100 protein-coding genes, 2 tRNA genes, 1 other RNA gene, 1 pseudogene and 2 riboswitches (1 of these 106 cut by a window edge) are annotated in these 113,908 nt (G+C 67.9%); of the genes and pseudogenes, 53 read left to right on the forward strand and 51 right to left on the reverse strand.

Annotated features, from left to right (window positions below; translation table 11 throughout):
- The 7 genes and pseudogenes from EV640_RS11205 to EV640_RS11235 form a co-directional block, all read right to left on the reverse strand.
- The coding region (locus tag EV640_RS11205; RefSeq protein ID WP_243832305.1) for a phage holin family protein at positions 1 to 305 on the reverse strand (305 nt) is incomplete at its 3' end.
- A gap of 101 nt (positions 306 to 406) precedes the next feature.
- Complete coding sequence (locus EV640_RS11210; protein ID WP_133726461.1) at positions 407 to 1,108, reverse strand: hypothetical protein; 702 nt, start codon at positions 1,106 to 1,108, stop codon at positions 407 to 409.
- Positions 1,109 to 1,335: 227 nt separating this feature from the next.
- Positions 1,336 to 2,439, reverse strand: coding sequence for a YihY/virulence factor BrkB family protein (locus EV640_RS11215; RefSeq protein WP_133726462.1), 1,104 nt, complete (start codon positions 2,437 to 2,439; stop codon positions 1,336 to 1,338).
- Positions 2,440 to 2,502: 63 nt separating this feature from the next.
- Positions 2,503 to 2,616 (reverse strand): DUF4235 domain-containing protein, encoded by a 114-nt coding sequence (locus tag EV640_RS13890; RefSeq protein WP_084479294.1) that lies wholly within the window; start codon positions 2,614 to 2,616, stop codon positions 2,503 to 2,505.
- A gap of 134 nt (positions 2,617 to 2,750) precedes the next feature.
- Positions 2,751 to 2,963 (reverse strand): annotated as a pseudogene (locus EV640_RS13975) (DUF3618 domain-containing protein); the annotation flags it as partial.
- Positions 2,950 to 3,315: a phage holin family protein gene (locus EV640_RS11230; RefSeq protein ID WP_243832306.1), complete on the reverse strand. Its 366-nt coding sequence runs from the start codon at positions 3,313 to 3,315 to the stop codon at positions 2,950 to 2,952. The pseudogene EV640_RS13975 and the gene EV640_RS11230, both read right to left, overlap by 14 nt.
- A gap of 323 nt (positions 3,316 to 3,638) precedes the next feature.
- On the reverse strand, positions 3,639 to 4,406 hold the full coding sequence (locus tag EV640_RS11235) for a PRC and DUF2382 domain-containing protein (RefSeq protein WP_243832307.1): 768 nt from the start codon (positions 4,404 to 4,406) through the stop codon (positions 3,639 to 3,641).
- 611 nt (positions 4,407 to 5,017) lie between these two features.
- Here EV640_RS11235 and EV640_RS11240 point away from each other — a divergent pair.
- Entirely contained in the window at positions 5,018 to 5,734 is a 717-nt protein-coding gene (locus EV640_RS11240; RefSeq protein WP_133726464.1) for a TetR/AcrR family transcriptional regulator C-terminal domain-containing protein, read from the forward strand.
- A 529-nt stretch (positions 5,735 to 6,263) separates the two neighbouring features.
- Entirely contained in the window at positions 6,264 to 7,676 is a 1,413-nt protein-coding gene (locus tag EV640_RS11245; protein ID WP_133726465.1) for an MFS transporter, read from the forward strand.
- A 169-nt stretch (positions 7,677 to 7,845) separates the two neighbouring features.
- Here the strand turns inward: EV640_RS11245 and EV640_RS11250 are convergent, their stop codons facing one another.
- Positions 7,846 to 9,777: a BglG family transcription antiterminator gene (locus tag EV640_RS11250; protein WP_036473561.1), complete on the reverse strand. Its 1,932-nt coding sequence runs from the start codon at positions 9,775 to 9,777 to the stop codon at positions 7,846 to 7,848.
- Between the two features lie 139 nt (positions 9,778 to 9,916).
- On the opposite strand from EV640_RS11250, the gene EV640_RS11255 reads away from it, so the two are divergent.
- The 5 genes from EV640_RS11255 to EV640_RS11275 all read left to right on the forward strand — a co-directional run bounded on the left by EV640_RS11255 (position 9,917) and on the right by EV640_RS11275 (position 15,593).
- Complete coding sequence (locus tag EV640_RS11255; RefSeq protein ID WP_051500783.1) at positions 9,917 to 10,264, forward strand: PTS sugar transporter subunit IIB; 348 nt, start codon at positions 9,917 to 9,919, stop codon at positions 10,262 to 10,264.
- Positions 10,261 to 10,533, forward strand: coding sequence for an HPr family phosphocarrier protein (locus tag EV640_RS11260; protein ID WP_133726466.1), 273 nt, complete (start codon positions 10,261 to 10,263; stop codon positions 10,531 to 10,533). The genes EV640_RS11255 and EV640_RS11260 overlap by 4 nt, the downstream gene beginning before the upstream one ends.
- Positions 10,533 to 12,191 (forward strand): phosphoenolpyruvate--protein phosphotransferase, encoded by a 1,659-nt coding sequence (gene ptsP / locus EV640_RS11265; protein ID WP_036473296.1) that lies wholly within the window; start codon positions 10,533 to 10,535, stop codon positions 12,189 to 12,191. Before EV640_RS11260 ends, ptsP begins: the two co-directional genes overlap by 1 nt.
- A 96-nt stretch (positions 12,192 to 12,287) precedes the next feature.
- The gene (locus tag EV640_RS11270; protein WP_133726467.1) at positions 12,288 to 14,318 is read left to right on the forward strand and encodes a PTS mannitol transporter subunit IICBA; all 2,031 of its coding nucleotides are present in this window, start codon (positions 12,288 to 12,290) and stop codon (positions 14,316 to 14,318) included.
- A 132-nt stretch (positions 14,319 to 14,450) separates the two neighbouring features.
- Positions 14,451 to 15,593: a mannitol-1-phosphate 5-dehydrogenase gene (locus EV640_RS11275; protein WP_133726468.1), complete on the forward strand. Its 1,143-nt coding sequence runs from the start codon at positions 14,451 to 14,453 to the stop codon at positions 15,591 to 15,593.
- 236 nt (positions 15,594 to 15,829) lie between these two features.
- On the opposite strand, the gene EV640_RS11280 is transcribed toward EV640_RS11275, so the two are convergent.
- The 4 genes from EV640_RS11280 to EV640_RS11295 all read right to left on the reverse strand — a co-directional run bounded on the left by EV640_RS11280 (position 15,830) and on the right by EV640_RS11295 (position 20,469).
- A complete protein-coding gene (locus EV640_RS11280) occupies positions 15,830 to 17,704 on the reverse strand; it encodes an ATP-binding protein (protein WP_133726469.1) in 1,875 nt (624 codons plus the stop codon).
- Positions 17,705 to 17,795: 91 nt separating this feature from the next.
- Positions 17,796 to 18,440 carry a Maf family protein gene (locus EV640_RS11285; RefSeq protein WP_036473299.1) on the reverse strand — a complete coding sequence of 215 codons (645 nt, stop codon included), beginning with the start codon at positions 18,438 to 18,440 and terminating at the stop codon, positions 17,796 to 17,798.
- On the reverse strand, positions 18,437 to 18,871 hold the full coding sequence (locus tag EV640_RS11290; protein WP_133726470.1) for an acyl-CoA carboxylase epsilon subunit: 435 nt from the start codon (positions 18,869 to 18,871) through the stop codon (positions 18,437 to 18,439). The genes EV640_RS11285 and EV640_RS11290 overlap by 4 nt, the downstream gene beginning before the upstream one ends.
- 14 nt (positions 18,872 to 18,885) lie before the next feature.
- Positions 18,886 to 20,469 (reverse strand): acyl-CoA carboxylase subunit beta, encoded by a 1,584-nt coding sequence (locus tag EV640_RS11295; protein ID WP_133726471.1) that lies wholly within the window; start codon positions 20,467 to 20,469, stop codon positions 18,886 to 18,888.
- Positions 20,470 to 20,648: 179 nt separating this feature from the next.
- On the opposite strand from EV640_RS11295, the gene EV640_RS11300 reads away from it, so the two are divergent.
- The 10 genes from EV640_RS11300 (at position 20,649) to EV640_RS11345 (ending at position 32,701) form a co-directional block, all read left to right on the forward strand.
- Positions 20,649 to 21,689 (forward strand): SDR family oxidoreductase, encoded by a 1,041-nt coding sequence (locus EV640_RS11300; protein ID WP_036473301.1) that lies wholly within the window; start codon positions 20,649 to 20,651, stop codon positions 21,687 to 21,689.
- Positions 21,690 to 21,797: 108 nt separating this feature from the next.
- On the forward strand, positions 21,798 to 22,907 hold the full coding sequence (locus EV640_RS11305) for a biotin--[acetyl-CoA-carboxylase] ligase (protein WP_133726472.1): 1,110 nt from the start codon (positions 21,798 to 21,800) through the stop codon (positions 22,905 to 22,907).
- A 79-nt stretch (positions 22,908 to 22,986) separates the two neighbouring features.
- The gene (locus EV640_RS11310; protein WP_036473302.1) at positions 22,987 to 23,562 is read left to right on the forward strand and encodes a hypothetical protein; all 576 of its coding nucleotides are present in this window, start codon (positions 22,987 to 22,989) and stop codon (positions 23,560 to 23,562) included.
- Positions 23,555 to 25,126 carry an adenylate/guanylate cyclase domain-containing protein gene (locus EV640_RS11315; RefSeq protein WP_133726473.1) on the forward strand — a complete coding sequence of 524 codons (1,572 nt, stop codon included), beginning with the start codon at positions 23,555 to 23,557 and terminating at the stop codon, positions 25,124 to 25,126. Before EV640_RS11310 ends, EV640_RS11315 begins: the two co-directional genes overlap by 8 nt.
- Before the next feature lie 125 nt (positions 25,127 to 25,251).
- Entirely contained in the window at positions 25,252 to 26,031 is a 780-nt protein-coding gene (locus EV640_RS11320) for a protein phosphatase 2C domain-containing protein (RefSeq protein ID WP_051500786.1), read from the forward strand.
- A 118-nt stretch (positions 26,032 to 26,149) separates the two neighbouring features.
- On the forward strand, positions 26,150 to 27,208 hold the full coding sequence (locus tag EV640_RS11325) for a baeRF2 domain-containing protein (protein ID WP_036473303.1): 1,059 nt from the start codon (positions 26,150 to 26,152) through the stop codon (positions 27,206 to 27,208).
- A 179-nt stretch (positions 27,209 to 27,387) separates the two neighbouring features.
- Positions 27,388 to 27,684 carry an Asp-tRNA(Asn)/Glu-tRNA(Gln) amidotransferase subunit GatC gene (gene gatC / locus EV640_RS11330; protein WP_036473304.1) on the forward strand — a complete coding sequence of 99 codons (297 nt, stop codon included), beginning with the start codon at positions 27,388 to 27,390 and terminating at the stop codon, positions 27,682 to 27,684.
- Between the two features lie 8 nt (positions 27,685 to 27,692).
- Complete coding sequence (gene gatA / locus EV640_RS11335) at positions 27,693 to 29,252, forward strand: Asp-tRNA(Asn)/Glu-tRNA(Gln) amidotransferase subunit GatA (protein WP_036473306.1); 1,560 nt, start codon at positions 27,693 to 27,695, stop codon at positions 29,250 to 29,252.
- 8 nt (positions 29,253 to 29,260) lie between these two features.
- Complete coding sequence (gene gatB / locus EV640_RS11340; RefSeq protein WP_036473307.1) at positions 29,261 to 30,781, forward strand: Asp-tRNA(Asn)/Glu-tRNA(Gln) amidotransferase subunit GatB; 1,521 nt, start codon at positions 29,261 to 29,263, stop codon at positions 30,779 to 30,781.
- A 375-nt stretch (positions 30,782 to 31,156) separates the two neighbouring features.
- Positions 31,157 to 32,701, forward strand: a complete 1,545-nt coding sequence (locus tag EV640_RS11345) for an alanine/glycine:cation symporter family protein (protein ID WP_036473575.1) — start codon at positions 31,157 to 31,159, stop codon at positions 32,699 to 32,701.
- A 199-nt stretch (positions 32,702 to 32,900) separates the two neighbouring features.
- Here the strand turns inward: EV640_RS11345 and EV640_RS11350 are convergent, their stop codons facing one another.
- From EV640_RS11350 to ligA, 3 genes are read right to left on the reverse strand one after another with little or no spacing between them, the layout of a single operon-like run.
- Complete coding sequence (locus EV640_RS11350) at positions 32,901 to 33,452, reverse strand: GNAT family N-acetyltransferase (RefSeq protein ID WP_051500787.1); 552 nt, start codon at positions 33,450 to 33,452, stop codon at positions 32,901 to 32,903.
- A 5-nt stretch (positions 33,453 to 33,457) separates the two neighbouring features.
- Positions 33,458 to 34,369 carry an inositol monophosphatase family protein gene (locus EV640_RS11355; RefSeq protein ID WP_133726475.1) on the reverse strand — a complete coding sequence of 304 codons (912 nt, stop codon included), beginning with the start codon at positions 34,367 to 34,369 and terminating at the stop codon, positions 33,458 to 33,460.
- Complete coding sequence (gene ligA / locus EV640_RS11360; protein WP_084479297.1) at positions 34,366 to 36,741, reverse strand: NAD-dependent DNA ligase LigA; 2,376 nt, start codon at positions 36,739 to 36,741, stop codon at positions 34,366 to 34,368. The genes EV640_RS11355 and ligA overlap by 4 nt, the downstream gene beginning before the upstream one ends.
- Here ligA and EV640_RS11365 point away from each other — a divergent pair.
- The gene (locus tag EV640_RS11365; protein WP_133726476.1) at positions 36,740 to 37,672 is read left to right on the forward strand and encodes a fructosamine kinase family protein; all 933 of its coding nucleotides are present in this window, start codon (positions 36,740 to 36,742) and stop codon (positions 37,670 to 37,672) included. The genes ligA and EV640_RS11365 overlap by 2 nt on opposite strands.
- Before the next feature lie 24 nt (positions 37,673 to 37,696).
- Here EV640_RS11365 and EV640_RS11370 read toward each other — a convergent pair whose 3' ends face one another.
- The gene (locus EV640_RS11370; protein WP_036473310.1) at positions 37,697 to 38,275 is read right to left on the reverse strand and encodes an arsenate reductase/protein-tyrosine-phosphatase family protein; all 579 of its coding nucleotides are present in this window, start codon (positions 38,273 to 38,275) and stop codon (positions 37,697 to 37,699) included.
- Between the two features lie 52 nt (positions 38,276 to 38,327).
- Between EV640_RS11370 and EV640_RS11375 the strand changes: the two genes are divergently transcribed.
- A complete protein-coding gene (locus tag EV640_RS11375) occupies positions 38,328 to 39,167 on the forward strand; it encodes a CPBP family intramembrane glutamic endopeptidase (RefSeq protein ID WP_235180907.1) in 840 nt (279 codons plus the stop codon).
- 69 nt (positions 39,168 to 39,236) lie between these two features.
- Here EV640_RS11375 and groL read toward each other — a convergent pair whose 3' ends face one another.
- Together groL and groES are read right to left on the reverse strand one after the other, a co-directional pair.
- The gene (groL, locus tag EV640_RS11380) at positions 39,237 to 40,832 is read right to left on the reverse strand and encodes a chaperonin GroEL (RefSeq protein ID WP_036473311.1); all 1,596 of its coding nucleotides are present in this window, start codon (positions 40,830 to 40,832) and stop codon (positions 39,237 to 39,239) included.
- Positions 40,833 to 40,905: 73 nt separating this feature from the next.
- Positions 40,906 to 41,202, reverse strand: a complete 297-nt coding sequence (gene groES, locus EV640_RS11385; RefSeq protein ID WP_036473312.1) for a co-chaperone GroES — start codon at positions 41,200 to 41,202, stop codon at positions 40,906 to 40,908.
- 341 nt (positions 41,203 to 41,543) lie between these two features.
- Here groES and guaB point away from each other — a divergent pair, with 341 nt between their 5' ends.
- On the forward strand, positions 41,544 to 43,082 hold the full coding sequence (gene guaB, locus EV640_RS11390) for an IMP dehydrogenase (protein WP_051500808.1): 1,539 nt from the start codon (positions 41,544 to 41,546) through the stop codon (positions 43,080 to 43,082).
- A gap of 13 nt (positions 43,083 to 43,095) precedes the next feature.
- A complete protein-coding gene (locus tag EV640_RS11395; RefSeq protein ID WP_036473313.1) occupies positions 43,096 to 44,238 on the forward strand; it encodes a GuaB3 family IMP dehydrogenase-related protein in 1,143 nt (380 codons plus the stop codon).
- Between the two features lie 105 nt (positions 44,239 to 44,343).
- Here the strand turns inward: EV640_RS11395 and EV640_RS11400 are convergent, their stop codons facing one another.
- From EV640_RS11400 to EV640_RS11410, 3 genes are all read right to left on the reverse strand, one after another.
- Positions 44,344 to 47,406 carry an ExeM/NucH family extracellular endonuclease gene (locus EV640_RS11400; RefSeq protein WP_133726477.1) on the reverse strand — a complete coding sequence of 1,021 codons (3,063 nt, stop codon included), beginning with the start codon at positions 47,404 to 47,406 and terminating at the stop codon, positions 44,344 to 44,346.
- A gap of 492 nt (positions 47,407 to 47,898) precedes the next feature.
- Positions 47,899 to 48,414 (reverse strand): hypothetical protein, encoded by a 516-nt coding sequence (locus EV640_RS11405; protein ID WP_133726478.1) that lies wholly within the window; start codon positions 48,412 to 48,414, stop codon positions 47,899 to 47,901.
- A gap of 142 nt (positions 48,415 to 48,556) precedes the next feature.
- Positions 48,557 to 48,641: transfer RNA gene (locus EV640_RS11410), tRNA-Ser, on the reverse strand.
- 140 nt (positions 48,642 to 48,781) lie between these two features.
- On the opposite strand from EV640_RS11410, the gene gluQRS reads away from it, so the two are divergent.
- Positions 48,782 to 49,714 (forward strand): tRNA glutamyl-Q(34) synthetase GluQRS, encoded by a 933-nt coding sequence (gluQRS, locus tag EV640_RS11415; protein ID WP_133726479.1) that lies wholly within the window; start codon positions 48,782 to 48,784, stop codon positions 49,712 to 49,714.
- 50 nt (positions 49,715 to 49,764) lie between these two features.
- Here the strand turns inward: gluQRS and EV640_RS11420 are convergent, their stop codons facing one another.
- Complete coding sequence (locus EV640_RS11420) at positions 49,765 to 50,742, reverse strand: zinc-binding dehydrogenase (RefSeq protein WP_133726480.1); 978 nt, start codon at positions 50,740 to 50,742, stop codon at positions 49,765 to 49,767.
- 238 nt (positions 50,743 to 50,980) lie between these two features.
- On the opposite strand from EV640_RS11420, the gene EV640_RS11425 reads away from it, so the two are divergent.
- The 4 genes from EV640_RS11425 to EV640_RS11440 all read left to right on the forward strand — a co-directional run bounded on the left by EV640_RS11425 (position 50,981) and on the right by EV640_RS11440 (position 54,057).
- Positions 50,981 to 52,678 carry an alpha-keto acid decarboxylase family protein gene (locus EV640_RS11425; protein ID WP_133726481.1) on the forward strand — a complete coding sequence of 566 codons (1,698 nt, stop codon included), beginning with the start codon at positions 50,981 to 50,983 and terminating at the stop codon, positions 52,676 to 52,678.
- Between the two features lie 41 nt (positions 52,679 to 52,719).
- An RNA gene (gene ffs, locus EV640_RS11430) (signal recognition particle sRNA small type) lies at positions 52,720 to 52,816 on the forward strand.
- 183 nt (positions 52,817 to 52,999) lie between these two features.
- Positions 53,000 to 53,491, forward strand: coding sequence for a hypothetical protein (locus EV640_RS11435; protein ID WP_133726482.1), 492 nt, complete (start codon positions 53,000 to 53,002; stop codon positions 53,489 to 53,491).
- A 38-nt stretch (positions 53,492 to 53,529) separates the two neighbouring features.
- Entirely contained in the window at positions 53,530 to 54,057 is a 528-nt protein-coding gene (locus EV640_RS11440) for a LytR C-terminal domain-containing protein (protein WP_133726483.1), read from the forward strand.
- A 21-nt stretch (positions 54,058 to 54,078) separates the two neighbouring features.
- On the opposite strand, the gene EV640_RS11445 is transcribed toward EV640_RS11440, so the two are convergent.
- Positions 54,079 to 54,516: a hypothetical protein gene (locus EV640_RS11445; protein ID WP_243832308.1), complete on the reverse strand. Its 438-nt coding sequence runs from the start codon at positions 54,514 to 54,516 to the stop codon at positions 54,079 to 54,081.
- 204 nt (positions 54,517 to 54,720) lie between these two features.
- Here EV640_RS11445 and aceA point away from each other — a divergent pair, with 204 nt between their 5' ends.
- The gene (gene aceA / locus EV640_RS11450) at positions 54,721 to 56,088 is read left to right on the forward strand and encodes an isocitrate lyase (protein WP_036473319.1); all 1,368 of its coding nucleotides are present in this window, start codon (positions 54,721 to 54,723) and stop codon (positions 56,086 to 56,088) included.
- 28 nt (positions 56,089 to 56,116) lie between these two features.
- Positions 56,117 to 56,776, forward strand: coding sequence for an aldolase/citrate lyase/malate synthase family protein (locus tag EV640_RS11455; protein WP_036473320.1), 660 nt, complete (start codon positions 56,117 to 56,119; stop codon positions 56,774 to 56,776).
- Positions 56,777 to 56,902: 126 nt separating this feature from the next.
- On the opposite strand, the gene EV640_RS11460 is transcribed toward EV640_RS11455, so the two are convergent.
- The 3 genes from EV640_RS11460 to EV640_RS11470 all read right to left on the reverse strand — a co-directional run bounded on the left by EV640_RS11460 (position 56,903) and on the right by EV640_RS11470 (position 60,058).
- Positions 56,903 to 57,811, reverse strand: coding sequence for a glycine betaine ABC transporter substrate-binding protein (locus EV640_RS11460; protein ID WP_036473321.1), 909 nt, complete (start codon positions 57,809 to 57,811; stop codon positions 56,903 to 56,905).
- Between the two features lie 82 nt (positions 57,812 to 57,893).
- Entirely contained in the window at positions 57,894 to 58,832 is a 939-nt protein-coding gene (locus EV640_RS11465; protein WP_036473322.1) for an ABC transporter permease, read from the reverse strand.
- Positions 58,829 to 60,058, reverse strand: coding sequence for a quaternary amine ABC transporter ATP-binding protein (locus EV640_RS11470; RefSeq protein ID WP_243832309.1), 1,230 nt, complete (start codon positions 60,056 to 60,058; stop codon positions 58,829 to 58,831). Before EV640_RS11470 ends, EV640_RS11465 begins: the two co-directional genes overlap by 4 nt.
- 182 nt (positions 60,059 to 60,240) lie before the next feature.
- Here EV640_RS11470 and EV640_RS11475 point away from each other — a divergent pair, with 182 nt between their 5' ends.
- From EV640_RS11475 to EV640_RS11495, 5 genes are all read left to right on the forward strand, one after another.
- Positions 60,241 to 61,770 (forward strand): helix-turn-helix domain-containing protein, encoded by a 1,530-nt coding sequence (locus EV640_RS11475; RefSeq protein WP_133726484.1) that lies wholly within the window; start codon positions 60,241 to 60,243, stop codon positions 61,768 to 61,770.
- Positions 61,771 to 61,895: 125 nt separating this feature from the next.
- Positions 61,896 to 62,666, forward strand: a complete 771-nt coding sequence (locus EV640_RS11480; RefSeq protein WP_036473323.1) for a LamB/YcsF family protein — start codon at positions 61,896 to 61,898, stop codon at positions 62,664 to 62,666.
- On the forward strand, positions 62,663 to 64,522 hold the full coding sequence (locus EV640_RS11485) for a 5-oxoprolinase subunit B/C family protein (protein WP_133726485.1): 1,860 nt from the start codon (positions 62,663 to 62,665) through the stop codon (positions 64,520 to 64,522). Before EV640_RS11480 ends, EV640_RS11485 begins: the two co-directional genes overlap by 4 nt.
- On the forward strand, positions 64,519 to 66,315 hold the full coding sequence (locus tag EV640_RS11490) for an acetyl/propionyl/methylcrotonyl-CoA carboxylase subunit alpha (RefSeq protein WP_133726486.1): 1,797 nt from the start codon (positions 64,519 to 64,521) through the stop codon (positions 66,313 to 66,315). Before EV640_RS11485 ends, EV640_RS11490 begins: the two co-directional genes overlap by 4 nt.
- Positions 66,316 to 66,369: 54 nt before the next feature.
- A complete protein-coding gene (locus EV640_RS11495; RefSeq protein WP_036473325.1) occupies positions 66,370 to 67,047 on the forward strand; it encodes a GntR family transcriptional regulator in 678 nt (225 codons plus the stop codon).
- Between the two features lie 78 nt (positions 67,048 to 67,125).
- Here EV640_RS11495 and EV640_RS13895 read toward each other — a convergent pair whose 3' ends face one another.
- The 4 genes from EV640_RS13895 to EV640_RS11515 form a co-directional block, all read right to left on the reverse strand.
- A complete protein-coding gene (locus EV640_RS13895) occupies positions 67,126 to 67,977 on the reverse strand; it encodes an FHA domain-containing protein (RefSeq protein WP_036473327.1) in 852 nt (283 codons plus the stop codon).
- Positions 67,978 to 68,010: 33 nt separating this feature from the next.
- Positions 68,011 to 68,253 carry a hypothetical protein gene (locus EV640_RS11505; RefSeq protein WP_036473329.1) on the reverse strand — a complete coding sequence of 81 codons (243 nt, stop codon included), beginning with the start codon at positions 68,251 to 68,253 and terminating at the stop codon, positions 68,011 to 68,013.
- 155 nt (positions 68,254 to 68,408) lie between these two features.
- Positions 68,409 to 69,119, reverse strand: coding sequence for a polyamine aminopropyltransferase (locus tag EV640_RS11510; RefSeq protein ID WP_133726487.1), 711 nt, complete (start codon positions 69,117 to 69,119; stop codon positions 68,409 to 68,411).
- A 47-nt stretch (positions 69,120 to 69,166) separates the two neighbouring features.
- Positions 69,167 to 71,035, reverse strand: a complete 1,869-nt coding sequence (locus tag EV640_RS11515; RefSeq protein WP_133726488.1) for an ABC transporter ATP-binding protein — start codon at positions 71,033 to 71,035, stop codon at positions 69,167 to 69,169.
- 163 nt (positions 71,036 to 71,198) lie between these two features.
- On the opposite strand from EV640_RS11515, the gene EV640_RS13600 reads away from it, so the two are divergent.
- The 4 genes from EV640_RS13600 (at position 71,199) to EV640_RS11530 (ending at position 74,868) form a co-directional block, all read left to right on the forward strand.
- Positions 71,199 to 71,336 carry a hypothetical protein gene (locus EV640_RS13600; protein ID WP_166645914.1) on the forward strand — a complete coding sequence of 46 codons (138 nt, stop codon included), beginning with the start codon at positions 71,199 to 71,201 and terminating at the stop codon, positions 71,334 to 71,336.
- 441 nt (positions 71,337 to 71,777) lie between these two features.
- Positions 71,778 to 72,974, forward strand: coding sequence for an NRAMP family divalent metal transporter (locus EV640_RS11520; RefSeq protein WP_036473600.1), 1,197 nt, complete (start codon positions 71,778 to 71,780; stop codon positions 72,972 to 72,974).
- Entirely contained in the window at positions 72,971 to 73,783 is an 813-nt protein-coding gene (locus EV640_RS11525; protein ID WP_133726489.1) for a putative hydro-lyase, read from the forward strand. The genes EV640_RS11520 and EV640_RS11525 overlap by 4 nt, the downstream gene beginning before the upstream one ends.
- A 143-nt stretch (positions 73,784 to 73,926) precedes the next feature.
- Positions 73,927 to 74,868 (forward strand): SDR family oxidoreductase, encoded by a 942-nt coding sequence (locus EV640_RS11530; RefSeq protein WP_133726490.1) that lies wholly within the window; start codon positions 73,927 to 73,929, stop codon positions 74,866 to 74,868.
- 42 nt (positions 74,869 to 74,910) lie between these two features.
- Here EV640_RS11530 and EV640_RS11535 read toward each other — a convergent pair whose 3' ends face one another.
- Positions 74,911 to 76,191, reverse strand: coding sequence for an MFS transporter (locus EV640_RS11535; protein WP_051500793.1), 1,281 nt, complete (start codon positions 76,189 to 76,191; stop codon positions 74,911 to 74,913).
- A 105-nt stretch (positions 76,192 to 76,296) separates the two neighbouring features.
- Between EV640_RS11535 and EV640_RS11540 the strand changes: the two genes are divergently transcribed.
- The 3 genes from EV640_RS11540 to EV640_RS11550 all read left to right on the forward strand — a co-directional run bounded on the left by EV640_RS11540 (position 76,297) and on the right by EV640_RS11550 (position 79,138).
- On the forward strand, positions 76,297 to 77,637 hold the full coding sequence (locus EV640_RS11540) for a 5-oxoprolinase subunit C family protein (protein WP_166645915.1): 1,341 nt from the start codon (positions 76,297 to 76,299) through the stop codon (positions 77,635 to 77,637).
- Positions 77,638 to 77,664: 27 nt separating this feature from the next.
- Positions 77,665 to 78,705, forward strand: a complete 1,041-nt coding sequence (locus EV640_RS11545; protein WP_235180908.1) for a DUF368 domain-containing protein — start codon at positions 77,665 to 77,667, stop codon at positions 78,703 to 78,705.
- 97 nt (positions 78,706 to 78,802) lie between these two features.
- Positions 78,803 to 79,138 carry a hypothetical protein gene (locus EV640_RS11550; protein ID WP_133726492.1) on the forward strand — a complete coding sequence of 112 codons (336 nt, stop codon included), beginning with the start codon at positions 78,803 to 78,805 and terminating at the stop codon, positions 79,136 to 79,138.
- A 124-nt stretch (positions 79,139 to 79,262) separates the two neighbouring features.
- On the opposite strand, the gene EV640_RS11555 is transcribed toward EV640_RS11550, so the two are convergent.
- Positions 79,263 to 79,493, reverse strand: coding sequence for a hypothetical protein (locus EV640_RS11555; protein WP_036473341.1), 231 nt, complete (start codon positions 79,491 to 79,493; stop codon positions 79,263 to 79,265).
- A gap of 154 nt (positions 79,494 to 79,647) precedes the next feature.
- Positions 79,648 to 80,352, reverse strand: a complete 705-nt coding sequence (locus EV640_RS11560) for a class I SAM-dependent methyltransferase (protein WP_036473343.1) — start codon at positions 80,350 to 80,352, stop codon at positions 79,648 to 79,650.
- Between the two features lie 118 nt (positions 80,353 to 80,470).
- Between EV640_RS11560 and EV640_RS11565 the strand changes: the two genes are divergently transcribed.
- The 5 genes from EV640_RS11565 to EV640_RS11585 all read left to right on the forward strand — a co-directional run bounded on the left by EV640_RS11565 (position 80,471) and on the right by EV640_RS11585 (position 88,629).
- The gene (locus EV640_RS11565) at positions 80,471 to 81,181 is read left to right on the forward strand and encodes a M23 family metallopeptidase (protein ID WP_133726493.1); all 711 of its coding nucleotides are present in this window, start codon (positions 80,471 to 80,473) and stop codon (positions 81,179 to 81,181) included.
- 102 nt (positions 81,182 to 81,283) lie between these two features.
- Positions 81,284 to 82,552, forward strand: a complete 1,269-nt coding sequence (locus tag EV640_RS11570) for an FAD-dependent oxidoreductase (protein ID WP_133726494.1) — start codon at positions 81,284 to 81,286, stop codon at positions 82,550 to 82,552.
- 66 nt (positions 82,553 to 82,618) lie between these two features.
- A riboswitch (glycine riboswitch) is annotated at positions 82,619 to 82,749 on the forward strand.
- 1 nt (position 82,750) lies between these two features.
- A riboswitch (glycine riboswitch) is annotated at positions 82,751 to 82,876 on the forward strand.
- 36 nt (positions 82,877 to 82,912) lie between these two features.
- Positions 82,913 to 85,876, forward strand: a complete 2,964-nt coding sequence (gcvP, locus tag EV640_RS11575) for an aminomethyl-transferring glycine dehydrogenase (RefSeq protein WP_133726495.1) — start codon at positions 82,913 to 82,915, stop codon at positions 85,874 to 85,876.
- The gene (locus tag EV640_RS11580; RefSeq protein ID WP_036473350.1) at positions 85,873 to 87,090 is read left to right on the forward strand and encodes a glycine cleavage system aminomethyltransferase GcvT; all 1,218 of its coding nucleotides are present in this window, start codon (positions 85,873 to 85,875) and stop codon (positions 87,088 to 87,090) included. The genes gcvP and EV640_RS11580 overlap by 4 nt, the downstream gene beginning before the upstream one ends.
- A 24-nt stretch (positions 87,091 to 87,114) precedes the next feature.
- Positions 87,115 to 88,629 (forward strand): L-serine ammonia-lyase, encoded by a 1,515-nt coding sequence (locus EV640_RS11585; protein ID WP_133726496.1) that lies wholly within the window; start codon positions 87,115 to 87,117, stop codon positions 88,627 to 88,629.
- Between the two features lie 55 nt (positions 88,630 to 88,684).
- Here the strand turns inward: EV640_RS11585 and EV640_RS11590 are convergent, their stop codons facing one another.
- Together EV640_RS11590 and EV640_RS11595 are read right to left on the reverse strand one after the other, a co-directional pair.
- Positions 88,685 to 89,926, reverse strand: coding sequence for an acyl-CoA dehydrogenase family protein (locus EV640_RS11590; RefSeq protein WP_051500795.1), 1,242 nt, complete (start codon positions 89,924 to 89,926; stop codon positions 88,685 to 88,687).
- Between the two features lie 295 nt (positions 89,927 to 90,221).
- Complete coding sequence (locus EV640_RS11595; protein ID WP_133726497.1) at positions 90,222 to 91,361, reverse strand: sensor histidine kinase; 1,140 nt, start codon at positions 91,359 to 91,361, stop codon at positions 90,222 to 90,224.
- 461 nt (positions 91,362 to 91,822) lie between these two features.
- Between EV640_RS11595 and EV640_RS11600 the strand changes: the two genes are divergently transcribed.
- Complete coding sequence (locus tag EV640_RS11600) at positions 91,823 to 92,506, forward strand: response regulator transcription factor (protein ID WP_036473352.1); 684 nt, start codon at positions 91,823 to 91,825, stop codon at positions 92,504 to 92,506.
- A 78-nt stretch (positions 92,507 to 92,584) separates the two neighbouring features.
- Here the strand turns inward: EV640_RS11600 and EV640_RS11605 are convergent, their stop codons facing one another.
- The 9 genes from EV640_RS11605 to EV640_RS11645 all read right to left on the reverse strand — a co-directional run bounded on the left by EV640_RS11605 (position 92,585) and on the right by EV640_RS11645 (position 104,464).
- The gene (locus EV640_RS11605) at positions 92,585 to 93,409 is read right to left on the reverse strand and encodes a hydroxymethylpyrimidine/phosphomethylpyrimidine kinase (RefSeq protein WP_133726498.1); all 825 of its coding nucleotides are present in this window, start codon (positions 93,407 to 93,409) and stop codon (positions 92,585 to 92,587) included.
- A complete protein-coding gene (locus tag EV640_RS11610) occupies positions 93,402 to 93,920 on the reverse strand; it encodes a hypothetical protein (RefSeq protein ID WP_036473356.1) in 519 nt (172 codons plus the stop codon). The genes EV640_RS11605 and EV640_RS11610 overlap by 8 nt, the downstream gene beginning before the upstream one ends.
- Before the next feature lie 32 nt (positions 93,921 to 93,952).
- Positions 93,953 to 94,492 carry an NUDIX hydrolase family protein gene (locus tag EV640_RS11615; protein WP_036473357.1) on the reverse strand — a complete coding sequence of 180 codons (540 nt, stop codon included), beginning with the start codon at positions 94,490 to 94,492 and terminating at the stop codon, positions 93,953 to 93,955.
- Positions 94,493 to 94,546: 54 nt separating this feature from the next.
- On the reverse strand, positions 94,547 to 95,290 hold the full coding sequence (locus EV640_RS11620; protein ID WP_133726499.1) for an AMIN-like domain-containing (lipo)protein: 744 nt from the start codon (positions 95,288 to 95,290) through the stop codon (positions 94,547 to 94,549).
- Positions 95,291 to 95,341: 51 nt separating this feature from the next.
- A complete protein-coding gene (locus tag EV640_RS11625; RefSeq protein ID WP_133726500.1) occupies positions 95,342 to 96,997 on the reverse strand; it encodes a hypothetical protein in 1,656 nt (551 codons plus the stop codon).
- Between the two features lie 74 nt (positions 96,998 to 97,071).
- On the reverse strand, positions 97,072 to 97,725 hold the full coding sequence (locus tag EV640_RS11630) for a DedA family protein (RefSeq protein ID WP_133726501.1): 654 nt from the start codon (positions 97,723 to 97,725) through the stop codon (positions 97,072 to 97,074).
- The gene (locus EV640_RS11635) at positions 97,722 to 98,741 is read right to left on the reverse strand and encodes a pseudouridine synthase (RefSeq protein ID WP_036473365.1); all 1,020 of its coding nucleotides are present in this window, start codon (positions 98,739 to 98,741) and stop codon (positions 97,722 to 97,724) included. The genes EV640_RS11630 and EV640_RS11635 overlap by 4 nt, the downstream gene beginning before the upstream one ends.
- Positions 98,742 to 98,778: 37 nt before the next feature.
- Positions 98,779 to 99,474, reverse strand: coding sequence for a VOC family protein (locus EV640_RS11640; RefSeq protein ID WP_133726502.1), 696 nt, complete (start codon positions 99,472 to 99,474; stop codon positions 98,779 to 98,781).
- 85 nt (positions 99,475 to 99,559) lie between these two features.
- Positions 99,560 to 104,464 carry a DNA glycosylase AlkZ-like family protein gene (locus EV640_RS11645; RefSeq protein WP_133726503.1) on the reverse strand — a complete coding sequence of 1,635 codons (4,905 nt, stop codon included), beginning with the start codon at positions 104,462 to 104,464 and terminating at the stop codon, positions 99,560 to 99,562.
- A gap of 236 nt (positions 104,465 to 104,700) precedes the next feature.
- Between EV640_RS11645 and EV640_RS11650 the strand changes: the two genes are divergently transcribed.
- Entirely contained in the window at positions 104,701 to 105,357 is a 657-nt protein-coding gene (locus EV640_RS11650) for a dihydrofolate reductase family protein (protein WP_133726504.1), read from the forward strand.
- A 32-nt stretch (positions 105,358 to 105,389) separates the two neighbouring features.
- On the opposite strand, the gene EV640_RS11655 is transcribed toward EV640_RS11650, so the two are convergent.
- Both EV640_RS11655 and EV640_RS11660 read right to left on the reverse strand, forming a co-directional pair.
- Positions 105,390 to 106,046, reverse strand: coding sequence for an NADPH-dependent F420 reductase (locus tag EV640_RS11655; RefSeq protein WP_133726505.1), 657 nt, complete (start codon positions 106,044 to 106,046; stop codon positions 105,390 to 105,392).
- Positions 106,039 to 106,497 carry a 23S rRNA (pseudouridine(1915)-N(3))-methyltransferase RlmH gene (locus tag EV640_RS11660; protein ID WP_133726506.1) on the reverse strand — a complete coding sequence of 153 codons (459 nt, stop codon included), beginning with the start codon at positions 106,495 to 106,497 and terminating at the stop codon, positions 106,039 to 106,041. The genes EV640_RS11655 and EV640_RS11660 overlap by 8 nt, the downstream gene beginning before the upstream one ends.
- Positions 106,498 to 106,533: 36 nt before the next feature.
- Between EV640_RS11660 and EV640_RS11665 the strand changes: the two genes are divergently transcribed.
- Positions 106,534 to 107,007, forward strand: coding sequence for a GNAT family N-acetyltransferase (locus EV640_RS11665; RefSeq protein WP_036473368.1), 474 nt, complete (start codon positions 106,534 to 106,536; stop codon positions 107,005 to 107,007).
- Between the two features lie 284 nt (positions 107,008 to 107,291).
- Here EV640_RS11665 and EV640_RS11670 read toward each other — a convergent pair whose 3' ends face one another.
- The 5 genes from EV640_RS11670 to EV640_RS13605 all read right to left on the reverse strand — a co-directional run bounded on the left by EV640_RS11670 (position 107,292) and on the right by EV640_RS13605 (position 110,071).
- Positions 107,292 to 108,296 carry a thermonuclease family protein gene (locus EV640_RS11670; RefSeq protein ID WP_133726507.1) on the reverse strand — a complete coding sequence of 335 codons (1,005 nt, stop codon included), beginning with the start codon at positions 108,294 to 108,296 and terminating at the stop codon, positions 107,292 to 107,294.
- Positions 108,297 to 108,597: 301 nt separating this feature from the next.
- Positions 108,598 to 108,688: transfer RNA gene (locus EV640_RS11675), tRNA-Ser, on the reverse strand.
- Positions 108,689 to 108,763: 75 nt separating this feature from the next.
- Positions 108,764 to 109,315, reverse strand: coding sequence for an adenine phosphoribosyltransferase (locus EV640_RS11680; RefSeq protein WP_243832310.1), 552 nt, complete (start codon positions 109,313 to 109,315; stop codon positions 108,764 to 108,766).
- A 10-nt stretch (positions 109,316 to 109,325) separates the two neighbouring features.
- Positions 109,326 to 109,859, reverse strand: a complete 534-nt coding sequence (locus tag EV640_RS11685; RefSeq protein WP_243832311.1) for a nucleoside deaminase — start codon at positions 109,857 to 109,859, stop codon at positions 109,326 to 109,328.
- A 44-nt stretch (positions 109,860 to 109,903) separates the two neighbouring features.
- Complete coding sequence (locus EV640_RS13605) at positions 109,904 to 110,071, reverse strand: hypothetical protein (protein ID WP_166645916.1); 168 nt, start codon at positions 110,069 to 110,071, stop codon at positions 109,904 to 109,906.
- 188 nt (positions 110,072 to 110,259) lie between these two features.
- On the opposite strand from EV640_RS13605, the gene upp reads away from it, so the two are divergent.
- The 5 genes from upp to EV640_RS11710 form a co-directional block, all read left to right on the forward strand.
- Positions 110,260 to 110,895, forward strand: coding sequence for a uracil phosphoribosyltransferase (upp, locus tag EV640_RS11690; protein WP_133726508.1), 636 nt, complete (start codon positions 110,260 to 110,262; stop codon positions 110,893 to 110,895).
- 221 nt (positions 110,896 to 111,116) lie between these two features.
- Positions 111,117 to 111,908, forward strand: a complete 792-nt coding sequence (locus EV640_RS11695) for a winged helix-turn-helix domain-containing protein (RefSeq protein ID WP_036473379.1) — start codon at positions 111,117 to 111,119, stop codon at positions 111,906 to 111,908.
- 7 nt (positions 111,909 to 111,915) lie between these two features.
- Positions 111,916 to 112,422, forward strand: a complete 507-nt coding sequence (locus EV640_RS11700; RefSeq protein ID WP_133726509.1) for a SixA phosphatase family protein — start codon at positions 111,916 to 111,918, stop codon at positions 112,420 to 112,422.
- Between the two features lie 676 nt (positions 112,423 to 113,098).
- A complete protein-coding gene (locus tag EV640_RS11705; RefSeq protein ID WP_133726510.1) occupies positions 113,099 to 113,620 on the forward strand; it encodes a TetR/AcrR family transcriptional regulator in 522 nt (173 codons plus the stop codon).
- Positions 113,621 to 113,658: 38 nt separating this feature from the next.
- On the forward strand, positions 113,659 to 113,908 hold the 5' portion of the coding sequence (locus EV640_RS11710; protein ID WP_133726511.1) for an NAD(P)H-dependent oxidoreductase. The gene runs 461 nt beyond the window's last position; the window shows 250 of its 711 coding nt (coding positions 1–250); its start codon is at positions 113,659 to 113,661; the stop codon falls past the right edge of the window.

Below are 113,908 nucleotides of genomic sequence, written 5' to 3' on the forward strand. Positions count from 1 at the left end.
GTCGTGTGCGGGGCGCCCTGGGCCTGTTCAAGGTTCTTCTTCCCGAGCACCGCCAGGACCGCGGCGATGATCGCCCAGATCGCGGCGACGATGACGGCTGACCAGGCGGTGCCGATCGCGGTGGCGCCCAGAGCGGCCCAGAGGGCGATGGAGAGGAAGAGCAGCACGAAGTGCCCGGCGATGCCGGCACCGCCGAACATGCCGGCACCCTTTCCGGCGTTCTTCGCGGTCTCGCGCAGTTCGGCCTTGGCGAGGGCGATCTCCTGCCGGATCAGGGTGGAGAGGTCACTGCTGACGTTGGACATGAGCGAACCCAATGATTCCTTTTCGGCTCTGCGCTCCCACCTAGGCGTGGGATCTGTCCCCGATGTGGGTTCTGGGTCAGTGGGGCGACGGGCATAGCTGCTCATCGGCCAGCACCGCCGGCGAAGGGATCAGTGTCGCTGGTGTAACCCGGGGAGGGACTGGTGGGACCGGTTTCATAGGCCGGGGCAGTGCCTGGGTCGGCGTCACCGGCAGCAGGCCCGGTTGCGACAGCGCCTGCGTCATCGGCGTGGTGCTGCTTGAGTCCACGGGTCAGCCGGCCGGCGGCGAAACCGACACCGGCTGCGATGGCCAGGAACGCCACCGGACGACGACGCGCGAAGCTCTGGACCTCCTGGAGGACCTCCTTGGGGTCATGGTCCTCGAGCCAGCTGGCGGTGGCCTCGGCCCGTGAGTTCAGCTGGTCCACGAGGTCTTTCGCAACCCCGGGCTCAGGCTTCTCGCCGCGAGCGATGCGGGCGACGTCGTCGCTGAAGGTGCGCACCGTGCCGGCTGCGCGATCCAGCTGTTCAGACGCCTGGGACTCGAGCATGGTGCCCGCTTCACTGCCCAGGCGCTTGGCCTCGCGCACGGCGTCGTCCTTGACCCCTGCGGCTTCCTGGGCCGCCGTGTCCTTGACTGCCCGTCCGGCATCCTTGGCGTCGCCGGCGACATCTTGTGCCTCTGATTTGGCCTGATCCGACTTCTTCTGGTCCTGAGACGCAGAATCGGAGGTGGAACCAGATGTGGAATCAGACCCGGAGCCGGAACGCTCCGAGTGCTGTTGCTGCCCGGAGATCGGCATGGTCCCCAGTGGGAGATCGTTCGCTGCCGGATCCGTCTCCCTCCCGGGTGAGGTCGACGGAGGCGTCGGGAACGCCTTGGCTCGTGATGCGTCCTCTCCGCCGAGATTGTTATTAGGGGTGCTGTGTGGGTTTAGCATGATTGCCTTTCGTCGTGTCCTCGGATTCGCGACGAACCGAGGTTGAAAAGAGAGTCTGGAGATCAACTAGACGGGTGACGCCCGACACCTCAGCGCCGGACAGCCTCGTCCGTGCCAACTGCTGGTTCGTCTTGGCTGCGGCCGGCAGATCTGCGCAGATTGCGTGCGCGCCCGACATCCTCCTGATGCTTCTTCGCCTTCTTGTCGCTGGCCTTGGTGTCTCGGGCTGGCAGCTGGAGGTTCTCCTCTGCGGGCATTCCAGCCTGGAGCTCACGGCCGCGCTCGACTTCGCTGTCAACCTCGGCGCCGAAGAGCAGGATCGCATTGACGATGTATATCCACAGCAACAAGATGATGACCCCGGCCAGCGCTCCATAGGTGGCGTTGTAGTTGCCGAAGTTGGACACATAGAAGAAGAAGCCCACAGAGGCCAGGACCGCGACCACGATGGCGATGAGGGCCCCGACACTCACCCAGCGGAACTTCGGTTGCTGCACGTTGGGAGTTGCGTAGTAGAGCAGAGCAACTACGGACACGACGACGAACGCCAGGACGAACCATTGGGCGATACTCCACACCGTGACCGCCGTCGAGCCAAGCCCGATCGCGCTTCCCACTGCTTCTGCAACCGGTCCCGACAGGACCAGGATCAGCAGGGCAACCGCTCCCAGGACCAGGATCAGCGCTGTCAGGAGATACATCTGCACATTGAGCTTGATCCCACCACGACCTTCAGGAACCTCGTGGATGACGTTCATCACCCGGCCGAAGGCCTTCACGTAGCTGGAGGCCGACCACAACGCGGCCAGCAATCCGAGGATGAGCCCGAGCCCCGGAGCAGGGGCTGTCAGGACAGACTCCAAGGCAGGCCGGACTGTGCCCCACGTATCGGAGGGAACGATGCCCTCCGCCTGATCAAGGACCGCGGTGACGGTTCCCCCGCCCTGCCCGAACAGACTCAACACCGAAACCACGGCGATCAGTGCCGGGAAGATGGAAAGGACAGTGCGGTAGGTGAGGCCGGCGGCCAGATCGGTGCAACCGTCCGCGGAGAACTCGCGGATCGTGGTCCTGAGGATGTACTTCCACGTAGGTTTGGTGATCTCAGCCGGAGAGTCAGGCTTGCGTTCGTCCTCCGGGTGAGGAGCGTCCGCCGGATCACTCTGGGTATTGTCGCGGGAGCTGTGAGACATGAGACGGGCCTTTCTCCGAGTGTGTAGGGAGCACGAGCTCCGGGACATGGTGGCGGTCTGGGTCTAGTCGCCCGGCCACTCTCTGGTGAGCCGCTGAAACGTCCGAGCTCCACCGCGATCTACGAGGGCTTTGACACAGGCGAAGAGCGCTCCTCGAACAGCAGCCGCGAGAAGCACCTCACCGACGAGCCCGGCTGGCTAGGAGGAGGGCTGCGGTCACGGCGAGAGCGCCTGCACCGATCCACGCGCCCGATGAATCTGGCGGCGTGCTGGCGTGCTTCGCTCGACTGCTCGGCTATGCGGTCCTTCGTCACGTTGATCTGTTCCCGGGCCTGGGATTTCACATCGAGTTTCTCGGCCAGAGCCCCGACAGTCTCACCGAGCTCGCGCCGAGTGCGCATAAGGTCGGCCTCGATCTCATCTTTGGAAGCTCCCTTCCCAGGCTCTGACTGAACAGCGGTGGCGTTCTTCGTGCCTGTAGTCAGGCGGGGCCCCTGAGGATTCTTGCGATCAGCGGGTGTCATGGCGGGTGTGTTCCTTGACCTCGGCAACGTCTAGCTTGACGTTGGTGATTGTCCGTTCGGGCGCCGGTGAAAGCTCTTCCAGTCTTTTCTTGCCGAGCAGGGCCGTAATGGCGGCGGCGATGAAGAGGACAGCCGTGACGATGAGTGCGGCTGCCCACGCCGGCAGAATCAACGCGAGCCCCAGGATGGATGTGGTGATCAGAGCACCGACACCAAACCATGCCAGGATGCCTCCGACGCCGAGGAACCCAGCACCGATCCCGCCCTGTCTAGCCTTCGCGGTCAACTCCGCCTGGGCGAGTCGCACCTCGTCGCGGACCAATCGTGAGGTCTGTTCTGAGAGGCGGGTCATCAACTCAGGAACTGTAGGTTCGGACGGTTTCGCGGGGTGACTCATGATGTGTTCCCTTTGCATGTGAATCGACGTGCAACCTCGTGGCTGCTGACATTCGAAGATCAAGCTGCCCCGTGCCGTAGGACCGGTAGATGGATCGGGCCTAAGAACCGGCCATCACGGATGTCCCGATCAGCAGAAGATCCTGCATCCTGTGCGATCGACCTGCTGGCACCGGGGGCCTGTTCTTGATGGCACCTCCCAGGGGTCGGACCCTCAGACCCGACCCCCGGTTGGCGCCAGACGTCAGGCTCTGAATGCGCCAGCTGCAGAGACGTCGCTCACCGCTTCGCACCGGGCTTAGAGTCGCCTTCAACGTCGATCTCTTCCTTGCGGACCTCGCCGGAGACGGTTTCGGTGTCCTGGACAGTCCGTTTGCCGACATTGACCTTCTCCGTGGCCACGGTCTCTTTGTCGACCACGGGGCGTTCCTCGCGCAGCGTCACGACTTCATCCTCGCGACCCGCATCATCGATCGTGCCTGCAGAGCTCGCATCGGCGGAGTTCGGGTCGACCTTCTCCCGCTCAACGACGAGCTCTTCGCGCTGGACGGGCACCTCAATGCTCTGGTTCTCGGTGCGAACCCGCTTGCGCAGGCGCACCTGGCCTGCCTCGCGCTGCTCGGTGCCGATCTTCAGCCGCTCCTCATGGGCGACCATGTTGTCGGCATCTGCGGTATCGGTGTCAACATCGGGACCGCCGGTGTCTACCCCGTGGCGTCCGGTGTCGCGAGCAGAGCTGTAGTAGTCCCAGAGACGCTGCTCCTCTTCAACACTGAGGTGTCCGTCAACGTCGATGTTGGGAGCATCCTTGATGTAGGCCTTGGTGAACGGCACCCTGAGGCCTTCGGGGGAGTGGTCGGTCGCGCCGAAGGGGATGAAGGTCTCTTTGGTACCAAAGAGGCCGATATTTACGGTGACGAACTCGGGTTCTTGTGTCTGACTATCCACGTAGACCTGACCGACGGAGCCAACCTTGGCTCCCTCACTGTCATATACATCTGCGTTCTCGATCGAGTCGATGTCGAAGTTGCTGTTGACCATGGTCATTCACTCGCCTTCCCATGCCCCCGAGCTTCGGGGGTCAAGATTTTCTAAAAGAACATTTATATGCCAATTGATTCGAGTTAAATAATTGCTGGAATCAACTGCACCGTCTATTTCATCGCGCCAACCGTGCCTGTAGGTGCTCGAGAGTGCTCCCGGCCCCGAGTGACGCATTCGTAGCAGGCAAACACCCGTCCTCGCGTCGTCGCCGCGACTTCGGGGCTTCAGCCTGATGTGGAGATTACACTGTAAACACAGCTCCGAGCAATAGCCGGCCGGACGGAATCGGAGGGCCATGTGGCAGCACGCCGCGTTGCGCCGCTGATGCCTCACCAGGGCCCCATGATCGCTGCCGGTGGGACAGGGGTGCGCGGGTGCACGCTGCGCCGGGCAAGGCGGCCCGGCCCGCCTGGGGTCCACGTGTGATCGCTCCTGGCTTGGGTATTCGAGGTGATGTCCAAGACCTTCGATCCTGGGCATGCTGCTGCAGCGAGGAGCTCGACTGAAACTGTGAAGAAACTCCGCCGGAGTACCATGGATGAGCGCACGCAGAAGCGTTCACCAGCTGGGCGTCTTCTGAGGAAGTCACCTATCAGGTAGCGGGGTAAATGCAAATGGATCGGACAGCCGACGCCGAAGGTTCAGGCAAGGCGCGACCTGGGCTCAGCCGTGAATTGGTTGTGAGGTCGGCCCTGTCGTACATCGACACTCATGGTGCACAAAAGCTGACGATGCGCGCCCTCGGTGCCAGCCTCGATGTGGAGGCAATGGCGCTGTATAGGCACGTCTCAGGGCGTGAAGACCTGCTCGAGAGCGTCGTCGCTGAACTGTTGCAAGGTCTGGAAGACGATCTCGACAAGCAGCTCAGTGAAACATGGCAGGGGTACCTTCAGACATTTGCCCATCAGGTTCGCCAGATCGCGGTCGAGCACCCTCTGGTCTTCCCGCTTGTCGCGACCCGCCATCCTGCGGCACCGTGGCTTCGACCCCCACTGCGCAGCCTCTCCCTGGTAGAAGGCTTCCTTCGCGCGCTCATCGACCATGGTTTCAGCGACTCTGCCGCAGTTCACACCTACCGAATAATCAGCAGCTTCCTGCTGGGGCACCTGCTGTTGGAATCAATCGTCCGCGGCGCTGAGGTCTCCTCCGTAGAGGTTCCCCTGGATGAGGGAAACGCAATTGTTCCTGAAGGGGATGCCGACCTCGACCGCAGTGCAGTCCCAGTGGTGATGCGTTTGAAGGCAGCTCTGAGTGAGGATCACTCCAAGAATGAATTTGAGATCGGCCTGGAAGCACTAATCGATCGCATTGAATTCTATATCAGCCAATAGCTTCTAACCAGCTTTTCTGGAAATTTCCTTGCTGGTTCTTTGTTGCATTTAATATGGTCGAGAACCCGGTGTGCATGCCCTTATAGGGTCGAAGCCGATGTCTCCCCGTGGGCCTGTCGGAAGCTTTGGAGGATCCATGCGTGCGCTGCGTGCCGAGTCTTTGACGGCCGCCGTCACAAGCGTTTTCCTGCGACGACGGGTTGGCAATCAGGGGATTCGCACCTGAGTTCCCCACAGACGCGCGACTCCGCAGCGGGGACGAGTGGCATCGACGCCACGCCGAAATCGGACGATAGAGTCGCCAAGACTGACGTACGAGCATAGGCCCGATGAGATCGTTGCAGCTTCACATCAGACGGGTGGTCTGTGGAGTGATTCGGATTGGGCTCCGGAGGCCGCCCACTTCAGTCTCAGCTGATGAGACGGCATCGACCCGGGTACAGCACCCTCGGGGCCTCGCCCTATCATTTTGGGTCTGCGCCGCACTCGGTGCCGCTCACCATCAACCCTTCTGTGGAGATGCCCAGCAATGTCTACCTCTGTTGACCCCTCAGCGCCCGGCGCCTCGAAACGAAAAGTCGACGACGTGGCCGATGAGAACCTCACCGTGCCGCGCCGCCGGATCATCATGGCCTCGCTGATCGGGACCACGATCGAGTTCTACGACTTCTATATCTACGCCACCGCGGCCGTCTCGATCTTCCCGCTGCTCTTCTTCTACGGCGATGAAGGCTCCGCGCTGCTGGCCTCGATGGCCACCTTCGGGGCGGCGTTCGTGGCGCGGCCGCTGGGTGCGATCATCTTCGGCCACTATGGGGACAAGGTCGGTCGCAAGGCCACCTTGGTCGGCGCACTGCTGACCATGGGCATCGCCACCTTCCTGATCGGCGCGCTGCCCACCTATCACCAGGTCGGGCTCTGGGCGCCGGCGATGCTGACCATCCTGCGCTTCTGCCAGGGCCTGGGCCTGGGCGGAGAATGGTCCGGTGCCGCGCTGCTGGCCTCCGAGACCGCCCGGCCGGGCAAGCGTGCGCAGGCGGCCATGTGGCCGCAGCTGGGTGCCCCCTTCGGCTTCATGCTCGCCAACGGCCTCTTCCTGCTGCTGGCCACCCTGTTCGCCTACGATTCCACGGCACGCGACCTCGACGACCCGTTCCTGGTCTGGGGCTGGCGCCTGCCATTCCTGCTCTCGGTGGTCATGGTCGCCGTCGGGCTCTATGTCCGGCTGCGGATCGAGGAGACCCCGGTCTTCGCCAAGGCCATGGCCGGCAATGAGCGGGTCAAGGCCCCCATCGGGGAGGTCTTCCGGCGCAACTGGTGGGAGATCGTCCTGGGCACCTTCATCATGCTGGCCACCTACGGGCTGTTCTACCTGATGACCACCTGGGTGCTCTCCTACGCCATCGGCAACGCCGAGGTCGGCGGGCTGAGCTACGGGTACCAGGACTTCCTGGTGCTGCAGATCGTCGCGATCACCTTCTTCGCGATCTTCGTACCGGTGGCCGGCCGACTGGCCGACCGCTTCGGCCGCCGCCCGATGCTGATCGTGGTCACCTTGGCGATCATGGCCTTCGGACTGAGCTTCCGCTACTGGCTCTCCGCGGACTCTATGGGCACCGGCGAGGACCTCAACGTCTGGCAGATGCTGGCCTTCCTCGCCGTCGGCATGACCCTGATGGGGCTCACCTTCGGCCCGATGTCCGCGGTGCTGCCGGAGCTGTTCCCCACGAACACCCGCTACACCGGATCGGGTGTGGCCTACAACGCCGCCTCGATCCTGGGCGCGGCTCTGACCCCCTTCGTGGCGGCCTGGCTGGTCCAGGCCTACGGCGTCGGCGCGGTCGGGCTCTACCTGGCCGGCCTGGGCGTGCTGACCCTGATCGCGCTGATCCTGGCCCCGGAGACCTCGAAGAAGTCGCTCTACACCGAGGCCGCCAAGTAGTCGCACCGGCTCCAGCTGCCCCGTCCCCGACTGATGAGCCGGGGGGGCGGGGCAGTTCTGCGTCCAGGGCAGCGGCGCTGCTCATGAGACTCGGTCGGCCGAGCTGGACGAGCCCCAGGAGCCGAAGAGCCGGGTCAGCCGTCGAGCCGGCCGAGCCTGAAGAGCCTGGTCAGCCGTCGATGACCGCGACCAGCTCGTCGAGGAATCCGCCGAAGTCGGTGCCTCGGCGCAGGATCCGCTGCAGCGAGTCGCGTTCGCTGAGCACCTCGACGAGCTGTTCGAAGACGGTCTGGAACGCATCGCGCTCGGACTCGGAGAACGCCGCCAGGGCCACGACCTGGATCCGTCCTTCGCCCCAGCGGATCGAGCCCTCGGCGATCCCGATGGAGAGCGCGGTGCGCCGAGCGGTCATGGTCAGCGCGTGGGGGACCGCGAGCGATTCGGTGAAGGCGGTGGAGGAGAGGCGTTCGCGCTCGATGGTGCCGCGCACATAGTCCTCGTCGATGATGCCCTGCGCGAGCAGCGGGGCGCTGAGCTGGCGGATCGCGTCCTCTTCATCCTTGGCCTTCAGCGGGCGGATGAAGGCGTCGGGGCTGAAATATCGCTCAAGCTCTCCGCGCAGCCGGGTGAGCCGCCGGGTGCGGCGCCGCTTCGAGGCCACCGCGGCGATGCGCTGGATATCCGCGTCGGTGATGAACGGGGCCAGCTGCACGGTGCGCTCATCGGGCACCGGCGGTTCGATCGTGGTCAGCACCAGATCGGTGTCCATTCCGGCCCAGTCTGGATCGGTCCGGGTCTCCACCGCGGTGACCTCGATGCCCGGACCGAGGGATTCATCGAGCCGCGAGCGCAGCAGGTCATGCAGCTCGTAGTAGCCGGGACACACGATGGTCGCGGTCAGCGCGGCCTCGGTGCGGCGGCTGCGCTCCAGCCGGCCGCCCACATGCATGGCGATATAGGCGATCTCATCCTCGCGGATCAGCACGTCCAGCTGTTCTGACACATCGCTGGCGATGGAGACCGCGACCTGGAAGATCATCGGATAGGTGGACTTCAGCGACTTGGTCAGCGGATTGCGGGAGAACGCCTGCTCCCGTGCCCGGTGGACCAGGTTCTGCACGTGCAGGCTCAGCCGACGGATGAAGTCCTCGTGAGCGATGTCCACCAGATACTCCTCCGCGGCGTGGCCCACGGCGCGGATCACCGCCCGTTCCACCTCGGCGTCCAGCGGCACCTCGGTGCCGGCGCTGCCGTCCGAGGCGACCACCCGGGTCAGCACCAACGAGGCCAGATGCTGCAGGTCGCCCTGCCCCAGACTCACTCCGAAATGCGCCGAGGCCAGCTTCCCGACGACGCCGGCCAGCCGCTCCTGCTGGGCGCTGGGCTCGAGGTGGGTGCCCGCCAAGGGGTGGCCGTGACTGACACGATCTGCTGCGATCGCCACATGCAGAACCACGTCCGTGGAGGCGAACTCGTTGACGTAGTAACCCTGCTCGGCCAGCTGCGTCGCCAGCTCGCGCTTGAACGGACCGAAGGCCTCCGCCTCCAGCGACCCCAGCCCTGCCGCGCGGCGCAGGCCCTCGCCGTCGAAGGAACCGTGCTCCATCTCCTCGTGCGCGAGCTTCGAGACCAGCCGGCGCCGGGCCAGCTCATCGCCGACCAGCAGCGCACGCGAGCCTGAGCGTTGGACGGTGTTGCCGGTGCCCACGAGCAGCTCGCGGACCCGCACCAGATCGGCCTCCACTGTGGCCACGGAGACGTAGAGCCGTTCGGCAGTGCGGCGCAGATCGACCCCGTTCTGCGCCTCGAGCAGCTCGCGCACCAAGCCGTGGAGCCGGTCCCGGGTCGATGCGCGACCGGAGTCGCTGCGCAGCGCCGCAAGCGCGGCCCGGTCCGCTCGGTATCCCGCGGGCCCGGATTCGATCGGAGCCGTCTGTGAATCCGCCGCAGGGGCGCCAGCGGGGGCGCGTGCATTGAGCTGCGCGATATAGGACCGGACGCTGCGCGGGGTGACGCCGAGCAGGTCAGCCAGCGAGCCGGCGGTGATCCACCCGGGCTCACGCAGGAGCAGATTGATCAGCTGCTCCTGGCGCTTGCTCATCCGGTCCACGCTCAAACCTTACCGGGCGGCCATCTCGAGGCACCGGTTTTTCCTCCCCAGCGGAAAGAACTCTCAGCCCCAGACCGGTGCAGTGTGCCCTGAATCACTGCACAATCGATGAGGAAGGAGAGTGTGATCAATGGAGATCCTGGTGGTCTGCGGTGCTGGTGCGTCCAGCACCTTCGTGGCGCAGCGCCTGAAGCTGGCGATGCGCCGCTCCGGCGTCCCCTACGCGGTGCGCGCCGGGAATCAGGCCTCCCTGCTCCATGATCTCGACTCCGCTGATCTGATCCTGCTCGGCCCGCACCTCGCGGACTCGTTGGAGGACATCCGAGGACTCACCGCGCCGGCAGGCACCGTGGTGAGGCTCCTTCCTGAAGACATCTACACCGACCTCGAGGGCACCAGCGCTCTGGCGCTGATCCTCGAGGTCTTCCCCATGCCCGACGCGGCTGCCGCCGCATCAACCCGAAAGGGACTCTCATGAGCTCCACTCGCACTGTCACCGTCGCCTCCTCCCAGGGACTGCACGCTCGTCCGGCCAAGCTGTTCGTCGAGGCCGCCCAGGCCTCCGGCGCCCAGGTGACGATCGCCAAGGGCGAGAAGTCCGTGAACGCGGCCAGCATCCTCGGCGTGCTCTCGCTGGGCGTGGAGCGCAATGACCAGGTGCTGCTCACCGCCGAGGGCGAGAACGAGGAGCAGACCCTGGACAGCCTGGAGCAGTTCCTCACCACCGACCACGACGAGGCCTCCTGATGCCGGAGCTCTCCGGAATCGGCGTTGGAAGGGGCATCGCCGCGGGGCCCGTGGCCCGGATGTCCCCTCCTCCGCCAGCACCTGCCGATGAAGCCTCCGCGCTCAGCACCGAGGCTGAGACGCAGCGTGTGCAGGTGGCGGTCGCCGAGGTGGCCGCCGAGCTCGAAGCCCGCGGTCGCACCGCCGGTGGCATGGCACGCGATGTGCTCGAGGCCCAGGCCATGATGGCCCAGGACCCCACACTGCATGACGCGGTCGCGACCCGGCTGCAGGCGGGCAAGACCGGCGAGTACGCCGTGCACGAGGCCTTCGCCGAGTTCCGCGCCACGCTCGAGGAGCTCGGCGGCTATCTCGGCGAGCGCGCCTCAGACCTCTCCGACGTCTCCCAGCGAGTGATCGCCAGCCTGCGCGGGCTCCCCGCCCCCGGCGTGCCAGACCCCGGCCACCCGTTCATCCTGGTGGCCGAGGACCTGGCCCCGGCGGACACCGCGCTGCTGAACCTGGACCAGGTCCAGGCCCTGGTGACCATCCAGGGCGGTCCCACCTCGCACACCGCGATCCTGGCGCGCGAGAAGTCCATCACCGCCATCGTCGGTGTCGCCGAGGCCGGGAGCCTCACCGAGGGCCAGCAGGTGATCGTCGACGCCGAATCAGGCACCGTGATCACCGATCCCACCCAGGATCAGCTCGACGAGGCCCAGGCCCGCCGCGCGGCACATGCGGCACAGGCCGCGGCGCCGATCACCCCCGGCGCCCTGGCAGATGGCACCGCGGTGCCGCTGCTGGCGAACCTCGGTTCCGCCAAGAGCACCGAGAAGGCCGTGGCGCTGGGCGCCGAAGGCGTGGGGCTCTTCCGGACCGAGTTCCTGTTCCTCAGCGCCGACGAGGCGCCCTCGGTGGAAGAGCAGCGCGAGGCCTACCAGTCGGTGCTCGAGGCCTTCCCGGGCCAGAAGGTCGTGGTCCGAGCCCTCGACGCCGGTGCTGACAAGCCGCTGAGCTTCCTCAACGACGCACCTGAGGAGAACCCGGCACTGGGCCTGCGCGGACTGCGCGCACTGATGGCCAATGAGCAGATCCTTCGCGACCAGCTCACGGCCCTGGCCCAGGCCCAGGAGAACACCGAGGCCGATGTCTGGGTGATGGCTCCGATGGTCTCCACCGTGGAGGAGGCCGAGGCGTTCACCGCCCTGGCCAAGGAGCACGGTCTGGCCACCGCAGGGGTCATGGTGGAGGTTCCCTCCATCGCGCTGATGGCCGATGAGCTGCTCTCGCGCACCGACTTCGCCTCGATCGGCACCAACGACCTGACCCAGTACACGATGGCGGCCGACCGGCTGCTCGGTTCCGTGGCGTCTCTGCAGGATCCCTGGCACCCCGCGGTGCTGCGGCTCATCCGCCAGGTCGGCGCGGCGGGAATCGCCTCGGAGAAGCCGGTCGGAGTCTGTGGCGAGGCCGCCGCGGACCCGCTGCTCGCCGTCGTCCTGGTCGGGCTCGGCGTGAACACGCTCTCCATGTCTCCGGCCGCGCTCGCCGAGGTGCGCGCCGAGCTGAAGCTGCACACCTTGGAGCAGGCGCGCAGCATCGCAGCCGCCGCGCTGACCGCCGCCACCGCTGCGCAGGCACGGGAAGCCGCGCAGGGGGCGGCGCAGAAGTCCTGAACCACCCGCTGAATCACTCCTATCTGGTCCCTCAGCAGAGGGGCCACCACCTTGGACGCACCACAAGGGGCGTCACCATAAGAAAGAGGCTCCGTCATGACAACGGTGTCAGCTGAGACGAAGGATCGGGGCGGCGCACGTGTGGCCGTCCAGCGATTCGGCTCATTCCTATCGGGCATGATCATGCCCAACATCCCGGCGCTGATCGCCTGGGGCATCATCACCGCGCTGTTCATCGACGTCGGTCCGTTCCCGAACGAGGGTCTGGCCATGATCGTCGGACCGATGATCCACTACCTGCTGCCGATCCTGATCGCCATGCAGGGCGGACGGATGATCTACGAGACCCGCGGCGCCGTGGTCGGCGCGATCGCCACCATGGGTGTCATCGCCGGCTCCGACTTCATCGTCGCGCAGTTCAACGCCGGCCTCGCGGAAGGCGCTGACGAACTGGGTGAGGTGCACATGTTCATCGGAGCGATGATCATGGGCCCACTGGGCGCCTACGCGATCAAGGCACTCGACGCCCTCTGGGAGGGCAAGATCAAATCCGGCTTCGAGATGCTGGTCAACATGTTCTCCGCCGGCATCGGCGGATTCCTGCTCGCGCTCGCTGGCTTCTACTGGCTCGCCCCGGTGATCAATGCGTTCATGGAGGTCATGGGCAACGCGGTGCGGTGGCTCATCGAGACGAACCTGCTGCCGCTGACCTCGGTCATCATCGAACCGGCTAAGGTCTTCTTCCTGAACAACGCCATCAACCACGGCGTACTGACCCCGCTGGGCATCGCCGATGCCGCCGAGAACGGCAAGTCGATCCTGTTCCTGCTCGAGGCGAACCCCGGTCCAGGCCTGGGTGTGCTGCTGGCCTTCACGGTCTTCGGCACCGGCGTCGCGCGGGCCACGGCTCCGGGCGCGATCCTGATCCAGTTCCTCGGCGGCATCCACGAGGTCTACTTCCCCTACGTGCTGATGAAGCCCGCGCTGCTGCTGGCAGTCGTCGCGGGCGGCGCCACCGGCGTGGGTACCAACATGGTCTTCGACGCTGGCCTGCGCGCCCCGGCTGCGCCAGGTTCCATCTTCGCGGTGCTGCTGCAGACGGCATCGGACTCCTACGTGGGTGTCATCCTCTCCGTGATCCTCTCCGCAGGTGTGACCTTCGCCGTCGCCTCGGCGATCCTGCTCTCCAGTCGCAAGCGCGACCTCGAGATGGCTGTGGACAGCTTCTCCGCCGCGGTGGCCAAGACCGAGGCCAATAAGGGCAAGTCCTCCTCGCATCTGGCGAACCTCTCCGCTGCGACTCAGGTCCCGGCGCAGAAGATCACCAACGTGATCTTCGCCTGCGACGCCGGAATGGGCTCCTCCGCCATGGGCGCCTCGGTGCTGCGCAAGAAGATCATCGGCGCTGGCATCGAGGGCGTCACGGTCACCAACAAGGCCGTCGCCTCGCTGCCGGGCAACGCTGACCTGGTCATCACCCAGCAGCAGCTCACAGATCGAGCACGAGCCAAGGAGCCTCAAGCGGTGCACGTCTCCGTGGACAGCTTCATGAACGCCCCGGAGTACGACGACGTCGTCACGCTGATCCGCGAGAGCGAGGCGAAGGCCTCAGGGTCCGACGCCGATGACACCGCGGACTCAGGCGAGTCCTCCGCCGGGGGCGTCGCCACGGACACCCGGGTGCGCAGCGAGGCACAGATCCTCACCCGCTCACAGGTCCGGATCCACTCCGGCTCCGCCAGCCAGGACGAGGCGCTCACCGAAGCCGCCGAGATCCTCGGCGCGGCCGGCGCGGTCACCGGGGAGTACCTCTCGGCCATGAAGGAGCGCGAGGCCACGGTCTCCACCTACATGGGCAACGAGCTGGCCATCCCGCACGGCACCAACGACGCGAAGTCAGCGATTCTGGCCTCGGCCCTGTCGGTGACCCGCTACGACGGCGGCGTGGACTGGTCCGGGGAGAAGGTCACCTTCGTGATCGGCATCGCCGGGGTCGGCGACGAGCACCTGGAGATCCTCTCCAGGATCGCGGAGCTCTTCTCCGACGACGCCGAGGTCGCCAAGCTCAAGCGGGCTTCCTCCGAGGAGGAGCTGCTGGAGCTGCTCTCGGCGGTCAACGCGAGCTGAGGCCGTTGACACAGGTGCCTGCGAGCACCAGCTGAGCCGAAGGGGTGCGTCACGCCGGGTCACCCGGGGGCGCACCCCCTTCGCATCTGTACACACGACATGAATCTGAGCACTCAATCTTCGGGAGTCAACATGCTGGCAGTCCATTTCGGCGCTGGAAACATCGGTCGAGGCTTCGTAGGTACCCTGCTGCACGAGGGAGGCTACGAGGTGGTCTTCTCCGACGTCGCCGCACCCCTGGTGGACGCGCTCACGGCCGCGGGCAGCTACACCGTCCATGAGGTCGGAGCCGGAGGCGTGGACCGGGAGGTCACGAACTTCCGGGCCATCAACAGCGCGGAGAACCCCCAGGCGGTGGCCGCCGAGGTGGCCTCGGCTGATGTGGTCACCACCGCGGTGGGCCCTGCGATCTTGAAGTTCATCGCCCCGCATATCCTCGCCGGGCTGCTGCAGCGTCCCGCCGAGGCCAAGCCGCTGCAGGTGATGGCCTGTGAGAACGCGCTGGGCGCCACCGATACCCTGCGCGGGCACGTGCAGGAGCTCGCCGGGGACCAGTGGGAGCAGCTCTCCGCCCGGGCGGTCTTCGCCAACACCGCGGTGGACCGGATCGTCCCAGGACAGCCCGCCGCCGGGGGAGTCGACGTCACCGTGGAGCCGTTCTATGAATGGGCCATCGAGGCCGGTCCCTTCGGTGCCGACCGGCCCAACATCCCGGGAGCTCACTTCGTGGAGCACCTCGGGCCCTATATCGAGCGCAAGCTCTTCACCGTGAACACCGGGCATGCCGCCGCGGCGTACCTGGGCTTCCGTGCGGGGCGCAGCAAGATCGCCGAGGCGCTGGCCGATGAGACCGTCCTCGCCGGAGTCCGGGCGGCTCTGGAGGAGACCTCGGCACTGCTGGTGGCCAAGCACGGCTTCGCGGCCGAGGAGATGGCGGCCTACCGTGAGACCATCCTGGAGCGCTTCCGCAATCCGGAGCTGCCCGACACCGTGGACCGGGTGGGCCGGCAGCCGCTGCGCAAGCTCTCCCGGAACGAACGGCTCGTCGGTCCTGCGGCGGAGGCCGAGGAACGCGGTCTGAGCGTGGCGGGGCTGCTCGCCGTCGTGGAGGCCGCACTGTACTTCGAGTCCGCTGCCGATGAGCAGACCCAGCAGCTGCAGAAGCTGCTGACCGAGCTCGACTCCGACGCACTGACCACCGAGGTCACCGGGCTGCGGTCGGAGGATCCGCTCTACAGCAGGGTCCGCGAGCTGGTCGCCGCGCGGCAGCGCTAGCGGCGGGGCCGCGCGGCGCGTCCTACTCCGGCTCGGACTCCGGCGTCCTTTCCCGCAGCGTCTCCCGCGGCCTCTCCGAACCCTCTCCCGCGGCTGTCGCATCCCTATGCCATGTCCCATCGCTTTGGACGGAAATAGCGATGGGACATGGCAAAGACATGGGACGGATCGCGGGGCGGGACGGATCGCGGGCGCGGTACGGGCGCGGGGGCGGTTCGGACGGGCGCGGGGGAGGCTCAGTCGACGATGCTCGCCACGACCTGGCCAGCGGTCACGGTGGACCCGGCCTTGGCCTTGAGCCCCTTGAGCCGACCGGCCTTATGCGCCGTGATCGGCTGTTCCATCTTCATCGCCTCCAGCACCAGAACCAGGTCCCCTTCGGCAACCTTGGAGCCGTCCTTCGCGGCGACCTTCACGATCGTGCCCTGCATCGGTGAGGTCAGGTCATCACCTGAGACCGCAGCGGCGGAGCTGCTGCGCGCCTTGCGCCGCTTCTTGCCCCCGGCGGGCTTGCCGCCGAGCTTGCCGCCGGCCAGGGCGGCGGGCAGGTTCACGGTGATGCGCTTGCCGTTGACCTCCATGACCACCGACTCGCGCGGCTCCTCGTGGTCATGGGCCGGGTGCGCCATCAGCGCGTTGTACGGCGGGATCTGGTTGTTGAACTCGGTCTCGATCCACCGCGTGTGCACATGGAAGCTCTCCGGGGCGGGCGCCCGGCGTCGAGCCAGCCGCTCGGCGGCCTGGGAGACCGGGCTGCCGGAGCCTGCCGTGGCACCGGTTGCGGAGGCGGGCTGGGCGGCCGGAGCCAGCTCAGGCGCGAAGGCCGGGTCTTCGAGCACCGCGCGGTGGAAGGGCAGCACCGTGGGCATGCCCTCGATCTTCATCTCCTTCAGCGCACGCCGGGCCCGGCGCAGCGCCTGCTCCCGGGTGGCCCCGGTGATGATGACCTTCGCGATCATCGAGTCGAAGGCCCCGGAGATGGTCTCCCCGGCGTGTACGCCGGAGTCCACTCGGACCCCGGGTCCGTGCGGCAGGTCGAAGGTCTCCAGGGTGCCCGGTGCGGGCATGAAGTTCCGGCCCGGATCCTCGCCGTTGATCCGGAACTCGATGCTGTGTCCGCGAATCTCGGGGTCCTCGTAGCCCAGGCGCTCGCCGCGGGCGATCCGGAACTGTTCCCGGACCAGGTCGATTCCGGTGACCTCCTCGGAGACCGGGTGCTCGACCTGCAGCCGGGTGTTGACCTCCAGGAAGCTGATGGTGCCGTCCTGACCGATCAGGAACTCGCAGGTGCCGGCGCCGACATAACCGGCCTCGCGCATGATGGCCTTCGAGGCTCGGTAGAGCTGCCGGTTCTGCGCCCGGGTCAGGAACGGCGCCGGAGCCTCCTCGACGAGCTTCTGGTTGCGCCGCTGCAGCGAGCAATCACGCGTCGAGATCACGACGACGTTGCCGTGCTCGTCCGCCAGGCACTGGGTCTCGACGTGGCGCGGGGAGTCAAGGAAGCGTTCGATGAAGCATTCGCCGCGGCCGAAGGCGGAGACCGCCTCACGTACCGCGGATTCGAAGAGCTCGGCGATCTCGTCACGTTCGCGGACCACCTTGATGCCGCGTCCGCCGCCGCCGTAGGCGGCCTTGATGGCCAGCGGCAGCCCCTGCTTCTCGGCGAAGCGCATGACCTCCTTGGCGTCCTTGACCGGTTCCTTGGTTCCCGGTGCGAGCGGCGCGCCGACCCGTTCGGCCAGCTGCCGCGCGGAGACCTTGTCCCCGAGGGTGTCGATGGCTTTGGGTGGGGGCCCGATCCAGGTCAGCCCGGCGTCGATCACGGCCCGGGCGAACTCGGCGTTCTCGGAGAGGAACCCATAGCCCGGGTGCACGGCGTCGGCGCCGGTGGCGCGGGCCGCGGCGAGGATCTTGGGGATGCTCAGGTAGCTGTCGGCGGCGCTGGCACCGCCGAGGGCGTAGGCCTCGTCGGCCATGCGCACATGCACCGAGTCACGGTCCGGGTCGGCATAGACGGCGACGGCGGCCAGCCCCTCGTCCTGGGCGGCTCGGATCACGCGGACGGCGATCTCGCCGCGGTTGGCGATCAGGACCTTGGTGAACTCGGTCATGGTTCCTCTCTCTGCTTTCGCTGTCACCCACCTTGGATCGGTGGGTCTGCAGGCGCGGGAAGTACCGCCCCTGGGATGTCTCAGGTGTGGCTCACCGCGGAGGCGGAGACCACAGGTCGATGATGGAATGGCCCAGTTCGGCGAGCATCGAGTGCAGCGCCGCCGGGGAGACTCCGATGACGGAGAGGTGATCCCCCTCGATGCGGTCCACGAAGGCTGAGCCGCGACCGTCGATGGTGAAGCCTCCGGCACAGGTCAGCGGCTCCCCGGACTCCGCGTAGGCCTGGATCTCGGCGTCGGTGGGCTCCCCGAAGCTGACCCGGGTGGAGACCGTGCGCTGGGCTCGGGCGCCGGTGGCGGCGTCGACCAGGGCGTGGCCGGTGTGGAGCACCCCGGTGCGTCCGCGCATCTGCTTCCAGCGCTGCACCGCCACGTCGACCTCATAGGGTTTGCCGTAGCTGGCTCCGTCGAGCTCGAAGACCGAGTCGCAGCCCAGCACCATCACCGAGGGCCGGCTGTTGATGCCAGGCAGGTTCGCGACGGCGGCGGCCTTCAGGTCGGCCAGCAGCTGGGCCTCCAGGGCCGGACTGAGCTGCTCGTCGCCGAGCTTCTCCTGGGCGGCGGCCACGGCGGCGGGCTCGTCCACATCGGAGACGCGCACGGTGAAGCGCACATCGGCCTGGGTCAGGATCCGGGCACGGCTGCTCGAGGCGGAGCCGAGGATCAGGCGGGTCATCGCAGGCCCGCCGCGTGCTTCCAGGAGTCCGGCCCCGGGCGCCCCCACAGGCCGAGCCGACGGCGTCGCTGCAGGGTGCGGTCACTGGGCCCGGCGCTGCCGGCGCCGCTGTGCTCGAGCCCCGAGGATCCGGCGAGGGTGCCCAGCACGGCGGTCACCGCGGCGAGCTCTGCATCGGTCAGGGAGCCCCCCGCCAGCTGCAGGTCGGAGCCCTCCGGATCCGTCGGGTCCTCGAGATCCGCCTCAGCGCCGGCATCCGACGCGTCGGAATCCGACTCGGTCTCAGAGTCCTGCCGGCTCTCAGTGCCCAGCTCGCCCTCGGCGGGCGCCGCGGAACCGACCGCCGCCACCGTCCCGAACGGGTCGGTCGAGTCGATGGCCGCCGCGTCGGTCTCGGGGAGCGGGTCGGTGCTCAGAGTTGCGTGGGTCATGGTCTGAAGCCCTTCTAGAGCGGAATATTTCCGTGCTTCTTGGCCGGCAGCGCCTCACGCTTGTGCTGGGTGGCGCGCAGCGCGTTGGCGATCTGCCAGCGGGTCTCCGCCGGTTCGATCACCGCATCGATGTACCCCAGCTCGGCCGCCTGGTAGGGATTGAGCAGCTCGGCCTCATAGTCGGCGATCAAGGACCTGCGACGGCCCTCCACGTCCCCGCCGGACTTCTCCACCGCCGCCAGGTCGCGGCGGTAGAGGATGTTCACCGCACCCTGGGCGCCCATCACGCCGATCTGCGCGGTGGGCCAGGCCAGGTTCACATCCGCGCCGAGCTTCTTGGAGCCCATGACGATGTAGGCGCCGCCGAAGGCCTTGCGGGTGATCACCGTGATCTTCGGGACCGTGGCCTCGGCGTAGGCGTAGAGCAGCTTGGCCCCGCGCCGGATGATCCCGTTGAACTCCTGGTCGGTGCCGGGCAGGAAGCCCGGAACGTCCACCAGGGTCAGGATCGGAATGTTGAAGGAGTCGCAGAAGCGGACGAACCGGGCGGCCTTCTCCGAGGCGGCGATGTCCAGGGTGCCGGCGAACTGGGTGGGCTGGTTCGCCACGACCCCGACCGAGCGGCCCTCCACCCGGCCGAAGCCGATGCTGACGTTGGGCGCGTAGAGGCTCTGCAGCTCCAGGAAATGGCCCTCGTCGAGGATCTGCTCGATCAGGATCCGCATGTCGTAGGGGGCGGAGGAGGAGTCTGGGATCAGCGCGTTCAACGCCTCGTCCCCGGCCTCGATCTTGGGCCGCTCCTCGTGGTCCTCGATGGGCGCCTCGGCCAGGTTGTTCAGCGGCAGGAACTCCAGCAGCTCCTTGGCGAACTCCACGGCGTCGGACTCGTCGGAGGCCATATAGGCCGCGGTGCCGGTGACCGTGGAGTGTGAGCGCGCTCCGCCCAGGGTCTCCATATCGACGTCCTCGCCGGTCACGGACTTGATGACGTCGGGTCCGGTGATGAACATGTGCGAGGTCTTGTCCACCATGATCACGAAGTCGGTCAGCGCTGGGGAGTAGGCTGCGCCGCCGGCGGCAGGGCCCATGATCAGGGTGATCTGCGGAACCACGCCCGAGGCGTGGACGTTGTTCCGGAAGATGTCGGCGAACATCGCCAGCGAGGACACGCCCTCCTGGATGCGCGCGCCGCCGCCGTCGTTGATCCCGATCACCGGGCAGCCGTTGCGCGCGGCGAACTCCTGGACCTTGACGATCTTCTCGCCGTTGACCTTGGAGAGGGAGCCGCCGAAGACGGTGAAGTCCTGGGAGTACACCGCGACGAGCCGGCCGTCGATGGTGCCGTAGCCCGAGACCAGGCCGTCGCCCAGCGGGTGGCGGGTCTCCATCCCGAAGGAGGTGGAGCGGTGCACCGCCATGGCGTCGAGTTCGATGAAGGAGTCCGGGTCCAGGAGCATGTCGATGCGCTCCCGGGCGGTGTTCTTCCCGCGGCTGTGCTGCTTGGCCACGGCTTCCTCCCCGGCAGGGGCATGGGTCTTGTCGCGTCGCCGGCGGAAGTCGGCCAGTTTGCCGGCGGTGGTGGTGAGATCTGACGTCATGGCTGCGCGGTGGCACCTTTCCGATCGCAGGCTGGAGGAAGTCCACAATTCAGCGGCCAGTCTATCCACGGCAGAGGGTGGTTCCGCTGTGGACTCTCTACAAAAAGCCGGCCCGGACTTGCAGGCTTGGACGGAGCTGCCTGCTTCCACCCGTGGTTACTCACCGGTAGGGTGCTGCTATGACCCAGTTCACATCTCCTGACCCCGCGACCGCCACCGACCCTGCATCGGCTACCAGACCGGCCGCAGCCACCAAACTGGCCGGGCGCGCCGGGAACCTCAAGGGGCGGACCGCCCTGATCTCCGGCGGGTCCCGCGGCATCGGACACGCCATCGCGGTCGCCCTGGCCGCCCGCGGCGCGAACGTGGCGCTGCTGGCCAAGACCGACACCCCGCACCCGAAGCTCGCCGGCACCGTGCACACCGCGGTCGAGGACATCCGTGCGGCTGGCGGCCAGGGACTCGCCGTGGTCGGCGATGTGCGCCGCGACGAGGATGTGCTCGCCGCCGTGGAGCGCACCGTGGAGACCTTCGGCGGGATCGACATCGTCATCAACAACGCCTCCGCGATCGATCTCTCGCCCACCGAGGTGCTGGACATGAAGCGCTACGACCTGATGCACGACATCAACGTCCGCGGCACCTTCCTGCTCTCCAAGACCGCCGCCCCGCACCTGCGCACCAGCGCCGCGAAGCACCAGGCCGCCGCGGAGGGCGCGGCAGCGGACACTGCCTCCTCGGCAGGCTCTGAGCCGGGTTTCACCCCGCAGATCCTGACCCTCTCCCCGCCGCTGGCGCTGAGCTCTGCCGGCCTGGATCCGGTCTGGCTCGGCCGGCACCTGGGCTACACGATGTCCAAATACGGAATGTCGATGACCACCGTGGGCCTGGCAGCAGAGCTGGAGCCCGACGGCGTGGCGGTGAACTCGCTCTGGCCCGCCACCTATATCGACACCGCGGCGATCCGCAATCTCGCCGCGCTCGCCGGTGAGCAGGGCGAGACCATGATCCGTGGGGCCCGTCGCGTGGAGATCGTGGCTGACGCCGCTGTCGCGCTGCTCTCCGGGCAGGTGAACACCCCCGGAGCCGATGGGACGCCGCACCCGATCAGCGGGGCCTTCCTCACCGACGAGCAGGTGCTGCGCCAGCTGGGCATCGAGGACTTCACCGACTATGCGGTGGACCCCGAGGCCGAGCTGATCCCCGACGCCTTCCTCTGAGACTGCGACCGCGGCTGCGACCACGACAGCGACTGCGACCGCGGCTGCGACCACGACTGGCACCGAAGCTGCGCGGCGAGCCCAAGACCGGTGGCCTAGCCTGGGCTCATGACCGCCGCACTGCCACCACTCGACGACGCACTTCTCGCCCGGCGACTCCTCAGCGAGGCCGGAGGAGCCTACGCGCGGATCCAACGGGTGGAGTCCGTCGGTTCCACCAATGAATGGCTGACTCGAGCACTCGCCGCCGAGGCGCAGGCGCAGCCGGACCCGCACTCGGACGCGCAGCCGGACGCGCAGCCGGACTCGCAGTCGGCCACGCCGCCGCAGCGGCAGGTTCCGACGGCGTGGCCGCACCTTTCGGTGCTCACCGCGGAGGAGCAGACCGGAGGTCGGGGCCGGCTGGGACGCGCCTGGAGCTCGCCGAAGGGGGCTTCGCTCTCGACCTCGATCGTGCTGCGCCCACAGCTGGCGGTGGAACATCTGGGCTGGCTCTCGATGCTCGCCGGTCGGGCGCTGGTGGACACGCTGCGCCAGGACTTCGGACTCGACACCGCGGACCAGCGCGCGGTGCTCAAGTGGCCCAATGACGTGCAGGTGACCCAGGCCGAGGGGCCGGAGAAAAAGATCAGCGGGATTCTGGCCTCCGCCGTCACCGGTCGCCCCGCCGCGCCGGGCGCCGTCGTGCTGGGAGTCGGGATCAACGTGCTGCTCACGCCCGAACAGCTGCCCATCGAGAACTCCACCTCGGTGCTGATCGAACTGCGCCGCCGCGCAGCAGGGCGGCTGGACCCGGGGCTCGCTGCGGGTGGCCAGGGACTTGGTGACCAGGAACCGGAGAGCCAGGAGCCGGGGGCGCTGCGCACCGAGCTGCTGTGCTGCTTCCTGGAGCGCTTCGCGAATCTCCTGGGCCCCGTGGAAGCGGCTGCGCGACGGGCTCCCGAGACGGTCTCGGAGGTGCTGGTCACCATGGTGTCCCGGGTGCTGAGCACCCTGGGCCAACAGGTCCGTGTGGAGCTCCCCGACGGCAGCGCCGAGCGCGGAGTCGCGCAGCGGCTGACCTCCCAGGGTGCACTCCAGGTCGAGGTCACAGCCCGGCGTGCCACCGCCGAGCAGGGGTGGCAGCCCTGCATGCCCGAGCTCAAGGCCTTCTCCGCCGGCGACGTGACCCATCTCCGGGCCGACCGGGCTGGCGCCCAGCGACCCCCGGTAGACTGACCCGGCAGACCGCATACGAATTGGCGCGCCCTGGGCTTGGGGTGCGTGGACGAAGACCGGCAGGAGGCTGTGGCTCACGATGAAGCTCAAGCTGGTCGACGGCGAACAGGTGGTCATCCGGACCCGCGCGCACCACCGCGCGCTCTTGCCTGCCCTGCTGAACCTGCTCGTCACCGTGATGGTGATGAGCTTCCTGCTGGGTTACATCTCCCGGGCAGACCAGCCCGCGTTCGTCGAGCACTACCAGCACATCGGGGTCTTCCTGATCTGGGCCGGCGGGCTCCTCGCGCTCGCATTCGGCACGCTCAAGCCCCTGCTGAGCTGGGGCAACCGTATGACCTACCTGACCAGCCATCGCCTGGTGCAGAAGAACCTGCTCGGGGCCGCCCAGGCCAGCGTCGTGCCGCTGGGCCTGCTCTCCGAGGTGCAGCTCAAGCAGTCCCGCATCCAGTCCATGTCCGAGGCCGGGGACCTGGTCCTGCTCCACGGCGCCTACGGCCAGCACCAGCGGACCCGGCTGTCCAACATGCCCGACGCCGCGCACTTCCAGACCGTCATCGCTGAGGAGCTGGGCGAATACCGTCGTCACGTCGCCGCGCAGTACGCGAACCAGGCTCCCGCTCCTGGAGGATACGGAGAGGCGCACTATGCCTGAGAACCCGCCAGGAACCGACCGCGGACCGGTCTACCTCGGCGGCGAAGACACCGACGCCTCATGGCGGGCGGTGCGCTATACGCCTCCAGGAGCCAGCCGCGGACTCGAGCTCAGCGGTGAGCCCACCCGTCTCACCCCGGAGGCCGCCGGCTCCGCCGAGGCGGCGGGAGCCGAAGAGCTGCCCGCCGAGGTGTCGGCACACTACTCCGCCGCCGAGCTCGAAGCCGCCCGCCAGGACTGGTCTGACTTCAATTCCCCGCGGCTGCAGGGCCGGGTCCGCCAGACTGTGCTGCAGGAGGCGGGGGAGAGCCGCATCACTGAGGGCCCCGACGTCGCCGTCCCCGTTGAAGGCCTGGCCGACCGCAGCACCAGCCGCGCGGACCGCGAGGCGCCTGACGCGCGCAACGCCCAGTTCCAGAGCGCCGGGGCCGCCGCGACCAGTCAGAGCGCCACGGCGCCCACCGGGCATGAGCGTGCCCCGGAGACCGCCGCGATCCCGATCCCGAGCATGGAGCAGCGGGAATGGCACCGGACCATCCGGGAGCTGGAGCACCGGCTGCTCGGCGCCGAACGCACCCTGACCTACCGGGAGATGGCGCATCAGCTGGGCGTCTCCACCCGATCCGCCCGCCGGCTCTGGCGGGCGCTGGGCTTCCCCAACCTCGACGACGACGTCAAGGCGTTCACCAAGACTGACGTCGAGGCGCTGGCCACGATGATCGAGCTGGTCCGCGACGGGCACCTCAACGAGGAGACCGCCATCTCGCTGACCCGCTCGGTGGGTCAGATGACCGACCGCATGGTGGTCTGGCAGATCGAGGCGCTGGTGGAGGACAAGATCGCCAACGGCCAGCTCTCCGACGCCGTGGCCCGCACCCAGGTCGTGGAGACGCTGCCCCAGCTGATCGAACCGATCCAGAAGCTCATGGGCTACACCTGGCGCCGCCAGCTCTCGGCGGCCCTGCAGCGGCTCACCGTCCGGGTTGAATCCGGTCTGGCCGCCACCGCGCACGGACGCACCGGCGCCGAGGACGACGCCGCGCTGCCGCTGGCCCGCGCCGTGGGCTTCGCCGACCTGGTCTCCTACACCTCGCTCTCCCGGCAGATGAACGAGCGCACCCTGGCCCACATGGTGCAGCACTTCGAGTCCAAGTGTGCCGAGATCATCTCCATCGGCGGCGGCCGGCTGGTCAAGACCGTCGGGGACGAGGTGCTCTACAACGCCGAGACCCCCGAGGCCGGCGCGGAGATCGCGCTCGCCCTGGCCGAGTCCATCGCCGCCGACGACGTGCTGCCCGAGGCGCGGGTCTCCGTGGTCTGGGGGCGGGTGCTCTCCCGGATGGGGGACATCTACGGACCCACGGTGAACCTCGCCGCCCGGCTCACCTCACTGGCGGACCCGGGCACGATCCTGGTGGACCAGGTCACCGCCCAGACGCTGGAGTCCAACCCGGACTATCTGCTGGTGCCGCAGCCGCCCCGGATCGTGCGCGGCTTCGGCGAGGTCCAGCCCAATATGCTGCTGCGCGGCCAAGGCGCCGGGATCGTCACCGAGGGCCGCTGAGCCGACCCGCGCCGAGAGCCAGCGCTCACGACGGCGACGCCCGAGCCGTGCCCGAGCGGTGCCCGGGTGGCGCGAAACGTGCCATACCGTCACCACAGCGACCGGCCCCGTGACAAGATGGTGATGTGGCAGCAAGCGCAGAAGGTCCAGAGGAACCCCGGGAGCAGCAGACCCCGCCCGCAGGCCTCTACCTCGACTATGGATACGGGTCCCATGTGGGCCTGCGCCGGGAACTCAACGAAGACTCCTCGGTGATCACCGACACGCTCTTCGCCGTGGCCGATGGCATGGGTGGCCACGAGGCAGGAGAGGTCGCCTCGGCGCTCGCGGTGCAGACCCTCGCCGATGGATGGAACCGGGCCGAAGGACGCGTCGCCCGGGACCAGATCCAGTCCTTTCTGGCCGAGGCCGATCAGCGGATCCGCGAGGCCACCGACTCCAAGGCCGGCACCACCGTCTCCGGGGCGCTGCTGGCCGAAGAGGGCGCCGGACTGAACTGGATCGTCTTCAACATCGGGGACTCCCGCACCTACCTCTTCGAGCAGTCCCAGCTGCGGCAGCTCAGCCGCGACCACTCCCAGGTCCAGGACATGTTCGAATCCGGCCTGATCACCGCCGAGGAGCTGCACACCCACCCGCAGCGCAATGTCATCACCCGCGCCCTGGGCGCCGGAGACATGTGGGACGCGGACTACTTCACCTCCCCGGTGCGCGCCGGCCAGCGGCTGATGATCTGCTCCGACGGACTCAGCGGAGAGCTGAACGACTCCGAGATGGAACGCATCCTCGGCGCCGGTCGCAACGCCCAGGACACCGTGGACTGGCTGGTCCACCAGGCGCTGCGCGCCGGTGGCCGCGACAACGTCACCGTCGTCGTGGTGGATGTGCAGGAACAGATCGTTTGACCGCGACTTTCCGGCATGGATAGCGTCGGAGACAGTCACCTGTTGCCACCAACAGCTCGCGTCGGACGGTGATCTGGAGCAGAGTCTCCGCCGTCGTCGGACGCAGGAAGGAGCACAGTTGCAGCTGACCAATCTCCGAGGCGTCTACGAGGCCCAGGGCCCGTTCGCCACCGTCTACCTTGAAGCACGTTCCCCCGCCGCCGACGCCGAGGACCAGCTTCGGCTCCGCTGGCAGGACCTTCGCGCGCAGCTGGCCGACGCGGGAACCCCCGATGTCGCGCTGACCGAGCTCGATGAGGCCGTCACCGGACCAGCACCTACCGAGGTCCACACCGAGGGCCGCGTTCTCGTGGCCGATCAGACCCGGGTAGTCCTCAACGAGCACTTCGACGCCGCCCAGGGCTCCGGGGACCTGGCCACGGTCGGCGAGCCGCCGCAGCTCGGCGACTATGTCCGCCACCGTCTCGGAGCCGCCCGAATGCTGGTGGTCATCGCTGACCAGCAGCAGGCCCTCATCCGCCGCCTGGTCGTCTCAGGCGAGGAGCTGCTCGCCTCGGCGCAAGAGGAGTCGGTCCAGGGCAGCAGCGTCGAGTCGGTGCACAAGCCCCGCCAGGGTGCACTGAGCCACAAGCAGATCCAGCGCTCCGCCGACGAGGCCGCCACGCAGAACATTCGGGACATCACCCAGCGGGTCGCCAAGATTGCAGACTCCTGGAACCCGGACGTGATCGTGGTCGCCGGCGAGACCCAGGGCCGTCGAGCGCTGCATGAGGAGCTGCCCAAGGCGCTCCAGGAGCTCGCCGTCGAGGCCGAGACCGGCGGCGGAATCCCCGCCGGCAACGCAGACGAAGGCACCGAGCAGGCGCTCCGCGATGAGCTGACCGTGATCGCTCGCCGCGTCGTCATCCAGCGCGGCAACGAGCAGACCGATCGCTACGGCGAGGCGACCGGACACGGTCGCTCCGCGGAGGGCGTCGAGGAGATCCGCGCGGCCATCCGGCTCGGCGCAGTGGACACGCTTCTGCTGCGCCAGGATGAGCGCGCCGAGGGCGAGGACCAGCTGCTGGCGGACGCTTCCGCCAGTGGTGCCTCCTTCGGCCTGGTCGGCGCCCCGGTCTCCGACGCCGTGGCCGCGGTCCTGCGCTATGAGGCCCCGGTCCAGGACGTCGCCGACTGAGCAGACACCCCAGCAATACCCGGCTGGCTGACCAGCTTGACCGAGTCATCGGTCGAATCGACTGATCAGCCCGGCGCCCCGACGGCGGCCGCCCACCTTCACCGGTGGGCGGCCGCCGTCGTCCTGCTGGCCGATAGACTGGACCGAGTTCATCCACCACCGATCCCCGAGGGAGCTGCATGTCTGAGATCTCGCGCGCAGACGTTGAGCATCTTGCAAAACTTGCGCACATCAGCATGACTGAGCAGGAGCTGGAGAAGATGGCGCAGGAGCTGGCCGTCATCGTGGATTCCATGGCGACCGTCTCCGAGGCCGTCTCCGGCGAGATCCCCGCCACCAGTCATCCGCTGCCGCTGACCAACGTCTTCCGCGAGGACGAGGTCGGGCATGTCTTCACCGCTGAACAGTCGCTGCTCAATGCACCTGACGCTGAAGCCGGCCGTTTCAAGGTCCCGGCGATCCTGGACGAGGAGTGACCCCCGATATGACCACCCACACCCATGAGCTGATCCGGCTCACCGCCGCCGAGATGGCCGCGAAGCTGCGCGCCGGGGAGATCACCTCCGTGGCACTGACCCAGGCGCACCTGGACCGGATCGCCGCAGTCGACGGCGGCGAGCGCGGGATCAACGCCTTCCTGCACGTCTCCGCGGAGGAGGCGCTGCGCACCGCCGCCGAAGTCGACGCGATCCGTGCCGCCGGCGGCGCCGAGGCTGAGGCCCTGCATCCGCTGGCCGGGGTGCCGATCGCGGTCAAGGACCTGATCGTCACGCAGGGGCAGCCCACCACCGCCGGGTCCAAGATGCTCGACGGCTGGATGAGCCCCTACGACGCCACCGTGGTGACCAAGCTGCGCGCTGCGAAGCTGCCGATCCTGGGCAAGACCAACCTGGATGAGTTCGCGATGGGCTCCTCCACCGAGCACTCCGCCTTTGGGGTGACCCGCAACCCCTGGGACATCAGCCGGATCCCCGGGGGCTCCGGTGGTGGCTCCGCGGCCGCGGTCGCCGCCTTCGAGGCGCCGCTGGCACTGGGCACCGACACCGGGGGTTCGATCCGCCAGCCCGGCGCGATGACCGGGACCGTGGGGGGCAAGCCGACCTACGGAGCGGTCTCCCGCTACGGGGCCATCGCGATGGCCTCCTCGCTGGACCAGATCGGCCCGGTGGCCCGGACCACCGAAGATGCCGCGCTGCTCCACGAGCTGATCGCAGGACACGATCCGAAGGACTCCACCTCGCTCACCGGAGAGGTCCCGGCCCTGGCCGAGACCGTCCGCGGCGCCGAGGTACAGGGTCTGCGGGTCGGGGTGATCAAGCAGCTTCAGGGCGAGGGATACCAGGAGGGCGTGCTGGCTCGCTTCCACGAGGCCCTGGACGCGCTGCGCGCTGCCGGCGCCGAGATCGTGGAGGTCGACTGCCCCAGCTTCGAGTACGCGCTGGGTGCCTACTACCTGATCATGCCCTCGGAGGCCTCCTCCAACCTCGCGAAGTTCGACGGCGTGCGCTATGGCACCCGGGTGCTGCCTGAGGTCGGACCGCTGACCATCGAACGGGTCATGGGCTCCACCCGGGCCGCCGGGTTCGGCGACGAGGTCAAGCGTCGCATCATCCTGGGCACCTATGCGCTCTCCGCGGGCTACTACGACGCCTACTACGGGTCCGCCCAGAAGGTCCGCACGCTGATCCAGCAGGACTTCGACGCGGCCTTCACCAAGGCCGACGTGCTGATCTCCCCGACCTCGCCGACCGTGGCGTTCCCGCTGGGGGAGAAGGACGACGACCCGCTGGCGATGTACCTCAACGATGTGGCCACGATCCCCGCCAACCTCGCCGGGATCCCCGGCCTCTCGGTGCCCGGCGGACTCTCCGAGGGCCTGCCGGTGGGGATCCAGTTCCTCGCCCCGATCCGGGAGGACGCCCGGGTCTACCGGGCCGGCGCGGCGCTGGAGAAGCTGCTGACCCAGGACGCTGAACCACTCTGGGCCCAAGCCCCAGAGCTGGCGGAGACTGCGGAAGCGGCGGCCCACGCCGCCGGGAAGTGAAGGAAGACATGACTGACACGCTGACCGACGCGTCCCCGCTGAGCTTCGAGGAGGCACTGGAGAGGTTCGACCCGGTGCTCGGCTTCGAGGTCCACGTGGAGCTCAACACCAAGACCAAGATGTTCTCCTCGGCGCCCAACGCCTTCGGCGACGAGCCCAACACCAACGTCAACGAGGTCTGCCTGGGACTCCCGGGCACCCTGCCGGTGGTCAACGGCAAGGCCGTGGAGTACGCGGTCAAACTCGGCCTCGCGCTGAACTGCGAGATCGCCGAACGTTGCCGCTTCGCCCGCAAGCAGTACTTCTACCCGGACACCCCGAAGAACTGGCAGACCTCGCAGTATGACGAGCCGATCGCCTTCGACGGCTACCTCGACATCGAGCTCGACGACGGTGAGGTCTTCCGCGTGGAGATCGAACGCGCCCATATGGAGGAGGACGCGGGCAAGCTGACCCACGCCGGCACCTCCGGACGGATCCAGGGCGCTGACTACTCCCTGGTGGACTACAACCGCTCCGGGATTCCGCTGGTGGAGATCGTCACCAAGCCCATCGTCGGTGCCGGGTCACGGGGGCCGGAGCTCGCGCGGGCCTACGTCTCGGCGGTGCGCGACATCGTCAAGGGCCTGGACATCTCCGACGCGAAGATGGAGCGCGGCAATGTGCGCTGCGACGCGAACGTCTCGATGATGCCCAAGGGCACCACCACCTTCGGCACCCGCTCGGAGACCAAGAACGTGAACTCGCTGCGCGCCGTGGAGCATGCAGTCACCTACGAGATGCGCCGCCACGCCGGGATCCTGGCCGCCGGCGGCACCATCGTGCAGGAGACCCGGCACTGGCAGGAGGGCAGCCGCACCACCAGCTCGGGCCGCCCGAAGTCCGACGCGGACGACTACCGCTACTTCCCGGAGCCGGATCTGGTCCCGATCGTGACCACCGCGGCCTGGGTCGAGGAGCTGCGTGCGCAGCTGCCCGAGCCCCCCGCCGATCGCAAGCGTCGACTGCTCGCCGCATGGGGCTTCTCCGAGCAGGAGTTCCGTGACGTGGTCGCCGCCGGTCTGCTCGATGAGATCGACGAGACCGTGGCCGCCGGGGTCTCCCCGAGCGTGGCCCGTAAATGGTGGATGGGGGAGATCTCACGGCTGGCCAACGCCCGTGACCTCGAACCCGCCGCCCTCGGCGTGGAGCCCGTCACGATCAGCGCGCTCAACGGGCTGATCACCCAGGGTCGGATCAATGACAAGATCGCCCGCCAGGTCCTGGAGCACGTGATCGCCGGGGAGGGAACCCCGGAGGAGATCGTCACCGCCCGCGGACTGGAGGTCGTCTCGGATGACTCCGGTGCGCTCACCGCTGCGGTGGAGAAGGCGATGGCAGAGAATCCCGACGTGGTGGAGAAGATCGCCGCCGGCAAGCTCAAGGCCATCGGGGCGCTCATCGGTCCGGTGATGAAGGAGACCCGCGGTCAGGCCGACGCCGGCAAGGTCCGCGAGATCGTGCTGGCCAAGCTGGGGATCGAGGGCTGAACCGCCCTGCCGCATCGCGGCACAGCAGCTGCCCTGCCGCATCGCGGCACAGCAGCTGCCCTGCCGCATCGCGGCGCCGCAGCTGCGCCGGCGCACCGCCGAAACCCTGACAGACGGCCCGGAATCCGCTCCCTGAGCGCGATTCTGGGCCGTTTTTGTGTTCTATGGCACAATTCTCTCTTGTGCAATATTCCACCACCTGGCAACATGCTCGATACACAATCATTGCGTGTCGCAAACTGGTGGTAACAGTGGGGGAGTAGATTATTGCGCAACCCGAGGCTTGACCTCGGACCGTCACATCGCACGCGCTTTGCACCAACACATCACACGCGCTTTGCACCGATCATCGAGTGAGGGAATCACATGAGCACCATGAGTGCATACATCTCGGCGGCAGCCACGGAGGAATCCGCGCTGCAGGGGGCCGCCAACACCGTGGACGGCTGGTTCGCCGGCATCACGGAGTTCTTCTCCGGAATCATCTTCGCCACCGTCCCGCTGGGCGACTTCGACGCACCGGTGGTGGTGCTGTGGTCCATCCTGGCGGCCATCGGCTTCACGATCTACTTCGGCTTCGTCCAGTTCCGCACGCCGCAGGTCAGCCTCGAGGTGCTCCGCGGCAAGTGGACCACCGAGAAGGACCCGGGGGAGGTCTCGCACTTCCAGGCGTTGACCTCCGCGGTCTCGGCGACCGTGGGTCTCGGCAATATCGCCGGTGTGGCCGCCGCAGTCTCACTCGGCGGCCCCGGCGCCACCTTCTGGATGATCGTCGCCGGTCTCTTCGGCATGTGCACCAAGTTCGTCGAGTGCACGCTGGGCGTGAAGTACCGCTACATCGATGAGAACGGGATCGTCCATGGCGGACCCTTCCAGTACCTCAAGGTCGCTTACCACAAGCTCGGCCGTATCCCCGTGGCCATCATCACCGGCCTCTTCGCCATCGCCATCATGCTCTTCGGCGTCGTCGGCGGCGGCATGTTCCAGTCCAACCAGGCCTTCGGTCAGCTGCGCGCCGCCACCGGCGGAGAGGACGGCATCTTCGGCTCGGACCTCGCCGCACTGATCTTCGGCCTGGTCTTCGCGGGACTGGTCGGCATCGTGATCATCGGCGGCATCAAGTCCATCGGTGCGGTCACCGCCAAGCTGGTTCCCGCCATGGCCATCATCTACGTGGTGGCCTGCCTCATCGTCATCGGGGTGAACTTCTCCAACATCGGCGAGGCCTTCGGCGCGATCATCAGCGGCGCCTTCTCCCCGGAGGGCATCTCCGGCGGCGTGCTCGGCGTGATCATCATCGGTGTGACCCGCGCAGCCTTCTCCAACGAGGCCGGCATCGGTTCGGCCCCGATCGCCCACTCCGCAGTCAAGACGCGTCGTCCGATCTCCGAGGGCTTCAACGCTGCTCTCGAGCCCTTCATCGACACGGTCCTGATCTGCACCATGACCGCACTGGTCATCATCTTCGCCTGGACCCCCGAGTACCAGGAAGCACTCGACGCCGGTGGCGCAGAGAACCCCGTGGGCCTGACCTCGGCGGCCTTCGACTCGTTCCTGCCCGGCTTCAACATCGTGCTGACCGTCGCTGTGCTGCTCTTCGCCTTCTCGACACTGATCACCTGGGCGTACTACGGCATCCAGGCCTGGCGGCACCTCTTCGGCACCACCAAGGTCGGTGACACGATCTTCCGGATCATCGCACTGACCCTCGTGGTCCTGGGCTGCCTGGTCTCCACGCAGAACATCTTCGACTTCGCCGACTCGGCGCTGTTCATGTGCATCTTCATCAACGTCATCGGCCTGGTCATCCTGGCGCCGAAGGTCAAGGAAGAGATGAAGCAGTACCTGGCGGACCGCAAGGCGGGTCGTCTGCTGGAGGATCCGGAGCCGCTGCCCCACGAGCTGGCAGAGCGCCGCTGATCCCAGCAGCTCTTCGCGACACGTCGCGATGAACGATGAAGCCCGGTGGTTCCTCTCGAGGGGAGAGGGGCCACCGGGCTTTCTCATGCCCGCATGCGGGGGCTCGCGCTGGGCTGTGACGGCCGGCTCGCGCCAGGTCGGGCTGTGACCACCGGTTCGCGCCGGGTCGGGCTGTGACGGCCGGAGAACCTGAGCGGGCTCAGACCTCGCGCCGAAAGAACGGGAACCGTGCTGACTTCTCGGGCAGGTAGAAGTCCCGCTCCGGCATCGGGTGGAAGCCCTCGGAGCGGTAGAGCGCGTGCGCGGTGGTCATCGAGGTCAGGCTGCACAGGGTCAGCGCGTGGATCTCCGGCCGCGATGCGGCCATGCCGATGATGTGACGCACCAACGCCCGTGCGACGCCCCGGCCCTGATGCTCCGGCGCCACGGCGAGCATCCTGAACTCCATCTCCCCGGCCCGGGCCACCTCGGCCATGGGGCCGCCGGCGTCGGCGACCGCCACCGAGGCGGCCACCGCGGCGCCGTCGAGGGTGTCCATCTCGGCGACCAGAAGCTGCGAGCCGCGGGCGCGGGTCTCGACGTCGCTCAGATGTGTGACGTAGGAGTCTCCTGCGCTCAGGAAGCCACCGTCGACATAGGCGGCCACGGTCAGCTCCGCGATCCGGTCCCAGTCGGCGACGGTGGCGGTGCGGATCTGCATCGAGGCAGAGTCGGTTCGGGCGCGGCTGGGCTGCGCGTGGTTCCGGTCCACGGCGCTCAGCGGGTCAGCGGAGCCGGGGAGAGCTCGCTGGGGTCGATGCCGATGTCCCCAATCACGGTCCAGTCCGGGGTCTTGCTGCTGTCTGCCGCGATCGGGCGGCGCACGAAGACCCCGGCCTCTTCGGCGATCAGCGCCCCGGCAGCCCAGTCGTGCTCCCAGATGCCGTACTCGGCGTAGGCGTTCTGGGTGCCATCGGCCACCATGCAGATGTCCAGAGCGGCGGCCCCGAGACGGCGCATATTGCCGAAGTGCGGCAGCATCGCGTTGACCGCACGGGTCTGCTCGGCGCGTCGGGCGGGGTCGTAGCCGAAGCCGGTGGAGAGCAGCCCGGCGTCGAGCTCGCCGGTGGGTCCGCCCAGCCGGTTCGGCTCGGAGTCCCCGTGGGTGCTCCAGGCGCCGGCTCCGGCGCTGGCCCACCAGATCCGGGAGAGCGCCGGCGCCACGACGACGCCGGCCAGCCAGTTGCCGTCGGGGCCCTGCAGGCCCACCGAGGTTCCGTAGTAGACGATGCCGCGGATGAAGTTCGTGGTGCCGTCGAGCGGGTCGATGGACCAGCGGTAGCCGCTGGGCTCGGCCGGCGTGGTGGTGCCGTACTCCTCACCGGAGACCTCATCGGAGGGTCGACGCCGGTTGATCACCTCGCGCACGGCCTGTTCGGCGCGCCGATCGAAGTCGGTGACCAGGTCCGAGGCAGAGGACTTGGTCTGCACCCCGGAGTGCTCCTGGCCCAGGACCAGCCCGGAGGGGGAGACGTCCTCGCGTTCGGCCAGGACCCCGGCACCTGCGGCGGCGGCCTCATGGGCGATCTCCAGCAGGTCCTGCAGCTTCTGCGGGCTCAGCCGCTGAGGATCCGGCGTCCGAGGATCCGGCCTCTGGGGGTTCACGTGCTCAGGCTTCGGCGTAGTCATGCATCGTCCAATCCGTCGGGACCCTTGTTCAGCAGTACAGTGAACGCTTCCTCATCGAGCACCGGGACGCCCAGCGCCTCGGCCTTCTCGAGCTTGGTGCCGGCATTCGCGCCGGCCACCACGTAGTCGGTCTTCTTCGACACCGATCCGGCGGCTCGGCCGCCTCGGGTGATGATCGCTTCCTTGGACTCATCCCGGGAGTAGCCCTCCAGCGATCCGGTGACGACCACGCTGAGTCCCTCCAGAGTGCGCGGAGCGGACTCGTCGATCTCATCGACCATCCGGACCCCGGCGGCGGCCCAGCGATCCACGATCCGGCAGTGCCAGTCGGTGCTGAACCAGTCGCCCAGCGTGGAGGCCATGGTGGGGCCGACCCCGTCGATCCCGGCGAGCTCCTCCTCGCTGGCCGCCCGGATCTTCGCCATGGAGCCGTAGGCATTGGCCAGCGCACGGGAGGCGCTGGGCCCGACGTGCCGGATCGAGAGCGCGACCAGCACCCGCCACAGCGGCTGGGCCTTGGCCTTTTCGAGCTCGGCGAAGAGCTGGACGGTGTTGGCCGTGGGTTCGGAGGACTTCTTCACCGTCCCGTCCTTGGCGAGCTGCGCCTTGGTGAAGAAATACAGCGACGGGGCCCACTTCCCGGTGGACTCGCGCTGTCCGGTCTCCGCGTTCCTTCGGCGGGTCTCTCGCCAGACGTAGACGTCCTTGAGGTCCTGGACCCCCAGGTCGAAGAGCCCGGCCTCACCGTGGAGCACCGGCTCCTGGGGAGTCGGCGCGCCCTGCTCGTCGAGGTTCAGAATGATGCCCGAGGCGCGGGTCTCCTCCCAGTCGATCAACTCCGGGATGGGGCGGCGCAGGTCCGGGTTGGTCAGCGCCAGTCCGGCCTCCTCGCCGAGGGCCTCGATGTCCAGGGCGCCGCGGGAGCCGATGTGGATGACTCGTTCACTGACCTGGGCGGGGCAGCTTTCGGCGTTGGGGCAGCGGTAGTCGACGTCGCCCTCCTTGGCCGGGGCGAGCTCGGTGCCACAGACCGGGCAGTGGGTGGGGAAGCTGAACTCGAAAAGCTCATCCTCCCGGTTCTTCCGCGCCGGCAGCACCGGTCCGACCACCTCCGGGATCACGTCTCCGGCCTTGCGGACGATGACGTCGTCGCCGATCAGCACCCCTTTGGCCTTGACCACGTCGCGGTTGTGCAGAGTGGCGCGGGAGACCACCGAGCCGGCGACCTTCTTGGGCTCAAGCACGGCGAAGGGGGTGACCCGGCCGGTGCGCCCGACGTGGACCATGATGTCGAGCAGCCGGGTGTGGACCTCTTCGGGCGGGTACTTATACGCCGCGGCCCAGCGCGGCACCCGAGAGGTGTGTCCCAGGCCGCGCTGCTGGGCGAAGTCATCGACCTTGATGACCACCCCGTCGATCTCATGGACCAGCGAGTGCCGCTTGGCCTGGTGCTCGTCGAGATACGCCTCGATCTGCGCGTAGTCCTCCAGCAGCGCGGTGTAGGGGCTGACCGGCAGTCCCCAGGCGGCGAGCTGCTCATAGGCGGCGTGCTGGCTGCCAGGCTCGAAGCCGGTGCGCGCGCCGATGCCGTGGACGAACATCGACAGCGGCCGCTCGGCGGTCTTGGCGGGGTCCTTCTGCCGCAGCGAACCGGCCGCGGCGTTGCGCGGGTTCGCCAGCGGAGCCTTGCCGGCCTCGGTGAGCCGGGTGTTGAAGGCATGGAACTCCGCGGTGGGCATGAAGATCTCGCCGCGGACCTCCAGCTCCTCCGGGTGGTCCGTCCCGGCGAGCTCGGCGGGGATGTCCTTGATGGTGAGCACATTATGGGTGACGTCCTCACCGGTGGTGCCGTCGCCGCGGGTGGCGGCGCGGATCAGCCTGCCGCTGCGGTAGAGCAGGTTGATCGCCAGGCCGTCGATCTTGACCTCGACGAGCCACTTCACGGTCTCCTCGGGGCGCTGGGCGGCCAGCGAGACGCTCGCCCGGTCATACCAGGTGCGCAGCTCCGAGGCGGTGAAGACGTCTTCGAGGGAGTAGAGCCGCTGCAGGTGCTGTACCGGGGAGAAGGCCTCGGCAACCTCGCCGCCGACCTCCTGGGTGGGGGAGTCTGCGGCGATGATCTCGGGGTGCTCGGCCTCGATCTGCTCCAGGCGTTCGAAGAGGACGTCGAACTCGGCGTCGGAGATGATCGGATCGTTGTCCTGGTAGTAGGCGATCCGGTGCTTGCGCACTTCTTCCACCAGCTCCACGTACTCCTCACGCAGCGCGTGTGACGGGACCGCCTCGGCGGCGGCCTCGGAGGAGTCAGCGGCGGGGATCTGGGTTGTTTCGCTCACTCGTCTGAGTCTAGTCGTGACTAGGGTGTGGCACATGGTCTTCATCAAGCACGCTCCCGCAGCTCACCCGCAGGCCACCATGGTGGAGGCCGCCGGGCTGCGCTGGCTCACCCGGGCCGCCGAGGCCGGCGGGGCACCGGTGGTGCCGGTGCTGAGGGCCACCCCGGGGACCGGGCCCGGGGCGGGGCCCGGATCCGACGCGCAGCGCGGCGCGCTGGAGCTGGAGGAGCTCAGCTCGAGGACCCCGGATGCGGAGGCGGCGCAGCGCTTCGGCGCCGCGCTGGCCCGCACCCATGTCTGGCTCGCCTCCCGCCCCGGAGCCGCCGGAGCCGCCGGTGGTGCGGGGGATGCCGGATCCGCCGGAGCCGCCAGCGGCGCGGGGGATGCAGCGAGTGCTGCGGAGCCTGTCGGCTTCGGCACGTTGCCGCCAGAGCATCCCGTCGGCACCCCGGCCTATTTCGGACCCGCCGAGCAGCCGCTGGCACTGGGCATCGGGGTGCACAGCTCCTGGGGCGCCTTCACCGCTGCCGAGCGCCTGGACCCGGTGCTGCGGGCCCTGGAGGCGAGCATCACGGTCCCGGATAAGGCGTTGTTGCGCGCCGCGCGGGACCGGATCGACTCCGGTGCGCTCGACGACGACGAGCCGCCCGCGCTGATCCACGGGGACCTCTGGGCCGGCAATGTGCTATGGACCAGGACCGAGGCCGGCGCTGTGGAGGCGGTGCTGATCGACCCGGCCGCCCACGCCGGACATCGGGAGACCGACATCGCGCTGCTGCACCTCTTCGGTCTGCCTGAGCTGGACGCGGTGATCAGCGGCTATCAGCAGGAACACGCGCTGCGGGAGGGCTGGCGAGAGCGGATCCCGCTGCACCAGCTCTTCTGCCTCGCGGTGCACTGGCTGCTCTTCGGGCCGAGCTATCGCGGGGCCACGCTGAACGCCGCGGAGGCCGTGCTCCGGCTCTGAGCGGTCAGGGTCAGCGCTGCAGGCTCAGCCCCGGAGGGTCTCGCGCAGCGCCTCGATCGGTCCGCGGACCTGGGCGAAGGACTCCTCGAAGACGTCCCCGGGCATCATGTACGGGTCCACCACATCGTCCTGCGCCGTGGGTGCCTGCGCCTGATCGCGCCGGTCCGCCACCAGCGCCACCAGGGCTGCAAGCTTCCCGGCCACGGTCTGCGAGGTCTCCAGGGCCCCGGCACGAGCCCCCGGGTCCAGGGAATCGAGGAGCCGGACAAACTCGCGCAGCGTGAACACCTTCTGCCGACTCTCGGGGACATCGGCGAGGATGTCGCGCACATGTTCTCGGGTGGCGGTGAGGACCAGATCGGCGCTGCGGACCAGGTCAGGCTCCAGCTGCTCGGCCTCGAAATCTTCGGTGTCGGCGCCATATTCCACGAGCCGATCCTTCATCTGCGCCTCCATGTCTTCTCCGACATGGGCGTGGGTGCCCGCGGAGCGCACGGTGATGCCGGGCTGCGAACCCAGCTCATGGGCGAGCAGCCGGTCCATGGCGGGGGAGCGGCAGATGTTGCCGGTGCAGACGGCGAGCAGGGCGTAAGTCTCAGTCATAGCTTCCATCTGACCACACTCCTCGACGCTGGGCGGATCTAGACTCTTGAGCGTGAAGCCAACCACGCCGGAGGTCTCCGGTCCGCAGCCCGCCGACTCATCGGGATCGGTGCTCCCTGTGCGCATTGGTGGAGCGCCGATCCCGATGAGTCGGCGGTTCCTGGGCTGGGAGCTCGCGATCGTGCTCGGGCTCTCGCTGGGCCGCTCCGCGGTCTACGCGGTGCTGCGGCTCATCGAACGGCTGAGCCTGGCGCCGCTGGCCGAGCAGAGCGCCACGGTGCAGTCCTCGCGATCCCGGGCGGAGTTCTTCGATCTCAGCTACCAGGTGCTGGACTCGCTGTTCGCGCTCTTCCCGGTGGTGCTGGTCTGCTATCTGTTCTTCCTGCAGGGGATGAACCCGTTCCGCCGCTTCGGGCTGGACCTGCGCCGTCCCGTGCGGGACCTCAGCCTCGGCGTCGGACTCTTTCTGATCATCGGGCTGGGCACGCTGGTGGTCTACGGGCTGGGCCGGGCGGCGGGGATCACCACCGAGATCATCCCGGCCGACGTCGGCGAGCACTGGTGGACCACCCCGGTGCTGATCCTGGCCGCGCTGCGGCATTCGCTGCTCGAAGAGGTGATCATGATCGCCTACCTCTTCGACCGCGCTCGCCGGATCTGGCCCCGGGCGAGCATCTGGCTGATCATCCTCGCCGCGGCGCTGCTGCGCGGGGCCTATCACCTCTACCAGGGCTTCGGCCCGGGCATCGGCAATCTGCTGATGGGCATCATCTTCGGCTGGATCTACCACCGCTACGGCCGGGTGATGCCGCTGGTGATCGCGCACCTGCTCCTCGATGTGGTCGCGTTCCTGGCCTTCCCGCTGGTGCTGCAGCTGTTCGCGCTCGCGTAGGCCGAACGCAGGTGGGGCCCTGACCGCGAACGGTCAGGGCCCCACCTGCGAGGGAAGAGTCAGATGCGATCAGTGATCGTCTTCCTCATCCTTCTTCTCGACCACGAGGGTCTCGGTGGTCAGCACCAGGGCCGCGATGGAGGCGGCGTTCTGCAGAGCAGAGCGCGTGACCTTCACCGGGTCGATGACGCCGTCGGCGATCAGATCGCCGTAGACACCGGTCTTTGCGTTGAAGCCGTGGTTCGGCTCCATCTCCGCAACCTTGGAGGCGACGACGAAGCCGTCCTCGCCGGCGTTCTGAGCGATCCAGCGCAGCGGCTGGACCAGCGCGCGGCGGACGATGCCCACAGCGGCTGCGGCATCTCCGGAGAGCGCCTGCACGTCTTCGTCCTCGTCCAGCACGGAGAGAGCGTTGATCAGCGCGGTGCCGCCGCCGGCCACGATGCCCTCTTCCAGAGCCGCACGGGTGGACGAGACGGCATCTTCGATGCGGTGCTTGCGCTCCTTGAGCTCCACCTCGGTGGCAGCGCCGACCTTGATGACGCCGATGCCGCCGGAGAGCTTCGCCAGACGCTCCTGGAGCTTCTCGCGATCCCACTCGGAGTCAGAGGCGTCGGCCTGGGCCTTGATGGTGGCCGCGCGAGCGTCCACATCTTCCTTGGACCCGGCGCCGTCGACGAGGGTGGTGGCGTCCTTGGTCACGGTCACCCGACGTGCGGTGCCCAGTGATTCCAGATCCACCTGATCGAGCTTCAGGCCCAGATCAGGAGAGATGACCTGTCCGCCGGTGAGCACGGCGATGTCCTCGAGCATGGCCTTGCGGCGGTCTCCGAAGCCGGGAGCCTTGACCGCGACCACGTTGAGCGTGCCGCGCAGCTTGTTGACCACCAGCGTGGAGAGGGCCTCACCCTCGACGTCCTCGGCGATGATGAACAGCGGGCGCTTGGCCTGCAGGACCTTCTCCAGCACGGGCAGGAACTCGGCCATGTTGGAGATCTTGCCCTGGTTGATCAGGATCAGCGGATCTTCGAGGATCGCTTCCTGGCGCTCAGGATCGGTGACGAAGTGCGGGGACAGGTAGCCCTTGTCGAACTGCATGCCCTCGGTGATCTCCAGCTCCGTGGAGGTCGAGGACCCCTCTTCGATGGTGATCACACCGTCGGTGCCCACGGCGTCGAATGCACGAGCCAGGAGTTCACCGACCTCGTCGTTCTGCGCGGAGATCGCGGCCACGTTGGCGACCTGCTGGCCCTCGACATCGCGTGCGTTCTCGCGCAGCCGGCGGGTCACGGCGGCGACCGAGATCTCGATGCCGCGCTTGATCTCGCTCGGTGCCGCACCGGCGGCCACGTTGCGCAGGCCTTCCTTGACCAGCGCCTGGGCCAGGACCGTTGCGGTGGTGGTGCCGTCGCCTGCGACGTCGTTGGTCTTGGTGGCGACTTCCTTGGCCAGCTGCACGCCAAGGTTCTCGTACGGGTCTTCGACCTCCACCTCGCGGGCGATGGTGACGCCGTCGTTGGTGATGGTCGGTGCGCCCCAGGACTTGTCCAGGACTACATTGCGGCCTTTCGGGCCGAGCGTGACCTTGACCGTGTCTGCAAGCTTATCGATGCCGGCTTCCAGAGCGCGGCGTGCAGCATCACTGAATTCAAGCTGCTTTGCCATGGGTTAGTGCTCCTTTGAGAGTGTGAGAATCGGATCGTGATCAGGTCTGTGAAGAACCTTCAGCGGTCCGTTCTTACTTCTCGATGATGGCCAGGACGTCGCGAGCGTTGAGCACGAGGTACTCCTCGCCGCTGACCTTGACCTCGGTGCCGCCGAACTTGGAGTAGATGACGACGTCGCCCTCGGAGACGTCAACCGGGATGCGCTTGCCCTTTTCGTCGAAGCGACCTGGGCCCACCGCGATGACCTTGCCCTCCTGGGGCTTCTCCTTGGCGGTGTCGGGGATGACCAGCCCGGAAGCGGTGGTCTGCTCTGCTTCCAGGGGGCGAACAACGATGCGATCCTCGAGAGGCTTGATAGAGACTGACACGTCAGTACTCTCCTTTGCGTGGTGTGGATTCGGTTTATCAGCACAGACCCGTGCAGAGCCTCCCCGGTGCTTCCGGGGTGCTCGACGAGCCGAAATCTATCGCACGCCTTGGGAGTGGCCAACCGTCGTCGCGGTGCCGGATGGTGCCCCGTCAGGCTGATCTCCGCGGGTTGACGACCCACGGACAAGCTGGCACCCGAGGGTCTCGAGTGCTAGACGAAACTTTATAGACGGGCTTAGCACTCGGTCAAGCAGAGTGCTAAGCCTTTGGCTCCGGGCGGACGTGGACGACACGTAGACTTGGGCCCGAGCCACCCCTTTTGACCCCGAGAGGCACCACCGTGACTGAAACTCATCAGCAGCCGAGCGCGGCCGGAGGCCCGGAGCATGACCCCTTCGGCTTCGTCGGACTGACCTACGACGACGTCCTGCTGCTCCCCGGCGCGACCGACGTCATCCCCTCAGAAGCAGATACCGCGACCCGGTTCTCCCGCAACATCATGCTGCAGTCCCCGGTGGCCTCCGCCGCGATGGACACCGTCACCGAGGCGCCCATGGCCATCGCCATGGCACGCCAGGGCGGCATCGGCATCCTGCACCGCAACCTCTCCATCGACGATCAGGCCCGGCAGGTGGACAAGGTCAAGCGCTCCGAGTCCGGCATGATCAGCGATCCGGTGACGATCACTCCGGACGCGACCATCGCGGACCTCGACGAGCTCTGCGCGCACTACAGGGTCTCTGGACTCCCGGTGGTCGACAGCGAGTCCAAGCTGCTGGGCATCATCACCAACCGCGACACCCGGTTCATCCCGCGCGAGCAGTACCTGACCACCAAGGTCTACGAGAAGATGACCCCGCAGCCGCTGATCACCGCCCATGTCGGGATCCCCAACGAGGAGGTGCTGCGGATCTTCTCCGAGCACCGGGTGGAGAAGCTGCCGCTGGTCGATGATCAGGGCGTGCTGCAGGGATTGATCACGATCAAGGACTTCGACAAGGCCGACCGCTACCCGCAGGCCACCAAGGACTCCGAGGGCCGGCTGCGCGTCGGCGCGGCCGTGGGCTTCTTCGGTGAGGGCTTCGAGCGCGCCATGACCCTGATCGACGCCGGGGTCGATGCCCTGGTGGTGGACACCGCCAACGGCCACACCCGCGGCGTGCTGGACATGGTCGCCCGGCTCAAGGCCGAACCGGCCGCGGCCGGGGTCGATGTGATCGGCGGTCAGGCGGCCACCCGCGAGGGAGCACAGGCGATCGTCGACGCCGGAGCCGACGCGGTCAAGGTCGGCGTCGGACCGGGCTCCATCTGCACCACCCGCATCGTCGCCGGCGTCGGGGTTCCCCAGGTCACGGCCATCTACGAATCATCCAAGGCGACCATCCCGGCAGGGGTGCCGCTCATCGCCGACGGCGGGCTGCAGCACTCCGGCGACATCGGCAAGGCCATGGTCGCCGGGGCTGACTCGGTGATGCTCGGCTCGCTGCTGGCAGGCTCCGCCGAGTCCCCCGGAGACCTGGTCTTCTACAACGGCAAGCAGTTCAAGGCCTACCGCGGCATGGGCTCCATGGGCGCGATGCAGACCCGCGGGAAGAACACCTCCTTCTCCAAGGACCGCTACTTCCAGGCCGATGTCCCCACCGATGAGAAGCTCATCCCGGAGGGCATCGAGGGGCAGGTGCCCTACCGCGGCCCGCTCGAGGTGGTGTTCCACCAGCTCACCGGCGGTCTGCGCCAGACCATGTTCTACGTGGGAGCGCACACCATCGAGCAGCTCAAGTACAAGGGCAAGTTCGTGCGGATCACCTCCGCCGGACTCAAGGAATCGCACCCGCATGACATCATGATGACGGTGGAAGCGCCGAACTACCGGCGCTAGTAAAGGAGCAGCTTTGAGCAACGAGATCCCCATCGGCCTGGCCAAGAACGGCCGTCGGGCCTGGGCTCTGGACGATGTCGCCATCGTCCCGAATCGACGCACCCGCAGCCCCGCGGATGTGAGTCTGGACTGGCGCATCGACGCCTACTCCTTCTCCATGCCCGTGGTCGGCGCCCCGATGGACTCGGTGATGTCCCCGGCCACCGCCATCGAGCTCGGCCGGCAGGGCGGTCTCGGGGTCCTCAACCTAGAGGGCCTCTGGACCCGCTACGAGAACCCGGAGCCGGTGCTTGCAGAGATCGCGGCGCTGGGCGCCGAGGAGGTCTCCGCGCAGAACACCCGCCGGCTGCAGCAGCTCTATGCCGAGCCGATCAAGGCCGAGCTGATCACCGCACGGCTGGCCGAGATCCGGGAGGCCGGCGTCGTCGTCTCCGGCTCGCTGACTCCCCAGCGCACCCAGGAGTTCTACAGCACCGTCATCGAGGCCGGGGTGGACATGTTCGTCATCCGCGGCACCACCGTCTCGGCCGAGCACGTGGCGCAGAACGGTGACCCGCTGAACCTCAAGGAGTTCATCTATGAGCTCGATGTGCCGGTCATCGTCGGGGGCGCCGCGGGGTACACGCCTGCGCTGCATCTGATGCGCACCGGCGCCGCCGGTGTGCTGGTGGGCTTCGGCGGCGGCGCCGCCACCACCACCCGCCGCGCCATGGGCATCCGGGTGCCGATGGCCACCGCGATCAGCGACGTCGCCGCGGCCCGCCGGGACTACCTGGATGAGTCCGGGGGGCGCTACGTCCACGTCATCGCCGACGGCGGCATGGGCTCCTCCGGAGACCTGGTCAAGGCCCTCGCAATGGGCGCCGACGCCGTGATGCTCGGCACCACCCTCGCCCGCGCCGAAGAGGCGCCGGGGCAGGGCTGGCACTGGGGTCTCGAGGCGGTGCACCAGGACTTCCCGCGCGGCCACCGCACCCGGGTCGGGACCGTGGCGCCGCTGCAGGAGGTGCTCTGGGGGCCCGCGCATCACACCGACGGCTCCTCAAACCTGATGGGCGGCCTGCGCCACGCGATGGCCTCCACCGGCTACGTGGACCTGAAGTCCTTCCAACGCGTGGACGCGATCGTCTCCCCGATGGGCCAGCAGACCCGCTGAGCCTGTCTCTCGGCAGAAAATCGTAGGGCTGTGGTGATGTTGTAGGGCTTGAGCTCTACGACATCCCACAGCCCTACGATTTTTTCACGTCGGGGGCGGGTCGGCTCAGCAGCTGCCGGACTCCTCCCAGGGGCCATAGCGGCCTCCGGGCTCCTGGTTCCGGGTGTGCCACTTCGCGGTGTAGCTGACCCCGTCGTGGACGATGGTCTCGCCGCCGTCGAACTGTGAGCTCGGCGCCCACTGCGCCCACGTCTCACCGGAGCAGTCCGTGGGCGCACCGACCTGGGACCAGGCGCTCCACGGGGAGGCCCCGGGCTCCTGGTTCTGCGTGTACCAGAGCGCCCGGTAGACGCCGCCCTCATGGCTCACGGTGTCACCGTTGGTGTAGACCGCGCCGGAGCTCCAGGCTTCGTGCTCCGGAGTCTCCTCCTCGTCCCCGTCACCGGGAGCCTCGGAACCTGAGAGGATCAGGTCAGCGAGGATCGGATCGTGGTCTGAGGAGCGCCACTGGTCCGGGGAGTAGAGCAGAGTCCCCACGGAGTTGTAGCGGCTGTACTCCAGTGCCAGCGGTTCCACGGAGTTGATGTTCCAGATCTCGGTCTGCACGACATCGGCTGCGGCGGCCTCCGAGGCGAAGAGGTGATCCAGGGATCCCACCGCACCGTCGAACATGTAGCTGTACCCACCGGTCTGGGCCGAGAGGTTTGCGTAGCCGGCCTCAGCGATGACCTGCAGCGGGTCCTCCATCTCGTAGGAGTTGAAGTCGCCCATGAGGAAGGTCTTCCCGGTCGCGGCCTCCTCCTCGAGCGCATCGGCGAAGGCCACCAGCGCCTGCGCCTGCCGGACCCGGTCCCCGTTGAAGGAGCCCTGCCCGGTGGTGTCGGCGTTGTCGCCGCTGCCGCTGCCACCCTTGGACTTGAAGTGGTTCACGATCGCGAGGAAGCTCTCCTGGCTGTCCTCGGCTCCGTCTCCGAGGGCGGTGAACTCCTGGGCCAGCGGCTCCCGTGCGTTGGAGAAGATCTCCTCGAGGTCCAATCCGGCGAAGGCCTCCTGATCAAGGTCCTCGATCCCGTCCTCGAAGAGGATCCGTGAATCTCCCTCGGGCGCCACGCGATCGGTGCGGTAGATGAACCCGTTGCGGATCACATCCTCGTCAGCGGGCACCTCCTCGGGGGATTCGACGTAGTCCCAGGTCCCCGCGGTGCCCTCGGCGCTGTTGAGCGCCTCGACCAGAGCGGCCAGAGCACGGTCACGGTCACCGTCTTCCACGAAGTAGCGGCTGTTCTCGATCTCCTGGAGGGCGACGACGTCGGCATCGAGCCCGCTGATCGCGGTCACGATCTTGTCCTCCTGACGCTCGAAGCTGGCCTGGCTGTAGGCTCCGCGGGCGTCGCAAAAGTCATTCGTGGTCGGGTTGCCATCGATATCGGTGTAGAACGCGCATCCGGGCTCATCCTCGCCCAGCGAGATGAAGTAGTTGAGCACGTTGAACCCGGCGATGCGCAGATCGCCCGCGCGCTCGGCGGGGGACTCGTTGCCCTCGCGGGTGTTCTCGAACTGCGCCGGCTGGATCTGCTCGGCCGTTTCGGGGGTGAGCTTGCCCAGCGGCTGGAGCCGCCATTCCTCGAACCGGTAGTCCATGATCACATCGGTCTGCCAGAGCACCTCGGCGCCGATCCGGATCGGATCCTCGATGCTCAGATAGGGCAGCGGCTTGTCCCGATCATCGCTCCAGCCCTGCCAAGAGGTCGACGCCGCGTCGTCCAGATAGATCACCCGCTCGGCGTTCTGCGCCGCCAGCGCCTCGGCCTCAGCGCCCGGGCGGAAGGCTGAGGTGGGATTGATCAGCGGCTCCTCGCCCAGGACGATGCCGATCTCGCCGTACTGGTTCAGCGTGTAGTGGTCGGTGACCGTGTAGCTGCCCTGCGGGTCCAGCAGCATGCCCAGCAGCGATTCGCGCTGCCGGGCATCCTCCGGAACCTCGAGAGAGGCCGGCTTGACCGCTTCGAAGGGTTCGTCCTCGATCAGCGCCAGCTCGTGGTGCGGGGTCTGGGTGGATCCCGGGTACAGCGCGATCTGTGGATTCTCGAAGTAGACGGTGGCGTCCCCGGTGATCTCCACGAAGTCCCCGATCTGCACGAGTTCCTGGGAGATCGCGGCGGGGGAGTAGACGAAGATCGCGTCCGAGGTCTCATGGCTGCTCAGATCAACATCGCCGCCGGAGCCTGCCGTCTGCAGGTAGAAGCCGTTGAAGCTCTGCTCGGCGGGGTAGACCGCGGTCACCACGCCCCGGGTGGTCACCGGGCGGTCCTCGCCATCGGAGTCCAGCGCGGCGTTGATCTCGGCGATCTCCAGCTCGCTGGGCTCGGTCGGAGTCGCCGGGTCAGTCGGCTCGGGTTCAGTCGGCTCCGGGTCTGCTGGGTCTGTCGGCTCGGGTTCAGCCGGGTCCGGGTCAGCCGGGTCCGTCGCGCCGAGGGTCTCGCCGGCGGCGTTGGTCGGGGAGGGCTCGCCGCGAGTGAAGTCCGCGGAGTTGTCATCGGTGTCCACACCCTCGGTCCGGCCGATCGAGGTGGTGTTCGTCGCGGCGGTGGCCGGTGCCTTCTCGAACGTGTTGGTCGTGCCGAAGCCCAGCAGGTCCGCCACCTGGTCATGCTTCAGCACTGAATCCAGCGGCAGCTCCTCCAGCGTCTCGGATGTGGTGGCCAGGATGAACGTGCCTCCCGCCGCAGCGCCGATGGCCACCCCGGTCTGGGCATCCGGGGTGGGCAGGGCTGCGCCGTCGCCGTTGTTCCCGCCGCCCTGGATCAGATAGTGCCCCCCGGGTTCGATCTCGCCGTCGAGCTCGACGGTGGAGCTCGGGGCGCCCGTGGACGTCCGGGCGCGGTACTGCAGCGACCACTCGCTGAGGTCCACGGCGGTCTCACAGGTGTTCAGCAGCTCCACGAACCGGTGGGAGAGGGCGGCGGATCCGCTCCCACCGTTCGGGAAGGCCTCATTGATCACGACGCAGTCGGTCCCCGCAGGACTGCCCTCCTCGGGGGCAGCGGAGTCGGTGGAGCCGAAGGCGGGGGCGGGGGCCAGCAGGGCCGCGCTGAGCCCCAGGGCGGCGAGTGCCCGCGGCAGCGGACGTCCTCGCCCTGGTGGGGCGCTCTGGTGGGGGATGCTCATCAAGGTGGAGTCTTCTTCCATTCGAGGTGATCGTCTCGTGCGCTCACCGATGGTCACGTCAGTGTTGTCACCGTGGACCAGGCTGCCGCGCAGAGCGCGCCGCAGACCCAGCCCACCATCGAATCCAAGCAGGGTCATGTGAACGGCGTGCTACAGATGAGGAAACCCGGCGCCCCATGTGACCTGCGAGGATGACGGCGCAGCATGGGTCGGGAGGACGATGATGGTGCGCCACGTATACCCCCGGGGGTATAGTGGGGATATCGTTCAACCGAGCAGAGGAGCCACCATGTGTCGAGCCGTGACCTGCAAGACCTGTCACAAGACCACCTGGGCCGGATGCGGCCAGCATGTCGATCAGGTGATGCGCGGGGTCAGTCCCGCCCAGCGCTGCCCAGGCCATGAGTCCACGCGCCCCGACGGATTCTTCAGCAGGCTCTTCAGCCGCTGAGGGTCGCCTGGGGGCTGGCCCTCAGGTCAGCCAGGCAGCGGTCACTGCTCTGGCCAGTCCGAGGCTTCCATGATCACCTGAGATGTTTGGGACTCGGCGTCCCGGGCGATCTCCGCGCAGTCCTCGCCCTCGGGGCAGGCGTAGGACCAGGAGACCAGGCCTCGCGCGGCCGCACCGAGATCCGAGGGGTAGGACCCCGGAACGTACTCGGGGAGGCCCGCGGTCTGATTGCGGATCCAGTAGCTGTAATCGGCCATCAGCGGCAGAGCCTCGGCGAAGAGGTCGTGGCACCGGGGTTCCGCGGCCACGCAGTCGGCCTGGAGGTACTCGCGGTGCCACGCTTCGAGGTCGTCCAGGTGGAGATCCCTGGCCTGGGCCAACCAGGCATCGCCGGGCACCTCGGCCGCTGAATCTTCTCCGGGCCCCGGCGTCGCCGTGGCTGTGGCCTGGGCGGCCGGCTGCTCGCTGGGCGCCGCCGACTCCTCGGAGCCCCCGGCGCAGCTGACCAGGCCCAGGATCGCGAGGAAGCCGATCCCGGCAGCAGCTGGTTTGTGCATGACCCCTCCAGGGGTGAGTGATGTGTGTCGGCGGATGCCGCAGGGCGCGCGTGCCAACGTTACCCCGGGTCCCAGATGCACAGTGCCGCCGGACACGAAGAAGCCCGCCGGTCTGGTGTCCAGACTGACGGGCTTCACTCGGCGGAGGATGGGGGATTTGAACCCCCGAGGGCGTGAACCCAACACGCGTTCCAAGCGTGCGCCATAGGCCGCTAGGCGAATCCTCCTGGCTGCTTCCGCTGGCCTGCCTGATCGGCACGGCCCTCGAGAGCAGACTTCATACTAGCGGAGAACCGACGCATAATGCACATCGGGCCCCCGTAGGATGGATCACTGCCGCGATCTGACCTGAGGAAAGGGGACATCGATGCCCGCTGGACGCTATGCACCCAGCCCCTCGGGGGAGCTGCATCTGGGCAATCTGCGCACCGGGATGCTCGCCTGGCTCTTCGCCCGCTCCACGGGGCGGGCCTTCCTGCTGCGCTTCGAGGACCTCGACACCGCCCGCACCGTCCCCGGGTCGGCGGAACAGCAGCTCCAGGACCTCCACGCCATGGGACTGACCTTCGACGTGCAGGACGGCGCCGAGATGATCTGGCAGTCCGAGCGGACGGATCGCTATGCCGCAGCCATCGCGCAGCTGGAGCAAGCGGGTCTGACCTATGAGTGCTTCTGCTCGCGCCGCGAGATCCGGGAGGCCGCGCGGGCCCCGCATGGGCCGACCGGCGCCTACCCGGGGACCTGTCGCGATCTAGACACCGCAGAGCGGGCACGACGGCGAGCGCAGCGCCCCGCGGCGGTGCGGCTGCGCACTCCGCGCACCGAGACCGGGGCGGCGCAACGATTCGCCGTCGAAGACGTGCTGCTGGGCAGGCTCAGCACCGAGGTCGACGACTTCGTGATCCAGCGCAACGACGGCGCCGCCGCCTACAACCTCGCCGTGGTGGTCGATGATCAGCTCACCGGTGTGGACCAGGTGGTGCGCGGCGACGATCTGGCCTCCTCGACACCGAGCCAGGCCTATCTGCGCGGACTGCTCTACGGCACGGAGGCGGCCGCGAAGGTCCAGTACGCGCATGTCCCGCTGGTGCTCAACATCGAGGGTGAGCGCCTGGCGAAGCGGGACGGTGCCGTGACCCGGGCAGCCCTGGAGGAGCAGGGGATCGAGGCCGAGGCCCTGCGGGACCTGCTGCTGGTCTCGCTGGGTCTCCCGGCCGGCCCGCTGGGCCAGGCGCTGGGGTCCTTCGACCCTGAGGCGCTGCCCAGCGAGCCCTGGGTGTTTCAGCCGCCGAGCGGCTGAGCCGCACCGGGCCTCAGCGCCCGGCGCAGCGCGTGGCTGCACTCAGGGGCTCAGGGGCGCAGCAGGATCTTGCCCTTGCGGCCCGGGACGAAGTTCGCCTTCGCCGCCTCCCGCACTTGATCGAAGGGATAGGTCGCCTCGGCGGTCAGCGAAAGCGTGCCGTCCGCGACCCGGGTGAGCAGCTCGGTGAACAGCTCGCCGCGGCGCTTGGGCGCCAGATCACTCATCACCCGGGAGCCCCAGAAGCCCTTGATCGTGACGTTCTTGAAGATGACCGCGCCGGAGTTCAGCGCCATCGTGCCACCTGCCATGGCTCCGAAGATGACCAGCGTGGCCTCCTCACCGAGCTGGGAGAGCACGTGATTGCTGGCGTCTCCACCCACGGAGTCGATGCCCGCGACGATCTTGGCTCCGCCGGTGATCTCGGCGACCCGGTCCTGCCAGCCCGCCGACTCGGTGGAGACGACCCCGGTGATGCCCTGGGCGCTGAGCTCCTCGACGCCGGCGTCGCGGCGCACCAGGCCGAGCACATTGATGCCTCGGGTCGGGGCCAGCTGGGCGAGCATCCGGCCGACGGCGCCGTTGGCGGCGTTCTGGATGATCCAGTCCCCCTCGTCCAGGTCCAACCAGTCCAGCAGCGCGATGGTGGAGAAGGGCATCGCGACCAGCTGGGCCGCGACCTCGTCGGCGGCGTCCTCATCCACCGGGATCAGGCCCGCGGCCGGGGCGGTGAAGTACTCGGCCCAGGCGCCGAAGGTGCCACCGACAGCCACCCGCTGACCCACTGCAAGGTTCTCCACGCCCTCACCGAGGGCATCGATGACACCGACCGCCTCGGACCCGGTGCGGGCCGGCAGCTCCGGCTTGAAGCCGTAGGACCCGCGGATGGTCCACAGGTCGTGGTTGTGGATCGGGGAGAGCAGGGTCCGCACCCGCACCTCTCCGGCGCCGGGATCCGGGGTGGGGACCTCCTCGACGTCGAGGACGTCCCATGGCTCGCCGAAGGTCTTCTGGGTGACTGCGCGCATGATGTTCTGCCTTCCGTTGGGTGCTGCTGCATGATGCTGGTGACGCCGATGCTGCTGAGGCCTCACGCGTGGAGCAACGGCTTTGCGCTGCGGGCTATTCCGTTCGCAGCCCCGCCCGGCGGCCTGGTCAGGATCGGATGTGACGGCTCGCACGTAGACTGATCGCACCGTAGACCGTTGGCCGCCCAGTCGAACCACCCGCATCGCTGGAGCCCGCCAAGACCAGAAGGCGAGACCCATGCCCGAAGAAGAACTGTCCGAAGCCGCCCAGGATGCGTCCCTGGAGAACTACACCATCGGTGACTACCTGCTGGACCGGTTGGCCGAACTCGGCCTGACCGAGCTGTTCGGGGTCCCCGGAGACTTCAACCTCCATTTCCTGGACCATGTGGTCGCCCACCGCGGGATCCGCTGGGTCGGTTCCGCCAATGAGCTCAACGCCGGCTACAGCGCCGACGGCTACGCCCGGATCCGCGGCATCGGCGCCTTCCTGACCACATACGGCGTCGGGGAGCTCTCCGCGATCAACGCCGTGGCCGGCTCCTACGCCGAGTCCGTGCCGGTGGTCCAGATCGTCGGCGCTCCGCCCAAGGAGACCCAGGCCTCGGGTCGCAAGATCCACCACTCGTTGGGCGACGGCGACTTCAAGCACTTCCTGCGCATGGCCGAAGAGGTCACCTGCGCGCACGCGGACCTCGATGCCCCCACCGCCACCTGGGAGATCGACCGGGTCCTGCGCGATGTGGTCTTCCGCCGACGCCCCGGATATCTGATGCTGGCCGCCGACGTCGCCGAGGTCGCCGCCTACCCGCCCTCGGAGCCGCTGACCACCGACCTGCCGGTGACCACCCCGCGCGCCGTCGCCGCCTTCGAAGCCGCGGTGCGCCGCTTCCTGCCCGGGCGGCGCACCGCGGTGCTCGCCGATCTGCTGGTCCACCGACTCGGCGCCACCGAGGAGCTGGCCTCCTTCCTCACCGAGTCCGAGCTCCCCTTCGCCACCCTGGCCTGGGGCAAGACCCTGGTCGATGAGTCGGACCCGAACTTCGTGGGCATCTACGCCGGAGCCGCGTCGCAGGATCGGGTGCGCGAGGTCATCGAGGGTGCCGATGCGCTGATCACCCTCGGGGTGGAATACACCGACAACACCACCGCCGGGTTCTCGATGGATCTCGATCCCGCCCGGATGATCGACGTCTCCCGCTTCGGCGCCCGGGTCGGTGACGAGGTGTTCACCCCGATCTCGCTGCAGGACGCGCTCGCGGTCCTGCATCGGGTCACCACCGAGCTCGACGACGTCGTCCCCATGCCCGCTGCTGAGGCTCCGGCGCCGGAGACCCCACGGGAGCCCTCCGAGGGTCCGCTGACCCAGGACGGCCTCTGGTCGGTGCTGGCCTCGCAGCTGGAGTCGGCCAACATCGTCGCGGCCGACCAGGGAACCAGCTACTTCGGGATGGCCTCCCACCGCTTCCCGGCGAAGTCCACGTTCATCGGGCAGCCCATGTGGGGCTCGATCGGCTACACCCTGCCCGCGATCATCGGTGCCGGGCTCGCCGACCCCAGCCGCCGACCGGTGCTGCTCATCGGTGACGGCTCTGCCCAGCTCACCATCCAGGAGATGGGCGTGATGATCCGGGAGAAGCTGCCCGTGGTCGTGGTGCTGGTCAACAACGACGGATACACCGTGGAACGCGCCATCCACGGCCCCGACGAGATCTACAACGACATCGCGCCGTGGCGCTGGGAGCTGGTGCCCCGCCTCTTCGGCGCCGAGGAGGCGGACTACCTCTACCGCCGGGTCACCACGGAGAAGGAGCTGCTTGCGGCCTGCAAGGACACCATGAGCAACCGCGAGAAGCTGGTCTTCATCGAGGCGATCACCGACCGCGATGACATCCCGCAGCTGCTCCAGGATGTGGCCAACGCGCTCAAGCGCTGAGCTCCATTGGCCTTCTCGGCCGCGGCCGAGATACGATGACTCCTGGCCCCACGTGCGGTGCCACCCTGCTGAACTCCCCCAGGACCGGAAGGTAGCAAGGGTAAGCGGGCTCTGGCAGGTGCACGTGGGGCTCTTAATGTCTCCAGCCGTTTTTCGCCTGGCCGGTTTCTCGACAGGATCAGCCCCTGGACGGACGACCCCCCGCCGCTGAGTTCCTAGTCTCTTGGTATGACATCATCTCCAAGCTCCCCCTCCACAGCTGTCCAGTCGCCTTCTCGAGCCCCCGCGTGGCTGGGCAACCGGTGGGTCCAAGGTGCTGCCGTGGGGCTCCTGACCCTGGTGCCGGTGCGCAGGTATCCGGAATGGCTGCGTCAGGCCGCCATGTGGGTCCCAGCCGCAGGTGCCACCGCGGTGCTGGTGACTCCTCGAGTCTGGGAGGCGATGGCAGAGGCTGGAGCGAGACTGCCCGAGGAAGCGGAGCAGGAACACGAGCGGGAACAGGGCGAGCCGGAGCCGGTTGCGGAGGAGCAGCCACGTGAAGGACACAAGCCGCCGCCGACCGTTCGGCGCAAGGTGGCGCTGTGGAGCATCGGGGTTGCCGCCGGAGCTTCGGTCTACGGGTACATGCGATTCTCGCTGTGGGCTGATGGCGCCATAGAGGACAAGCTGCGTGAGCTCGGCGTCGCGCGGCCACGGATGGTGATGGCCGTGCTGGGTGGTCTGGTCGCAGGAGCCACCGGGGGCACCCCGGAGCAGCCGAGGCCACGCGTCGGCATCGCAGAGGGTGAGCCTCGGCTCGCCGCATCCGTCTGATGAATCTTCCACACCCGGCAAGCTTCTAGACTTGTCCCATGGATCACCGGCCCGCGAGCACGCGCACCCAGCGCCTGCTGATCTGGTTGGGCACCTTCGCCGTGATCGGGCTGATCAGCGGGACCAGTTGGCTCATGATCAATGGAACGCTGCCGGTGAGCATCTTCGGCCGCGGCTCGATCCCCGCGGCAGACCAGTGCCCCTCCGGCACCCAGCAGCCGGTGGTGCCCGAACGGGTCCGGATCTCGGTGTTCAACACCACCAACGCGCCCGGGCTGGCCCACCAGGTGGCCGATGAGCTCAGCCTTCGCGGCTTCCGGGTGGCCGACGTCGACAACGACTACTTCGCCGACACGGGCTTCGCCGGGATCATCCGGGTGGGGGACCGCGGCCTGCGGCAGGCCTACACCCTGCAGCAGCACATCCCCGGCAGCATGGTGGACGTCGATGACCGCGGCGACTTCCGCGTGGACCTGATTCTGGGCTCCGAGTTCGAGGTCCAGGACATAGAAGAGGCCGAGGACCTCGATCTGGTCCCCGGCCTCCTGCGCTGCTCTGCGGACTGAGCCGGCTCAGCCCCGTTCAGTTCAGTGCGCGTTCTTCCAGCGCCGGGCGGCGATGAAGCTGCGCACGCCCAGGACGATGTAGACCACGAGCACGATCACGGTGACCAGCGAGGAGATCACGGCTCCCGGGTTCTCGGACTCGCCGGTGAAGAGCTCGGGCAGGCTCATCAGCGGCATGATCATCCCGAAGGCGCCGAGCAGCGCGACCACCAGGGCGATATGGACGCCGAGCTTGCGGTTCTTCAGCGCGATGCCGCCGCTGATCAGCAGCAGCACACCGACCACTGAGGGGATCAGCGCGGTCACGCTGGCGAAGCCGGTGGCCACGTAGCCGGCGACGCCGATCACCACCAGCAGGCCGCCGACGATCAGGGTCAGACGCGGCATCGGGCTCGCCGGAGCGGCGGGGGCCGTCGTCGTCGATCTCGTGGAGTTCCTCGGTGTTGCGGGGTTGGTCATGGTGCTCCTTCTCGGGTGGCGGGGGTGGTGCGTCCTGTCTCTTCTACACAGTGTAGAAGATCCGGATCCATCACATCTTTCGACGTTTCTTCGATTGCGCAAAGAAGTGCGGATCTTTGATGGGAAAACCCTGGCGCTTGGGTTGCGCAGGGCGTGAACTGGGGTTGTCCCCGAAAAACGGTCCACGATTCAAAGGAGATTCAGATGACCGACACACTTACTCCGCAGTCCGAGACATCGCAGACCTCGCAGCCCGAGGGCACGCTCAGCCCCGAGACCAAAGAGGTCTTCCAGCAGAAGGTCGACGCGCTGCAGCAGGACTGGGACACCAACCCCCGCTGGGAACACACCACCCGCGACTACTCCGCAGCCGAGGTCATCAAGCTGCAGGGCAACGTCCAGGAGGAGCACACGCTGGCCAAGCGCGGCTCCGAGAAGCTCTGGAGCCAGCTCACCGCAGAGCACGCCGAGGGCAAGTACACCAACTCCCTGGGCGCGCTGACCGGCAACATGGCGGTCCAGCAGGTCAAGGCCGGGCTGCGCGCCATCTACCTCTCCGGCTGGCAGGTCGCCGGCGACGCCAACCTCTCGGGCCACACATACCCGGACCAGTCGCTCTACCCGGCGAACTCGGTGCCTTCCGTGGTGCGCCGGATCAACAACGCTCTGCTGCGCGCGGATCAGATCGACTACCTCGAGGGCACCCGCACGGTGGAGGACTACATGGTCCCGATCATCGCCGACGCCGAGGCCGGGTTCGGCGGACCGCTGAACGCCTACGAGCTGATGAAGTCCATGATCGCCTCCGGCGCGGCCGGTGTGCACTGGGAAGATCAGCTCGCCTCGGAGAAGAAGTGTGGACACCTCGGCGGCAAGGTGCTGATCCCCACCGGCCAGCACGTGCGCACGCTGCAGTCAGCCCGCCTGGCCGCCGATGTGCACAACACCCCCAGCGTGGTCATCGCCCGCACCGATGCCGAGGCTGCCACGCTGATCACCTCCGACGTGGACGAGCGCGACCAGGCCTTCATCACCGGGGAGCGCACCGCCGAGGGCTTCTACAAGGTGCGCAACGGCATCGAGCCCTGCATCTCCCGGGCGAAGGCCTATGCACCCTACGCGGACCTGATCTGGATGGAGACCGGCACCCCGGACCTGGAGTACGCCAAGCAGTTCGCCGAGGCGGTCAAGGCCGACTTCCCGGACCAGATGCTGGCCTATAACTGCTCGCCCTCGTTCAACTGGAAGAAGCACCTCGACGACGAGACCATCGCGAAGTTCCAGCGCGAGCTGGGCGCCATGGGCTTCACCTTCCAGTTCATCACCCTGGCCGGCTTCCACGCGCTGAACTACTCGATGTTCGAGCTGGCGCGCGGCTATAAGGACAACCAGATGAAGGCCTATGTGGAGCTGCAGGAGAAGGAGTTCGCAGCCGAAGCAGACGGCTACACGGCCACCAAGCACCAGCGCGAGGTCGGCACCGGATACTTCGATGCCATCTCGACCACGTTGAACCCCGAGTCCTCGACGGTGGCCTATAAGGGTTCCACCGAAGCAGGACAATTCCACTGATCCACCGGCATTGACAAAGGAGTCAGCCATGAACGCCCAGACCAGCACATCCTTGCACTCCAGCACCGAACCCCGGAATGAAAGCGTCACCGATCCGACCGAGGCCAGTGTGAGCAGCGGCATCACGATCAACGGGATCACCCTCACGGCACCGCGGGCACCGCGGCAGAACGAGGTGTTCACCGCGGATGCGCTGACCTTCCTGAGCACCCTGCACCGCGAATTCGGCACACGTATCGCCGAACTTCAGGCGCCGGAGCTCCAGCCGCAGCGGAACTTCGCGCCGAGCCCGACGGGGCGGCGCGGAAGTGCGGAGGAGGCCGAGGCCTCCTGGAAGGCGCTGGTCGAGCGGTACCTGGTGGAACCTCCCGCCGCCTTTGCGACTCCCCGGCGACTGACCCGGTCCGAGGACCGGATCTTCTCGAACGGGCAGCCGCTTTCGGCAGGGCTGGTCGACTTCGCGCTGCATATCCAGCGTCGGGCGCGCCGCCTGGTCTCGGAGGGCAGGGCTCCGTTCATCTCGCTGCTCGGCATCGAGGGTGAAGAGGAGCTGGAGATCTGGCAGGAGATGTTCACCCGGGCTGAAGAGCTGGTCGGACTCCCGGCCGGCACCATCCGGGCCATCACGTTCAGCGCCGAGCAGGACGACGCCGGCGGTGCGGTCCTGCTGCAGAAGCGGGCCCGCTGAACCGCGGCTGGCCTCCGCAAGACAGACAGAGACCCCCGGTCCCACGATCGAGTCCATGACTCGCCGTGGGGCCGGGGGTCTTTGTCATCGGGCCCTGATCAGCAGTCGCTGATCAACGTCCGCAGATCACTCCTTGAGCGAGTCGATCAGCTCGGCGTTCTCTTCCATCCAGACCTGAGCGGCCTCTTCTTCGTTGTCCGCGTACTCGTTGACCATCATGTCCTCGAGCTCCGCGTATTCCTCATCGGAGAGCGTGAAGTTGCCCATCCACTCGGCCACCTCGGGGAACTCCTCGGAGAACTCGGAGTTGGCGATGAAGTTCAGCGTCTCGGGCTCGCCCAGCGCGCCTTCCGGGTCCTCGAGATCCTTCAGGTCGAAGTCGCCGTAGGCGTAGAACGGACGCCACAGGGTCACCACGATGTCCTCCTCGTCGTCGATGGCTGAGCCCAGCTCGGTCAGCATCGCCGCGGTGGAGGATTCGACGAGCTCGAAGTCTGCATCCAACTCATAGGCAGGGAACACGTCATTGGCGGTCACGCCCATATGACCGGAGCCCGGCTCGATGCCGATGACCTGACCGTTGAAGTCCTCGACATTGTCAGGAAGCTCAGCGATCGAGTCGATCTCGGTGTATTCGGGGACCGCCAGGGTCAGCACAGCACCCTCGTAGTACGCGCCGAGATCCTCGAGGTCGTCACCGTATTCGTCCATGTACTCGGCGTGGGTGACCTCCGGCCATGCGGAGGGATACACGTCGAGGTCGCCCTGCGCCACACCTGTGTAGAGCGGGGCGGCATCGTTGATCTCTTCGATCTCGACCTCGTAGCCTTCGTCCTCGAGGATGCCCTGCCAGAGGTAGGCCATGCTCAGACCATCGGTCCAGCTGGGAATGATGCCCAGGGTGACGGTGCCGGAGGCCTCGGCCTCGTCCCCGTTCTCTGCGGCGTCGTCCCCTCCGCCGCAGGCGGTCAGCGCGAGAGCCGCCGCGGCGGTCAGGCCGATGAACTTCGATGCTGTGCCAGTTCGTGTACTCATGATGTGCCTCATTCTGTTGGGTGCGGGTGCGGTGTCTGGTCTGTGGTCTCGGGTGTGGCTTCGCGCGGCGAGCGAGGCCGGATCAGGCGGCCTTCGTGGCGGCGGGCTCAGGGCTTCGTCGAGGACGGCCCCGACGCAGCAGCTTCGACATCCGTCCCACGGCCATGCCGCCGTGACCGATGGCGGAGGTGACGCGGTCCAGATAGATGGCCAGGACGACGACGGCGAGCCCGGCCTCGAACGCCAGGCCGATGTCCAGGCTGCCGATGGCTCGCATGACCTCCCCGCCGAGGCCCCCGGCGCCGACGAGGCCAGCGATGACGGCCATGGACAGCGCCAGCATGATGACCTGATTGACCCCGGCCATGATGGTCTTCAGTGCCAGCGGAAGCTGGATGCGCAGCAAGATCTGCCCGGGGGTGCTGCCGAAGGCGTGGCCTGCCTCCACCACTTCGGGGTCGACTCCGCGGATGCCCAGCTCGGTGAACCGCACCCCGGGTGGAAGCGCGAAGATGATGGTCGCGACGACACCGCTGGTGACACCGATGCTGAACAGCGTCACCACGGGAACCAGCCAGACGAAGGCCGGCATGGTCTGCATCAGGTCCATCACCGGCCTGATCGCCCCGCTGACCCGGTCTGACCGGGCAGCCCAGATTCCGAGCGGGATCGCGATCACCAGGGCGATGCCGGCCGCTACGGCCACCAGGGCCAGCGTGGTCATGGCGTTCTCCCACTGATCGATGCTGATCACAAAGACCAGCATCACGATCGAGAGGAGACCCAGCTTCCAGTCCTTGACCAGCCACCCCAGGAGAGAGAACGCCACAGCGAGCAGGAGCGCGTCCGGAGTGTTGAGCAGGTCGTCCAGGCCGCTGGTCAGAGTTGAGACGACGGTTCTGATCAGGTCGAACAGGGCACCGAGGTTGTCGTTGACCCAGCCGAAGCCGGTCTCGATCCATTCGCCGACGTTCAACCGGGGGACCCCGGCTCCTTCAGTCTCTTGAGCAGTGGTGATCATCGGGTGCCCACCTCCTCTGAGGCGTCGTGGCCGGTGTATTTCGGCTCCGCCAGGGCATTGAGCAGGGTCACGCGGGCGATGATCCCTTCTAACCGGCCGGCATCATCGATCACTGCCAGCCCTGCTTCGCTCTGCGCGGCCTGGGTCATCAGCTCGGCCAGCGGAGTCTCCGCGTGCACCGAGGGTGCCGGCTGCAAGAGTCCCTCGAGAGTGTTCGCGCCCTGCGACACGGCTGCCGCGACCGCCGCCTCGTGGACGAAGCCATGCAGCTTCTTTCCACGGTCCACGACGGCCAAAACGCTGGTCTGATGCTCGCGCATCAGCTTGTGCGCGGTGCGGGGACCCTGTTCCGTGCCGAGCACCGCCACGGGAGGCTCCATGATGGCCCCTGCGGTGAGGACCCGGGTGCGGTCCACGTCCTGGACGAACTGGGCCACGTAATCGTTGGCCGGGTCATTGAGGATCTGCTCCGAGGTGCCGATCTGAACCGTGCGGCCGTCGCGCATCATTGCGATCCGGTCGCCGAGCCGCATGGCCTCGTTGAGGTCATGGGTGATGAACAGGATGGTCTTGCCCAGCTGCTCCTGGAGTTCCACGAGCTGGTCCTGCATCTCCCGCCTGATCAGGGGATCCAGTGCGCTGAAGGCCTCGTCCATGAGCATCACGTCGGTGCCGGCCGCCAGGGCGCGGGCCAGGCCGACTCGTTGGCGCATGCCTCCGGAGAGCTCGTCCGGCATGGATCCGCCCCAGCCGTCGAGGCCGACCATCTGCAGGGCCTCTTCGGCCTTGCGCTCCCGATCCGATCGGTTGAGGCCCTGGACCTCCAGTGCGTAGGCGGCGTTCTGCCCGACCGTGCGGTGGGGGAGCAGCGCGAAGTGCTGGAACACCATGGAGACCTTCTCGCGGCGCACCCGGCGCAGCTCGTTGGCCGAGAGGCGGGCGATGTCTTCACCGCCGACCTCGATGCTCCCTGCGGTCGCTGGCAGCAGGCCGTTGACCATGCGGATCAGCGTGGACTTTCCTGAGCCGGAGAGGCCCATCACCACGAAGACCTCGCCGGGCTGGACGTCAAAGCTCGCGTCGATGACCGCAGCGGTGCCCAGGTCCTTGACGTCCTCACGATCGGCGCCATCCTTGATGCGCCGCACGATCTCATCGGGGCGTTTGCCGAAGGCTTTGTACACATTCCGCGCTCGGACCACGGGCTCGGTGGTGCTGGAATTCAAGATTCTCTCCCGTTGAAGTGGTGGTCTTCGACCTTACCAGGAGCCGCATATAACCTGTTTACAACCTGTTAACGTGCGATTTCGCCATGTCGAATGCGGCGGTGTATTCCACGTTACTCGCGGACTGTGAGCAGTGGTGCGCATCACCGGCCATGTGACTTCGGGCGGTATGCTCCATAGGTATGCGGACAGTCCGAGAAACCTCGACGGCGAGGGAAGCGTCCCACCGCACCCAGCTGCGCTCCATCGAGCGCGCCTCGGGGGACTCCCAGGATGAAGGATTCGACCTGATCGCGCTCGGTCGACGGGTGCGCCACCTGCGCAAACAGGCTGGAATGACCCTTGACGCGCTCGCCGAGGCGCTGGGCACCGCGCCCAGCCAGCTCTCACTGCTGGAGAACGGTCGCCGCGAGCCCAAGCTCTCCCAGCTGCAGCAGCTGGCCAAGGCGCTGGAGGTCAGCTTCGATGACCTCTTCGGCGCTGAGCCGCCCTCGAAGCGCGCAGCCCTGGAGATCGAGCTGGAGAAGGCTCAGCGGGGACCGCTCTACGCCGCCCTGAACCTGCCTGCGGTGCGGATCAGCAACCGGCTGCCCATGGACGTGCTGGAATCACTGGTCGCTCTGCAGCGAGAGCTGCGCCGTCAGCTGGAGGAGCAGGCCGCCACTCCGGAGGAGGCGCGGCGGGCCAATACCGAGCTGCGCGAGGAGATGCGCGCCAAGAACAACTACTACCCCGAGATCGAGGCGGCCGCGCAAGGACTGCTGGACGCGGTGGACCACCGCGAAGGGCCGCTGTCCCACCATGTGGCCGCCGACATCGCCGCGCACCTGGGGTTCTCGCTGCGCTTCGTGAAGAATCTGCCCGAATCCACCCGCTCGGTCACGGATCAGAAGAACCGGATCATCTACCTGACCCAGGGCACCTCGCGGCAGTGGGACGCCCGCTCGGTGCTGCTGCAGGCGCTGGGCCATCAGGTGCTGGGCCACACCGAGCCCCAGGACTATTCCGAGTTCCTGCGGCAGCGGGTCTATACCAATTACTTCGCCGCGAGCCTGCTGATGCCCCAGGCCACCACGGTGCGCTTCCTGAAGGAGTCCAAGGCGCGCAAGGAGATCGCGATCGAGGATCTGCGCGACGCCTTTGCGGTCTCCTACGAGTCGGCCGCCCATCGGTTCACCAATCTCGCCACGGAGCATCTGGGCATCACCTGTCACTTCCAGAAGGTGCATGAGTCCGGGATTCTGCACAAGGCCTACGAGAACGACGGCGTGAACTTCCCGGCGGATCATTCCGGGGCCATCGAGGGCCAGACGATCTGCCGGCAATGGACCTCGCGGCAGGTCTTCGAGGTCGACGACAAGTTCCGGTCCTTCCACCAGTACACCGACACCACGGTCGGCACGTTCTGGTGCACCGCACGGACCGAGGCGCATTCCTCCGGGCTCTACTCGCTCTCCATCGGGGTGCCCTTCGAGCACGTGAAATGGTTCCGCGGCTCCGACACGACGTCACGGTCCTCCTCGCGCTGCCCCGATGACCCGACCTGCTGTCGTCAGCCCCCGGCGGCGCTGGCCGCCCGCTGGGAAGGTCAGGCCTGGCCAGCGGCGCGCGCCAACAGCCACCTGCTCGCCGCCATGCCCCAGGGCGCCTTCCCCGGAGTGGACACCACCGAGGTCTATGAGTTCCTGGAACGGCACTCGCGCCAGGACTGAGCGCTGGCCTGGGCAGGGAAGTTGACCATGGATCTTGCTCGGATTGTTGAACAATCCTCTCGAGTCAGGCATTCTTGACTCAGCTCACACTGAGACGTGGGCAACATCGGCTCGAGGAGGTTCACGTGGCACAGATCGACCTGAACAGCGACGTCGGAGAGTCCTTCGGCAACTGGACCAGCGGGGACGACGCCGCCATCCTGCGCACCGTCTCCAGCGCGAACATCGCCTGCGGCTTCCACGCGGGGGACCCGCTGACCATCCGGGCCACCGCCAGCGAGGCAGTCGCCAACGACGTCGTCATCGGAGCCCATATCGGCTACCGCGACCTCGCCGGCTTCGGTCGCCGTCACCTGGAGTGTTCCCCCGATGAGCTCGCCGCCGACGTGCTCTATCAGCTCGGCGCCCTGGAAGGGATCGCGCTGGGGCTGGGGTCCCACATCCGCTACGTGAAGCCGCACGGCGCGCTGTATCACGCGATGATCTCCCACACCGGGCATGCCCACGCGGTCATCGACACCATCGCGGCCTACCGCGAGAGCACCGGACGCGACCTCCCGGTGCTGCTGCTGCCCGGATCGATCGCTCTGGACTACGCCGCCGAGGCCGGCCTGCGCGGGATATCCGAGGCCTTCGCCGATCGCAGCTATAACCCGGACGGCACCCTGGTCTCCCGGCGCGAGCCCGACGCCGTGCTGCATGACACCGAGCAGATCGTCGAGAACATGCTGCGCCTGGCCGAGGAGTCGGTGCTGATCGCCCGCGACGGTACCCGGATCGAGACCCAGGCAGAATCCATCTGTACCCACGGCGATACGCCCGGTGCGGTGGCGATGGCCCAGGCGGTGCGCAGCGCCCTGGAGGGTGCCGGAGTCGAGATCCGCAGCTTCGCATGATCAGCGCCATCCGAGAGGCCGGCCCCCGCGCGCTGCTGCTGGAGTTCGAGACCCTGGACCAGGTGCTGACCTGCCATCAGCAGCTGCGCCGAGACCCGCTGCCCGGCCAGGTGGAGGCCGTAGCGGCGGCCCGCACCATCTTGCTGCGCTTCACGGCCCGCCCTGCCCTGCGCGAAGCCCGGACCCGGCTGCCCAGCCTGGAGCTGGGGGAGTTCTCGACCGCAGACTCTCGCCACGTGGAGCTGGAGGTCATCTACGACGGCGAGGACCTCCGGGAGCTGGCCTCCCACCTTCACATGAGCGTCGAGGCGCTGATCGACTGGCACAGCTCCACGTCGTGGACCGGAGCCTTCGGCGGATTCGCCCCCGGGTTCACCTACTGCGTGCCCGTTCCGGCCCCGGGGGAGTCCGCTCAGCGCACCTCCGGCGACGACTCCGGTGAGGCTGGACCCGGCCCTGCCGGTCCCTTCGATGTGCCGCGCCGCAGCAGCCCCCGCACGACGGTGCCGGCGGGTGCCGTGGCGATGGCCGGTGAGTTCTCCGCGATCTACCCGCGGGTCTCGCCAGGCGGCTGGCAGCTGATCGGTCACACCCCCGCCACCATGTGGGACCTCTCCCGAGAAGCCCACGGCGAGTCCCCGGCGCTGGTCCGCCCGGGGGACTCGGTGCGGTACAAGCCCGTCGCGGCCCGCGCGGTGACCACTGATTTCACCGCGTGCGGTGCACCCTCGAACTCGCAGGATCCGCAGGACCCGCAGGACGCTGCGAACCCGCAGGACCCGCAGGACCCGCAGGACCCGCAGAACCCACAGAACCCGCAGGACGTTGCGACCGCGGACACCGCGACCGAGGACTCCCACGGCCGCGGGGGCCTCGCGCTCACCGTGCTGGACTCGGGTCTGCAGACCCTGATCCAGGACCTCGGCCGCAGCGGACTCAGTGACCTCGGTGTCTCCCGCGCCGGCGTCGCCGATGAGGCCGCCGCCCGAGAGGTGAACCGACTTCTCGGCAACCCCCCACAGGCCGCAGTGCTCGAAGCGCTGCACGGCGGCCTGAGCCTGCACGCCGAAGCCACCGTGGTGCTCGCGGTCGCCGGGGCACAGGCGCCGCTGAGAATCACCGCCCCCGAGGGCTCCAGCCGGCGCGCCCCGCTGCGCACCCCCTTCGCCCTTGCCGCGGGGGAGACCCTGAGCCTCGGCGCACCCGAACGGGGACTGCGCAGCGTGATCGGGCTGCGCGGGGGCATCGCCGCCACGCCGGTGCTCGGCAGCGTCTCCGCCGACACCATGTCCGGGCTGGGCCCGGCTCCGCTCGCGGCCGGAGACCGGCTGCACACCGCCGGGGTCGCCACCGGCGCCGTCGCCGAACCCGGGTCTGACCGATCCGCGGCTGAGTCGCCCACCCCTGAGCTGCCGACCGCGCTGCGCTTCACCTACGGTCCGCGGGCCGACTGGTTCAGCCCCGAGGAGGCCGCTCGGCTGGCGGCCCAGCCCTGGGCGGTGTCCCAGTCCTCGAACCGGATCGGGATCCGGCTCGAGGTCCCCGAGCCGGAGACTCCCGCACCGAACTCCCCGCGTCCGCTGCGGCGGATCAAGGAGGGGGAGCTTCCCAGTGAGGGTGTGGTCCGCGGTTCGCTGCAGATGCCGCCTGCCGGCACGCCGGTGCTCTTCCTCAACGATCACCCGGTGACCGGGGGATACCCCGTGATCGGCGTCGTCATCGACGAAGACCTCCCGCGTGCCGCCCAGCTCGCCCCCGGAGACCAGGTCACCCTGGTCCCTGTGGACCCCGACATGCTGACCCCGCTGCCCCAGACCACCGCGACCCCTGACGCAGAAAAGAAGCCCTCATCATGAAGCGCATCCTGATCGCCAACCGTGGCGAGATCGCCGTCCGCATCATCCGCAGCGCCCGCGAATCCGGCTACAGCGCCGCGGCGGTCTACGCCGACCAGGACGCCGACTCGCTGCACGTCCAGCTGGCCGACGCGGCGGTGGCGCTGCATGGCACCACCCCGGCGCAGACCTACCTGGACCAGCAGAAGCTCCTCGCCGCCGCCCGCGAGCTCGACGCCGACGCGATCCATCCCGGCTACGGCTTCCTCTCGGAGAACGCCGACTTCGCCCGCGCCGTGATCGCCGCCGGACTGACCTGGATCGGCCCGAAGCCTGAGACCATCGAAGCCCTCGGGAACAAGGTCACCGCCCGGGCGCTGGCGGTCAAGGTCGGCGCCCCGCTGGTCCCGGGCACCGACGGCCCGGTCTCCGGCGGCGAGGAGATCCGCGAGTTCGTGGCCGAGCACGGACTGCCGGTGGCGATCAAGGCCGCCCATGGCGGCGGGGGCCGCGGCATGCGCATCGTGCGCGAAGAGTCCGAGATCGATGAGGCCTTCGCCTCGGCCGTGCGCGAGGCCGAATCCGCCTTCGGCCGCGGAGAATGCTTCGTGGAACGGTTCCTGGACCGGCCCCGGCACGTGGAGGCCCAGGTCCTCGCGGACGCCCAGGGGAACGTCGTCGTCGTCGGCACCCGAGACTGCTCGCTGCAGCGGAGGAACCAGAAGCTCGTGGAGGAGGCTCCCGCGCCGTTCCTCAGCGAGGACCAGCGCGCCGACATCCACCGCTCCGCCCGGGCGATCTGCGCCGAGGCCGGATACCTCGGAGCCGGCACCGTGGAATACCTGCTCAGCCCCGGCCAGGGCGAGACGCCCGGCCTGCTGAGCTTCCTGGAGGTCAATACTCGGCTGCAGGTGGAACACCCGGTCACCGAAGAGACCTCCGGGGTGGACCTGGTGGCCGAGCAGCTGCGCATCGCCGAAGGGCAGCCGCTGCGCCTCCCCCAAGACCCGCAGCCGCGCGGGCACTCTATCGAGTTTCGGCTCAACGCCGAGGAGCCGGCCCAAGGATTCCTGCCCACCCCCGGCCCGGTGACGCTTTTCGCCCCGCCCACCGGCCCCGGCATCCGGGTCGACACCGGGGTGCGCAGCGGGGATGAGATCTCCGGCGCCTTCGATTCGATGCTGGCCAAACTCGTGGTCACCGGACCGGATCGGGACACCACGCTGCGCCGGGCCCGGATGGCCCTGGCCGAGATGCGCATCGAGGGTCTGCCCACCGTGCTGCCCTTCCACCGGCAGGTGCTCGAGGCCGGGGACTTCCTCGCCGCCGACGGGGCGGACAGCTTCCGGGTCCACACCCGCTGGATCGAGACCGAGTTCGAGGAAGCCTACGGGGAGTCCATGGTCGACTCCGAGCACCTCGCCGCCGCGCTGCGCCACCGGGAGCAGCGGATGCGCCGCACCACCGTGGAGATCGACGGCCGCGCGGTGAGCCTGGGACTGCCCGCCGCCCTGCTGAACCTGCTCGGCAACGGCTCAGGTGCCGGGACCGGCCACGACGCCAGCGATGACGCCGCCGACGACGCTGCGGCCGAGGCCGCCCCCGGCGCCGTGGTGACGAAGCTGGCCGGCAGCCTGGTCAACTTCGCAGTGGAGGACGGTGCCGAGGTCTCCGCAGGGGACCCGGTCGCGGTGGTGGAGGCGATGAAGATGGAGTCCACCGTGGCCGCGCCGCGCGGCGGCCGCTTCCGGCGTGAGGACCTGGCCCCCGGTGCGGCGCTGCGAGCCGGGCAGGCACTGGGCACCATCGAATGACTCGCGTGATGCCAGGTTGAGGTGCAGTTTTGCGATGTCGGCTAGATTGATGTCATGACCGACGTGATGTGGAGCTCCTTATCCCCCAAGGGCCTCAGCGAGCATGCCCAGGTCCCGGAACGCGTCGCGGAGCTGCTGCGCGGGGCGATCTCCGCTGGAACCATCAGGCCAGGCACCAAGCTCCCCGAGGTCGAACTGACCCGCCAGCTCGACATCTCGCGACACACGCTGCGCAGCGGATTCCAGATCCTGGCCTCAGAGGGGCTCGTGGAGCGGCATCCCAACCGCGGAGTCTTTGTGCACCAGCCCACCGCGGAAGACATCGCCGAGGTCTACCGGGTGCGCCGGGTGCTGGAGGTCGGCGCGGTGCGCACCGCAGCATTTCCTGCCGAGGAGCTCGAGCACCTGCACCGGATCGTCTCCGCCGCGGAGCTGGCGCGGGAGCGCGGGGACATCCCCGCGATGGCCCAGGCGAATCAGGTCTTCCATCGGACCCTCGCCGCGCAGGTGCGCAGCGCAATGATCGACGCGCTCATGGAACAGGTGTTGGCGCGGATGCGTCTGGCGTTCTATGCCAAGTCCGAGCAGCCCAGCTTCCATCACGCCTATATCGACCGGAACCGGGAGCTGGCTCGACTGCTCGCGCTGGGGGACCGGCACGCGGCGGAGATTCACCTGCTGCGCTACCTCGATGCCGCCGAGGCCGAGCTGCTGGAACATCTGGGCGGCTAGGCCGCGCAACAGGATCAGGGCCAGACCCGACCGAGCCTGTCCCTGATCCTTCAGCGCGCGGTGGCTGCCGCCGACGGATCAGCTTCGCTGCCGATACGGATCGTACTGCGGCTTCTGATATGAGTACTCCCCGCCCTGGCGTCCCCCATAGGGTCTGCCGTGATCGGCATACTCCGCGCGCAGGAACACCAGCCGCCAGACCCCGAGGTCGATCCGGGATCCGGTGCGCAGCGTGACCGGCGCCCCGGGCTCGGCACTGCGGCTGCCACCGATGGACCCGTGACGGACGATCACGAATTCATCGAACTCGTCGTGGAGGATCTCCGCGTGCAGCGGCTCCAGACCCGCGAGCAGCAGATCGGAGGACTCGTCACTGCCGATCAGCGTGCGATCAGCCACCAGGTTGAACTCCAGCGGGCCGGCACCGGGCTGATCGGTGCGGCTCATCACCAGCCGCGGGCGACCGGCACCGCGCGGAGCATGGGTGGTGGTGACCCGACGTCGGATCTTCCGGTTGAACGTCGGGGCCGGGGGCCACGGCGTCTCCGGAGGGATCAGCGACCCGGACCCCTTGGCGTCCGATGAACCGCTGCCCGCGAAGCGTGGCAGCGACTTCAGCGAACCCAGCCGAATGTGCTTCGACCGAGTCAGCGCTCGGCTCAGCACGGTGGTCTTCACCGCACCCAGTGAGACGATCTCTCCCGACGGACCGATCACGGTGAGCGTCAGATCCTGCGCCGCCAACTGGGTGGCGAAGGCGTCGGCCGCGCGGGTGATCGAGCGCGGCATCCCGTCGAGCAGCGAGGAGTCCTCGGTGCGGACCTCGATGTGCCGGCCCGCCGCGGTGATGGTCGCGTTGATCGGTTCAGACGGGGTCCCGTCCGGCTCGACCTGGCTGACGCTGAAGGCGAGGTCGATGTCTAGGCGCATGGCTCCTCCGGTCTCCACCGCAGCCGATCACGTTCAGCTGGCGTCGTCACTGGTGGTCACCCGCAGCGTGCCATCGAACTTCCAGACCGCCCGCGGCGCGTCCGGTCCGATGTCGCGGGGGACCTCCACGGTCATGTCCTGGAGCGTGTAGTTCACCGCGGCGCCCCGGCCGGTGAGATAGGACCACATCTCTTGGCCGAGATCGGCCCAATCGCCGATCTGGTGGGGCTGGTTGCCGCCGGGGTTCGAGCTCTCGGGTCGGGTGCTCTCAGTCATCGCTGATCTCCTGAACGGTGTCGGCGCCGCATCGCTGCGGTGCAGAGGGTGAGTGAGCTCTCGCTCACCGCCATCTTCGCCCGTGGAACCCGATTTTGGAAGCCCCAGCGTGCCGCTGATCACACATTACGGCGTATGACGCGGTGCCTGCCTGCTCAGTGCGCGGGCTTGGTCCCGACGTAGACCGTGTTCGAGGAGACTCCGCCGGTCAGGTGGTTGGCGAACTCCACGACGTGAGCCTGGCAGTCATCGAAGACCGTGGCGAGCGTGGCCATGAACTCCTCATCCGGGGCGTCGTCGGACCACAGCGTGAAGACCCCGCGATCGGCCAGGTGCGCCGCGAGCGCGGTGAGCCCTTCGGTGGTGTAGAGGTCCGAATGACTGGGGTGCAGGGTGTGCCGGGGCGAGTGGTCGACGTCGAGCAGGATGAGGTCGTGCCGGGGGGCCTCCGGTGTCGGGGGTGTCCGCATCACGGCGAAGAAGTCGTCCTGGCGCAGGGTGGTCCGGGGGTCCTCGACGAGCTGCGCGGAGACCGGCAGCAGCTTGCGCTGGTGCCAGTCGATGACGGCCGGGAGCGCATCGATGACCTCGAGCCGATGCACCCGCGCGTCACCGAGCGCCGTGACCGCGGTATAGCCCAGGCCGAGACCGCCGACGACGACGTCGAGCTTCTCGCCTCTGGCCGCGGCGAGGCCCAGAAGCGACATCTGCTCCTCTGCCACGGTGAACAGGCTCGACATGAGGAACTCCTCGCCGAGCTTCACCTCATAGATCTGAGTGCCGGTGCCGGGCTCGGCGCGCCGGCGCAGCATCAGCTCGCCCATCGGCGTCTGCTGCCAGTCGAGCTCTTCGAACCTTGCGCTCATGCGGGGGTCTCTCCTTGATCGAATGTCCGTCCTGGGCAGGGAGCTGCTCAGGAGTCCTCGGTGGCGAACTGGGTCCGGTAGAGCTCGGCATAGCGCCCGTCGGCCGCGAGCAGCTCGGTGTGCGTGCCGCGCTCGACGATCTTCCCGGCCTCGACCACCAGGATCGCATCCGCGGCGCGCACGGTGGAGAGCCGGTGGGCGATCACCAGGGCGGTCCGGCCCACCAGCGCCTCGGTCAGCGCGGCCTGCACGGCGGCCTCGGAGGTGGAGTCCAGCGCGGCGGTGGCCTCATCGAGGATCACCACCTGCGGCTGGGCCAGGAGCAGCCGGGCCAGGGTCATCCGCTGGCGCTCGCCGCCGGAGAGCCGGTAGCCGCGTTCCCCCACCACGGTGTCGAGGCCATCGGGCATGGAACGCACCACCGCCTCCAGTCGGGCCCGGCGGATCGCATCCCAGACCTGCTCATCGGTGGAATCTGGCGCCGGCAGGGTGAGGTTGGCCCGGATGGTGTCGTGGAACAGATGTCCGTCCTGCGTGACCACACCGAGGGTGGCCCGCAGTGAGGCGAAGGTGGTGTCGCGCAGGTCCACGCCCGACATGCGCACCACGCCGGAGTCCACGTCGTAGAGCCGGGCCAGCAGCGCGGCGATGGTGGACTTGCCGGCCCCGGAGGAGCCCACGATGGCCACGGTCTGGCCCGGCTCCACGCGCAGGCTGATGCCGTGGAGGACCTCCTCGCCGCCGCGCTGGTCCAGTGTGGCCACCTCCTCGAGGGAGGCCAGGGAGACCTTCTCCGCGGAGGGGTAGGAGAAGGTGACGTTCTCGAACTCGACGGCGGTGGGGCCCTCGGGCAGCGGCTCGGCGTCTTCCTTCTCGGTGATCAACGGCTTGAGGTCCAAGACCTCGAAGACGCGTTCAAAGCTGACCAGCGCACTCATGACCTCCACCCTGGCGCTGGCCAGGGCGGTCAGCGGCGCGTAGAGCCGGGTGAGCAGCAGCGCCAGGGAGACTACGGCGCCGGCCTCGAGCTCGCCGAGGATCGCGTAGAACCCGCCCAGGCCATAGACCAGGGCCAGGGCCAGCGCGGAGACCAGGGTCAGCGCGGTGATGAAGGTGGACTGCAGCATCGCGGTCTTGACCCCGATGTCCCGTACCCGGCGGGCGCGCCGCTCGAACTCCACCGACTCCTCCTCGGGGCGTCCGAAGAGCTTGATCAGGGTGGCGCCCGGGGCGGAGAAGCGTTCGGTCATCTGGGTGCCCATGGTGGCGTTGTGGTTCGCCGCCTCGCGCTGCAGCTTGGCCAGCCGGCCGCCCATCAGGCGAGCAGGCACCACGAACACCGGAAGCAGGACCAGGGCCAACAGGGTGACCTGCCAGGACAGGGAGAGCATCGCGATGATGGTGAGCAGCACCATCACCAGGTTCCCGACGACGCCGGAGAGGGTGCCGCTGAAGGCGCGCTGGGCGCCGATGACGTCGTTGTTCAACCGGCTCACCAGCGCGCCGGTGCGGGTGCGGGTGAAGAACGCGATCGGCATCTTCTGCACGTGGTCGAACACGGCGGTGCGCAGATCCAGGATCAGGCCCTCGCCGATCCGCGAGGAGAGCCAGCGGCTCAGGATGCTGAACCCCGCATCGGCCACGGCGATGAGCGCGATCAGCACGGCCAGTCGGACCACCACCGCCACCTCCGCGGAGCTGGTGATCGCGTTGATGACCTGACCGGCGAGCAGCGGGGTCGCCACGGCGAGTGCCGCGGTGACCACCGAGAGGATCAGGAACCAGATCAGCCGGGTCCGGTGCGGGCGGGCGAACCGGCCGATGCGGCTCAGCGTCTCCCGGTTGAACGGCCGATAGTCCTTCTTCGCGTGGGTCATGCTGTAGAGCGAGCCCCATGCCGCGCGTTCCATGCTCACGCACAAACCCCCAAGATCTTCCGTGATGCCGGGCTGGCTGCGACGACACCGTCGAGCCCACAGGCCACAACCGATTCAACGCTACTCGCATTCCGAACCGCCGCGTCACTGCAGGTCAGCTGACCCTTGAGCGTGACCCCGCCGTCGCCGTAGGGTCACGGGCATGAACGTCAGCGTCCTGTCCATCCTGTTCATGCTCCTGGGAGCGGCGGCCGTGGCCGCCATCATCGGCTTCATCGTGATCGCGCTGATCCAGGTGGCCCGGGAGCCCCGGCTGCCGCCGGTGCTGCGGGTCTGCTAGGTGATCGTGCTGGTCGGTTTCCCGATCGGGGGCACGCTCGTCTGGTTCGGCTTCGGACACGACGTCAACCGGTGGATCCTCGCCGGCACCTGAGGCCGGCGTATGTGAAGAGCATGTAAAACGTGGGCCGATTGTTCCACAATCCCTTGCCTGGATTGTTGAACAACAGTACTGTGAGCTGTGATCCACGGAATAGACGTACGTCACATGTGCACTGCGCACGGTGTCGGCGATGTTCCCCCTACTCACCCATGGAGGGCTCCTGTGGCTGACGCCTCTACCCCCAGATCGTCTGCGGATGCACCCCGCAGCCCGAAGGACCAAGAACGCTCACAGCACGCAGACCTTTCAGGCGCCGGAGGCCCCGAGGCCGATGGCCCGGAGTTCAACGGCAGCGACTCCAACGGCGGGGACTCCAACGGCGCGGACCCCCAGGGCCCGGTGCTGATCCGCACCCGCCGCACGGCGCTGCTCGGCGCGATGTTCCTGATGGCCACCAGCGCGGTGGGCCCGGGCTTCATCACTCAGACCGCGACCTTCACCTATCAGCTCGGGGCCGCCTTCGGCTTCGCGATCCTGATCTCGGTGCTGGTGGACATCGCGGTCCAGCTCAACGTCTGGCGCGTGCTCGGGGTCTCCGGGCTCTACGCGCAGACCCTGGGCAACCGAATCCTGCCCGGCCTGGGCTGGGCGCTGGCGGCGCTGATCTTCTTCGGCGGCGTGGTCTTCAACATCGGCAACATCGCCGGTGCCGGGCTCGGCTTGAACGCGATGACCGGCATGGACGCCCGCATCGGCGGCGGACTCTCGGTGATCCTCGCGCTGCTGATCTTCTTCTCCAAGAAGGCCGGAGTCGCGCTGGACCGGATCGTCGTCGCCTGTGGCGCCGTGCTGATCCTGCTGATGATCTTCATGGCCGTCACCACCGCCCCGCCGCTGGGCGAGGCGCTGCGCCAGACCTTCGTGCCGGACCAAGTGGAGTTCCTGGTGATCACCACGCTGATCGGCGGCACCGTCGGCGGCTACATCACCTACGCCGGCGCCCACCGGCTGATCGCCTCCGGCAACACCGGGGTGGAGAACGTCAAGGCGATCTCTCAGACCTCCATCCTGGGGATCGTCGTGGCGACCATCATCCGCTTCCTGCTCTTCCTGGCCGTGCTCGGAGTGGTCTCCACCGGTGTGGTCCTGGCTGAGGACAACGTCGCCGCCGACGCGTTCTCCGTGGCGCTCGGCGAGATCGGCCTGCGGGTCTTCGGCGCGGTCTTCTGGGTCGCCGCGATCACCTCGGTCCTGGGCTGCACCTACACCACCGTGTCCTTCCTGACCACGAAGAACACCAAGGACAGCACCAAGAACTGGTACTTCCTGGGCTTCCTGGTGATCACCACCGCAGCATTCCTGATGCTGGGCCAGGCACCCCAGACCCTGCTGATCATGGCCGGCGCCTTCAACGGCACCGTGCTGCCGCTGGGCTTCGCCGTGATCCTCTACGCCGCCTGGCGCCGCCGCGACCTGCTCCAGGGTTATAAGTACCCCAAGTGGCTGCTGATCCTCGGCGTCCTGGTCTGGCTGCTGACCATCTTCATGGGCTATAGCTCACTGGGCGGTCTGGCCAGCCTCTGGACCGAAGGATGAGCCACGCCCCAGGTTCAACGGCCCAGCTGAGTCCCGCCGCAGCCCGCGCGCAGTTCCGCGCCGGGCTGCGGCGACCCACCAGCGGGATCAGCCCCGGCTTCGCCCAGGTCAACCTGCTGGCACTGCCCCGAGAGCTGGCCTTCGACATGCTGCTCTTCGCGCAGCGCAATCCGAAGTCCTGCCCGGTGCTCGGGGTGTTCGAGCCCGGAGAGTTCCACGACGCCGGTGCGGCGAGTCCGCTGTTGGCGCAGGGCGATCTGCGCACCGACATCCCGGCCTACCGGGTGTACCGCGACGGCGAGCTGATCGCGGAACCCGATGACGCCAGGCAGCATTGGCGTGAGGATCTGGTGGCCTTCCTGATCGGGTGCAGCTTCACCTTCGAGGCCCCGCTGCTCGAGGCTGGCATCCCGATCGCGCACATCGAGCAGGGCGTGAACGTGCCGATGTACAAGACGGCACTTCGCTGCGCACCGGCGGGAGAACTCAGCGGACCCCTCGTGGTCTCGATGCGCCCGCTGCCCGCTGACCTGATCGCCGACGCGGTCCGGATCACCTCGCGCTATCCCGGGGTCCACGGCGCCCCGGTGCACATCGGCAGCCCCGCAGACCTGGGGATCGCCGATCTCGGCGCACCGGACTTCGGGGACCCGGTGCAGATCCCGGCCGGCTGGACCCCGGTGTTCTGGGCCTGCGGGGTCACCCCGCAGGCGGCGGTGATGGAGTCCCGACCGGAGCTCGCGATCAGCCACGCCCCCGGGCACATGCTGATCACCGACCTGCCCAACACCGCGCTCCAGGTGCCCTGAGCCGCAGTCGACCCCGGGGTTGGCTGCGCCGGCGCAGGTCTTGAAGAGGAGCTTGATTCCCGATCGAGGTGTGGGAAACCTCATGAGCTTCAGCGTATGACGGTCCTTGCGGGTCGCCCGGGTGCAGCCATAGGGTCGAAATCATGAGCACTCATTCCACTTCCGCTTCCTTCCCCGATGCCAGCGAGCTGCAGGGCACTCAGCTGGCCTTCGACGATCCGACCACCCGCCACAGCAAGATCTCCCCGCCGAAGCAGGACCAGCCCGAGCCGGGCCTCGAGGTGGACGCAGAGCCGGTCCCGGACATCGGCCTGGAGTCCTATCGCGGACTCGGTCGGCTGCAGGGCCGCAAGGCCCTGGTGACGGGTGGTGACTCGGGCATCGGTGCGGCCACCGCCGTCGCCTTCGCCCGCGAGGGTGCCGATGTGGCCATCGCCTACCTCCCCGCTGAGGGCAAGGACGCCGAGCGCGTCATCGCCGCGATCAAGGATGCCGGGCGCAACGCGGTCGCGCTGCCCGGTGACCTGATGGACCAGACGTACCGCGAGGGCCTGGTCGACTCTGCCGCCGAGCAGCTGGGCGGACTCGACATCCTGGTCAACAACGCCGGCAAGCAGATCGTCAACGACTCCCTCGAGGAGCTGACCGACGAACAGGTCGATGAGGCCTTCCAGATCAACATCAAGTCGATGTACACGCTGAGCCGTTCGGCGCTGAAGCACATGGGCCCGGGCTCGACGATCGTGAACTCCACCTCGGTCCAGGCCTACCAGCCCAACCCGATGCTGCTGGACTACGCCGCCACCAAGGCCGCGATCAACAACTTCACCAAGGGTCTGGCCCAGCAGCTCGGCCCCCGAGGCATCCGCGTCAATGCCGTGGCCCCGGGTCCGGTCTGGACGATCATTCAGCCCACTCAGGGCCAGCCCAAGGAGAAGCTCCCGGAGTTCGGCCACGACACGCCGCTGGGCCGCCCGGGACAGCCGGTGGAGATGGCGCCGGCATTCGTCTTCCTGGCCTCGCCGGAGTCCAGCTACGTCAGCGGTGAGACCCTCAACGCCAACGGCGGCACGCCCACCCCCTGACGCCTCCGCGAAGCTCTTTCTGCAGGTGCGCTGAACCGCGGGTCAGCTGCTCGAAGAACCGGCCCCGGCGCCGTCGGCGTCCTTGCCCCGCGGACCCGAGCGGGGGATCCGGCGGGCCACACCCTGGTGGACGTCATGGCGGCCATGGACCAGCCAGTAGAGCACCAGCGAGAGCACGACGACGCCGGCGCACATCGCGTACATGAAGCGGTAGTCCGCGTAGCTGACCAGGGGGCCCAGCAGCAGCGGGGAGAACCCGAACCCGGCGTCGAGCATGATGAAGAAGGTCGAGATCCCGATGCTGGTCCGGTGCGCGGGAAGATCCGAGGCGATGATCGCCTGGAGCACCGGCAGCAGCGAGCCGAAGCCGAAGCCGGCCAGCACCCCGGCGGTGAGCAGTACCCCCTGGTTCGGCGCCCAGGCCAGCAGCCCCATGGCGATGATGTAGAAGATCACCGCCGGGTACACCGCCGCGTTGTCCCCGAAGCGGTCCTGGACCTTGCCCATGAACAGCCGCGAGGCCAGCACCGCACCGGCGTAGATCACGAAGAACAGCGAAGCGGCGTCCACCATGTCGAGGCTGCGCGCGTAGCCGTTGAGGAAGGTCATCACCGAGGCGAAGCCGATGCCCAGCAGCATCGCCACCAGGGAGATCTTGAACGCACGGGGTTCGATGATGTCTCGCGGGCGCAGGGTCAGCTTCTCGATCAGGCTGGTGCGCCAGGGCTTGTCCTCGGGAAGGCGCAGGAACAGCGCGAAGATCAGGGCGATCACCGAGACGATGGTCACCGCGAGGAACATCGCCCAGAAGTCATAGCGCTGGGTCAGCTGGATCGCGGCGAGCGGGCCGATGGCCGGTGGCAGCGAGTTCGCCAGCAGGTAGTAGCCAGCGCCTTCGCCGCGGCGCGTGCGCGGGATCATCGCGAAGACCCCGGCATTCAGCGCGGTCTGCCCGAAGCCGAAAGAGATTCCATGCACCGCGCGCAGCGCGATGAGCATCTCGTAGCTGTCCACCACGAGGTAGGCCAGACCGGCGAGTACGTAGACCACCAGACAGGCCAGCACGGTGCGGCGCCGGCCTAAGAAGTTCACGTACTTTCCGGCGAAGATCCGGGCGGCCAGCGCGCCGACCACGAAGGCGGAGGCGGCGAACCCGGCGGCGGTCTCTCCGGCGGAGAACTCCTCGGCGGCGTAGACCGCCAGACCGGTGACCAGGACGAAGAACACGATCGCGAGAAAGAGGTTGATCACGATCGCCAGCAGGAAGTCCTTGGTGAAGAGCGGCTCCTTCGGCTCAGCGGCAGTCTTCTTGGCGGCGATCACAGCCCGATTGTTTCATGGTTCGCAGGGGAAACGACCGCCGGAGCGCGTGTTCTGGCTCATGATCCAGGTCAGGGGATGACCGCCGGGGTATGGCACGCTGGGGGGATGATTCACAGCGTCCGGGAAGTAGGGCAGCGGGCCCTGCTCATCGAGGTCACCGCGGAGGGGGACCTCTCTCTTCTGATGACGCACCTGGCCGGGCAGCCCTTCTCCGGTCAGCTGGACGCGATTCCCGGGGTCCGGACGGTCCTGGTGGACTTCCGCCGACGCCGTGACGCGCAGACCGCGCTGAAGCAGGCCAAGCGGCTCAAGCTGCGTCGGCGCAGGTCTGCTGCTTCCAGCGGCTCCACCGCCAAGGAAGCTGACGGGGAGGTGCCCGAGGAGACCTTGGGCGGCGGGGGCCCGGCCGTCGAGATCCCGCAGTCCTACGCCGAAGGCCTGCAGCCCCAGGAGCGCGAGGCCGTGGTGGAGGTGCTGCCCAACGCGACCTGCGAGTCTCCGGGCCAGGTCCTGGTCCAGGACCTGGGTCGCTATGGCTTCGGCGGCCTGGGCGTCGGCCGCGCCGGACCGGCCGATTTCTCCGCCGCGCGCCAGGCGAACCGGTTGATCGGCAATGACGACTCCGCTGCGGTCCTGGAGATCTGCGGGGGAGGACTCAGCGTGCGCCTGTGCCAGACCTCGATCCTCGCCGTGACCGGGGCCGAGGTACCCCTGGAGATCCTCACGCAGGAACCCGTGCCGATCTCCCGGGGAGGCACCGAGGTGGCCCAGACCACCCAGCGCAGCCGCACAGCCCCGGGCCGCGCCCCGTTCTGGGTCTTCCCCGGCGAGGTGCTGCACCTGGGGCCGCCGCGTCGCGGGGTCTTCAGCTACCTGGGGATCTCCGGCGGCCTGGAGGCGCCGGTGGTCCTGGGCAGCTCCGCCACGGACACGGTGGCCGGGATCGGACCGGCCCCGGTGCAGGTGGGGGACCGCTTCGGGCTGGCCGGCGCGGCCTCGCGCTTCGTGGGCATCGCCTCTGTGGCGCCCACCCCGCTGCCGCTGCCGGGGGAGGCCACCGTGCTGCGCTACGTGCCCGGCCCACGGGTCGAGTACTTCGGCACCCGCCGCGCCGGGGCCGCCGGCCTGTCCCGGCTCGAGGGACAGCCCTGGGAGGTCATGACCGGGTCCAACCGGTCCAGCCTGCTGCTCGACGGCGACGATCCCCTCACGCGCACCCAGCCCGAGGCGCTGCCGGCGGAACCGCTGCTGCGCGGCGCCATCAGCATCGCCGCATCCGGCCAGCCCTCGGTGGCGCTGGCGGAACATCCGGTGACCAGTGCCGACCCGGTGCTGGGCGTCGTGGTGCGTGAGGATCTCTCGCTGGCTGCGCAGCTCTCACCCGGCGCCGAGGTGCGTTTCCAGGCGGTGGACCCCGAGACGCTGGGTGCCGTCAGCACTCGGTGAGATAATGACCGACGTCGTGGTGCCCCGGTGCGGTCATCAGACCCGCTTTCCCCTACCTTCCTGACCGAGGAGTCCATCATCCCTGCCGAGTCTTCCGCCTCCCAGACCAGCCCCCGGGGCGACGCCGCGCCTTCGGTCGCACGCGAGGACGCCGCCGGCCCGCCTCCGGCTCGTCGCACCTCCTTGCCGGGGAACCTGATCCGCGGTGCCATGATCGGCACCGTGGAGACCGTCCCCGGGGTCTCCGGAGGCACCGTCGCGCTGGTGGTCGGGATCTACCGGCAGCTCATCGACTCGGCCTCCCATGTGGTCTCCGCCGGTCGGGCGCTAATCACCGGGCCGGATCGGGGAGCCGGTTTCATGCGTCACCTTCGCCTGGTGGAGTGGAAGGTAGTCCTGCCGGTCATGGTCGGGATGATCATCGCGGTGTTCACCCTCGCCGGGCCGATGTCCGAGGCCGTGGAGGCCTACCCCGAGCTCACCCGGGCGACCTTCTTCGGGATGGTGCTCGCCTCGATCTTCGTGCCGCTGCAGATGGCCTGGTTCGACCGTTCGGGACCACTGAAGGCCTCACACCTGCTGGCCGGCATCGCCGCCGCCGGTCTGACCTTCTGGCTGGTCTCGCTGCCGCCCACCGCGGTGGAGCCCACCTGGTACGTGATCCTTCCCGCGGCCGCCATCGCCGTCTCGGCACTGCTGCTGCCGGGACTCTCCGGGTCCTTCCTGCTGCTGACCTTCGGGCTCTACGAGCCCACGCTGCGCGCCGCAGCCGATCGTGACCTCGCCTACCTGGGCATCTTCGCGCTGGGCCTCGCGCTCGGCGTGATCTCCATCGTGAAGGGCCTGAAGTGGCTGCTGGATCACCGGCACCGGATCACCATGGTGGTGCTCGCCGGGGTGATGGTCGGTGCGCTGCGCACGCTGTGGCCCTGGCAGGACGAGGGCCGCGGGCTGCTGGGCCCGGGTGAGAACCTCGGACTGGCACTGGGACTGGGTGCCGCAGGGTTCGCCGTGGTGCTGGTGCTGGTGCTGCTGGACTACCGGTTGTCCCAGCGCCAGGCGCGCTAGCGATGGCGAGCCCCGGGGCCAGGCCAGAGACGACGACGGCGGCCGGCCGCCCCGCGCGCTGCTGCTGGTCGCCGCGGCGCTGAACCTGCTGCCGGCCGTGGCCTACTTGCTGCCCGGATCCTTCATCCTCAGCCCCGAGCAGCTCAGCCTCGTGGCCGGGACCGGGTCCCTCGCCGCGGCGCTCTGCACGCTCTACGCGCTGCACCTGGCCTCGCTGCGCAGGATCCTTCGGGTGCTCCTGGGTGGGGTGGCGCTGCTGGCCGCAGTGCTCTTCATCGGCGGCGATGCACTCCTGCGCGCCATGCCCACCGAGAGCATCGGTCCTGGGCTTGTTCCGCTGATGGGGCTGCTGCTGCACCTCTCAGCGGCGGTCACACTCTTCACGCTGGGTCTGATCTACCAGACTCCGAGAACGTCTCCGCGGCGGGGCTGAGAAAGCACCGGGCCGGGGTTGAGAAGGCACCGGGCTCGGGCTGGGGCCCCTCAACCCCGCGCAGCCGACAAAAGGTGTTGGTCCCGGGCCGCGGGATCGGCGATCTTCCCCGGCGCTGTGACGATCAGGGAATCAGCTGCGCCGCGTGGATCGCGACCCCGGTGGCGCGAGACACCTGCAGCTCGGCCGTGTCACGAGCGGCCAGCGAGTCTGCGGCATCGAGGCTCGCCAGGACCACGTTCTCGCCATCCATCTCGTAGTCCGAGATCGACTCGCTGCGCTGCCCGCGGAGGTTCAGAATCTCCTGTTCATCCAGGGAGCGTTCCAGGGTCAGAGCTACGCGGTATCGAGTCAACGTGGGGCCTTTCAAAGGTGATGGGCTCGGTGCCCTGCTCTGAAAGATAGCGTGCTCAGCGGCGTCGGGACTCTCCGATTCCGAATTATGACCCGCGGCCGTGGGATGGACTCGGGTCCTGCGGGCCTGCACCGACTCTGCGCAGGTCGGGCGCTCAGGGCTTGGTCCAGATGTGCAGCAGGCAGCCATAGGACAGGCCGAGTCGATCCGGGTGGCGTCGCAGCCAATCCTCGGCGACCTCGGTGGGGAACTCCAGGTTCAGGACCCGCTCGAAGTCACTCCTGCGGTGGAACTGCCAGCGGCTCATCACCGCGGTGGTGCGCGCGCCCTGTTCCTGCCACCAGACCGAGGGATAGCTGTCCCGGCCCTGCGCGGCAGCGGGAGCGCTCGCGCGCAGCAGCGCGGCGAACTCGCCGAGCGCATGGTCGTTGTCGATCACCACCAGCTTGCCCCCGGGCCGCAGGACCCGAGCGACCTCCTTCAGCCCGGCCGCGGGGTCGAAGAACTCGGAGGGGAAGAAGTACGCGAGGCGGGCGTGGACCACGTCGACGCTGGAATCTGCCAGCGGAATATGCTCGGCCGAGCCCTGGAAGACCGCGGCGCGTCGGGTGCGGGCCCGGGCGGCCTCCAGGAGCCGGCTGTCGGGTTCGATCCCAATGGTCTTCTCCGCCTCGGAATACTTCGGCAGCCAGTAGCCCGCGCCGCAGCCCAGATCCACCAGCACCTTGTGCCGCCAGTCCGCGGCTCGTCGCAGCGCCTCCCAAAGCGTCCCCTGCGGATCGATCGCGCCGTTCTCGAGCTCATAGCCGGCCGGGTCACCGCCCTGGTTCGCTGCAGGGACGAAGTCATTGAGCGTCATGACGCGATTCTCGCAGAGTCTGGCCTCCTGACAAGGGGCGTCATCGTGGAACACGATCGAGAGATCGAGCGGGTCAGATCCTGGAGACACCAGACCCGTGCGGGTCTACGCTTGGACCATGCCGCTGCGGTCCGCGTCCTCTGCGTCGCACCCCCTGGAGCTTTCCCTGCCCTTCACCGGCAGCTGGATGGTGCAGAACAGCCCGGCCTCACACGTTCCGAGCCACGGGACCGACCTCTTCGGCATCCGCTACGCCATCGATTTCGTCGCCGTCAACGCCCGCGGTCGGTCCGCCGACTCGCGGAGCTGGCGCAGCGTCCTTGCCTCCGAGAAGCCGGAGCTGTTCTTCGGCTTCGGAAAGGCGGTGCTGGCGCCGTGTGACGGCACCGTGCGGGTGATCCACGACGGCGAGGAGGACCACTCGGCCAGACGTTCGCAGCTGAGCCTGATCCCCTACATGCTGAAGCAGCCCTCCCGGGTCCGCCAGGGACCGGCTGCGGTGGCGGGAAACCACGTGATCATCGAGGATCCGCAGAGTCAGCGCTTCATCGTACTGGTGCACCTGCGCCGCGGCTCGATCCGGGTCCACACCGGCCAGCGGCTCAGCTCTGGGGAGATCCTCGCCGAATGCGGCAACAGCGGAAACTCCACTCAGCCACATATCCATCTCCAGGCCATGGACCGCCTTGACCTTGACTCGGCCCAGGGCGTGCCGATCATGTTTCGGGACTTCCAGGAGCAGATTCACAGCGGAGAGACCGCGGTGATCTGGCACGGTGTCCCCGCAAGCTCCTCTGTGGTCCAACCGGTCCGGCCGGCTCCTGCCTGAGTGGGCCACGGATGCTGGGCCACGGATCCTGGGCCACGGATGCGGGGCCGGGACCCTGCAGGCCTGGTGCTCGGATGAGGTGACCATGGGGAGACGATACCGATGACCCAGCCACAGCGTGACTGTGTGATCGCCGGGGGAGGGCCTGCCGGGATGATGCTGGGCTACCTGCTGGCCCGCGCCGGACTGGCGGTCACCGTGGTCGAGAAGCACGCTGATTTCTTCCGTGACTTCCGCGGTGACACCGTCCACCCCTCCACGATCACGCTCCTGGCCGAGCTCGGGCTGCGCGAGAAGTTTCTGGCGCTGCCCGTCACTCAGCTCTGCACCCTTGACGCCGTCGTCGAGGGTGAGCGGATGACCCTGGTGGACTTCGGGGTGCTGCGCGCACCGGACAATTTCCTGGTCTTGGCCCCGCAGTGGGACTTCCTGGACTTCCTCGCCCAGGAAGCACGGACGCTGCCGGGCTTCGACCTGCAGATGGACACCGAAGCCATTGGTCTGCTGCGTGCGCCCCTGGACCAGGATGCGGGGCGGGAAGATGCTCAGGGAACTGACAGCGCCGGGGACGTGCTCGGTCTGCGTGTCCGTTCAGCTGGTGGTGACCAGCAGATTCATGCCCGGCTCACGGTGGCCGCAGATGGCAGAACCTCGGCGCTGCGCGAAGCTGCCGGGCTGCGAGCGGTGGAGTCCGGGGTGCCCATCGACGTGCTCTGGTTCAGCCTTCCAAAGCCCTCCGAACCGCCACCGGCGACCCTGGCCTATGTCTCCTCGGCAGGCATGGTGCTGACCATCGACCGTGGCGACACCTACCAATCCGGCCTGATCATCAAGAAGGGCGCATTCCCCGCGATGCAGCAGACCGGGATCACCGAGTTCCGCACCCGGCTTGTGGCGGCGGCTCCGGTGCTCGCCGGGGTCGCGGACACGCTCACCGAATGGGAGCAGATCAAGCTGCTCACGGTGCAGATCAATCGGCTCCTGCGCTGGCACCGGCCCGGATTCATCGCGATCGGCGACGCCGCCCATGCGATGTCCCCGATGTTCGGAGTGGGCGTGAATTACGCCATCCAGGATGCGGTCGCGCTCGCCAATGCGATCACCCCGCAGCTGCGGCAGGGCGTGGTCCCGGAGCGCACGCTGGCGGGAGTGCAGGCCCGTCGGGAGCGCCCCGTGAAGGTGATGCAGGCCATTCAGGGCCGGGGGCATCGGGTGATCGCGCGTGCCACCGTTGGGCAACGGGTGCTTTCCCTGGGCGCGGTGAGACTGCTGCGGCTGGGCTCACCTGTGCTGCGTCGGATCCTGGCCCGGGTCGTCGGGGTCGGTCTGCTTCCGGAACATGTGCGCACCCCTCCCGGCGGATCCCGATGATGGCATTCCGAAACGTGGCCGAAAACACTGCTGTGGCACAATGAGGGGAAACCGAATCATCGCCATGTCCCCTGTGTGGGAGAGTCCGGCTGGCGCCCAGAGCAGTGTTCGCACTGCAGCCCTGGGCGCGGATCCGGCGCCGAAGGAGCAATATCCTCCCCGGGAATCTCTCAGGCACTCAGTACCGTGCAGGGGTGGCAACTCTGGAAAGCAGCACGTCAGGACGATGTCCTGGCTGGCTCACCGAAGGTGCAAGCCGGTTCTGCCCCGTCTGACGGGAGCGGTGACCGGTGAATCTCTCAGGTCCATCACAGAGCGGGGGAGGAACCCGCGCCATCTCCATGCCTGGAAGGTTCCTCTATGACCGTCACATCCGTCCGTCGCAGCTCCACCCTCGCCCCCGATGCCACCGAGTTCTCCGCCCGGCACATCGGGCCTACCACCGAGACCGCAGGCACCATGCTCGACGCCCTCGGCTACGACTCGCTGACCGATCTGGTCGACGCCGCGGTGCCTGAGGCGATCCGCCAGCCCGAACTGCTGAACCTTCCCGAGGCGCTCACCGAGGCCGAGACGCTGCAGGCGCTGCGCGTCTACGCGGAGAAGAACCAGCCCCACACCCAGATGATCGGGCAGGGCTTCTACGACACCCACACCCCGCAGGTGATCCTGCGCAACGTGCTGCAGAACCCCGCCTGGTACACCGCCTACACGCCGTACCAGCCGGAGATCTCGCAGGGTCGGCTCGAGGCGCTGCTGAACTTCCAGACCATGGTCGCCGACCTCACCGGTCTGGACATCGCCAACGCCTCACTGCTGGACGAATCCTCCGCGGTGGCCGAGGCCATCCTGCTGATGCGCCGCGGCAACAAGAAGCGCGCCACCGCGAAGATCGTGCTCGACGCCGACCTCTTCCCGCAGACCCGCGCCGTGGTCGCGGGCCGCGCCGAGGCGCTGGGCATCGAGCTCCAGACCGTGGACATCGCCGCCGAAGGCCTGCCCGAGGGGGAGATCTGCGGACTGGTGCTGCAGCAGCCGGCCAACTCCGGCGCCGTCGTCGATCACCGCGCGGTCATCGCCGAGGCCAAAGAGCGCGGAGCGATGGTCACCATCGCCGCGGACCTGCTCGCGCTGACCCTGATCACCTCACCCGGCGAGCAGGGTGCCGACATCGCGGTGGGCAGCTCCCAGCGCTTCGGCGTGCCGCTGTTCTTCGGCGGCCCGCATGCGGCCTTCATGGCCGTGAAGTCCGGCCTGCAGCGTCAGCTCCCGGGCCGGCTGGTCGGGGTCTCCAAGGACGCCGAGGGCCGCCCCGCGTACCGGCTCGCCCTGCAGACCCGCGAGCAGCACATCCGCCGCGAGAAGGCCACCTCGAACATCTGCACCGCTCAGGCGCTGCTGGCCGTGGCGGCCTCGATGTACGCCGTCTACCACGGCCCCGAGGGCCTGACCCGGATCGCGAAGCGGGTCCACGGCCACGCCCGCACCCTGGCGACCGCGCTGCGCGGCGCCGGTCAGGAGCTGATCGCCGAGTCCTTCTTCGACACGGTCCAGGTCCGGCTGGACTCCCACGATCAGGCCGAGAAGGTCATCGCCGCCGCCGAAGCCGCCGGGGTCAACCTGCGCCGGGTCAGCGAGGACGTCGTGGGCATCTCCACCGACGAGACGACGACGCCGGCGCAGCTCGCCGCCGTCGCACAGGCGTTCGGCGTCAAGGATGCCCTGCCGGTCGCGGATCCGTCCGCATCCGCCGCGCAGGCAGAGCCCGCCGCCCAGGACCAGGGCTTCGCGTTCCCCGAGTCCCTGACCCGCACCTCCGAGTTCATGACCCACCCGATCTTCCACGAGATCCGTTCCGAGACGCAGATGATGCGCTACCTGCGCCGGCTCTCGGACCGGGACCTCGCCCTGGACCGGACCATGATCCCGCTGGGTTCCTGCACCATGAAGCTCAACGCCGCCACCGAGATGGAGGCCATCTCCTGGCCCGAGTTCGCCGGGATTCACCCCTATGCCCCGGCGGAGCAGACCACCGGTTGGCGCGAGATGATCGCGGACCTGGAGTCCCGGCTCGCCGAGGTCACCGGATACGCCGCGGTCTCCATCCAGCCCAACGCCGGCTCCCAGGGTGAATACGCCGGGCTGCTGGCCATCCGGCAGTACCACCTCGCCCAGGGCGACGCCGCGCGGGACATCTGCCTGATCCCGGCCTCGGCCCACGGCACCAACGCCTCCTCGGCGGTGCTCGCGGGACTTCAGGTCGTCGTGGTCGCCACCGCGGAGGACGGGACCATCGACATGGCCGATATGGAGGCCAAGATCGCCGCGCACCCGGAGCGGATCGCCGCGATCATGCTCACCTATCCCTCCACCCACGGCGTCTATGAGACCGAGGTGCGCGAGGTCTGCTCGAAGATCCACGCCACCGGCGGCCAGGTCTACATCGACGGGGCGAACCTCAACGCCCTGGTCGGGCTCGCCCAGCCCGGCGAGTTCGGCGGCGACGTCTCGCACCTGAACCTGCACAAGACCTTCTGCATCCCGCACGGCGGCGGCGGACCCGGCGTTGGCCCGGTGGCCGTGGCCGAGCACCTGAAGCCGTTCCTGCCCAGCACCTCCGTGGGTGCCTCCTGGGCCACCGGGGAGCATGAGGGAGAAGGTCGCGACGGCGCCCCGGTCACCGCCACCCCCTTCGGCTCCGCCGGTGTGCTGCCGATCTCCTGGGCGTACCTGGCCATGATGGGCTCCGAGGGCCTGACCAGCGCCACCGCCCATGCGCTGCTGAGCGCGAACTACATCGCTGCGCAGCTCAAGGAGCATTTCCCGATCCTCTACACCGGGGAGCACGGGCTGATCGCCCACGAGTGCATCCTGGATCTGCGTGAGCTCACCAAGACCTCGGGGATCACCGCCGAGGATGTCTGCAAGCGCCTGATCGACTACGGGTTCCACGCACCCACCCTGGCCTTCCCGGTGAACGGGACGCTGATGGTCGAGCCTACCGAGTCCGAGGATCTGGCCGAGATCGACCGGTTCATCGCCGCGATGATCGGAGTGCGCGCCGAGATCCAGGACATCATCGAGGAGAAGATCAGCGCGGCGGAATCCCCGCTGCGTCTGGCTCCGCACCCTGCCGCCGTCGTCGCCGGCGACACCTGGGACCGGGCCTACCCGCGTGAACAGGCGGCCTTCCCGGTGCGCAACCTGCTCCAGGACAAGTACTTCCCGCCGGTGAGCCGGATCGACGGCGCCCACGGGGACCGCAACCTGGTCTGCTCCTGCCCACCGCCGGAGGCCTTCGAGCTCGAGGAGAGCACCGCATGAGAGAGACCGCGCTGAGCGCCGCCCACGCCGAACTGGGCGCCAGCTTCACCGACTTCGGCGGCTGGAAGATGCCGCTGAAGTACAGCTCCGAACTCGAGGAGCACCACGCGGTGCGCACCACCGCCGGGCTCTTCGACCTCTCCCATATGGGAGAGATCAGGATCGTCGGCCCCGATGCTGCGACCTTCCTGAACACCGCGCTGGTCGGCAACCTCGCCGCGGTGAAGATCGGCAAGGCGAAGTACTCGCTGATCTGCCGCGAGGACGGCGGGATCCTCGATGATCTGATCGCGTACCGGATCGATGAGGACGAGTACCTGCTGGTGCCCAATGCCTCGAACCGCGAGGTGGTCGCCGCTGCACTCAGCGAGCGTGCCGCCGCGGGCCCGGCCGGCAACACCGCATCCGCCGACAGCCCCACATCCTCCGACAGCCCCACATCCTCCGACAGCGCCGCACCCGAGGGGGCCGGCTTCGACGTCGAGGTCTGGGACGAATCCGAGGGGATCAGCCTGATCGCGGTGCAGGGACCCGTCGCGCAGAAGATCATCAGCTCCGTGGTGCGCGCGAATGAGACCTTCCTGGTCGAAGAGCTGGGCTACTACGCGTTCACCACGGTGAGCATCGGCGGCGACGAGATCCTGCTGGCCCGCACCGGCTACACCGGGGAGGACGGGTTCGAGCTGTTCCTGCCCAACGACAAGGCCCACGCCCTGTGGCTGGCGCTGCTGGAGGCCGGATCGGACGACGCTCTGGTGCCCTGCGGACTGGCCTGCCGGGATTCGCTGCGCCTGGAGGCCGGCATGCCGCTCTACGGCAACGAGCTCTCCACCGAGCGGGTCAGCTTCGAGGCCGGGCTGCCGGTGGTCTCCTTCAGCAAGCAGGAGAACTTCACAGGTCGCGCCGCCCTGGAGGCGGCCAAGGCCGAGGGTCGCGGCAAGACCTCGGGTCAGCGGCTGGTCGGGCTCAAGGGTCTGGGCAAGCGGGCCGGCCGCGGCGGCTACCCGGTGCTCGCCGTCGAGGGAGCGGCAGCCGGTGAGACCGTGGGCGCGGTGACCTCCGGGCTGCCCAGCCCGACCCTGGGCTTCCCGATCGCGATGGCCTACGTCGAGGTCGAGCACACCGAGCCCGGCACCCGGCTCGATATTGATCTGCGCGGCAAGCCCCAGCCCTTCGAAGTGGTCCCGCTGCCCTTCTACCGCCGCGCCCGCTGAGCGCGACAGGATTCGAGACTCACCATGACCATCAGCATCTTCGATCTGCTCCGGGTCGGCATCGGCCCCTCCTCCTCGCACACCGTGGGACCGATGCGCGCCGCACGGCGCTTCGTGACCGAGCAGCTCGGCAGTCCTGAGGCGCTGGCCCGGACCGAGACGGTGCAGGTGGATCTCTACGGGTCGCTCTCGGCCACCGGACGCGGTCACGGCACCTTCACCGCGGTGCTGCTCGGTCTGGAGGGCTGGGACCCGGAGACCATCTTGCCCGAGCAGGTCGACTCGCGGCTTGCCGCGATGGAGGCCTCCGGCATGGTCCAGCTGGGAGCCCGGCGCGAGCACGACGGCGCTGAGTCCGGTTCCGCGGGCGGGCAACCGGCGCAGGATCCTGCGCAGGAGGCCGGCAGGGAGACCCGGCTGCGGGTGGAGGACTTCATCCAGCGCCCGCTCACGGTCATGGACCGGCACACCAACGCCATGACGCTCACCGCATTCGATGCCGAGGGAGGCCAGGTCGCGAAGGAGATCTTCTACTCCATCGGTGGCGGCTTCGTGCTCTCTGAATCCGATGCGGTGGCCTCCGACGCCTCGCTGGGGGAGGCGCTCGCCACTCCGGATGCCGAGGTGCCCTACCCCTTCACCACGGCCGCGCAGCTCATGGAGCACTGTGCCCGTTCAGGTCTTCCGGTCTCCCGGGTGATGCTCGCCAATGAGCGCGCCCTGCACCGCGCCCGCCACGGCGGCACTGCGGAAGCGGCCGAAACCGAGATCACCAGCAAGGTGCTGCACCTCTGGCAGGTCATGGAGGAGTGCAAGAACTCCGCCTTGGAGCGGGAGGGGCATCTGCCGGGCGGACTCAAGGTCCGACGTCGCGCCCCCGACTGGCACGCCCGGATGTGGAAGGACGACCCGGGCCGCACCCACGCCTACTGGCAGGAATGGGTGAACCTCGTGGCGCTGGCAGTCAACGAGGAGAACGCCTCCGGCGGGCGGGTGGTCACCGCACCTACCAATGGTGCCGCCGGGATCATTCCTGCCGTCGGGTTCTACGCCACCCATTACGGGCCCGGAGCGAGCTACGCGGGGGAGGAGGACCGCGAGGACATCGCCGTGCGGTTCCTGCTCACGGCCGCCGCCATCGGGGTCCTCTATAAGGAACAGGCCTCGATCTCCGGTGCCGAGGTCGGGTGTCAGGGTGAGGTCGGATCGGCCGCCTCGATGGCCGCCGCCGGGCTCTGCGAGGTTCTGGGCGGCAGCGCGAAACAGGTGGAGAACGCCGCCGAGATCGCGATGGAGCACAACCTCGGGCTCACCTGCGATCCGATCGGCGGACTGGTGCAGGTGCCCTGCATTGAGCGCAACGCCATGGGCGCGACCAAGGCGGTCAACGCCGCCCGGATGGCGCTGATGGGCGACGGCGACCACCGGGTCTCCCTGGACGAGGTCATCGTGACCATGCGCGAGACCGGCAAGGACATGTCCTCGAAGTATAAGGAGACCGCTTTGGGCGGGCTGGCGGTCAATGTCGTGGAGTGCTGAGCCTCAGGGGGGAAGTCGTGCGGCGCCGCCTCGTAGGCGCCGCCGCACACCAGGCCTAGGCGAAGGCCGAATACCCGGTCAGGTCGCGTCCGATGATCAGGCTCTGGACGGACTCGGTGCCCTCATAGGTGTGGATCGCCTCGATGTCGGCCATATGGCGCGGGACCTTGTTCTTGAGCAGGATCCCGTTGCCGCCGAGCATGTCCCGGGCGACCTGGGCGATCGCCCGGGCCTTGCGGGTGTTGTGATACTTCGCCAGCGAGGCCTGCGGCCCGGTCAGGGTCCCGGCGATGTCGCGTTCGGTGACCGCTCGGACGTGCAGCTGCATGGAAGTCAGCTCTGAGACCATCCAGGTCAGACGCTCCTGCACCAGCTGGAAGCTGGCCAGCGGACGGCTGAACTGCTCCCGCTGCTTGGAGTAGCTCAGCGCCGCCTCGACCAGTGCCGAGGCATGGCCGACGGCGGACCAGGCCACTCCCAGCCGGGTCGCGAAGAGCACCTTGGAGGCATCCTTGAAGGTCTTTGCCCCCGGCAGCACGGCGTGGGCGGGGACCTCGACGTCTTCGTACTGGATCAGCGCCTGGTGGATCGCGCGCAGCGAGGCCTTGCCCTGGATCACCTCGGCCCGGTAGCCGCGAGTGTCCTGATCGATCATGAAGCAGCGGACGTTGCCGTCGTGGACGCCGCCGGCCACCCGGGCCCAGGTGAACGTGAGCCCGCCTGAGGCACCGTTGCCGATCCACTTCTTGGCCCCGTTGATCACGTAATACCCGGAGTCCTCGTCGCCGACGAGCCGGGCGGTGGTCTCCAGTGAGACCGAGTCTGAGCCGTGTGTGGGCTCGGTGAGTGCGAAGGACCCCAGCGTCTGCGCCGTGGCCAGCTTGGTGAAATGCTCGGCCTTCTGGTCAGCCGAGCCGAAGAGCGCCAGAGTGCGCAGCGCCAGCCCGCCCTGGACTGCCAGGGCTGTGCCCAGTGAGCCGTCCGTTCGGGAGGTCTCCATGTTCACCAGCCCGGCTGCCATCGGGGAGAGGGTCTCCATCGAGGCCTCGGAGACGTCGACGCCGTCGGTGAGCAGTCCCAGGCCGCCAGCCTTGCGCACGAGGTCCACGGGGTACTCCGCATGCTCCCAGTGCTGGGCCATCCGAGTCTCCAGGCCGGCGGAGAACTCGCGGGCGCGGGTCCACCACTGCCGGTCCGCGGCGGGAAGGTCATCGAAGACCCCGTAGTAGTCGAGATCTTGCGCGGTGGAGACGTCGTAGATCGGATCAACGGTGGCATCGGGAGCGTGATGTGTCATGGCACACATGTTACTCGATAGTCACAAGCGGTGGGAGCTTAGTTGAACTTGCAAACTGTAGACATAAGTCCACTTACGCCGTGGGTTCAGCGCCCGGAGAATAGTAACTGGACGTGCACCACAGGTGCATGATTCAGGGAGAGGGCATCGGCCTTGAGGCGCTCCGAGTTACGGTGCAAGGGTTCGGAGCAGGACCTCGGCTGATGTCAATGCTCGGGCGGTGGGAACGGCACCGCCCGAGCCTCTCTGTGTCTGACGGCTTTTTCGTTCAGCAACAGCCCGACGGTGGCTTGCCTCAGCGCGGCAGCCGCATCTGGATTCCGGTGACCTGCACGCTCCAGATGCCGTCAGCAGGTGCGCCTGCCTCGATCGTGCCCCCGAAGGTGGCCGCGCGGTCCTCCATGCTGATCAGTCCGGTTCCTGAGGTGGCAAACTTCGGGGCCGGTGCTTGACTCGGGTCGGTCCGGTTCGTCACGGCAAGGTCCACGGTGGCCTCCTTGACCTCAAGCTCGATGCTGCAGTCGTTGATGGCATGGCCGCGAGCTCCGTGCTTGACCACGTTCGTGGTGCACTCCTGCAGAATCCGGTAGAGGCAGGCCTCCACAGACTGCGGGATCGAGCTGAGATCCCCGTGCACCGAGGTGTCCACCGAGAATCCGAGGTCCTGCAGGCGCCCCGTGAAGCGCTGCAGGCCGGACTCCAGATCGAGCTCGGGCGCATCGCCCGGGCCGGAGCCGATGATGTTCTCACGCTGCAGCACCAGCAGCACGCGACGCAGGTCGTGGAGCGCGGCGCTGGCGGACTGGGAGATCTGGGACAGTGCCGCAGCGCGCGATTCCGGGGTCCCGGTGGCTGTCGCAACCTGAGTCTGCATAGAGATGACGGTGAGGTCGTGGGCCAGGATGTCGTGGAGGTCCCTTGCGATGGAACGTCGCTCCCCGGAGAGCGCCTCCTCGTGTGCTGCGCGCAGATCGCCGAGCTCGCGCTCAGCCGTTAGGCGTGAGGCGAGGTGTCTCCGGGTGGCTCGACCGGCCAGGTAGGACAGAACCATCAATACCGCGGATGTCAGGCTCAAACCGACGGCGAGTACCCGAACGCTTTCTGAGAGGCCCACGCTGATGGCGATCAACAGGCTCATCACCAGATAGAGGTGTCGAACCCAGGGTGAGCAGTACAGCGCACACAGGCCGCTGAACAACGCGATCAGCATGACGCTTTCGAGCGGAGGTCCCGGTAGCACTGTGGTCCCGATGGCCGCGCCGAGCAGGGCCACAAACGCTCCTGCCGCGGGATGCAGCCAGAACAAGGAGGCCGCGAGAATCCAGATCACGTACCCGTACTGAAGTGTCGGACTGGCGTATTCGGGGTCGAAGATCAGAGCCAGACCGACGTCTGCGGAGATTCCGCCGAGGGTGGCGAGAGTGAGGACGCTCAAGACTCGGCGGCTTGGCGCTACATCGCTCGAAAAAGTCACTCTCAAGGATACGTCCTGACGCCCTGGACCGGGGAGAGGTTAGCAGGATGAAGATCTGGGGAAGGCTGCGCAGAAGAACGAACGAAGGAAACCTTCAACCTCGACCGTACCTGATATGTCAAAGAATCCAAGAATGGTGGTAAGAACTAAAGTAGAAACTACAGCGATTCGGTAGGCAAACAAAGCGAGAGACATTTTTTGTTCCTTTCAGGGGTGTACTGCAACAAGTTGAACGTGTATAGTTATATTAACCTGTGTCCAAATTTGGACATAGTGGACTAAAGTAGCTAATTTACTGGGGTCTTCTCTTTTTCGGCACCTCTCTCGCCCAGAAGGATCTTGAAGCGCGAGACCGGCGTGTTGCTCGGAGTAAGGTAGAAGGCCGCGCCAGGTGTCCCAGGCCGAGAAAGTACAGGTTCAGCATGCTCCGTCTTGTCGTTGCAGACGATCATCCGATCATGCGTGCGGCCCTGCGCGCCTATGTGGACTCCGCCCCCGATATGGTCTGCGTGGGCGAAGCGCAGAACGGGGTCGAAGTCATCGAACGGGTGCGGGAGGAGCATCCCGACGTCGTCATCATGGACCTTAAGATGCCGGTGATGGGCGGGGTTGAGGCAACGGCTGCGGTCATGGCTATCGCCCCAGAAACCTCGGTCTTGGCGGTCACCACGTTCAGCTCAGAGGGGCATGCTCTGCAGGCCCTGAATGCCGGAGCCAAGGGTTATATCGTCAAGGACGCCACGGCTGAGCAGGTCTTGGAAGCGGTTCGTCAGGTGCACGGCAGCTCGGTGCCGATCTCTCCGGATGTGGCTCGCAAGCTCGAGTTCAATGAAGTCAGTGAGGCTGAAGAGTTCTCCGCGGCCCTGGCCGGTTCTGACTATCTTCCGCGGATACCACCCCGGGAGACGGAAGTACTGAACCTTCTGGCACGAGGGTTCAGCAACCGGGAGATCGCGCTGCGCATGGTGCTGACCGAAGGCGCAGTCAAGGCGCACCTAGGCCGGCTCTGCGTGCGCTTCGGGGTGCGAGACCGGGTTCAGCTGTTGATCCGTGCGACCCAGCTGGGGCTGATCGAGCCGCAGCTCGAAGAGGGCCAAGAAGGCTAGGACCAAAGACGAAGATCGTGCGGGGTTCGGTGCGCACAGCAGTCATCGCCCAGAGATTATTGCTTGGAAATCATCGGCTCAGCCGCGCAGGCCGCCCTGCCACAGCGCGTCGAACGGAGTATTGCCGGCCACGCGCTGGCGAATGCCCGCGGTGACGAACTCTTTGGCCCGGCGTGCGGCTTCTCGGGCTGAGCTGCCCTTGGCCAGTTCCGCGGTGACAGCGGCGGCGAGGGAGCAGCCTGCCCCGGAGACCGCGTGCTCACCGATCTTGGGCGCGCTGAGCACCTCGACGCCCTCCGCGTCGACGAAGACGTCCACGGCCTCGCTTCCGGCGAGCCGGACCCCGCCCTTGGCCAGCACCGCCGCTCCAGAGAGGCGGTGGATCTCCGCGGCCGCCGCCTGCAGGTCCTCCAGGGTCTCGACCTTCATTCCGGAGAGCTGTTCGGTCTCGAAGTGATTCGGCGTGACGAAGGTGGCGAGCGGAAGCAGCTCGGCCTTCAGCGCGTTATCGGTGTCCTGCGCGTGACCGGGCTCCTGGCCTTTGCAGATCAGCACCGGATCCAGCACGAGATGTCCAGGCTTCCGTGCCGCCATCGCGGCGGCCACGGTGGAGATCATGGCGGGCGAGCCCATCATCCCGAGCTTGACGGTGTCCAGGACCTCGGGCCCGTAGGTGCCGAAGATCGCTTCGAGCTGGTCCTGCACCACCTGGGTCTCCACCGGGATGAACCGGTGGTTCCACTCGTCACGCGGGTTGAAGGACACTATGCAGGTCAGCGCGACCATGCCGAATGTGCCGAGCTCCTGGAAGGTCTTCAGATCAGCCTGTGCCCCGGCGCCGCCGGTGGCTTCGGATCCGGCAAGGCTCAACGTCATCGCTGGCTTCGCAGTGGTCTCAGGCATGCTCAGGGTCCTTAGTCTCGGGGGTCGCGAGGTGCTCAGGGGCCTCATCGGGGTTCTCCACCCGGGCGAGCGGCTGCGCCATCCACCGGCCGATCCCGAGCAGAATGCCGGCCGGGAAGCCGATCAGCGGGATGAGCATCGGGATCAGTCCTCCGGCCCCGACCACAAGCACCACAGGACCATAGAGCAGTCCCACGAGGACGTAGCCGAGGATATGCACGGTGGGGCGCAGCTGGTGCCGGTAGAGCCAGCTCACCAGGAGGGTCCCGGGGATGCCCACGACGACGGCCGCGGCCGCGATCAGCGGGATCAGCGGGGCCAGGAAGCCTTCGTCATTCAGGCCGGGGAGGAAGCCCAGTGCCAGAAGAAGGCCGCCCATCACGGCAGTGGGCACCAGCCAGGAGACGATCCACCCGGCCAGGCCGAGCCGCAGCACCGGACGGGATGAAGTGTCCTGCTTGCGGGAGGGCCTTCTGCGGCGGGCGGACTTCTCTGGGGCGGGAGTGGTCATTGGCCTGATTCTACCGGCCGCAGCTGGTGGGGTCAGCCGGTATGACCTAGGTGGGCCAGGGCCTGGCGGATGAGCTTCTCACGGCCGCCGAGGAACTCTGCCTGCACATCTGGGCTGAGCACCTGGTCCGGCGTCATCCAGCTGAGCTCCAGGGCGTCCTGGCGCGGGGAGCACTCCCCGGAGACCGGCACGATATACGCCATGGAGACCGCATGTTGCCGGTCATCGACCAGCCCGGTCTCGGAGGGGTAAGGGAAGTACTCAGCCACGGCGAACGGCACCGGCGAGGCTGGGATCTGCGGCATCACCATGGACCCGAGATCCTTCTCGATGTTGCGCAGCAGCGCGGCGCGGATGGTCTCGCGGTAGATCACCCGTCCTGAGACCACGGTGCGGTAGAAGTGGCCCTCGGCGTCTGCGGTGTAGAGGAGCCCCAGCTCGGTGATGCAGCCGAGGGGATCCAGCCGGACCGGGATCGCCTCGACGTAGACCATGGGGAGCCGTCGTCGCGCCTCGTAGAGGTCATCCTCGTTCAACCATCCGGGGTTCGGATCTGGGGTTCGAATGCTCATAGTCCCATCATGCACCACAACGGGGCATGCCGCCGATCAGGGCTCAGCGTCGGGTCATTCGTCGTGGGCGATGTCCACCACAAGCCGGGTCGGGTCCTCGAGAAGCTGGACCTGGAAGGGTCGTTCCTGGTCCAGGCCGATCAGGTACTGCGAGTGAGCCTCGAAGGGGCCCTGGATGAAGATCTCTTCGAAGGCGCCGCCGGTATCGCGTTCGTAGTATTCCTGTGAGGGAAGCTCATCCTCTGGCGGGTCTTCCGGCGCCCAGGATGGCCCGTTGACATTGATCTCCAGGATGTGGTCGCCGGCGACCTCGATGGGCTCGCCGCGCCCCAGCTCCGCCGCAGAGTCGGTGTATTCTCCGCGCCAGCTGGGGACGCCGTCGCCGGCGTATTCGAACACCACCCGGTCGTAGCCCTCATGGACGCCGGAGCGGACGTCGATCAGATGGTTGGGGTCCTCGCCGCGGGTGAACTCTGCCGGGAAGCCATCAGATTCCTGGGCGTCGGTGCGGAAGTCCAGGGAGGCGGCGTCCTCGGACTGATCCGGCTCCTGGTCCTCGGCCGGCGTCGGGGTCTCGGACTCCTCCGCCTGTTCAGGCTCCTCGGACGCCTCAGGCTCATCCGTCTCGTCCGGCTGGTCAGACGGGTCGGATTCCGGCGACGGCGTGGACTGGTCGACCTGCTGCGTGTCCTCGGCGGGAGCGGGGTCTTGGGCTCCCTCGGGGGAGCCGCAGGAGGAGAGCAGGAGCAGGGTGGCTGCTCCGAGTGCGGTGATCTGGCTTGGGTGCGGGTGCCTCATCGTGCCTCCTGTGCGGTGGTCCAGTCTGTGCGGTGATCGCGCCGGGCTGGGTCAGATGATGTCTTCGACCGGGCGTCCCATGGCGGCGCGTCGCTCCGCGTGGTTGATCTTGTGTCGTCGAGATTCGGTCGCGAGGATGACGACGAAGGCGCCCATCGCTGCCGAGATCGCGACCCACACGGAGGTGACCTCGGAGAGCAGGCGGGGGAAGATCAGCCAGAACATGCCCCACCCCATACCGAGGGCCACGGCGATCCTGCCGCGTTCTGTCATTGCGTAGTAGGCCGCGGCCCAGATGCAGATCCCCAGTCCGAGCAGCGCCCAGAGCACAGCCGGGATGCCCGGCACTCGCCAGCCCATGGCGGTCAGCCAGATGGAGAGCGAAGACATGGCGGCGACCATTGCCCAACCGGTGAAGAGCCCGGTGGTGGTGTCGGAGAAGCGGCGTTCCATGCCGGTCCGGGCAGTGCGGAAGGTGAACTGCCGGATCGCGTCGATCAGGGCCAGTGCCGCGGCGAGCGAAGCCAGCGCCGCGAGGGTGAGCATGTCCTGGTGTACCGCGAAGGTCCAGAGGAGCATGAACAGCGAGGCCGAGCCGACCTGCCAGCCGGAGCGGCGCTGCCGCGGAGTGGAGATCTGGGTGGTGGTCCACTGGTGGACTGCGTGCGCGAGGAGGCCCAGCACGATGATCGGCCAGAGCCAGTAGAAGTTCGCGTTCGGGGAGAGCAGTGCCTGTCCACCGGAGTACCAGCCGCCTGCGAGCTCGTCGAGCCCGTTGCCGCCCAAGATGGCCGGGGACGCCGGGAAGAGCCCGAACATCCAGACCAGGGAGGCCAGTGCGGCCAGGGCACCCGTGGTCACAAAGAGCTGACGGTAGAGATCGCTGCGCACCGGTGCGGGATCAGGATCTCTGGAGGGCATGTTGTAGGGCGGGATGTAGGTGAAGAGGTCCTCTTCGTCGTCAGCAGACTCGAGGAGTTCACGGTCGGTGGGCTGCTGGTTCCACGCGGTGGCCGCCTCGATCGCTGCCGCCTTCTCCAGGATCACCTCGCGCTGTCGCTGCTCGTCCAGACCGCGTCGAGGTCGAGGAAGACTCAGTGGGGAAGACTCCGTCCCGGGCGCGGGGTGCACGAAGGCAAACGGGGCGCTGTCCACGTTCTCAGTGGGTGCCGACGGGTGCTGGCCCGCCGTGTGGCGGCCGTTCCGGCCGAGCTGGGAACTGGGCTGACCTTCAGGACTGGGCTGCTCCGGAGCGGGGGGCCGGCGGAAGGCGGCACCGACTCGGCGGGCCGCGCCCAGGAACTTCGCGTCGAGGTCGTCGAAGAAGCTGCTGAGATCCGTGTTGGGGACGTCGGTCTTGGATGGAGTGGGCCGGGCCGGCGTGGGTCGGCTCCAGCGCACCGACGGCCGTGACGGCTTCGACGGGGCGGACGACTCGGACGGGGCGGACGACTCAGAGGGTGCGGACGACTCAGACGGTGCCGAGGACGCAGAAAGTGAGGGCGGCTCAGGGGATGCCGATGCGTCAGCGGCACGCGACTCGCGCGCGGGTGCGGCGGCCGGTTTCCGGGCAGGGGCTATTGGCTCGGCCGCATGGTCCGCGGCGGAGCTGTCCTCGGTGGACGCAGCTGAGTTCTCGGTCTCGGCGCCTGGATCCTTGGCGTCGGCGAGCGTCTCGACGGACTCGTCCTGGGACTTCTCGGTCAAGCCCGTGTTCCTCCTCTAGGTCATGGCTGGCATGTGCAGTCGGTGCGGGAGCCCGGTATCCGGATCGTTGCTGGTCAACGGGCGACCGACTCGCGTTCGGCCCCCCGACGCGAACGCTGCCGGGTCATCAGCACAGTGATTCCCAACCCCACCAGGGTACCCACAACGATGGCGGCCGCCGTGCTCGCCCAGGGTGGGAGCCCGGTAGTTGTTCCCGTAATGTAACCTAATCCGACCAGCCACAGGCTCCAGGTAAGCGCGCCCAACAGGCACAGCGCCACGATCGAGCGGCCGCCGAGCCGCATGATCCCTGCGGTGGCCATCGAGGCGGAGCGACCCCCAGGGATTCCTCGGATGAGCAGCAGGCCCGCCCAGGTCGATGCGCCCCCGGCGCGCAGCGAGATCCGCAGCATCTTTCGGTGCAGCCGACGTCCCCATCGCCACCGGTAGAGCAGCCGGATGAGTTTATAGCGGAAGAGCAGGTAGACCCCGATGTCCCCGGTGAGGCAGCCGATGAAGGTCACAGCGAGGACCAGCAGGAGCGGGAAGATCTCCTCGGCGGCCATCGTGCCGGAGGCGATCACCATGACCTCGGAGGGGAACGGCGGCACGATCGCGGTGAACGCCACCGCCAATGCCAGGACCACGAAGTAGTACAGCCCCCACTCCTGGTAGAGCGCCGGATCGCCGAGGTCATTGATGCCGAAGGCGATCGGAGGGTGGGTCACTGCGGGGACTCCTGGAGGGCTCGAGAGGAGGTGAAGCTGCGGGGCACCCCGGTCAGCGGATCGGTGAAGTCAAGCGTCTTGGCCAGCAGCTGGAGCGGCTTGTCGAACTCATCAGGGGCATCATCAAGTAGTTCAGGATAGAAACGATCATTCAGGATACCCAGACCGAGCAGCGCCATGTGGATGCGCAACTGATGAGTCTTACCGGTATGCGGATTGAGCCGGAAATGCCCGACGTCGTGCCCAGAGGGACTGCGTCCTGTGCTCAGGAGCTCGATCTGGGAGGAGGAGTTCGCCCCGGGAATGGCCTCGGTGCGGCGCTTGCCCTGCCGGGCCGTGCGGTCATGCGGGCGCTTCCCGGAGTGCTCCGGGGCATAGGAGGCGAGCTGGGAGACCACCACGCCCTTGGTCTTCTCGATCTTGTTGCGCACGGTGAGAGGGAACCGTGAGGCCATGGTCTCGGGGCTCATCCCTGCCGGGATGGCGCTGACACATTCGTAGGACTTCTGCACCACCCGGTTCTCAAAGAGCAGCTGGTAAGCCCCACGGGTGTCGGGCTGCTTGGAGAACAGCACGACGCCCGCGGTGCCCCGGTCCAGCCGGTGGATCGGCACCAGGTCCGGGAGGTTCAGCGTGTTGCGGAGCCGGACCAGCAGCGATTCCTGGACGTAGCGTCCTGCGGGCGTGGTGGGCAGGAAGTGTGGCTTGTCCACCACGACCAGGTGTTCGTCCTGATGGATCAGCTCCTCGGTCACCGGGAGTCGGACCTCTTGGCTGACCGAACGGTAATACCAGAGGAACTCGAGGTCCCCCAGCGGGGTGGAGGTGCTCAGCGGAGCGCCATGGACATCGACCACGTCGCCGTCGTAGAAGCGCTGCGTGATCCCACCGTGGTCGATGTGCCCGAAGGTCTCCAGCACGTAGTCATGGACGGTGGGCCAGGGCCCGGTCAGCGGGACCCGCAGGCGCGTGGCATTGACGCCGTCGCGCACGGGGAGAGGAGACTTCTGCGTCACAGGTCAGGGTCTGTGCAGGTCGGCGAGCCGGGGCGGCTCAGCCCCAGACCGGCGCCTCGGCCTGGGCGGTGGGTTCGGGCTGGCCCAGGGGCTGATTGACCTGCCAGGACATGCCGAAGCGGTCCTTGATCCAGGCGAAGTTGGCGGCGAAGTCATAGTCGCCGGGCTCCATGAGGAACTCCCCACCGGGAGCCAGGCTGTCCACGATCTGATGGAACTCTGCGGTGGAATCCACCACCACGGCCACCGAGATCGAGGGGGTGAAGCTGAACTGGTGCTTCATCAGGCTGTCCTGGATCATCAGCACCTGCCCGCCGATCTTCAGCTGCGCGGTGGCCACGAGAGGCGCCCCAGCGATCGGGACCTCGTCGCGATCGGACGCAGCCTCGGCATGCTCGACCGTGATCAGTGTGGTCTCAGTGGACTCGGGTTCGCCCGAGTCTTGCTGGGTCGGCTCGGGCAGATCCCCGGTGTCGAGCGGCCCGGACTCTGCTGCAGCGCAGCTTGCTTCCCCGGCCTCGGTGTCCTCTGGGACTTCCGCCTCGGCGAGGTCCAGTGCCTCGGCGTCGTCCAGGTCCTCGGCGGAGGCCGGTGGGGTCGGGTCATAGATCTCGGTGCCCTCGGGGTGGTGCACGATCTCCAGCAGCTCAGCGTCCGGGAAGACCTCGAGGTAGTGGTCGATCGCTTCTTGGGCCTGACCCTGGAACATCAGAAACGGAATGCAAAGAGTCATGGCTTCAGCCTAGCCGGAAATCCTGGGTTCTCGGTGACCGGGCTCGGCGCGGGTGAGCTGGCATGGCGGTGCTCCGGGGCGGTGATCATGGCGCGAATCTCAGGCCGGAGGGGGAGGAGTTGAAGCCGGCGTCGCGCAGCAGCTGTCCCAGCGGGTGGGTCAGGATCCGGTCACCATTGACCCGCTCCACCGCGATCCGACCGGTCTTCGCCGCGCGCAGCGCGGGCACCAGGGCCCGGGAGACCAGGTCCATGGTGGACTCCTCCTCGGTGAAGAGCAGCAGGGTGCGGCCTCCGCGTTCCATGTAGAGCACCAGCTGTCCGCGGTAGAGCACGACGACGGCGCCGGCCTTGCGTCCGGGCCGGTGCGTGGAGTTCTCCAGCTCCGGCCAGTCCAGGGCCGCCCCGTAGGGATTGGCCGGGTCGGTGGCCGCGAGCACCACGGCGGCATCCTGCTGCTTCCCGGTGCCCGAGGTTCCGGTGCCCGACCGCGCAGCGCCGGAGGTCCCCGCACGGGTGGACCCGGGGTCCGATTCTGCGCGGGCCTGCTCGGCGGCGTCCTCGAGGCGTTCGGAGATCCAGCGCAGCTGATCGATGGTCGCCGAGGAGGTGAACTGGGCGGCGCCGAGCCGTTCGATGAAATAGCCGCGCCGGATCTGTCCGGAGTCTTCGGCCGCCGAGAGCACCTTGTAGACCGCCGCGAAACCGCCCTTGGCGGATGCGCCGAGCCCGGACTGCTGCTCGGACATCACCGAGCCGCGGGTGACCACCCCGTAGCGATCCAGCAGGATCTCAGCGCGGGTGTGCGCAGCGACGGTGGCGTCCACCGAACCGGCTGGGACCAGCTGCCAGCGGCCGCCCGCCCCGCCCGGTCCGGAGGCGGCGGACCCGCCGATCCGGGAGCGGTGGGATTCGGTGGCCCGGCGCAGCGCCATCCGCCTGGAGCTGTGCCTCGGCCGGGCAGGAGTGGGCTGCTTCTTGTGTGCGGTGGTCCCGGTGGACATGAAGCGGCGCAGCGCGGCGAAGCTGTCGGGGGCGACCCGACCGGCCCAGAACAGCTCCCACAGCGCGTTCTTGGTGCTCTCTCGAGAGCCGGTGAGCTCGGGGTCGAGCTGCTCATGCAGCGCCTCGACGAACCAGGCGCCGCCGCGGGCCAGAACCTCGAGGATCGCGGCCTGCAGCGCGGTGGGGCTGAAGTCCTCACCGTTGCTGCCCAGCCCTGCGCCGCCGTGCTGGTTCAACAGCGCCTCGGCGTCCTCGCGGGGGTAGAACGCCAGCCAACCGTCATGTCCGCTGAGTGCACCCTTGCCCACGGCGAGGAACTCCCCGGCGGAGAGCAGCTCATCGAGCATTCCCGGGCGGTAGTCGGGGATCCGGGCCGGGAGGATATAGGACTCCCAGGCGCTGGCCGGGGCTGCGGCGCCAGAGAGCTGGGCCAGAGATTCCGCCACCGCGGAGACGCCCGAGGCCGAGGAGCCCTTCCCCCGGGCGGCGGTGATGCCCTGCCACTCGAGCAGGAACTGGGCGTAGGCGGGGGTGGGCACCGGCTCCACCTGGGCGCGCAGGGCCGCCAGGGAGCGGCGTCGGATCCTGCGCAGCATCTCGGTGTCGCAGTACTCCACCGTGCCGGGCCGGGCGTCGGCGGGGATGACCCGGTCGGGCCGGAACAACCCCTCCACCACCCGATGCTCACGGACCAGACGGTTCAGTGTGTCCACCACGACGGCGCGGCTGAGTCCCAGCTCGGCGGCCGCCTCCTCCACCAGGAAGGGGCCGTGGGTGCGGGCGTAGCGGCCGACGAGATCCCCGAGCGGGTCCTCCACCGGATCGAGGAACGCGTAGGGGATGCCGACCGGCATCGGGGTGCCCAGCCCGTCGCGCAGTCTGGAGGCGTCCTCGATCGCGGCGTAGCGCTGCTCGGTCTGGTCCTGTTGGGATCCCCCGACCTCGGCTGTGCCGGTGCGCCACATGACTCGGAAGGCGCGCTGGCGCGAGACCAGAGCCTCGGCGTGATCCTCGGCGGGCTCGCCGTCTTCGAGCCGGGCGGCGAGCTGCTCGGAGGTCAGCGGACCGAGCAGGCGCAGCAGGTCTGCGACGCCCTCTTCTCCGCGCAGGTGCCGGGAGGGGAGGAGCCGTTGGGCGTAAGCCTCGGATTCCGCGATGATCGCGGCGTCGAGGAACTCGCGCAGCTCCACCCGGCCCAGCAGCTCACCCAGCAGCGCGGGGTCCACCGAGAGCGCAGCGGCCCGGCGTTCGGCCAGCGGAGAGTCCCCCTCGTAGAGGAACTGGGCGATGTAGCCGAAGAGGATCGACTGGGCGAAGGGGGAGGGCTTGGAGGTGGTGGTCTCCACGATCTTGACCCCGCGCTGGGCGATGCTGCGCAGCAGCTCCAGCAGCGCCGGCATGTCGTAGACGTCCTGCAGCACCTCCCGCATGGCCTCCATGATCACCGGGAAGTCGGGATATCCGGAGGCGACCTCCAGCAGCTGCGAGGACCGCTGGCGCTGCTGCCACAGCGGGGTCCGCTGACCGGGGTTCTGCTTGGGCAGCAGCAGGGCCCGGGCGGCGGCCTCCCGGAACCGGCCGGCGAACAGCGCCGAGGAGCTGACCTGGCCGGTGACCAGGTCCTCGAGCTCATCGGGGTCGAACGCGAAGAGCTCCGCGCCGGGCGGATCCTCGTCCATCATCGGCACCCGCAGCACGATTCCATCGTCGCTGGCCATGGCCGAGCCGTCGAGGCCGAACCGATCATGCAGGCGCTCGCCGACCGCGAGTGCCCAGGGCGCGTGGACCTGCAGTCCGTAGGGGGAGAGCAGCACGATCCGCCAGTCGCCGAGCTCGTCCTTGGTCTGTTCCACCACCAGGGTGGTGTCGCTGGGGAGCACCCCGGCGGCCTCCTGCTGCTCGGTGAAGTAGCGCAGCAGATTCTCCTGCGCCCAGGTGTCCATGCCCAGCGCGGTGAGCCGTTCGGCGGTCGGCTCGGTGGCTCCGGCGTGGACCTCGCGGGTGAACCGGCCCAGTGCGCGGCCGAGTTCGGCCGGGCGGCCGAAGCCGTCCCCGCGCCAGAACGGCAGCGAGGCGGGCTGCCCGAAGGCCGGGACGACCAGCACCCGGTCGAAGGTGATCTCCTGGATCCGCCAGCTGGTGGCCCCCAGCGCGAAGACGTCACCGACCCTGGACTCGTAGACCATCTCTTCATCGAGCTCCCCGACCCGGCGACCGCCGGAGCGGGCCGAGCCGGAGTCCTCTCCGCCGGCGAGGTAGACCCCGAAGAGCCCTCGGTCGGGGATGGTGCCGCCGGAGGTGACTGCGATCCGCTGAGCGCCCGGGCGGCCGGTGACCGTGCCGGCGTCGCGGTCCCAGACCACCCGGGGGCGCAGCTCGGCGAACCGGTCGGAGGGGTACTTGCCGGCGAGCAGGTCCAGGGTGGCCTCGTAGGCCGAGCGCGGCAGGGTGGCGAAGGGGGCGCTGCGGCGCAGCGTCTCGAACCAGGACTCCACATCCAACGGGTCCATCGCGGCGGCGGCCACGGTCTGCTGGGCCAGGATGTCCAGCGGGTTGCGCGGGATGTGCAGCGCTTCGATCTGCCCGGCGAGCATCCGTTCCACGATGACGGCGGTGCTCACCAGGTCTCCGCGGTGTTTCGGGAAGAACCAGCCCACTGAGACCTCACCGACCTGGTGCCCGGCGCGGCCGATCCGCTGCAGCCCGGCCGAGACCGCGAAGGGCGCCTCCACCTGGATGACCAGGTCCACGGCGCCCATATCGATGCCGAGCTCGAGCGAGGAGGTGGCCACCACGCAGCGCAGCTGACCGGATTTCAGCGCCTCCTCGGTGAGCTTGCGCTGTTCCTTCGAGACCGAGCCGTGGTGTGACCGGGCCAGCGGGGCCGGCTCCTCGGACTCCGACGCGCCCTCGGAGGCCTCGGCCTCCGAGTGGGCGTCGGAGTGGGCAGCGGCGGGGGGCTGGCGCTCGGACCAGATCTCGTTGATCCGGCCGGTGAGCTTCTCTGCGAGCCGGCGGGAGTTCACAAAGACGATGGTGGAGCGGTTCTCGGTGACCAGGTCCACCACGCGGTGCTCCACATGTGGCCAGATGCTGGGCTGCAGCGGCTGGTCGCTGGGCAGGGCGTCCTCCGGCGGGAGGTCGATTCCAGCAGCGAGGGCGGGGATCTCCGTGGCGGGCTCGGGCTCTGCGCGCCCGTTCGAGGCGGCGCCGGAGACGGCCATGGCGCTCTCGGGCGGCGCGGTGCTGGGGGAGGCGAGGTCCTCCACCGGGACCGAGACCGTGATGTCCCAGGTCTTCTCCGACTTCGGCGCCACGATCTCCACCGTTGCGGTGCCGCCGAGGAAGCGGGCCACCTCTTCTCGGGGTTCCACCGTGGCGGAGAGCCCGATCCGCTGGGCCGGGGTCTCCAGCAGGTTGTTCAGCCGCTCCAGAGAGACCGCCAGGTGGGCGCCGCGCTTGGTGCCGGCCAGGGCGTGCACCTCGTCCAGGATCACGGTCTTGACCCCGGCCAGGGTGCTGCGAGCCTGCGAGGTGAGCATCAGGTAGAGCGATTCGGGTGTGGTGATCAGGATCTGCGGGGGCTTCCGGACCAGGTCCCGGCGCTCCTTGGGCGTGGAGTCACCGGTGCGCACCCCTACCGTGATCTCCGGCGGCTCCTGGGCCGCGCCCTCGGCGGCCAGCCGGCGGGCGGTGTGTGCGATTCCGACCAGCGGGCTGCGCAGGTTCCGTTCGATGTCCACGCCGAGCGCCTTCAGCGGGGAGATGTAGAGCACCGAGGTGCCCGCGGTGGGAGCTGCGAAGAGCTGGTCGATCGACCACAGGAAGGCTGAGAGCGTCTTGCCCGAACCGGTGGGCGCGACCACCAGTGCGTTCTTGCCCCGCGCCACCGCGTCCCAGGCGCCGGCCTGCGCGGACGTGGGCTGCCCGAAGGATGCCTGGAACCAGCGCCGGGTGGGCTCGGTGAAAGGTTCCAGGGCGGTCATGGTCTAACTCTAGAGGCCGCCACGGACATCGCCTGACGCATCTCGCACCACGTCGATCGGTTCAGATGCGGTCGAGTGCGCGCTCACCGGAGCGTCCATTCCAGTGTGAGCTGCCCGCGATCTGCCAGCGTTCCCAGCATGGTCATCCGCGCCTGCCCGCGAGTAGCTTGGGGCTCGAGAAATCCTCCGTGATCACCGGCAGGCGATCACGCACGAGAGAAAGCTCGGAGGCTTCCATGTCACTGGTCCGCGTGCACAACTTCTCGATCTCCCTGGACGGCTTCGGGACCGGCGAAGGCCAGGCGCTGGAGACGCCCTTCGGCCACGCCGGGACGCGTCTGATGGAGTGGGCCTTCGAGACCAGGACCTTCCGGGAGATGGGTCTGCCGGGGATGACCCAGGGATCCCGCGGGGTCGACGAAGCGTTCGCCAGCCAGTGGGGGACACGGGTCGGTGCCGAGATCATGGGACGGCATAAGTTCGGTCCGCAGCGCGGCCCCTGGGAGGACCTGCAATGGCAGGGTTGGTGGGGTGAGGACCCGGTCTTTCATACCTCGGTGGTGGTGCTGACCCACCATCCCCGGCCGCTGCTCGAGATGGACGGCGGCACGAGCTTCCACTTTGTGGACGCCGACCCGGTCTCCGCCCTGGCCCAGGCTCGCGACCTCGCCGGGGGCCTGGACGTGCGGATCGGCGGCGGAGTCGCCACGCTGCGGCAGTTCCTCGAGGCGGATCTGGTCGATTTCATGCACCTGGTCCTGGTGCCGATCATCCTTGGCCGCGGCGAACGGCTCTGGGACGGGCTGGAGGGCATCGAAGCGCGCTTCGACATGGAGGCGACCCCGTCTCCGAGCGGAGTCGTGCACCTGATCTTCACCCGTCGCCCCCGGTGAGGGGACCAAGAACACTCACGAACACTCTCGGCTCAGCGGGCGAAGCGCAGCAGGTCCTCGCGGCGCAGCGGTCGGTTGAACAGCGGCCCGTCGGGCTCCATGATCCGTCCCGCCGCCAGCGCGCCGAGCGAGACCGGGTCGAAGCCCATGCGGACCAGCAGCCCCATGACCAGTCCGCGGGCGGCGTCGTCGTCTCCGGCCACGGCGAGTGCGCGGCGCTGGGACAGCTCGGCGTCGGGCCTGGCGGCGTCGTCGATCTCGGAGTGGGCGATGTGATTCAGCGCCTTGACCACCTGGGCGGAGCCGAACCGGCCGGCCAGGGCCATCGAGGTGGGCAGCTGTTCATCCACTGCGGCCTGCAGCCAGCTCGGGAGCAGCTCGTCCTGCCAGGTGTTGGTCGCATCGATCAGCACGGTCCCGGCCACCCAGGCCGGGTCGACCTCATCGAGCTCCTCCTGCGGGACGGCCAGAATCACCAGGCCGCTGGAGTCCCGCGCGCGCTCGGCGATGTCCTCAGCCACCACCGGCACCGCGCCGGGGGCGTAGATCTTCAGATGATGCTGCAGCGCGCGGGGTGGTCGGGTGGAAGCGATGTCCACCGTGATCCCGGCGCGCAGCAGGGCTCGGGCGAAGGCGGTGCCGGCGCGTCCAGCCCCGAGGATCCCGACTGTCTCGGGCGGCTCAGACATGGTGATAGGACCGCCCTCCGGAGATCTCCTGGGCGCGGTAGACCTGTTCGGCCAGGAGCATCCGCACCAGCTGATGCGGGAAGACGAGCTTGGACAGGGACCAGACGAAGTCGGCGCGGTGCTGCAGCTCATCGGTGACCCCATAGGCCCCGCCGATGATCACCACGACGTGATGCCCACTGTCGAAGCTGCCCTGGAGGTGCTCGGCAAAACCGGTCGAGCTGATGTTCTTGCCGCGCTCATCGAGCAGGATGATGTGGTCCTGGGGCTTGAGCGCGGCGAGGATCCGCTCGGACTCCTCCTGCCGGGCGGCATCATGCTCGCGGGAGGAATGCGGGAGCAGCTTCCAGTCCAGGTCGTAGGGCTTGCGCAGCCGCTTGGAGTAGCGCTCGATCCCCTCCACGGCCCATTTCTCGTGCTTCTTGCCGATGGCCAGGGCAGTGATGCTCATACGCCCGAGACTACCGGCAACCCTAGGATGGAACCCATGCCTGCCTCGTTTCACGCCGCCCCGGTGGCCCAGATGGATCCCATCACGCTCTATCGGATCCTGCAGCTGCGCACCGACGTGTTCGTGGTCGAGCAGCAGTGCCCGTACCCGGAGCTCGACGGCCGGGACCTCGAGCCGGGAGCTGTGATGCTCTGGGCGATCGGCGACACGCCTGGTGAGCAGGGAGCCGACGACGACGGCGCGCCCACCGCCACGCTGCGGGTGCTCCGGGAGCCGGAGGGCTTCCGAATCGGACGTGTCGTGGCGAGTCCTGCGGTGCGCGGGACCGGGGTGGCGGGCGAGCTGATGCGTCGAGCGCTGGAGCTCTGCTCCGCGCAGTCGGCCGAGTCTTCGGTGACGCTCGACGCGCAGGCCCCGCTGCAGGGTTGGTATGAGTCCTTCGGCTTCGCCCGGTCGGGGGCGCCGTTCCTGGAAGACGGCATCCCGCACGTGCCGATGCGACGGGACTGAGGCTCAGCAGCGTCGACGCACCCGTCCCGCGATGGTGGCGACCAGAAAGATCGCCACCCAGGACACCAGGACACCACGTACCAGACCGGTGTCAGCTGGAGCCCCGAGGGGGCCAAGTACATCCACGCGATGAGCGGGATGCCTATGATCGCGACCGCACTGCCATCCTGCCCAGAACCTTCCGCCGGTGGCACGCTCGAGCGAAGCTGGGTCAGCGGTGAACTGCTCCACGCGTTGATCCTCGCTGGATGTGGGCCGTTGCGCCACGTCAGCTCGATAGTGCCTCAGTCATTGGCCTCGCAGCCGAAGCCGTCGCCATCGCCGTCCAGGCCATGGACGTCCACGCCGATGACTCGGACCGAGACGTCGAGATCGCCACAGTTGATGTCCGGCGGGAAAACCGGGATGCAGGGGGTGTAGTTGGGATCGCAGTTCGCGCCCTGCTGGGCCGGCGCCGGGGCTGGAGCGGGCTCTGGAGCGCAGGTCTGCAGCGGGGCGCCGTCGTCGGCGGAGATGTAGTCCGGCTCGCGGGTATGGAAGCCGTAACCGTCCCGGGAGTCGTAGCGCGCGGTGGCGAGGCCCTCCTGGATCAGCGTGATGCCGGCATCGGCGCCGTCGACGTCCACATAGCGCAGGATCCGGTCATAGCGATCGGTGTCCTCACCATCTCGGGTCAGGGTGACCGTCTTGCCCAGCACCAGTTCACTCATCCGAGCGGAGGCGGTGTCGAAGTGGCACTCGCCGCGTTCAGGCGTGTCGATCCCGCTGACCCGCACGGTGTCTCCGGAATCGAGCTCCACGGTGTCTCCGTCGATGATGCGCACCACGACGGCGGAGTGTTCATTCGGATCCACGGTCGGGGTGGGCGTCGGTGTCGGGGTCGGCGAGGGGGACGGCGAGGGGGTGGGGGTCGGCGAGGGGGTCGGCGTCGGGCTTGGAGTCGGCGTTGGGGTCGGCGTTGGGGTCGGTGACGCCGAAGGTGTCTCCGACTCGGTGGGCTCCTCGGAGGGTTCTTCGGACTCTTCCGGTTCCGCAGACTCCACGACGGCGAGCTCCTGGTCCTCGCGGTCGGCCGCTCGTTCTTCACCCCCATCGGGGTCGAGTGCCACTGCAACCAGCCCGATGACGAGCAGAAGCGCTATCAGAGCCAGGAGCCCACCGCAGCCGATGGCCGGGATCTTCACGATCATCGGCAGGCGCTTGAACCTCTGCCAAGCCTTGGGCTTGGTGAGATCGTTGCGGGCGGCGCTTCCGGGCAGGGGGTGCTGCCCCGGGGAGGGTTGTGACATCAGGGGAACCTCATCAAGTTCGAGTGACAGACTCGCTCGGGGGAGCAGGAGTCTGTGCTCACAGTAACCTGGCAGGGGCCGCTGTACTCGCCGGTGACCGGGGACTATCCGGGGATCCTCGGCATGGGTGCTGGCTTCATCGCCTGCTGAGCACCACTACGCCGCCGCGGTTGCTGGGCCTGGGCATGGGCCCGCGATCGGGGGAGGTGGGACGAGGCGCCCGCGCAGGAGACTCCCGGTGTGCCGCTGGATGCAGAAAACCCCGCCGGCTGCATGACTGCAGATCAGCGGGGTTCTCGGTTGGCGGTGACGGTGGGATTTGAACCCACGGTGCGGGGTAACCGCACACAGCATTTCGAGTGCTGCACCTTCGGCCGCTCGGACACGTCACCAGGCCCGTTGAGTATACGCAAACATCTCACGCTCACCCAAAAGCAGGTGCCACGCGCCCGGCCCCGCGGATCGGCTCAGCCCTGGAACAGGGCGTGCACCTGCCCACAGAGCTCGCGTCCGCCGAGAGCTTCGATCTCCAGGACGACGGCGGCGCCGGCCACCTGGCAGTCCAGCTGGGCGATCAGTTCCCGGGTCGCGGCCAGGGTGCCGCCGGTGGCCAGCACGTCATCGACGATCAGCACGCGATGCTCTGGCTTGAGCACGTCGGGGGCCTCGATCACGGCGGTGCCGTACTCCAAGGTGTACTCCACGCGTCCGGCCGGTGCGGGCAGCTTCCCGGCCTTGCGGATGGGCATGAAGCCGGTGCCGGTCAGGGCGGCGATCATCCCTGCCAGGGTGAAGCCGCGAGCTTCGATCCCGGCCACCATGTCGAAGCTGCCGGCGAAGGGCGCCAGCAGTCCTTCGGCCACCGTGCGCAGCGCGGCCGGATCCGCCAGCACGGGGGAGATGTCCTGGAAGAGGACGCCTGGTTCGGGAAAGTCAGGGGTCGCCGCGAACAGCGACTGGGCATGCGCCAGCCGCTCAGGCGAGGGCGTGGACAGCTGCGGAGAAGGAGGTGAGAACACGCCCGCAAGCCTATCTGCGGAACTGCTCGAAGAAGGTCCGCAGCGCGGCGGCGCACTCCTGGGCGCGCACACCGGGATGGACCTCCACCCAATGGTTCAACCGGGGTTCACGAAGGATCTCGAACACAGAGCCGGCGGCCCCGGCCTTCTCGTCCCAGGCGCCGAAGATGACCTGTCCGATTCGAGACTGGTAGATCGCACCGGCGCACATCGGACACGGCTCCAGCGTCACCGCGAGTACGCAGCCGTCCAACCGCCAGGTCCCCAGCGTCGCCGCGGCGGCCCGCAGTGCGTTGATCTCGGCATGACCGGCCGGGTCGTCGTCGCGCTCGCGGGTGTTGAACCCCTCACCGAGCCGCTGGCCCTCGGCGGAGAACACGACGGCGCCCACCGGTACGTCCGCAGAGCCGCCTGTCAGGGCGGCCAGCTCCAGGCAGCGCCCGATGGCGCTCTCCTGATCGGCTCGCACCCGGGGGGACCAGGCAGGAGCATTCGCGGACCCGTCGGGGGTCGCATGCATCTGCGGCTGAATGTCCTCGGTCACAACCCCAGCCTAGGCGGCAGGGCTCCCTCTAGGGGCAAGGCGAGTCATACCTCGTCGGACTTGCTGGCCCGGTCCCTGCCCAGGAAGACGCGAATCCAGATCACTGTGGCGATGATCAGAGCGACCACGAAGACGGCAGCCATGGTCCGGCCAGCGACCTCGAAAACGGTGGGCACCAAGGGATTCGCCAGAGCCTGCAGCAGAACGATCACGTGGAATCCTTACTCATCGGTTGCGCAGAACAGCCGTCAAGCGCTTGGGAGGAATCCTAGTCCTGGACCGGGCATGGTGTTCTGTGTGTTGACCCGACTGGACACCAAATTCGCCAGGACCAGAAGCCGGTTGTCGGGCACTTCGTCGGCCAGCCGCAGCTCGCAGACGTGCTGGTAGTTTTGAGACCATGCGCGTACAGGTTGTGGAACACCCACTGATCTCCCATAAACTCACTCAGCTCCGACGGGTGGAGACCGCCTCGAACCAGTTCCGTGAACTGACTCGCGAGCTGGTCATGCTGCTCTCCTACGAGGCCAGCGGTTCCATCGCCACCGAGCCGGTAGAGATCCGGACTCCCGTGGCCACCATGACCGGCACCCAACTCGCGGACCCCAAGCCGCTGGTGGTGCCGATTCTGCGCGCCGGACTCGGCATGCTCGACGGAATGACGGCCATGGTCCCCACCGCCGAGGTCGGTTTCCTCGGGATGGCCCGGAACGAAGAGACCCTGGACATCATCACCTACGCCGAGCGGCTTCCCGATGACCTCACCGGGCGCCACGTCTTCGTGCTGGACCCGATGCTCGCCACCGGCGGCACCCTCGCCGAGGCCATCCGGTTCCTGAAGAAGGCCAACGCCGCGAAGATCACCTGCATCTGCCTGCTGGCGGCTCCTGAGGGCATCGAGCGGCTGCGCGAGAAGGTCGGTGACATCGAGGTGGAGCTCTATCTCGCCGCCATCGACGAGAAGCTCAACGAAAAGTCCTACATCGTCCCCGGGCTCGGCGACGCCGGCGACCGGCTCTACGGCCTGGCCCAGTAGGCCTCGGAGACCCTCACGGCATCTCCAGCCGTGTGCCTTTGCATCTCTTCTGGGGAACAGGCAAGGCTTTCGCGAGATGAATCCATGTGATCCCGGTCACAAAATGGTCTACTCGTCTCATTATGTGGAAGATCCCCCCTTTTGTTACTTGCGGATTCCAAATGTGACGCACACGCTGTAATGGATACGCCAATCCACCTGCAGCGGGGGAGTTGCTACCGATGTCCGCACACCTGAGTCAGCCACAGAATCCCGGCTACGTCCATGTCTCGGTGCGCAACGCCGCCCGCCGTGCCGAGATGGCGCGCCGCATCCGCGCGGCCAACGCCACCGACGACTCCAGCGGTGCTCATCCGCGCACCGCCCCGGTCCCGGTGGTGGCGCAGAACGGCGGAGGGCCGCAGATGGTCCAGCCCGATATCGTGACCCGCGGCTTCGTCGTCTATGTCGGCCTCGACGAGGACGCGGCCAGCGCAGCGGGAACCTCGCTGCACAAGATCGCCACGGAGCTGCGCGACTACGTGGAGCACATCGCCGCCGATGCCCAGGTGCACATCGCGATGGCTCTGGCCTCGGCCGCCCATGAGGGCAGCAATCTGGAGGTCGTTCGGCAGGCGCTGGGCGATCCTACCGTCACCCACCGCGGCATCGAGGTTCCGATCAGCGCCCCGCCGGCGCCGACCAGCTCCGGTGTGCTGATCGATCTGTCCCGCCGTGAGGTTCGCCTCGACGGTGAAGGCCTGAACCTGACCTTCAAGGAGTTCGAGCTGTTGAACTACTTGGTGGACAACGGGTCTCGCACCGTGGGACGCGAAGAGCTGCTGCAGACACTCTGGCGCAGCGTGGATCCCGATCAGATGCCCAACGAGCGCACCATCGACGTGCATATCCGCCGGCTGCGCTCCAAGCTGGGGCGCCTGGCGAACACCGTGCGCACGGTCCGCGGACAGGGCTACCGCTTCTACGAGCACCCCGAGGTCACCGTCTGGGCGGCCCCGGAATACTCGATCTGAGCCGTCCGTGCCTGAACTGCTGATCCTGCGCCACGGGGAATCTGGGCACTCCTTCTCCGGGGACGACCACGGCCGCACCCTCACCCGCCACGGGCAGCAACAGGCGCGCGCCGTCGGCCGCTGGCTCGTGAGCTCGGGGAATCTGCCGGATAACACGATCTGCTCCGACGCGATGCGCACCCGGCAGACCTGTATCTGGGTCAATCATGAGCTGGGCGAGAAGTCGCCGACGCCGTACCTGGACTCCCGGCTCTACCTGGCGGCGCCGCGTTCGATGCTTTCGATCATCAACGAGGTTCCCGAGACAGTGCGCACGTTGTTGGTGGTCGCTCATATGCCTGGGGTCCAGGAGCTGAGCATGGACCTGGCCTCTGCGCACTCCCAAGAGGATCCGGTGATCCAGATGGCCGGGTCCTGGCCGCCGGCCGGTCTCGCCCGGTTCCAGGTGCACAAGCCGTGGGCTGAGCTCGATGGTCGCGACGCGGAGCTCACGGACTTCTTCACCGCCGACTGAGTTTGGGCGGTGATCGTGACCCCAGGCCGCGATCTCTGCTCTGCCGCGGAGAGCGGGGCCTGGGCGAGTTCTCAGCGCTTTCGGTGAGCTGGAGGCTCATCCGTCGGATCGGTTGATCTCGTGTACCTCCGCGGTCTGGATCCTGCACCGTGACCCGGATTGCACAGTGTAGATGTCTGATAGCCGCTCACGGGTGGAAGGCCCGAGGTAAAGGTCTGCGACTTCTCCGAACAGCGGTCGGCTTAGAGCGCCGTAGCTTATGCTCCTGTCCTTCAGCGGTCGTTGTTATCCCTGCTGAACGTCGGATCGCGGGTGTCTGAGTGGCGGCTCACTCACCAGGAGGCCTCTCACTCGGGCTACGAAGAAGAGGGTATTCGTCTCGAAACTGTTGCTCTAAAGAAGGGCGTTGCGTGTAGCAGATAAGGCACCCGTGCGGGCATTTTCTTCGGGCGGGGTAAACGGGCATCCCAGCGTTGACGTGGGCGTCCGGATTCGATCAGGTGAATCGCGCTCGTTTGCCGACCGGCTTGCGGGCACCGGCACGCACGAGAGAACAGTGCGCATTAGACCCAGAATTGTCCGGAGAACCTCTGAGGCAGCCCAATATGAACGCGAACCAAGGGCGCGCCTCGCTAGCCCTTGCTCAATGTAAAACGAGCGTTGTACTCTTCAGGGCATGAGTTCCCTCCCGCAAGAGATCGCCGCGAGTTCAGAGCAAGTCTTCGACCACCATGGTTTCGCAGCCAGCGGCATTGACACTCTTGCCCACGCCGCTGGGGTCTCCACCCGCACGCTCTACAAGCACATGGGCAGCAAGGCAGACCTGATCGCTGCTGCACTGGAGGCGCGCAGCGCCCGTTTCTTCGATCAACTCGCTGTCACAGACGTCGACGGCCTCTTCGCAGCACTAGAACAGTGGGTCCAGACCGAGGGTGCAAGGGGCTGTTTCTTCCTTCGTGCCGCCGGTGAGCTCAGTGACGATTTCCCCGAGGCATTGAAGGTCGTCACCGAGTACCGCAGAAGACTACGCACGCTCGTTGGTGAGCTTGTGAACCACACGGACCCGCCCCACGATGACCTTCTCGCCGAACAGATCCTGGTGCTTTTCGAGGGCGCCACGTCTGTAGCCACCTATAGGGGCGTTGAGGGAATCACTGCAGCAAGAGCTGCCGCAGCATCACTTGTGCACCAGTCCTAGAGAGTCATCCGCGCCTTCCAGAAAAGAGCTACTTTCGCATGCATCTACTTAGCGTCTTCTCCCACCCGTTCAACAACAAGTACCCCTCAGCCGTCATGAACGCCTTCCACGAGCCTTTCAACGGACCAGAGCACACGATCGATGTCCTTGATCTGCATCGAGAAGGATTTGACCCTCGATTCACGGAAGAAGATCACGCGCACTTCTGGGGCGGACCTATTCCCGCGGGTATCACCGAGATGCATGAACGTGTTGAAGCGGCAGATCGGCTCGCATTCATCTTCCCGG

Source organism: Nesterenkonia aurantiaca (assembly GCF_004364585.1).
Classification (GTDB): domain Bacteria; phylum Actinomycetota; class Actinomycetes; order Actinomycetales; family Micrococcaceae; genus Nesterenkonia; species Nesterenkonia aurantiaca.

Excerpts from the sequence above, each read along its gene's own strand:
- EV640_RS11210 (WP_133726461.1), bottom strand. The coding sequence starts at position 1,108 with ATGCCGATCTCCGGGCAGCAACAGCACTCGGAGCGTTCCGGCTCCGGG.
- EV640_RS11215 (WP_133726462.1), bottom strand. The coding sequence starts at position 2,439 with ATGTCTCACAGCTCCCGCGACAATACCCAGAGTGATCCGGCGGACGCT.
- EV640_RS11230 (WP_243832306.1), bottom strand. The coding sequence starts at position 3,315 with ATGACCCGCCTCTCAGAACAGACCTCACGATTGGTCCGCGACGAGGTG.
- EV640_RS11235 (WP_243832307.1), bottom strand. The coding sequence starts at position 4,406 with ATGACCATGGTCAACAGCAACTTCGACATCGACTCGATCGAGAACGCA.
- EV640_RS11240 (WP_133726464.1), top strand. The coding sequence starts at position 5,018 with ATGGATCGGACAGCCGACGCCGAAGGTTCAGGCAAGGCGCGACCTGGG.
- EV640_RS11245 (WP_133726465.1), top strand. The coding sequence starts at position 6,264 with ATGTCTACCTCTGTTGACCCCTCAGCGCCCGGCGCCTCGAAACGAAAA.
- EV640_RS11250 (WP_036473561.1), bottom strand. The coding sequence starts at position 9,777 with ATGAGCAAGCGCCAGGAGCAGCTGATCAATCTGCTCCTGCGTGAGCCC.
- EV640_RS11255 (WP_051500783.1), top strand. The coding sequence starts at position 9,917 with ATGGAGATCCTGGTGGTCTGCGGTGCTGGTGCGTCCAGCACCTTCGTG.
- EV640_RS11260 (WP_133726466.1), top strand. The coding sequence starts at position 10,261 with ATGAGCTCCACTCGCACTGTCACCGTCGCCTCCTCCCAGGGACTGCAC.
- ptsP (WP_036473296.1), top strand. The coding sequence starts at position 10,533 with ATGCCGGAGCTCTCCGGAATCGGCGTTGGAAGGGGCATCGCCGCGGGG.
- EV640_RS11270 (WP_133726467.1), top strand. The coding sequence starts at position 12,288 with ATGACAACGGTGTCAGCTGAGACGAAGGATCGGGGCGGCGCACGTGTG.
- EV640_RS11275 (WP_133726468.1), top strand. The coding sequence starts at position 14,451 with ATGCTGGCAGTCCATTTCGGCGCTGGAAACATCGGTCGAGGCTTCGTA.
- EV640_RS11280 (WP_133726469.1), bottom strand. The coding sequence starts at position 17,704 with ATGACCGAGTTCACCAAGGTCCTGATCGCCAACCGCGGCGAGATCGCC.
- EV640_RS11285 (WP_036473299.1), bottom strand. The coding sequence starts at position 18,440 with ATGACCCGCCTGATCCTCGGCTCCGCCTCGAGCAGCCGTGCCCGGATC.
- EV640_RS11290 (WP_133726470.1), bottom strand. The coding sequence starts at position 18,871 with ATGACCCACGCAACTCTGAGCACCGACCCGCTCCCCGAGACCGACGCG.
- EV640_RS11295 (WP_133726471.1), bottom strand. The coding sequence starts at position 20,469 with ATGACGTCAGATCTCACCACCACCGCCGGCAAACTGGCCGACTTCCGC.
- EV640_RS11300 (WP_036473301.1), top strand. The coding sequence starts at position 20,649 with ATGACCCAGTTCACATCTCCTGACCCCGCGACCGCCACCGACCCTGCA.
- EV640_RS11305 (WP_133726472.1), top strand. The coding sequence starts at position 21,798 with ATGACCGCCGCACTGCCACCACTCGACGACGCACTTCTCGCCCGGCGA.
- EV640_RS11310 (WP_036473302.1), top strand. The coding sequence starts at position 22,987 with ATGAAGCTCAAGCTGGTCGACGGCGAACAGGTGGTCATCCGGACCCGC.
- EV640_RS11315 (WP_133726473.1), top strand. The coding sequence starts at position 23,555 with ATGCCTGAGAACCCGCCAGGAACCGACCGCGGACCGGTCTACCTCGGC.
- gatC (WP_036473304.1), top strand. The coding sequence starts at position 27,388 with ATGTCTGAGATCTCGCGCGCAGACGTTGAGCATCTTGCAAAACTTGCG.
- gatA (WP_036473306.1), top strand. The coding sequence starts at position 27,693 with ATGACCACCCACACCCATGAGCTGATCCGGCTCACCGCCGCCGAGATG.
- gatB (WP_036473307.1), top strand. The coding sequence starts at position 29,261 with ATGACTGACACGCTGACCGACGCGTCCCCGCTGAGCTTCGAGGAGGCA.
- EV640_RS11345 (WP_036473575.1), top strand. The coding sequence starts at position 31,157 with ATGAGTGCATACATCTCGGCGGCAGCCACGGAGGAATCCGCGCTGCAG.
- EV640_RS11355 (WP_133726475.1), bottom strand. The coding sequence starts at position 34,369 with ATGACTACGCCGAAGCCTGAGCACGTGAACCCCCAGAGGCCGGATCCT.
- EV640_RS11365 (WP_133726476.1), top strand. The coding sequence starts at position 36,740 with ATGGTCTTCATCAAGCACGCTCCCGCAGCTCACCCGCAGGCCACCATG.
- ligA (WP_084479297.1), bottom strand. The coding sequence starts at position 36,741 with ATGTGCCACACCCTAGTCACGACTAGACTCAGACGAGTGAGCGAAACA.
- EV640_RS11370 (WP_036473310.1), bottom strand. The coding sequence starts at position 38,275 with ATGACTGAGACTTACGCCCTGCTCGCCGTCTGCACCGGCAACATCTGC.
- groL (WP_036473311.1), bottom strand. The coding sequence starts at position 40,832 with ATGGCAAAGCAGCTTGAATTCAGTGATGCTGCACGCCGCGCTCTGGAA.
- EV640_RS11400 (WP_133726477.1), bottom strand. The coding sequence starts at position 47,406 with ATGAGCATCCCCCACCAGAGCGCCCCACCAGGGCGAGGACGTCCGCTG.
- EV640_RS11405 (WP_133726478.1), bottom strand. The coding sequence starts at position 48,414 with ATGCACAAACCAGCTGCTGCCGGGATCGGCTTCCTCGCGATCCTGGGC.
- gluQRS (WP_133726479.1), top strand. The coding sequence starts at position 48,782 with ATGCCCGCTGGACGCTATGCACCCAGCCCCTCGGGGGAGCTGCATCTG.
- EV640_RS11420 (WP_133726480.1), bottom strand. The coding sequence starts at position 50,742 with ATGCGCGCAGTCACCCAGAAGACCTTCGGCGAGCCATGGGACGTCCTC.
- EV640_RS11425 (WP_133726481.1), top strand. The coding sequence starts at position 50,981 with ATGCCCGAAGAAGAACTGTCCGAAGCCGCCCAGGATGCGTCCCTGGAG.
- EV640_RS11440 (WP_133726483.1), top strand. The coding sequence starts at position 53,530 with ATGGATCACCGGCCCGCGAGCACGCGCACCCAGCGCCTGCTGATCTGG.
- EV640_RS11445 (WP_243832308.1), bottom strand. The coding sequence starts at position 54,516 with ATGACCAACCCCGCAACACCGAGGAACTCCACGAGATCGACGACGACG.
- aceA (WP_036473319.1), top strand. The coding sequence starts at position 54,721 with ATGACCGACACACTTACTCCGCAGTCCGAGACATCGCAGACCTCGCAG.
- EV640_RS11455 (WP_036473320.1), top strand. The coding sequence starts at position 56,117 with ATGAACGCCCAGACCAGCACATCCTTGCACTCCAGCACCGAACCCCGG.
- EV640_RS11460 (WP_036473321.1), bottom strand. The coding sequence starts at position 57,811 with ATGAGTACACGAACTGGCACAGCATCGAAGTTCATCGGCCTGACCGCC.
- EV640_RS11465 (WP_036473322.1), bottom strand. The coding sequence starts at position 58,832 with ATGATCACCACTGCTCAAGAGACTGAAGGAGCCGGGGTCCCCCGGTTG.
- EV640_RS11475 (WP_133726484.1), top strand. The coding sequence starts at position 60,241 with ATGCGGACAGTCCGAGAAACCTCGACGGCGAGGGAAGCGTCCCACCGC.
- EV640_RS11485 (WP_133726485.1), top strand. The coding sequence starts at position 62,663 with ATGATCAGCGCCATCCGAGAGGCCGGCCCCCGCGCGCTGCTGCTGGAG.
- EV640_RS11490 (WP_133726486.1), top strand. The coding sequence starts at position 64,519 with ATGAAGCGCATCCTGATCGCCAACCGTGGCGAGATCGCCGTCCGCATC.
- EV640_RS11495 (WP_036473325.1), top strand. The coding sequence starts at position 66,370 with ATGACCGACGTGATGTGGAGCTCCTTATCCCCCAAGGGCCTCAGCGAG.
- EV640_RS13895 (WP_036473327.1), bottom strand. The coding sequence starts at position 67,977 with ATGCGCCTAGACATCGACCTCGCCTTCAGCGTCAGCCAGGTCGAGCCG.
- EV640_RS11505 (WP_036473329.1), bottom strand. The coding sequence starts at position 68,253 with ATGACTGAGAGCACCCGACCCGAGAGCTCGAACCCCGGCGGCAACCAG.
- EV640_RS11510 (WP_133726487.1), bottom strand. The coding sequence starts at position 69,119 with ATGAGCGCAAGGTTCGAAGAGCTCGACTGGCAGCAGACGCCGATGGGC.
- EV640_RS13600 (WP_166645914.1), top strand. The coding sequence starts at position 71,199 with ATGAACGTCAGCGTCCTGTCCATCCTGTTCATGCTCCTGGGAGCGGCG.
- EV640_RS11525 (WP_133726489.1), top strand. The coding sequence starts at position 72,971 with ATGAGCCACGCCCCAGGTTCAACGGCCCAGCTGAGTCCCGCCGCAGCC.
- EV640_RS11530 (WP_133726490.1), top strand. The coding sequence starts at position 73,927 with ATGAGCACTCATTCCACTTCCGCTTCCTTCCCCGATGCCAGCGAGCTG.
- EV640_RS11540 (WP_166645915.1), top strand. The coding sequence starts at position 76,297 with ATGATTCACAGCGTCCGGGAAGTAGGGCAGCGGGCCCTGCTCATCGAG.
- EV640_RS11560 (WP_036473343.1), bottom strand. The coding sequence starts at position 80,352 with ATGACGCTCAATGACTTCGTCCCTGCAGCGAACCAGGGCGGTGACCCG.
- EV640_RS11565 (WP_133726493.1), top strand. The coding sequence starts at position 80,471 with ATGCCGCTGCGGTCCGCGTCCTCTGCGTCGCACCCCCTGGAGCTTTCC.
- EV640_RS11570 (WP_133726494.1), top strand. The coding sequence starts at position 81,284 with ATGACCCAGCCACAGCGTGACTGTGTGATCGCCGGGGGAGGGCCTGCC.
- gcvP (WP_133726495.1), top strand. The coding sequence starts at position 82,913 with ATGACCGTCACATCCGTCCGTCGCAGCTCCACCCTCGCCCCCGATGCC.
- EV640_RS11580 (WP_036473350.1), top strand. The coding sequence starts at position 85,873 with ATGAGAGAGACCGCGCTGAGCGCCGCCCACGCCGAACTGGGCGCCAGC.
- EV640_RS11585 (WP_133726496.1), top strand. The coding sequence starts at position 87,115 with ATGACCATCAGCATCTTCGATCTGCTCCGGGTCGGCATCGGCCCCTCC.
- EV640_RS11590 (WP_051500795.1), bottom strand. The coding sequence starts at position 89,926 with ATGACACATCACGCTCCCGATGCCACCGTTGATCCGATCTACGACGTC.
- EV640_RS11600 (WP_036473352.1), top strand. The coding sequence starts at position 91,823 with ATGCTCCGTCTTGTCGTTGCAGACGATCATCCGATCATGCGTGCGGCC.
- EV640_RS11605 (WP_133726498.1), bottom strand. The coding sequence starts at position 93,409 with ATGCCTGAGACCACTGCGAAGCCAGCGATGACGTTGAGCCTTGCCGGA.
- EV640_RS11610 (WP_036473356.1), bottom strand. The coding sequence starts at position 93,920 with ATGACCACTCCCGCCCCAGAGAAGTCCGCCCGCCGCAGAAGGCCCTCC.
- EV640_RS11615 (WP_036473357.1), bottom strand. The coding sequence starts at position 94,492 with ATGAGCATTCGAACCCCAGATCCGAACCCCGGATGGTTGAACGAGGAT.
- EV640_RS11620 (WP_133726499.1), bottom strand. The coding sequence starts at position 95,290 with ATGAGGCACCCGCACCCAAGCCAGATCACCGCACTCGGAGCAGCCACC.
- EV640_RS11640 (WP_133726502.1), bottom strand. The coding sequence starts at position 99,474 with ATGACTCTTTGCATTCCGTTTCTGATGTTCCAGGGTCAGGCCCAAGAA.
- EV640_RS11645 (WP_133726503.1), bottom strand. The coding sequence starts at position 104,464 with ATGACCGCCCTGGAACCTTTCACCGAGCCCACCCGGCGCTGGTTCCAG.
- EV640_RS11650 (WP_133726504.1), top strand. The coding sequence starts at position 104,701 with ATGTCACTGGTCCGCGTGCACAACTTCTCGATCTCCCTGGACGGCTTC.
- EV640_RS11655 (WP_133726505.1), bottom strand. The coding sequence starts at position 106,046 with ATGTCTGAGCCGCCCGAGACAGTCGGGATCCTCGGGGCTGGACGCGCC.
- EV640_RS11660 (WP_133726506.1), bottom strand. The coding sequence starts at position 106,497 with ATGAGCATCACTGCCCTGGCCATCGGCAAGAAGCACGAGAAATGGGCC.
- EV640_RS11665 (WP_036473368.1), top strand. The coding sequence starts at position 106,534 with ATGCCTGCCTCGTTTCACGCCGCCCCGGTGGCCCAGATGGATCCCATC.
- EV640_RS11670 (WP_133726507.1), bottom strand. The coding sequence starts at position 108,296 with ATGTCACAACCCTCCCCGGGGCAGCACCCCCTGCCCGGAAGCGCCGCC.
- upp (WP_133726508.1), top strand. The coding sequence starts at position 110,260 with ATGCGCGTACAGGTTGTGGAACACCCACTGATCTCCCATAAACTCACT.
- EV640_RS11695 (WP_036473379.1), top strand. The coding sequence starts at position 111,117 with ATGTCCGCACACCTGAGTCAGCCACAGAATCCCGGCTACGTCCATGTC.
- EV640_RS11705 (WP_133726510.1), top strand. The coding sequence starts at position 113,099 with ATGAGTTCCCTCCCGCAAGAGATCGCCGCGAGTTCAGAGCAAGTCTTC.